Origin of the sequence: Flavobacterium sp. N2550 (assembly GCF_025947265.1) — a bacterium.
Classification (GTDB): domain Bacteria; phylum Bacteroidota; class Bacteroidia; order Flavobacteriales; family Flavobacteriaceae; genus Flavobacterium; species Flavobacterium endophyticum.
Map to the genome: position 1 here is coordinate 3,115,327 of NZ_CP110007.1, position 115,343 is coordinate 3,230,669.

Here is a 115,343-nt window from a genome sequence, read left to right on the forward strand (position 1 = left end):
CATAAATCCAAATACCCTATGAGTATTTTTTTTCTATTGACAATCTGCTATAAAACAAATTTACTAAAATAAAATTTCCTAATTACGTGCTTGCCCTTCCCCTACCAGGGAGTTTGCAACTCAAGGCCATGTTGAGAGGAAAGTATTTATCGGTGCCTTAAAAATTCCTAAATTTTTATCTAGCTTTACTGTATAAATCCAGTGGCGATGATATACAATAATTTTGAGGATGCCAACCTCCCGAAGGTAAATACCAACGAAAGCCTTGAAACGCTTTCCGAAAATCTCCTGAAATCATTATTCCCGGCCGAAAGATTTGAGATTCGGGCCGAAACGCAGAGGGACAAGGGAATTGATTTTCACATCGAGTTGAAAATGGCATTGTCTTCCGGCGGTTGGGGATACACCAATTACAGGTTTGCAGTGCAGCTGAAGGCAACCAATACAATCCAGAAGGCTGCTGACGGAAGCTACGGCATGCAGCTCTTCTCTTCAAACATCAACTACCTGCTTAACAATGGGATGCCAGCCTATTATATCTTCTATCATCATCCGACACAATCTTTCTACTATGAAAATGTCAGGAATTTCGTAAAGCAGTTGCAGGGTAAAAACCCAGATTGGCATAAAAAGGAAAAGCACAAGCTTTATTTTTCCAAAAAGCTTGACCAGCAGTCAATACTGGAAATCTATGAGGAAACCTATGCCAACGGCAATGTCTTCAAACACGTCAGTAATTACCTCAAATTCCCCGATGCCAGGGACAGTTCCAATGCGCTGGTCATTGATCCTGACAATAGGGTCCATAGTGTTGCAGAAAACATTGAGTTTATCGACCAGTTTGGTGCCGATCTAGTAAACAGGCATCACTTTAACACCATCATAGAATTAGAGAAGAGAAGCTGGCCGCGCAACGGTGCCACTCCCCGTTTTTATCTTTTCTGCGGAATTGCTTATTTCCAGCGGGGAAATCTTTACAAGGCACTGGAACTGCTCAATGATGCGAAGAAGCATTCAAATGAATTTGACAACCAGGGCCAGGCCATAATTGCACACACCATACTGAGCGCCAGATACCTTCTGGATATGATAACCAAGGAGCAGTACGACCTGGAAATGGCAAAAATAAATAGTATTGAGGAATCGGGATCCTTCTTCCAGATCGAAAGGGCCTTTGAAGAGCTCGCATCAAACAGGATGCATCCGGCCAAATCCATAGTGACGTTTTACGACTCCATGTCTGAAATTATCGAAAATGAAAAAAGTGCGGTTATACGGACGGTAGCCTATAATAAGATCATTGATGCCGAATCTACCGTTCTTTACCATGATCTGGTAACGAACTTTACCTATTTCGTCGGCCGTGTGGAAGACCCGTTCCAGAGCAGGGCCTACCGGGAATGGCTCGAACTTGAAAAGAAGTTCCTGGCACGCCTTGACGCCATTGCGGAATATGCGGATAAATGCGGCCACCATATAGGCGTAGGAAACCTGACGCTGACCTCCGTAAAATGGAATTACGAAAAGGCATTCCACATGCATTACCTGGCCTGCTGGAAGGGAAGAAATTTTGACATGCTCGTGCCCGTTGATGAAGAAATGGTCCGCATGCTGCAAAAGCAATGCGCCTCGCTTGACCGACTGGCAGAATTGTACGGGTCGATGGAGTATACGGAAAACATGATTTCCTGTATGGTCCTGAAATTCCAGATCCTGCATTTTTCAAGGCTTTACGAAGATGCACAACTGGTGAAAGATAGGATATTCGAAGTCTTGAATTCATTTGGCTTTGAAGGATTGAGAAAGCAGTATGATTCCCTGTTCCAAAACGGAACTGCACACGAGAGGTTCGTAGAAGGTTACACCCAGCATATGAACAGGATCCAGGATTTCGCAACAAAGAATGGAATTGACTGGTTTAGGATGCTCAGCGAAGAGGAAATGAATTCCAGAACGGCGTGGTCGATAAAAGAATTTCTTGAGCTTGACTTCACCGTACCATCTTATTCAAATATTGCTGAATAAAACTAAAGGTTGAATATCAAAATAATTTCATCGAACTATGCGAAAATAGACGAACTTTTTGAAAAATACTTCTAATAAAACTTACACTCCTATTTTAGTTGTGTATATATTAGAGTTGACAATTAATCACAATTATAATGATAGACTACGATAAATCCAGAAAACTAGCATTACAGCTTGATCTGTACCGTCCCTATAAAAAAAGAACAAGGACAATACTTGATAAAGAAATGGTTGCGCAATCTCCGGATCTAATATGGGGAGCTTCAGTATTCTGTGCTAAGGTACTCCTCAAAAGCAGTCAGCAGCAGTTTCATACATTATTGCGAAGTGACTTGCCTGCTATTCAGAAAGACTTTGAAGATGCAACTGGAAAAACAATTGATCTCGATAAATTATTTTCCAAAGGTTGGCTATGCGAAGTTTTCAATATTATCGAAGTTCCATCTGCAGTAAATGTCGTAGCACGTCATACGGGGAAGGTTTCCGGGCTATATTCTGAGTACCTCTTTTTCACGTGGATAAAGGCCAATTTGGCCGAGAATAAGACGAAAATTTCGTCAAAAGAGCTGTCTGATTTTGCAGCTCAATACTCTGCCGATAATGGATGTACTATCAACCTGCAAAAATCAGAGTCACACTTTTGGCACGAGAAGGAAGGAGAAGTTGTGATTACACTCCATCCAGTACATGAAAGTATTTTTCAAAATATTGACGACTTTCTTTTTATAAAAGTTGTAATTGATGCTACAAAAGAGCAGCACATTTATATTGAAGAGAGCACCCTTTTGCAGATTCATAATGACCATACAGCTTATTTCCCTCATACTCCAACTCTCAAGGAATTAGTCAATAATCAGGTTTTCATTCTGCTTAAAGAAAAGACCAAATACACTGTAAATCTAAGATTCAATGAATTTAAGCAACTTAATTCGTGTGCAGATCGCTATGCTGCTATTTTATGGGACTATCTGCTTTTAGACGATACATTTAAGGATGATAATGATAGACTTTTTTTTTGGTACAGCAGACTGGTACACAACGAAGACTATGTTGACATTGAAGACTCTTTCTATGGCCAAGCCAAAGATAGGTTTATAGCCGCAGCAATGCAGGTAATCTTATTAGATAGAGATACTCAAACAGGATTCAATGAGTATCTCAAAGTTTATCTTGACGCACTTCATGCTCGTTTGGATCACTTTGAACTAGCAGCCAGACTTGATCCTTCACAGGAATATTTTAGCCCAAGTGAAGATCCTTTTGAAATTTTTGACCGGATATTGCAATTGAACAAGAGCCTTAACGATGATACGATGCTTGCAGGCCTGAAAACCAGAAGGCCACTATCCTATTTTATAAGCCAAATTGTCAAAAATGACAGCTCACACCAATTTAAGAATACAGTTGCACTATTGAAAATGGGTCAGATAAAACCCTATGTATTTTATAAAGCCTGCTTTAACATATATTATTGGAATCCGCATATTATTCCATTTCTGGTACATGACAAATTGTTCTGTTCCCTTTCTTTTCTCCTTATATCAAAAACGGGGGTGACATCCTTTACAGGTAATGAAGGAGAAGCCATATATGCTTCATTACTAAAAGAGCAGTTTGAACTGATTGTAGAATTTTGCGCCTCAAACCACGATATAAGCGTTGAGGAAAAAGCTAAAATAGTTTTTCAGTGCCTTCTCAAGGCAACGATCGGAAAATACAAAGTCAAGGGCAATGAGAGGTTATACCGGATCGCCTATAAACGAAAAAATCAAGATCGTTCAGAAACTATCAGAAATACCTTTGAGAAAACAATATTGGGAACAGTCCACCATACAAGTAATAAAAGATACCGGTTGCCACTTTATACCCAACTCTTAAAAGCACTACTGGAAAATATTAAAGCTTATGAGCCTTATGACATTTACAAACGTGGTGATCTCTACATGCCATTTGTAAAATTCGACTTATTAAACTACTTACTGGTTTTATCAAATGAAAAGGTTTCTTTACCAGAGACCGAAAAGACGCAAGACCTAACTATAGATATATGCTCTGCCTTTACCGATATTTACACTAGATTATTTACTAATGACTCTATACTTTGCCTGGACTACGAGCACAACAGTCTCAAAAGCGACATACCCTCCTGGAGGTCCTCTTATATTAATGAAGAAACACTGGATATTAGCGATCTACTGCTACATCTTGAAAATACTGACCATTTAGATGATTTCCTATCTGACGTACGTTTTAGATTTTCAAATTCGAAAGACCAGTACGACATTTATAACCGTTTTCAAGCAGAAAGATTGCGAACCCACCTTAACTTACTTTTACAAGCATATAATGTCCTATACAGAAAGATTAATGCCATTACTGAGCTTCCGGTTAGCAGAACAATCGATAGACTAGAATCGAAAATCACCAGTATTGTAAAGCTGCACTGCGTTTTTGAGCCAGCCAGACGTAGGTACGATATATTTAACATTTATCTAGAACGCTACTTTACCGATGAGCAGGAACAGCTACTACCTGTAATAGGAATGGTATTGAATAAGTTTAAAGCCCTAAATCGAAAATTAATAGTTGATGAACTAATTAAGAAGGACCAAATCGTCCGAGCATTAAAACTTCTTGACTACATAGTCAGTGAAAATGAAAGCAGGAACCTACTCCAAAGCATTATCAAATTGGATATAGAATCGACAATGAAAAACCTAGAATATATGGATCTCCATTACGTTGTAGGCAAACTATTACTGGAACCAACATTCCTTGAGAATGCCGAAAAGGCACTAGCCATTGCAGAGCAAAGGCTAATAAGGCTTTCTGGCGGAACTGACAAAGAGACAAATCTTCTCTATATATTCCGCAATAAACTGCTATTATCTTATCAGAAAGGAGGAACTGAAGCTATAAAACAGATTGATGCTTTAGTAGATCACCGTACAAATAGCTCAGGACGTAAGGGGAATTCTACTGATGCAGAAAAGGATTTTTATCGTGCTTTGATATACTTTAATCAAGGTGACGGTGAGAAGGCTTACAATACCTACAACAAATTATTGACTTACGATGATGGTGAAAAACCAGTTCTTGCACTCAACAGATTCGCATCTAAAATAAAGTGGGCCCAAAGCTCGAAAGACCCATCTACTACAATTAAGCTATACAAAGAAGCCTTGGAAGAGTGGAATGAATTTGAAAATACGGAAAAGAACAAAGAACAATGGCAAAATATTACAGAAAATATTCTATATAATAAATTACAAGCTGCTGATGGACTCGATGATAACATTGAATTTGACAAATACTACAATTCATTGGAGAATGAAATGCAGCTTCGTAAAGACTTCCTAACCATTAGGGTGAACAACCTGATAAAAAGGGATATGATCGTTCAGGCCGAATTCATTTTGACTAAAGCCCAAGAATATCATAGATTAGAAACAGCAGAAATACCTAACTTTATTTATGAGTTGATCAAGCTTACACGTCCGGAAGAGACTATTGAACATTTCAAAAGACAATATTTACGTATTATAAGCAATGCTCCTGAAGAACTAATAAAGATCATACCTAATAATGTCAATGAAGGAGCAACGCTGGAACTTTTTATTTTACATGAAATAGTAGGCTCTGCCAATGGTATGCTCAGGCTAGTAAACAGTATATCCACTATAAACTATGAAGACAAATTCACCGATTTAATACTACTAGCACTCAATAGCAGAATCAGGAATTACCACTGGTATGCTACAACAGATCGAGGAGGATTTGCACATGATGATGATAGAAAGAAAGCGATTGCAGATTCGAAACATCCAAATCCCGGTGAAATAGACTTTAGCATATTCTCTGCAAACAACGATAAACTGGCTTGTGTAGAAGCACTTGTTGTGGAAGGAAAAAACACGCAGGAAGTCCAGAAGCATGTACTGAAAATCTTTAATTATGATCACGCAAGAAAACTATTCTACATTATAGTATATTATAAAGGAAGATCCGCTAATTATAAAAAGGCATGGAAAAGCTATAAATCGGTTGTCGATGATTTTATTGAATTTCCCAATGGTTATGCAATTGTTGGTAGATTTGTGGAGGAAATTAATGGTTATGGTGCGAACGATTCTCTTAAAATTGGACAGACGGTTCATGAAAATGGAACCATTCTGTACCATATCTTTATCAATATCAATTATAAACTTGAACTTATTGAAAAGATGGTAAAGGACGATAAACCAAAAAAAAAATAAGTAGGCTTAATTTTACAGACCGCAAATGTTATCAGGTCTAAAAAGTAAGTGATTGTTGATAATTTAAAAGGGCAAATCATCTTCTTCAAGTTCAGATTTAACGACTATTGAAGCAACCATCTTTGGATTCAACGAGGGTATCTTATTCAAATAATTGGAATTATAGATTGAAAAATTTCGTAAACCGTGCTCAAATAAATCAAAGAGCAGGTTAATTTTATATCTATTTTCCAAGCTATTTTTGATTCTCTCCGAGTGGACATTTCCTTTACCTGATATCATTAATGAGGGAGCTAAATGGAGCGGAAACTCTCTTTGAATTTCATTGTCCAAAACATTCTTCTTTAGTTCATTAAACAACCCAATAAAATTGAATAATAATTCCGGGAAAGGATTGAAGTTTTTAACTTCGCAAAATGTCTGAAGATTACTGTTTGCAACATAACAGAACTTTTTGGTGGAGTTTTCAACTAAATAATGCTCATAATCTGAAATTACACTGTCCTTGTTTATTACCGAAATGTCGGGAGTTAGATAAATATCTCCTTGGTGGCCCGACTGAACGGTTATATTATGGTGAATTTCAAAACAGATTTCCTTTACTTCATCTTCAAAAACAGTACTTAAGCGAATTTCAAAAAAAGAAAAATTTTCTGGATAACCACTGGGTGAGAGCTTGTACTTAAATTTATTTGCGAAAAGATTTTTGACCTCTAGCGTAAAACCCTGGTTTTGGTAAAATCTCACAATATAATTATAGCAGCTCATTTCAAAGTAATCACTTATTCTTTTTCCCTGATTCGAAATAAAAGTCTTGTTCCTTTTTAAGAAATCATTTATTTCTTCTTCAAGATCTTCGACTTTCTTAAAAGGATTCGCCATTATTCAAGGTTATTATTATTCTCTTCATCATTAGTATTACTTCCTAGGTCCAAATTCTCATTGTTGTCCAGCTGCCATTTCAAATTTTTTATTTTTCTTATTAAATCTTTGGTTTCAACAGTGGTGAGGATATCTTGTGTTAAACTATATTTCTCAATCATAGAATTATAATTCATTACTATTGCCGTTATTCTGTTTTTTTCTGTACCTGTCAAATCGTATGTTCCTATCCTAATTGCTGTAGCTGTACTGTTCGTAAATACCGTTCCAGCAAACTTGGTAGCAGCATCCATGTTTGCAATCACCCTTTTATAGAAGATTGCCAAGGAAAGTATTAATTCAATAGTTTTCCTATATGGGATCAGGCTCTTGTAGGTATCTCTGTTTTCTAGAATAAAGTTAATTTCTCTCAATCTGTTATAATATTCATTATACATGGGGTTTGAAATTTCCCTTGGAAGACGACTGCAGAATTTTTCTATCATACCATCGAATTAATTAGATTAGAATTTGTTACAAGCCAGCTTTCCGTGCCTTAAATCCCTATCTTTCTTATTTCTTCTAGATTGATAAAAAGGATTTTTCGCATTTATATTTCAGCTGGTTTTAAATCGACTCATTGCTGTTTTTACTTATATGTACTTTTTGCGCTTGGACCGGTACGATTACCCGGAATGACTACCGAAATAACATAGTCAGGGTAATTTACTTCAAGATTAGTGGATGGTGCCAGATGATGAATTTTGAACCAATCCCTAAAATTTGGAGGCGATTCCTTAGATTTATCACTAAGTTCTAATAAAACAAATATTCCTAACTGATCATATCCTGAAGTATATGTTTGCGCTTGAGCTAAATAATTTTGCTCAAGAATCGATTCATCAGGCCGAATAATCGATTTTTTGAGTTCAATTGGAATAGTAATAATATCCTTTTTATAAAGGATATCTACCCTACCTCCATCAACAAATTTTGATTTTTCATGCTCCAGTCCATCCGCAATTTTTGAATGTTCAAAATAACTGATCATGCTATCTTGCAGGTCTTGCTCAATAGCATCCTGGCCTTTACCATTCTCAGATTTACTGTATAAAAAAAGAAATCTTTTTTTGTCATTATTAACAAAAGTAGATCTGGTATATCTGATTACTTCTTCTAATATATTTAAAAAAGCTGCCTTTTTTTCTATGTTATAATCCGGTAGAAATTCATCAATTTTACTCGCAAGATCCATAAAAATTTCCTGACCTTGTGTGCTCCCCGTCTTAAATGGTAATTTATTACTGCTATTACTCTTTAAAAGATTCGAAAGCGCACTTTCTAATGAAATTTCTTTGTCCTTGATTTTTTTATAAATTTTTATGCCCTCTTCGGTACCTATGTTTTCTTGCAAAGCAATAAGCAATTCATAATTTTCAGGATTTTCAACAACAGTATCGGAAAAGCAGTTAATTATCTTTTCAATAAAATCTTTTAGCCCTAACTCGCTACTTGTAGTTTTAAGTGCACTCAAACGTTTCTTCTCACTGGAAAGATGAAGGTCGTAAATAACTGTTTGCAAATTTTCAAAAACACCATTCGCTAGTTTATTCATGAAACCCACTGCCCCAAACCTGAGCTTATTGAGCTTTTCAATTTCAGAATGCACTGCCATCAATGCCTGCATACTGTAGCTGAAATCAATCCACTGATCTGATGTCCCGGAAATATCAAAACTCTTTTTAATTTCGCCAATAAGCTGGTAAATTAAAAAGTCCAATTCCAATCCGTCGTGCTCATATAAATTCCTGATCAGCAAGCTTTTCTCTAATGACTCTAGACTATCCTTTACTAAAATTGGGTCATTTGTTAGAACTGCCTCAATCCAGTCGATTAACAAAAGATAATATTGAGCATCATCGCGATTTTCTACAGCATCTCTAGCTGCTAGAAAATACTTTTTTGAATTTTGGATGTTGCCAACCAATGTAAGTATTTCAGTGCTATTTAAATTTAGAGATAGTGAGTGCAATCCCAGACAAACAAGAGCCTGGCCAGAAATCTCAGCATCTTCATCATCAGAAAGAACCTTAAGAAGCTCCAAACAGTCAGGTGTCAAAACTTCAGGGAAGTAAGGCAGGTATTTCAAACCTATTGCCCTTAGTATGCTGTCATCTCTTGAAATGAAATCATGAACTAGTCCTGCAGTCGACAGCCTATTGCATATCTTTCCAATAAGCGTTAAATCACAGATGATTTTAAAACAGGATCGTTTAACAGATTGATTATTTGAATTTTTTATTCCGTCTAGCAAAAAATCAAACAATTCACCGCCGCTTACTTCATCTGTATTAATATTTATATAAAAGTTATCCAGGAAAAGTATTCGTTCAAATACACTACCCTTCTTAAACAAATTAATATATTTCTGGTATGCGCTCATTAAAAAATAAATTCATCTTCATTTTTAATAAAGGTACGATCCTCATCTGTTATCTGAGCAAATTCCCTTAAAGCAGAGCCTACAAAAATTTGAAGTTGGTCTTTAAATCTGTCATTGATACTTTTAAAGATATCCGAGAGTCCTTGAAGATGTTTTGGGACCATCTCTTCGCTACCTGGCGAGTCAAAAATCAAAAATCGAGGATGACGGCCTAAGCTATGTTCGATATCCAATTGAATCAAACTAAGGTAAAATGCAATTTTAACCCTCAGCTTTTCTCCTTCATTCAAATCATTAAAACTTATAGGGACACCATTCTGTGTAAATATTAATTCATATCTGTCATTAATCTCAATTTGGGTAATACTCTTTAATCCAAAGACATTTACTTCATTTAATATTAAGTGTTCAAGCTTACCTAGAATATCCTTGTTCAACGCAATACGTTTTTTTTCTAGCGCAGAAAGAGCGTAATCTAAAATTGATTTTTTCAAATTAAGCGCGACCAATTCCTGCGAAACTACATTTAGCTCTACCTTCTTTATCTCTTAACTGAAAACTCAAAACAGCCTCCTCCTTAATCAGTTGATCCTTCTTTTCTATCGAATCTTTATATTTCCCTCTTTCCTTATTTACTAGCGCTATCTCACTCTCTATTTCTTTAAGCCTTTTGTTATCTGGTTCTATCGAAGGGATAGCTATTAGTTTTCCATAAAGGTCTTCAACGCTTTTTTTAATATTTTTTATTAATGCCTCCGCCTTGCCAATTGTCGTACTGATTTGCTTCAGTTTATTATTGTGTCCGGCGATTTCCTCTTTAATTTGGGTTGCCTTCTGTGAAAGTTCAGATTCATCAACTTTTTGCTCTGTAGATTCCTCACCGCAGAGACTGCAAATATGATGTTCACGTTCGTTTTCCTTTTTCGCATCACTTACTTGAAGTTCACAGTGGGGACAGGTCTTAATTTCTAAATTGCTAAAAAAGCTTTGGGATTGTTTATAAATCTCTACATTTAGCTCTTGCTTTTTAAGTTTAGTAATTTCCGTGTTAATCTTGTGTTTATCATTTTCCAAGTTCCTTATTTCTTCTTCAATCGGAATAAGTTTTGCTTTTTCTGCCTGATAAGAATCCGTTAAAGTTCTTTGGCTTACTCTTATCTGGTTTACCTTTTCTTGAATTTTATTATACTCATCAATTATTGGCCGCTCATCAAAATTGATCTCTGCATTTTTCTTAATTGAATCTAGTTCTCTGACTACTTCTTGGTGTCTTTTGTCAAGGCGTTCTTTAGTTGATCTGGTAGTGTCTACTTTTGATTTATCTACTAGCTTTATCTGACCTATTTTTTCAGAAATGCGGTCACGCTGAACGTTCAGCATATTTATGGGATATGTCAGCGGCAAACCTAGAATCATTTCAAATATCTTTTTGCCTTGAGACCCAAATTTTTCATTATCAAAAAACAAGTACTCATAATTGCTTGATTCTAAATATATGGATTTGAAATAAGTTGACCAGCTAAGGCTTGAGGTACTTAATTCAAAAGAATCTTTCCCACCGCTCTTTTGAGTATATTTCAGATTATAAAATGAAAACTGCTCAAAAAAGAAATTTTGTAACTTCTCTTCAAAATCTTGCCTGCTGTTAAATACAAATTCTACGTCTTTCTGTATTGTATCTAATTTTTGATTTGCTTTATAGGAATTATATTGATCAATATTGAAACTATACAAGGCACCCTTGTCGCGGCCGGTACGATCAATATGGCACGTATAAGTTACTTTTCCAATTGTAAATTCTAAAATAATCTCATGTATCCAAAGCTTTATATCCTTCTTGATACTGTCATTGCCCGTGAGTGCAAATTTGATAATTTTAAATATTGTAGACTTTCCTTTATGATTATCTGCAATCCAGATATTAATTCCTTTTTGTAAAGTTTGATCGAAATTAATTGCTTCACCTGATAGCTTAGTTCCTGAAAAAACAAGACGATTTAACAACAGAGATTTTCCCAAAGAAGTGGGACTATCTTTATTATAACTCTCTTCCAAATGAAGAAGGTTTTCAACCTCTTCTGAAGAAATATCCTCTGCAAAATTCAGGTGCACATATTTGATAAATTCTCTATAATTAATTTCTGTATTACTACTCATAATAGTTCTTTATTAAATCTGCTCTCAAAGGCAATTCTTACCTTCGAATTGATATTCTGAATATGACTCTTATAAGATATATTGCTGTACTCAGCATACATATATTGTCTACTTTTCAATTGAGATCCTGTGAATTTGTCAAAATATTTTTTGATCAATTCACAGCGTTCAAAATACCATTGCATTGCTGATACTAATTTCAGAGAGCTCTCAATTCTATCCGCACAATCCAATGTTACGTAGTAATTTTTATCGTAAGTCTTGCCATCAATTCGCTTTTTGCTTTCATGCTTAATAAATCCGATACTAACATGAAAAGCAATCACTTCATCAATACTCTCATAAGCGCCGTGAAAAAATTTCTCCATTTCCTCTACTCTCAAATCTGGCTCATTATCTGAATATATCTTGCTAATTACATTCTTAATCTCATTCCTGTCTATACTACTATCGTTATCCATTAGATTCATCAATTCCATAGAAAGAAAGTCTGGATAACGAAGTAGAAAATCTAATGCTTGAATTTTTATTTCACTCCGAAATATGCCAAAATATTGACTATCGTCACTTTTTGAACGCTCACAAAAAACATAGAGAATTATTATAATTCGTAAGCGATCCCGATATTTTCTTAAGAAATTATCCATAGTAGGTATTTAGGAATAAAAATTTCTATACTTTCTATAAATTTTTATTTTACGCTAATATATAAATATTAACAATTAATAGTATATCTAATGCTTGTACAATTGAAATATATTGAGAAATTACAGACAATTAAGGAAAAATGGCTTTATTCTTTTCGATGAATACTAGTTGAAAACATTCCTGAAATTACTAAAGGGAAAATTGCTGCCAAGTTTGGTAGTTATGTAGCTCTTAAGATATGCATGATCGTCTTCTGCTCTATTGCGACTCCAACATTGGCTGTTTCCATTTACACTCTCACAAAGCCCTTCAAATTGATTATCATCTAATCTATCCAGATTGGGTTTTAAAACATAGGTAAATATTTTATCCGCTTCATTGTAACTTCTGCAAGTAATATAACGCCATATTATAAAATCAGCAATTTCTTTAGTGTAACCTTTAGAAACACCAATTCTGATAAGTATATTGTAAGCATCTGCACTGGCATCATATGGAAATGTGGCATCAAATTGGGTATCGATCTTTCCCTTGATAGTTGCTAAATGATCTAAAAAATTAGAAGACAAAAACCATGCACTTGTTTTGGCACTTGGATCCTTTTCCGCTTCTTGTGCTAATAGCAATCTGACATCTTCACTGAACACACTATAAAGATCTTCATTCTCTGCTATAAAACTAATAAGTAGCTCTTTCACAGTATCAGAATCATGAATATTACTAAAGTATTTTTTTTCGCTTTTAATTTTTTCTATGGCAGCAGAAAGATTCCTCTCATATAGAATTTTTAATAGCTTAAAATTTAGCTTACGATTGGACTTAGCGTTACTGTCATCAAGCTTAAAAACGATTTTCCATAAATCTCTAAATATAATGACCTCAATTGACGGAGTTAAATTTTCAAGATATTTGGCTCCTACGTACTTGTAAATACTTACTTGATTGATTAATATATCTTTCTTATCCGCTAAATCCTGAAGCATAGCACCTAGAATTTTTTTAGAAAGAATCGGTGGCTTTAAAAAAAAGGATTCTAGCATATTACGTATGTGGGCTCCCACAGTTTCCTTATTAGGAGTATGAAGGCGATCTTCTTTATCAATAACCGGGTGGGCACATAAATGTCTGTCATTTCTCAGACTTAATATCCGTGCATAATCAACATTATCAATTAAACTGGTTCTGGTTTTAATTTCTTCAACTAGTGTTTTTTCCCACTCAGGGCTCGTCGGATGATCCGCTTGAAACTTTCTTATATTATCAAGTATGCTGATAGCAATAGCATCTGAATATATGTCTGCCAAAGTTTCTAATTTATCAATCATATCACTGATAACTACACTATAAAGAGTAACTACCGCAGCTCTGTGATTATTATTAAAATAAGAACTGGCAACTTCTTTAAAATATTCCTTAGTTTTTGCCGAAACTATTTTCTGACCAGCATGTTCTATACTAAAGTCATTCATATTAAACTATAATTTTGTTTTAGTTAAATCTAGAAAATTCTCAAATATAAGTAAATCCGTACATTCTGTAACAAGTATAATTACCTGTTTCATCATACTGCACAATGTTGCTGGCTATTAAAACATCAGGAAAAAATTGAACTATAAAACTAATACATCAATAATTTAGCATGCATCATATTGCTGCTTGTAAATTCTTCTGACAAATCAAAAAAACCGTAGAATTTTGTTATAGGATATAAAAGTGGCATTGCTAAGAAAGTTTATAAATTTGATATTTAAATACCGGTTTGTATGATTCCTTTGGCTAAGATATTGTCAAACTAATTTGCAATTAATCAAAACATTACCTTATGGAGAAAATCAGTGTTACACGGCAGGAACTGTATGACCTTATATGGTCCACACCTATATCTCGATTGGCGAAAAACTATGGTATATTAGATTATCAGCTGCGCAAGATTTGTAAAGATTTTAATATCCCTGTTCCTCAAAACGGATATTGGCAAAAGCTGAAGTACAATAAGCCCATCAGCAAGATTGCCCTTCCTCCGGGTAAGGATGAAGACAAAAAAATCTTTTTATCTTCAAAAGGGCAAGAGAATAGCGAAACGGCCCGATTTGCATCTAAGTCTTCATTGGACCTGATACTGAATGACCCAAAGGCACCTACGGTTGTTCCTGAAGTACTGACCAAGCCACATTTTCTTACCGTTGAGACAAAACGCCATTGGGCCGACTTCAAATTAAAGCGCTACGAATATGACCGTTCAATACCTTATCTGTCCATACGTGTTGAAAAGCCCAACCAGAAGCGTGCTCTTATATTCATGGATGCATTGGTTAAACTTTTGGAATACAGGGAACACAAAGTAATCATTAAGAATAATGAAACTCTTGCACTACTTTATGGGGTTGAAATACAACTGGATCTTCGCGAAGCAGGCAAAAGAATTCCCAATCCTCCAGGCTCATATCCCACCTTTGAGGTCGTACCGACCGGCGAGCTGATTCTTAAGACAGGAAAATATTCTATCGATAAGGAATGGCGGGAAGGAAAGATTTTAATTGAGCAGATGCTGCCCAAAATTGTTACTTGGATGGAAGGCAAGGCCAAGGACTGGGCTGAAATGATGGCAAACAACGAGCTTAACCGGCACAATAAGAAAATGCAACAGGAACTCGAAGCAGCAAAAAGGGCTTTGCAAGAACAGGAGCTACAAAGCTTTAATGAATTGTTGCTGGACGCTGAACGTTTTAACAAGGCAAAAATGCTGAGGATATATATAGAAGCCTTTAAAGAAAAAGCATTGGTAAACAGTCCCATTGCAATTGAAACTGAGCTGTGGATACAATGGGCTTTGAAAAGAGCGGACTGGTATGACCCTTTGACAAATATGGAAAATCTGCCTTTCGAAAAATAGGTATATGAGTCCTATATTTGTATCTTTGTAAACATAACCAGTCCAACAGGTTATACATGTACCATAAATCAAACAAATTGTTTTGTTTGTGATGCTTATCGATATTTCGATAAAAATTGTACCTCATTTGTACCTCAATACTATTAAAGGCTTGCTATTTATAGAAAGTTAATTTCTGCATCGGGAAGTAAGTTAAAATATAAAAAACATAAAATGTCACAAACAAAACCAGTTAAAACGCTTATTAAATAGTGGTTTAGCTGGTTTTTCATTTTATCGATGTTTTGTGATTTTTGTATCAATTTTGCTGGTTCTGAATTTCTAAATTGCGTTACCATCTCCTGAATTTAAGCCGTAAGGTATCGTTACATTTATTCTAGAGCCTTCGCCTACTTTGCTCAGTATCTCCACTTTGCCGTTAAATGCCTCCGCCCTGTGTATGATATTTGAAATTCCCAGTCCTTTTCTTTTTTGTTGTACATCATACCCCTTCCCATCATCCTCCACAGTGATATAAATACTGGTATCGTTAGCAGTTAAAGCTATTGTTACATTTTTGGCTTCGGCATGCTTAAGGATGTTTTGTAATTGTTCTTGGATAATTCTGTATATATTTAATTTTAGCTCATCAGAAAATTCGAATGGAATCGAATAAGAAAAGAAAATGCTTATCGAATTATCGGTATCGTGATTAATTTTATGTATAAGGTTAGTGATAATTTCCTCAAGCCCAGCTTCTGTCAAAGGTGTTACCAGATTTTGGCTTAGCAAATGAATTTCATCCATGGCTTTACTGATTTGGTCGATTGGTTGTTCAATCAGCTCTTTGATAGCTGGATTCTTGCGCCCGGCAATTCCAAGATGAAGTTTGGCACTAAACAAGATTTGATTTATATTATCGTGGAGTTCCTGTGCAATATAGTTTTTTTGCTTTTCCTGAGCCTTTATAATTGCCTTGGAAATTTTTTTCAGGGCTTGTATTTTCTGTTCTTTAATTTTAGCTTCAAGTTGTTTTGAGCTTTCCTCAGCTTCCCTGCGTTCTGTTATATCCTGCAAAATTCCGAAGAGCCGTATCGGAATGTTATTGGTACTGTATTCAAAACGCCATTCGATGTATCCGAATCTTTGTTGGCCGGTGCTTGTTATAAACCGAAAATCCAGTTTTGCCACTTTGAAATCATATACAGCTTCTTTTATTAAATTTTCTGCCATCCCTTTATCTTCAGGATGGATAAAAGATAAAAAAAGATCAACGCTAGGCACTGTTGCTATTTTGTCAAGGCCAAATATTGTATATAATTGATCGGACCACGTATGAATATTTTTTTGAAGATCAATATCCCAGTTGCCCAAACGTCCTATTGCCTGTGCTTCATTCAGCTTCATCTGGTTATCCAGAAGCTTTTGTTCCATAATCGTTTTTTGTGTAATGTCATTAATAATTACAATTCTTGCCTTTCTCCCTTCATGAGTAAAGGAATGCGCCGTTGCTTCAACAGTCAGTATATCTCCATTTTTTTTCAGGTGCCGCCAGCTGCCGTGCCTCGAGCGATAAGAATTTTGCCGTACTTGGACAATATCTTCCAGCAACACTGCTATATCTTCTTTTGGCCTTATATCTTTTATGGTCATGGATAAAAATTCATCCCTCGTATATCCATAGTGACTTACCGCAGCTTCATTTACATCAATAAACCGCAAGCTTTCAAAATCATATAACCAAATAGGAAGCGGGCTTTTATAAAATAGAGTACGGTACTTTTTTTCACTTTTCGCAAGTTGAATCCTTATCTGTTTACTCTCAGTTATATCCTGGTAGAAAATGGTGAGACCTGTATCAGATGGATAGACTTTGACTGAAAACCACGTGCTCATTTCATTATAGTAATTTTCAAATTCCATTATATCACCCGATGCCATTGCCTTATGATATGTGTGCCAAAAAATAGTGCCTACCAATTTAGGATGTACATTCCAAAGCACTTTACCCAAGGTATCTTTCCTGCCAAACGGGTGGGTTTTAAGGGCTGCATCATTTAAAAAGGTATATCTCCATTCATTATCAACAGAAATAACTGCATCCTTGATTCGATTTAGGGTAAGATCCAGTTCCTTTTTCGTTTTTCTATATTTTATTAAATACAAGCTGACCCCTGCAGAAATAAGTAATATATAGATGATTAGTATAAAAATGTCCATAGGTGCCGTACTTTTAAATATTATAGTAATATGCAGATTTTGAAAGCTACACCGCAAAATAAAAAAACGGCAAAGCTTTGGTTTGAAAGGCTCTATGGTTGTTTAAAAACTATTTAGTTTATTATAAAAGTGGAAAGATAGAGATGTACTCCTTTTCGAAACCCGCATATAACAGGTTTCATATTACTTTGGTTTCATGCACGTTTTGATGCAATTTTAACCGGCTCAACTAGTGGGCTAAAGATCTATATTACCTAATGGTAAATATACGGTATATTCTAAAGGGAAAATGTTTTCGTGGCGAAACTTATATCTGTATTTCTATATTAAAGCGTAATTGTGCTTTATAACTTTTCAGTTGATGATGCGGTGGAAGTGCAAGCGTGGCGCCCAAAGAAATTCTTATCGTATTCAAAAGAATTGCAAGCCCTACTGCTTTCTGTGATGGTATCAATTTAACCCTTAAAAACAACCATCGAATACCATACCTCTTAAAGTCACCAGAAAGTCGCAAATTGACTTTATTTTTTAATGAATATTATATTTGTGATATAATTAGCCTCAAAATCCCTATACATCTCTGATATACAAACTATTGGTTTGTTTGTGATATTTATCGATATTAGATAAAATGTTGTAACCTATCTACCCTCACTACACTGAAATCAAGCGATATAAAAGCTTTTGAATTTTTATATTGGGAAATAATATCCACAAAATTCATGAAAACGTTTTAGTTAAAATTACTTGTTAAAACGTAGCAAAAATTCTTTTTTTCTTTCAATACTTTGTTTACTTTTGGCGGCAAATGAAAAAGCTAGCTGTACTATTTGTTTATGTGTGTTTGCTTCTGTTAAGCGGGAGCCAATACGTTTATGCTAGTATACAGCAATTTTCTACTTCTACGCACTCTTCTCATAGCTTAGAAAAAAGACACCGAGTAAAATTTACGAATCAAGATACCAGCAATTCGCTAATTGAAGACGCTTTAGATCTTGATGAAGAACACTTGGGCGGAGGAGATATAGACGATGGAATTTCAAGTAAATTTTTCATTACCAATTACAGCTTATTAGATAAATGGTACCTGACACTCAGCGGTCGGTCACTTTTAAACCATTATCATAATAATTTTAAAACCTTCGCGCCATTTTGTGGCCAATCCAATCCTATTTATATTACTCACAGAGTATTAAGAATCTGAAAAGCGAGACACATCGGTTACCTAAAGCATGACCAAACATATCTTGCGGCTGTAAAGTAAACTTACTTCTCAAGCGTAGTCATGTATCACTGTGTTACTGGTGTTTTTACATCCGAACAATCATTGCATTCCGATCATTCAATCGCTTAATTTCCATTCTTAAATACTATGAAAAGAATAGTCGTATTAACAGGCATTATTGCCTTGTTGTGCCTAACAAGTTGTGCAACTAAAGAAGAAAAAAAAGAAGAAGCCGACAAATTTACAGTGACGAATCCTGTAAAAATCGATACTACATTTACCAAGGAATATGTTTCGCAGATAAGATCTGTCCGAAACATCGAAATCCGTGCCCAAGAAAAAGGATTTCTACAAAACATTTATGTTGATGAAGGCCAATTTGTAAAGGCCGGACAGCTGTTGTTCCGAATCATGCCAAAACTATACGAGGCAGAATTGCTTAAAGCCCAAGCAGAGCAAAAGGCAGCTGAAATAGAATTGCAAAACACTAAAATATTAGCCGATAAAAACGTCGTTTCTAAAAACGAACAGGCCGTTGCTCAAGCCAAACTTCAAGCCGCAAAAGCTGAAGTTGCATTAGCGAAACTTCATTTATCATTCACAGAAATCAGGGCGCCATTTGACGGAACTATCGACCGTATCCCGCTCAAGCTAGGAAGCCTTATCGAGGAAGGCGAATTATTGACCAGCCTTTCTGATAACAGCCAGATGTTTGCCTACTTCAATGTATCAGAACCAGAATACCTTCAATACCAAACTGAGGTAAAAGATCGTGCAGAAAGCAAAGTAAACTTGCTTTTAGCCAATGGCGAATCTTTTAAATACAAAGGAAATGTAGAAGTTATCGAAAGCGAATTCAATAACGAAACGGGAAATATTGCCTTTAGAGCTCGATTCCCCAATTCAGAAAAATTGCTTAGAAATGGTGAAACCGGAAAAGTGCAAATGCTGGTTCCGTTGAAAAATGCTATTGTAATTCCGCAAAAAGCGACTTATGAAATTCAAGATAAGAAGTATGTTTTTGTGGTAGGCAAAAATAATGTGTTGAGCTCAAAAGAAATTACTATTACTGGCGAAATTCCAGATTTGTATGTGATAAGCAGCGGTCTTACCGCAAATGATAAAATCTTGTTGGACGGTATCCAGAAAGTAAAAGATGACGAAAAGATTTCTTACGGATATGTTGCTCCTAAAACGGTGATGAATAATTTGCGTTTAAAAGCAGAATAGGTCTATTGTTTTAATCATTAAAAAATACAAAAATGTTTAATAAATTTATTCAAAGACCTGTACTGTCGATAGTAATATCGCTAATAATTGTCTTTTTAGGGGTATTGTCGGTAATGAATTTACCTATTACCCAGTTCCCTACCATCTCCCCTCCGATGGTTAATATTACAGCAGATTATCCGGGATCTAACGGTGAGCTAATGATCAAATCAGTTATCATTCCTTTAGAAAGAGCTTTAAATGGAGTTCCGGGAATGAAATACATGACTTCTGATGCTGGAAATGACGGTGAGGCAAGCATACAAGTTGTATTTAATTTAGGAACCGATCCTAATCAAGCCGCCGTTAACGTACAAAATCGTGTCGCTTCGGTTACCAATAAGCTGCCTCCGCTGGTCGTAAGAGAAGGTATAAAAATTACCCGTGAAGTTCCGAGTATGTTGATGTATGTGAATCTGTATAGTACGGATAAAAATACCGACATGAAGTTTCTATACAACTATGCCGATATCAACGTGCTTTCAGAATTAAAAAGGGTTAATGGTGTCGGTTCTGGAGATATTTTAGGAACACGTGAATATGCCATGCGTATCTGGTTAAAGCCTGATCGCATGTTGGCTTATAAAATATCGGCCGACGAAGTAATGGAAGCATTATCAAGTCAGAGTTTAGAAGCCTCACCTGGTAAAACGGGTGAAAGTTCGGGTAAACGTTCTCAAGCGTTTGAATATGTATTAAAATACTCTGGACGTTTTACGACCAAGGAACAGTATGAAAATATTGTTGTACGATCGAATCCTAATGGAGAGCTTTTACGTCTGAAAGACATTGCCAGCGTTGAATTTGGCAGTTCGATGTATGATATTTATTCGAACTTAAACAGCAAGCCATCTGCGGCTATCGTACTAAAACAATCTTTTGGAAGTAACGCAAACCAAGTTATTAAAGACGTAAAAGCCAAACTCGAAAAAATCAAGCAAAAATTTCCAAAAGGAATGAATTATGAAATTTCATACGATGTCTCTAAATTCTTAGATGCCTCGATCGAAAAAGTAATCCACACTCTGATCGAAGCCTTTATTTTGGTAGGATTAGTGGTCTTTCTTTTCTTAGGCGATTGGCGCTCTACAGTTATTCCGGCAATTGCAGTACCCGTCTCGCTGGTCGGAACGTTTGTGTTTATGCAATTCTTCGATATTTCCTTGAACTTAATTACGTTATTCGCCTTGGTTTTGGCTATTGGAGTCGTAGTCGATGATGCAATTGTGGTTATTGAAGCCGTCCACGCCAAGATGGAAGAAGAACATCTCTCGCCATTTAAAGCGACTAAAAAAGCGATGCATGAGATTGCCGGAGCTATTATCGCCATTACATTCTTGATGGCTGCCGTATTTATTCCAGTTGCCTTTATGTCAGGTCCTGTGGGAGTTTTTTACAGACAGTTTTCGATTACGATGGCAACGGCTATTATCCTTTCGGGTGTTGTAGCTTTGACTCTGACACCGGCTCTTTGTGCGATGATGCTAAAAAACAATCATGGCAAGCCTAAAAAGAAAACACCTGCAAACAGATTTATCGACGGTTTCAACAACAAGTTCAATCTAGCACAAGGCAAATACCAAAATGTACTAGGCAAAATCGTAAATAGAAGAGCCGTTACTGTTATCGCCTTGCTCGGTTTTTGCGCGGGAACATGGCTGATCAGCAGCACCGTTCCTTCTGGGTTTATTCCGAATGAAGACCAAGGAATGTTTTATGCGATTATTCAAACGCCGCCAGGTTCATCGTTGGAAAGAACAAATAATATCGCAGAAAAACTACAAAAAATAGCCGAAGGCATAGAAGGAGTAAAATCGGTTTCTTCATTGGCTGGTTATGAAATTTTGACCGAAGGTACCGGAGCCAATGCAGGAACATGTTTGATCAACTTAAAAGACTGGGAAGACCGAAAACAATCTGTACAAGAAATTATGACAGAATTGGAAGAAAAGTCGAAAGATATTCCAGGTGCAAATATTGAATTTTTCCAACCGCCAGCAGTTCCAGGCTATGGAGCGGCCGGAGGATTTGAACTTCGTCTTTTGGACAAAACAGGCTCTAGTGATTTCAAAAAACTGGAAGAAGTAAATAAAGAGTTTGTGGAAGAATTGAGCAAACGTCCTGAATTGTCTAACGTGTTTAGCTTCTTTAGCGCCAGTTTTCCTCAGTACATGATGAAAGTTGATAATGATTTGGCACAACAAAAAGGAGTTTCTATCGAAAACGCCATGAACACTTTGTCGACTCTAGTTGGAAGTAATTACGAAATTAGTTTTATCAAATACGGAATTAATTACAAAGTAATCGTTCAAGCGGCTCCAGAATATCGTGCACAACCTGATGACATCTTAAAACTCTATGTGAAGAATAATAAAGATGAGATGGTGCCTTATTCAGCCTTTATGAAATTAGAAAAAGTATACGGTCTTTCAGAAATTACAAGACACAATATGTATACTTCGACTGAAATTAGCGGTGGACCTGCTCCGGGATATAGTTCGGGTACGGCTATTAAGGTAATCCAAGAAGTGGCAGAAAAAAAATTACCTAGAGGATATGATATTGACTGGGCAGGTATTTCTGCCGATGAAGTAGCACAAGGCAATCAGGCCATCTGGGTATTCTTGATCTGTTTGGGATTTGTATACTTAGTCTTGGCAGCTCAATATGAAAGCTTTATTCTACCACTATCCGTAATTCTTTCCTTGCCAGCAGGTATTTTTGGTGCTTTCCTTTTGCTAAAATTAACCGGATTAGAAAATAACATCTATGCGCAAGTTGCCATGGTAATGCTTATTGGTTTATTGGGTAAAAATGCCGTATTGATTGTAGAATTTGCTATACAAAGGCACGCAGCCGGCAAGTCCGTTTTAGAAGCTGCCATGGAAGGAGCCAAAGCAAGGTTCCGTCCTATCTTGATGACTTCATTTGCTTTTATCGCCGGATTATTGCCTCTTGCATTTGCGACAGGTCCTGGTAAAATTGGCAACAGAACCATTGGTACTGCTGCTGCTGGAGGTATGCTTATAGGAACTATTTGCGGTGTGTTTGTAATTCCTGGATTGTATTACATTTTCGGTAGAATATCAGAAAAGTACAAACTGGTAAAACATGAAGAAGAAAATCCATTAACAGAAGAAATTGATAACAATCATGTATAAAATCAAATTATATCAATACAGTATAGCTTTAGCCCTTTGTCTTGCCGTAATAAGCTGCAAGGCGCCACAGACTATAGCCGAAACGCCAAGCAAGCCTCTTCCCGAAGCATTTGGAAATGTAAAGTCAGAGGACACTACTACTATTTCTACTCTAAAATGGAACGATTTCTTTAAAGACCAAAATCTTGTCGAGTTGATTGATGTTGCCCTGAAGAATAATCAGGAACTGAACATGACGTTGCAGGAGATAGAAATTGCAAGGAATGATATCCGTGTCCGCAAAGGCGCTTTATTGCCGACAGTTGGTGTTCGTGCTGGAGCTGGACTAGAAAAAGTAGGCCGATATACAAGCCAAGGTGCTGGTGATGCTTCAACAGAAATAAAACCAGGAGTCGAAACACCAGATCCACTACCCGATTACACAATCGCTGCCTATGCGAACTGGGAAGTTGATATCTGGAAAAAACTGCGCAATTCTAAAAAAGCTGCGGTGAACCGATATTTGGCTACGGTTGAAGGCAAAAACTTCGTCATTACCAATCTTATTGCTGAAGTTGCCGACTCTTATTACGAGCTACTGGCTTTAGACAGCCAGTTGGATATTGTAAGACAAACTATTGCTTTGCAGACCAACGCTTTTGAAATCGTAAAAGTTCAAAAACAGGCCGCAAGAGCAACAGAATTGGGCGTTCAGAAATTTCAAGCAGAAGTCTTGACTTCAAAAAGCTTAGAGTTCAATATTCTCCAAAGAATTAAAGAAACAGAGAATAAAATCAACTTTTTGTTAGGACGCTATCCGCAAGAAATTAAAAGAGATAAAACCAATTTTACTGATTTATTGCCAGCAGCCGTAAATTCTGGAATTCCATCTCAATTACTGACGAATCGTCCCGATGTAAAACAAGCTGAATTAGAACTAGTAGCTGCAAAACTAGATGTAAAAGTGGCACGTGCCGAATTTTACCCTTCGCTTGATATTTCTGCCGCTTTCGGCGTACAGGCATTCAAGCCAGCTTATCTGTTTACATTCCCTGAATCGATTTTGTATTCGTTGGCAGGCGATATTGCCGCACCTTTGATCAACAGAAATGCTATCAAAGCCGAATTTTCAAGTGCCAATGCAAGACAACTTCAAGCCTTATACAATTACGACCGTACGGTTTTGAATGCCTATCTAGAGGTTTCAACACAGCTTTCTAAGATCGATAACCTCCAAAAAGGCTACGATTTAAGATCACAACAAGTCGATGCCCTAAATAAATCCATTGATGTTTCCAATGATTTGTTTAAATCTGCCAGAGTTGATTATTTCGAGGTTTTGATGACGCAAAGAGATGCCTTAGAAGCTAAGCTAGAGCTGATAGAAACTAAAAAAGAACAACTCAATGCGGCAGTTCATGTGTATAGAGATTTAGGAGGCGGCTGGAAATAGGCTAATACTTAAAACATAGTTTTTCTAAAAAATTCCTCGTCAATTAAAAAATAAATATTTTAAGTGGCGAGGAATTAAACATTATAAAAATAGCATTTTTTAGGCATGTCAGAAAAATGGCATTAAAGTTTTCTGAATGGCTTGGAAATTTTCACAAAAAAATTATATTTGGAAAAATTAATTTCCAATATGAAAAACATATTCATCGCCTTTATTTTAGGACTTAGTAGCGTTACTTATTCTCAAACCGACTATTCTTTTGTATATGACAGCGAGGCCTTTTTGAAAGAAGGTATCCACCTCTATGAAGAAGGAAAATATCAAGATGCTATTAAAGCGTTTGATAAGATTGTAAAAAATGACCCTAAATTTTATAGTGCTCAATATGAAAAAGCTTTGGCTCTTTCTGCCAGCGAAGATAAAGAAGCAGCAAAAGCATTTTATGAAGAAGCCTACAACAAAGGCTACATGAAAGAAGAACCTGAATTTTACATGGCCTATGGAAGCTTTTTGAGCGACCAAAAAGACTATGAAAAATCAGAAAAAATGTTTTTAGAATCTCTAAAGACATTCCCCAATTCAAGTACATTATTTTATAATTTAGCATTACTGTATGTTCGCAAAGAAGAGCGACAAAAAAGCGTAGATTATCTTGAAAAAGCAATTACAATAAATCCAAATCATGTCGGTTCTCATTACCTTTTAGGTTTGATTGCACTTGAAGATGGTCGCGTAACCGAAGGTTCATTAGCCCTACTCGCCTATCTTACACTTGTTTCCGAAGGCAAAGGCTGCGAAAATGCAATCTTAAAGCTAAATGCTAAATTCGCTGAAAACTATCTCGAAAAAAGCAAACTCGTTTTCTCCAAATCAGGTGATAATTTTGAAGAAATCGATGTCATCTTGCGTAATTCACTGCCTCTAAAAAGTGCGTACAAAATCAATTCTACAATTGATGATGTCATCACTCGCCAAGTACAGGCAATTGCAGAATATGCCGTTGACCATAAAATGGAGAACGGTTTTTTTGAAACAACTTACATTCCATTTCTTGCCGATATTATAAAGAAAAAACAGTTCGAAGGTTTTTCCTATCATATATTATTAGGCATGAAAGACCAGCTAGGTAAAAAACTTAGTTCACAGAATAAAAAGATCACAGCTTTTTATGAAAATTATATTTCTAAAGATTTTTGGCAGGTATTTGCAAAACGCAATGTTGATTTATTTGGCAAACAAGAACAAGTGGTGATCTATCTAGAAAATGGCAAGCCCTATCTTTTAGGCAAAGAAGAAAACGGAAAAAAAGTTGGCAAATATAAAGTTCTCAATAGCAGCGGAAACATGGTCAGTGAGCTTAATCTAGTTAATGACCAATTAGACGGCTTACAAAAATACTACGATAATAAAGGTCGCTTGACCGAAGAAAAGAACTATTCTAAAGGCAAAGCAGAGGGTAAAAGAACCAAATATTACGAAAATGGCAATATTGAATTTGTAGAAAATTATAAAAATGATATGCTAGAAGGAATCAGCACTTCCTATTATATTAATGGTGGAAAAAACTGTGAAGTAAATTTTGTCAATAATGAGCGTGATGGGGCTCTTATTTGTCTGTACGAAAACGGGACAAAGAAAAGTGAAATTAATTACTCAAAAGGCAAGCTACATGGCAACTATATACAGTATGATAATGCTGGAAATATATCAAGTACTTATCCTTATACTATGGAAAAAATTGACGGTAAGGTCTATGAATACTATAATGGAAAGGTTTTAAAGTCTGAAATTGAATATAAAGCAGGTACAATTTCATCGCCTTATAAAAGCTATTTTGCAAACGGAACACTTAAGGAAGAAACCACTTATGTAAATAACAATCCTGCCAAAGCTATAATTAATCTTGCTAATGGGAAAAAATCCTATGAAACGCTTTATGACAAAGAAGGATACGTAGCCACCAACAATTATTACAATGGCAATGATGCTCCTTATTTCCAAGAAACCTTAAAACGAGGAGAAATAAAATCTGCCTTACAATTTGAACCTGGAAAACCAAAGCCAACAGAAGTACCTGTAAGCAAAGGAACTTATGTTATGAAAAGCCTAGAAGGTTCTGTACTAACAAAAGGCAATTATGAAAAAGGAATAAAAAAAGGCGAGTGGAATTACTTTTATACTACCGGTTCTTTGAATACACAAGAAAGTTATGAAAACGGAACCCGAACCGGCCTTGCACGTACTTTTAATCCTGATACGCGCCCTTCGTCTGTCTTCAATTATGTTAATGATACTATTTCGGGCGTATATGAAAGTTTTGAAAATGGCAGGCTCGCGAATGTTTATCACTATAAAAATGGCGAATTAAATGGCCTTCATAAGTCCTTTTATCCTGATGGAAGTATTTTATCAGAAAATTTCTATAGCGATGGTACGTTATATAAAAGCTTTAATTATTGGCAAAATGGCAATATCAACCTTATGACAAGGTATATAAATAATACCCCAGTCAAAATGGAATCGTACAGCACCGAAGGTAAAAAACTAAATGAAGTTGATTATACCAATAAAAACGGTAAAATGACCACCCTTTACAATAATGGTATAGAAATACATGAATATACACTAACAAACGGTTTATTTGAAGGAAAATATCTTGTAAAAGACAAAAACGGCAAGACAAGGTCAGAAAGCAGTTTTACCAATGGTATCAGAAATGGCAAATCAGCTGTTTATGGTCCAACTGGAGGACTTCAAGTTGAAAGGAATTATTACGCTGGAAAGCCAGACGGAATTTCCAAATATTATGATATTGCTGGAAATTTGAGAATGTCAGACAATTATATTTTAGGCAATAATACGGGACTATTAACGCGTTATTTCCATAATAAAGGAAAATTCTTAGAATACAACCAACTTGATGGCGACATTGAAGGCGAAGCCAAATACTACAATCAAAAAGGCGATAACATTCTTATCCTAGGCTATCAAAATAATGCATTGGTCTATTATATAAAACTTGACAAAGACGGAAAGCTGACTGAAAAAACGCCTATCGCTGCTCAGACAGCCAAAATAATTTCGTCATATACAAACGGAAAAACTGCCATTGAAATTAATTTTGTGAAAGGCAATATTGATGGCAAACTCATAGTTAATAATCAAGAAGGCAAACCTGAATTTGAAGCCAATTATGACATGGATCTTTTATCAGGACCGAGAATAGAATACTATTCTAATGGAAAAATCTATAAAAAAGAAAATTTTAAAAATTCTTATTTCGAAGGAGTACAAGAGTTTTTTAAAGAAGACGGCAAGCCTTTACTGACGGCAGAATATAAAAACGATGAATTGCATGGACTATGCAAAATTTATACTAATGGAGTTGTTTCTCAAACCCAACGTTATGATTCAGACGAACTTATTGAAATTACTAAGTAATAAACCTCTTGTTCTATTCTTATGTCTTTTTGCCCTGCAAGCCAAGGCACAAGAAAAAGCCCCGCTGTTTTTAGAATACAAAAAAAAGTACGGAGACATTAATGAGCTCATCATAAGCAATAAAAGTTCGTATGATATTTTTGTTGAAAATAAAAAGTTGCGCGTCTTGCAAGACAATTATTATGAGTCGATGATTCTTTCTGAAAACGGCATCCTAAATAATCAAGAAAACTTTTCTTATTCTGAACTCGTAAAACTGAATCAGTATGAAGCCTATTCTATTATCAATGATAAGGGTAAAGACCGTAAGATTAAAGTAACACAAACAAATGAAAAGCAGGCAAGGCAAAATTCTGTCTTTTACAATGACGTAAAAGAAAGACAGCTTATTTTCCCCAACCTTGAAGCCGGTGCCAAAAAAGTATATAGCGTACAGACTGAGTTTGTCGATCCCTTTCTATTGCAGAGTTTTGTGTTTGGAGACAATTTTCCGATACTAAATTCAACCTTTGAAGTGCGTACTGACAAAGACATCAACATAGGCTATCGCATTTTCAACGATCCTACAAATAGCATCGAATTTTCTAAATCTGAAAAAAAAGGCAAATACATTTACAGTTGGACATTAAAAGATGTAAAAGCCGTAAAAATGGAACCTAATAATCCTGGCTTTCGCTATTTTATACCGCATATCAATGTATACGTAAAAGATTATACCATCGATAAAAATAAAATCAATGTGCTCGATAATACCGAAAAGCTCTATGATTATTATAAATCGTTTATAAAAAACTTAAATAAGACCGAAGACGACAATCTCAAAACTCTTTCAACGGAACTGACTACAGGGCTGACATCAGATGCTGAAAAAATCAAAAAAATATTCTATTGGGTAAAAGACAATATCAAATACATTGCTTTCGAAAATGGTTACGAAGGTTTTATACCGCGTGAAGCCAGCCTAATCTATAAACGCAAATTTGGCGATTGCAAAGACATGGCAAGCATTATTTCTTCGATGGCTAGTTATGCCGGAATAAAAGATGTCACCGTTTCATGGATCGGAACACGAGAAATACCTTATTCGTACGAACAACTTTCAACTCCTGCTGTCGACAACCATATGATTGCGGTATACAACGATAATGGTAACTATGTTTTTTTGGATGCTACCGATCGTGAAACACGCTACGGACTACCGACATCATTTATCCAAGGAAAAGAAGCGCTGTTGAGCAATGGTGATACCTATAAAATAATAACAGTTCCTGTAGTTACAGCAGAAAACAATGAGACTTTTGAGACTCTCAAGCTCAGTTTGGACAAAGAAAAAATCATAGGCACAGGAACGGTAGGCTATAACGGATTTTCAAGAAGCAGCATATTGGCGCAAATAGGAGACGCTTCAAACAAGACTCGTTTTGAAATGATTAAAAGCTTAGTGCTAAAGGGAAATAATAAATTTCATCTCAAAGAATATACAGAAGCCAATGTTTCAGACCGGGATAAGCCTTACCAGATTAATTTCAATTTTGACTTGGCCGATTATGCAATACAAGTAGACAAAGAACTCTATATCAATCTTTTTCTAGACCGCATGTATGAGAAACTTACATTAGAGCCAGATCGTACAACTGCATTTGATCTTGAATATCTGGCTGCTTATAACGGTCGTTATGATTTAGAATTACCAAAAAACTATACGGTCAAATACCTTCCAGAAAATTCCAGTTTTGATAATGCTCTTATGAAATTCGATTGCCAGTACGCCAATAAAGCAGGACTTGTTTCTTTAGAAGTAAAGATAAAATTGAAAAAAATATTGCTTGAGCAGTCCGATTTTGCCTTATGGAACGAGACGATCAAAAAACTAAAAAACACCTATACACAAACTTTAATACTTACCGAAAAATGATTTTAAAACTTGGAATAAAACCCCTCCTATTATTCTTTATTTTCTGCGGTTCCTATGGATATGCACAAGACTTTTCCTTTAAGAACTATACTTGGGATGAAAAACAAACTAAAGAAGAGATTCCTGCCAAATACAAGGATGAAAAAGAAGCCATACTCGAACGAAATACCAAGGTAGAATTTATTTCTGAAAAAGGTAAAGCAATCCAATACTATCTTTTGCACGAGAAAAGATATATCAATAGCGATGATGCTGTAGAACGAAACAATAAAATCTATATCCCTTTTGGATCCAACGAAAGCGTACTTACAACAAAAGCACGCGTTATTCTAAAAAATGGTAAGGTAATAGAACTGAACAGTAAAGATGTAAAAGAAGAAACCGATGAAGAAAGAGGCGTCAACTTTAAATATTTTGCTGTCAATGGTCTTGAGAAAGGGGCTATCATCGAAAAGATATTTATTTTGGAAGAACTTCCAGAAATCAAAGGGAATACTGTAAAAATGCAGGACGAATATCCGATCGCAAAAAACACCTTTCAATTGATCTATCCTGACCATTTGGTATTTCGTACCAAAGGTTATAATGGTCTTTCCGAACCTGTCATTGAAAAAAAACTGCCAAGGGAAAATTTTACCACTTTAACGATTAATGAAATCAATACTCCTGCATTGGATGACAATGAAAATTATTCGAACTGGAATAGCAACATTAAGCGATTCCGCTACAAGCTAGATGAAAATCTAGCAAATGGTGCAAAGAATCTTTACAATTTCAAAGAGTTTTCTACAAACTTATATGAAAGATTTCATCCGCAATATGATAAAAAAGAACAAAAGGCTATAGATGAATTTTGTAAAAGCATCACCAAATCCAAAGACGTGCAAGAGCAGGTTTGGAATATCGAGAACAAAATCAAGAAAACCATAAACTACAGCCGTTATATTGATAGCCAAGAAACGCTGCAGGATATCATTAAATCAAAACAAGCCAATCAAAGCGATATTTTGAGGCTCTACATTGCCGTATTTGACAAAATGGGCGTAGAAACCAATCTTGTATTTACGTCAAATCGTTATAAGGTTCCTTTTGATAAAGATTTTGAAAGCTATGAAAATCTGGATGAGATTTTGTTTTACTTTCCAACAATCAAAAAATTCATGACTCCTACCGAGATTGAGTACAGAATTCCGCTAATACCAAGCGTATTGGCTGGTACAAATGGACTTTTCATAAAAGAAAAAACCTTTGCTGGAACAAAAATGGGAATTGGTGAAATTAGCACGATCGACATTCCGAGTGTAGAAATTACCCATGACATAATGGAAATTACGGTAGACTTTACAAAAGATATCGAAAATCCGATCGTAACTGATAATATTCAATTTGGGGGCTATTCTGCCTTCAATTTTCAGCCCATCAAAGATTTTGCCTCTCCAGAACAATATAAAACCGTTCTGAAAAGTATTGCAGAAAATTATACTGTTGAAACAGAATACAAAACACTAACGACTGAAAATGACGGAGTAGACAATATTGGCAAAAAACCATTCATATTGAAAGTAACATTTGAAGGAAAAGACTTGATTCGAAAAGCTGGAGATAACTACTTATTCTCTGTCGGACAAACCATTGGAAAACAGATGGAACTTTATCAAGAAAACAAACGTATGCTTCCTGTAGAAATAGATTATCCACATGCTTATACCCGCAAGATCAAAATCCTACTTCCTGAGGGAGTCACCGTAAAAAATTTAGACAAATTCAATATGAATTATACTGCTGATGTAAACGGCAAAACCGAAGCCGCTTTTGTAAGCAAGTATGAGAAAAAAGGAAATGAGATTGTTGTAGAGAATACAGAATATTACAACATTCTTCATTATCCTCTTGAAAATTTTGAAGCGTATAGAACCGTAATCAATGCCGCCGCTGACTTCAATAAAATTGTGATTATTCTAAATAAACAATAGACAAAAAATCCGGACAATGTTCCGGATTTTTATTTTTAAATAGGTTCGAAAGCTTATTTATTCAAATAAGCATCAACAATATCAAATCGCATTACATTCAAATCAACGGCATCGGTATTTGACAAAAAGATAAAGGTCAATCCTTTATCAATAAGATGAACCCAATTGGAATGGAAGCCATAGCCTCCTCCTTGCCTTTCGGCCAAAAGGGTTTCTATTTTTCCAAACTTTTTAGGATAGACCCAAAAGCCTAATGCTGTTTCGTCTAAGTTGCTATAAGGCGTCAGCATTAAATCAACTGTTTCTTTTTTCAATAAGGTATGATTGAAAATTGCTTGGTCAAAAAGCAACATATCTTCTGGTGTCGAATACATAGCGCCTGCCGAATACAGGTTGTCGATGTAATAATTGGTCGGACTATAAAATTTTTGCGCTAAAGAATCGTCATAAGAATACCCTTCGGCCATGCCTTTTATGATATCGATATGATGCAGATAATCGGTATGCTGCATTTTTAACGGTAGTAGTATTTTTTTCCCGCAACACTTCTTCATACGATTTACCGCTTACTTTTTCGATAATTTTCCCTAACAGTATGTAATCTCCATTGCTATAATCAAATTTAGTTCCTGGTGGGTTGATCAATTTTCCTGAGCAATATTTGTCGATAAAAGTATCCAAGCCCCAGATGTTGTTGCTATACACATCTAAGAAATCTCTCATTTCCTGTAAATCCCTACCGCTACTGTACGTCAGCAAATTTTTGATTGTAATTTTATCTCTTCCTTCTCCTTTATATTCAGGATAATAAGTCGAAATTGTCGTATCAAGATTTATTTTATTTTCTTCATACAGTTTCATAATCAAAGCGGCCGTAAACGTTTTTGTAACCGAAAAGATATGGAATCTCGATGCTTCCGAAAACTTAATATCATAATGCCTATTTGCAATTCCTGTATATTTCAGATACTCTATTTTTCCGTCTTTTGCAATCAATACGGCTCCATTAAAACCTTTTTGAATATAGGAATCCATTACTGTAGCAACCTTTTTTGTTTGCCCGATTATCAAATGAAACGTAAAAAGAAGAAAAAAGACAGAAAACTTTTTCATAAAGTAAAATTAGAAGTGAGAAGGTTGATAAAAGAACATTACAAATATAACTTTTAAACCATCACACAAAGTTGCTAAGTTTGTAAATAGAAAATTTGAATCACGTCTCCTTTTTTTTGCACGAGCGCTCTATTACATTTGTAAAATCCTACATAACATTCTATAAATTCTATTAGAAAATAGTGCTTTCTGTATAGCATCTATGAATTTCTGCATAGCAATTCATAAATCCTATTAAAGAAGAGTAATTTCTGTATAGCATCTATCAGTTTCTGTTGGCAATTCATAAATCCTATCAGGAAAAAGCAGTTTCTGTGTAGCATCTCTCAATTTCTATATAGCAATTCATAAATCCTATTAGAAAAGAGTAATTTCTGTATAGCATCTGTCAGTTTCTGTTAGCGATTCAGAAATCCTATCAGGGAAAAAGTAGTTTCTATATACCATCTCTTCTTTTATTTTGGCATACACTTTCAGACAGTTATTATATTTTACCTTTTTGCTTACTTGAGAAAGCTAATTTCGTAGTTTTGCTCTTTCAATCCGAAACTTTCCATGAGACTCAAATCCATCAACATACCTCCTATTCCTGCCGTCCTCATGGCAATCATAAGCGTCCAGTCTGGAGCAGCTATCGCAAAAAGTCTTTTTCCGACTATCGGAGCTCCGGGAACGGCTTCATTAAGGATTGGCATCTCGGCAATTATCTTGCTGGCCGTGTATCGACCGAACTTGCGCAAAATTACGCTCGATCAATGGAAATTCGTACTTCCTTATGGCTTGTGCCTTGGAGCCATGAATCTAGTTTTTTATTTTGCTATAGAAAGAATTCCGATCGGGTTGGCGGTAACATTAGAATTTATCGGTCCTTTAATGGTCGCCGTCTTAGGCTCAAAACGTATTGTCGATTTCTTGTGGGTATTGCTTGCAGCAGCTGGCATCATTTTAATCGCGCCTTGGACTACTAATGGAGTTGATATTTTAGGAGCGTCGCTTGCCTTATTGGCAGGTGCCTTTTGGGCAGCCTATATCGTATTGGGCGGAAAAATTTCAGCTATAATGAAAGGCGGCGATGCTGTGGCAACCGGAATGCTTTTCGCAGCCCTGCTCGTTGTTCCTTTCGGAATCTTTGGAGAAGGGCTAAACAATCTTACTCCTCAGCTTTTGGGCATGGGTATCGCTCTTGCGTTATTGTCTAGCGCTATTCCGTTTACGTTAGAAATGAAGGCTCTGGGCCAGCTCCCTGCACGTACCTTCAGCATCTTGATGAGTTTAGAACCCGCCGCGGCTTCTATCTGTGCTTTTATATTTTTGCAGGAATATTTGTCTTTCAATGAAATTTTAGCTGTAGCTTTTGTAGTTACGGCATCTGCAGGCTCAACAATTACGTCTAGGCGTTAGTCTATTCGTATTTTCTTTTTACAAACCAGATATCTTCAAGGCTTAAATTCAAAGTAAACAGATGGTAATTTTCATGGATAAGCGAATTCGACATTTGTCCTCGTTGGCCATAGCTATACGAAACATTTATAAACGTATTGGTCCTGTAATCTAAAGGAATGCCTAATCCAGATGTTACTGCGAACCCAGACACTTTATTTCCATCAATAGAAAGATAGCCCGTATCATAATTGCCGCCCAGCCTATACGTTATTTTCTGCAAAAGATTATTTTTTGTTTCGCTAGTATATTCCAGTCCGGCAGCAATAACATCTTGGTCGGTAAATTGCCCGATATTATCTTCCATATCAGTAGCCGACCATTGCAATCGAGTATAATCCGCATTTAGCGTCAGGGTTTTTCCTAGCTGTGCTTTGATGCCTATATTCAAGGTAAGCGGCAACTTAAAGTCGGCTATGCTTTCCGAATCTTCTTTTACAATCGATTCAGAGTCTTCTACTAGTTTTAGTATCCTGTAGTCTTTAGTGCCGTTCAAAGCTGTTGGAAGGCCGATAACACTCGAAATCGTAATCTTTTTGTTGATATCATACTGCATTCCTATAGCCGCTTTTAGTCCCATATAATAATTTTTATCGTCCATCATTAAATAATCTTCATTCAGCTTGGTAATCTCTACTTCAGAAATTTTCCCGAAATGATAGCTGAGGCTCGCCCCAATCCGCAATTTTTCTGAAAAACTTCTTCCGTAATTCAGTTTGATTTCATTGAGTCCGCCGCTTCCTTTTATGTTACTGAAATAGGATTCTGTAGAACCTTCAACGGTATTTTCAATTCCCATCAAATTATAGCCTACATCGGAATAAGGCGAAAGCGAAAGACCAATTCCTGATCGGCTGTCGAGCTGAAAGGCAAAAGCCAGGCTGGAGAAACTCACCGTGGTTACTTTTGTATCGTCAATTTCATTTGTAAATGTGTTCATTTCTGCTTTTGCCCCAACATCAAAAAGAAACGAGTTTTTCCTGATTGTGGCAAATGAAGCTGGATTCAGGTTGTTTATTTCTTTTTCGGAACTGAGTGCCGTTCCGCTTTTGCCGAGCGCATTTGTTTTTCCGGTGTTGGCATCATTAAAACGTCCCAATCCGAAAAGGGAATAAGGCGAACTGGTCTGGTTGTTGGTTTGTGCGGATAAGGAACAGGCAGAAATAAACGCTGAGAGCAGCAAAAAAGCAGATCTATTTGTCATAAGTTGCATAAATTACTTTTAAGTTAGAAGAATATTCTGGATTGTTTTCGCCATTTAAGACCATCCTATTGCCAAATTGAGAGCTGTATGGCAGGACGAGCAGCCCATATTCTAAATAATTGCCTTCATTGATTATCTTCTGCAAAAAAACATCTACCGGCAAAATCAAGAAGACTTCATTAAATTCTTTGTCTTGTTTTGCTACTGATGCCTTGATTTTTTTGCCTTTTGAATCGATGTACTCATTGATAATATTGTTATTGCCATCCACAACAAAAACTTGCAAAGAATCGGATAAGTAGAGCTTGTTAGTATAGTAGGCCTGACTTAGCTTGATTTTCATTTTTGCGTTAAACACATGCCCTTTGCCACCATTTATCTGCGAGATTGTGCGAATATGAGGAAACCTGACTTTAGCAGCAATACCTGCACCACCCTGTAGAAAACTTAGGTTGTCTAAAGCTGTGGAAGAAAGCGATTTATTTTGAGGTAGCAAGCCTGATAACGGGGTGCCGCTTCTGTCGCCTATAATTTGATTGAAAGACTTAGCGCCTGTATCCTTGCTATCAAATTCCAACTGCAAAAAAGTTTTCTTGTCATTGGGCTGGTCTGGCTTTGAATAATACATCCTAATAAAGCTATTGGCGCCTTTGTACGCTATCAAGGAAGCATTTTCATCTGCACCAGGAAAGAGCTTTAGTCCTTTAAAAAATTCTTTCAAATCTTCATCGGTTCTTATAGTGCCACCCCTGAACTTATCAAAAAGGTCTTTCCCAAACACTGGGTCGAGTTTTAGGGTAAGCGAATCTTTGCTAATTCTAGGGTTGAATGTCTTGCTTGCTAAAATCGGGCTAAAGGTGGGAACTTCGGAAGTATTATAAAATGCCGTCTGCTGTGGCCCTAATTTTAATTCTTTGGATAATTTCTGAACCAAAACGGTCTTGGGCCTTAAGGTGTCGCCATAAAAATAGCCATCGTATTTAAGGCTCAATACAATACTGTCAAAAACTGCTTCTTCAGAAATTGTGTAGGTTTTCGGAATAAAGGTCATAAATGCTGAAGATGTTACTTTTCCGAAAACAGGATCAGTATACTGCCCGATTAGTAACTTATTTCCTCCCGAAGTAATGACGCTGTCTAGTTTTATGGTAGACATCTCAACAGTAAAAGTGTCAATGCTGATAAACCTCACATCGCTTTCGGCAAAATCTTTATCAACAATAAATGTCTTGTCTAGGCTGTCTGCGCTGCATGAAATCAAAAATATCGATAGTCCTATCAGCAACAGTGCAAAAATGCTTTTTTTCATTCGTATAAATTTTTAGGATACGAATGTAGCAGTGATCCAATCCAGCAATTTTAAATTATATATAGAATGCGCAAAATTGCAGTCATATAGCGTATTTCTAAATACGATTCGTTTTTTTAAAATCTGTAGGCGATAACTTAAAAACTATAGTATAAAATGGCCTGATGGTATATTTCAGTTTTTGGGAAAGCAAATAAAAAATAGGTTTGAAGCAAATTATCAATCATGCACAGACACATTGCTGCCCTTTTGTTGGCATGTCAGGGGATTACTTATTCGCAAGAAAGTTCAAGTTCAATACAATATGAGTACAGTATGATTTATAATACGGATGCTGCATCGCTAAACAAACATTTTGCTGCCTTTGATTTAGAGCAAGGACAGTTTACGTACGGTACTTCATTTAAAAAATTTGAAATCAATTATGGCAAAGATAATGATGGGGCTTATTTCAATGAGTTGCAATACATCCACTCAGTCAAATTTGCGATTGGCTATACTCATGAGTTCAATAAGAATTGGGACTTGCTAGCCAAATTTGAGCCTGAATTGAATTCAAGCTTCAAGAATACGATAACATTTGACGATATCTATCCTACATTTTCTCTAGCTGTTACAAGAAAAACAGAAGGAGACTATCCCTCCTATACTATTTTGGGAGTGTCCTTTTCTTCGTTATTTGGAAAGCCGCGATGGCTGCCGGTAGTCAGCTACCAAAAATTTATCAGCAAGAGTGCTAGTTTTACAATTGGCCTTCCGGAAACCAATTTCCAGTATATGTTATCTCCAAAGAACAGTATAAAATCATCGCTTTTTGTGGATTCTTTCTATTCAAAAATCAGGAGCGACAAGCAAGACAATATTCCGAACATAAACGCTATAGAAATGAGGAGTTATAATGCCGGATTGGAATACAATTATGTATCGGATAACAATTGGATGGCCACACTACGGTCGGGTTATGCCTTTTCCAATCAGCTGGATCTTTTTCTGGAAAATAGATCAAAAACAGGCATCGATTTTAAGAATACGATATACATCACAATGGGTTTCAAATACAATCTAAATTTATAATACTTATGAGAATGAATTTTTTAAGCTCCAAAAAACTACTTTGCACAGGTCTATTAGGGACATTGTTTTTTTCTGTCGGTTGCAGTAAAGACGATGGCGAAAGCAGTGTCGGCAATTGGCTGGAAAGCACCGTATTTAATGGAAGGCCAAGAAGCAGCGCAACTTCTTTTACGATTGGAAATAGCGCCTATGTAGGCACCGGATATGACGGCAGCAACTATCTTAATGATTTTTGGCAGTATGATATAGAAGGTAATTTCTGGGTGCAAAAAGCGGATTTTCCTGGTGAAAAAAGAAGTTCTTCCGTAGCTTTTGCGATAGGAAACAACGGCTATCTAGGCACTGGATATAATGGAACTACGCAGCTGACCGACTTTTACAAATATGATACGCAAAACAATACGTGGACACCGATATCGAATTTCGGAAATGGTTTGCTACGAAGAGGTGCCGTAGGTTTTAATTCGGCTACAGCCGGCTACGTCGGTTCTGGTTTTGATGGCGAAAATGACAAAAAAGATTTCTGGAAATACGATCCTGTTACAGACACATGGACGGAGCAATTTGGTTTTGGAGGTGCCAAGCGCCGTGAGGGCACTACGTTTACGATCGGTACAAAGGTATATTTTGGAACTGGTTCTTCTAACGGAATCAACATCAAGGATTTTTGGGTATTTGATACAGCCACCGAAACATGGAAAAAACTTTCGGATCTGGATGCAAATGAAAAATACAACATAGCCCGTACGAATGCTGTCGGATTTTCAATTGGTTCCTACGGTTATATAACTTCGGGAGGAACAACAAAAGATATTTGGGAATATAATCCTGCGAATGATACCTGGAGTACAAAAACAAACTTTGAAGCTGTTGCCCGTCAAGACGCTATCTCAATTTCGAATGGCGAAAGAGGCTTTGTGCTACTTGGAAAAAACGGTACTTTTTATTTTGATGATATGTATGAGTTCAAACCTAATGATACTCCGAATAGCGATGATTAATTTTTTGTTTGGTTTTTTTCAGCTAGATAAGGGGCTGTCCCATCATACGGCCCCGAATCTAAAATGGCTAAAAAAATCGCTTGGCTTTATTTTCCTAATTTCGCTATTCGCTTCTTGCCAAAGCAAAAAGGATAGCGAAATTGAAGGAATCGTATATAAGACCAAAAATGGTTTTGGATATAGGGTGATTATACATGACCAGCTGCTGATCAATCAAGATTTTATTCCGGCAATACAAGAAAACGTTCCTTTTTGCGATAGTATTGAAGCGGCGGCGGCTTGCAACCTTGTAATCCAAAAAATAAAAAGAAATGAAATGCCTACATTGACGTTAAAAGATTTATCAACTCTAAAAATCAAAACCAAATGCTGATTAAAAGATATAGTATTTTTTCATTTAATTTTAGGCTCTTTCTACTCCATATTTTTATCTGGCTTTTGTTTTTGGCCTTCCCTTTCAGTGATTTTTTTGCTGGCTATACAGACCTTAAAAGTTTTATCCCAAGGATATTACTCCCGATTTCTCTTTTTTATATCAATTATTTCTTCTTGGTTCCAAAGCTTCTGCTCAAAAACCGCTTGGTACTCTATATTGTCACCACTCTTATATTGATATTTGCTTGTTCTATAACTATTTTTAAGATTGAGGTAATGTACTTTAGTCGGGTTATGCCTCTAACGCGCACATTTCAAACCATTCCGCCATCCCAAATAACGCCTAGAGCGGCCATGATTTCTATTCATAAAGAAAAAGCCGACACGGTATCCGTTTCTTCCCAGCCAGCAAGATTAAGTATTCCAAGAGCAGTCAGGGGCGTAAGAGCGGCACCAGCTCTTCCTTTTGATAATAATTATATATTCATGATCCACATGATGCTGCCCAACATTATTCTTTTTACGTTGTATCTTACGGTCAGTTCCATGTTTAAGATTTTTATTGAATGGAATGCCAGCTACAAGCGGCAAAAAGAAGCCGAAATGGAGAAAAAGAATTCTGAGTTGAATTTTTTAAAAGCACAGCTGAACCCTCACTTTTTCTTTAATTCGCTCAATACGATCTTTTCCTTGTCTATAAAAAAATCAGAGCAGACTCCTGTGGCTATCTTGAACCTGTCGGAATTGATGCGCTATATGCTTTATGAGACCAATAAAGACACCGTTCCTCTTGAAGAAGAAATCTTATATATCAAAAATTATATTGAGCTCCAAAAACTGCGACTGACTGAAAACGTTAACATTATCTTTGAAGTTGATTGTGATGAAACTTCTATCTTTATCCCGCCGCTGCTGTTTATTTCCTTTATTGAAAATGCGTTCAAGCATGGTATCGATCCGTCAAAAGAAAACGAAATTATCGTAAAGTTCAAGGTCCAAAAAAACGAAATAGACTTTTCTGTAATTAATGATATCAATAGGATTAAAAGCAATGGCGATTCCTTCGGTTTAGGAATTGAAAATACGGTCAAGAGAATAAACCTTTATTTTCCTGAGCGAAACGAATTGGAAACCTATGCCGATTCTGGAAAATTTTATGTAAAGCTAAAATTAAAGCTGAATGAAGATTAGGACAGTTATTTTAGACGACGAGCCTCTGGCTATTGATGTCATAAAAAATTATTGCGATACGATGCCTGATATTGAGCTATTGGGATGTTTTACCAATCCGGTAGAAGCGATGAAGTTCGTCACTTCAAAAACGGTCGATCTTATATTCCTAGATATTGAAATGCCGCTCCTTACTGGGATTGAGTTTATTGATACGCTCAAAATCAGGCCGCAATTTATATTTACGACTGCCTATCCGCAATTTGCTATCGATGGTTTTGAGCTGGAAGCATTAGATTATCTCGTCAAGCCCATAGCGTATACCCGCTTTCTGAAATCGGTGAATAAGTTTACGTATCAGGCGTCAAAAAACGAAAACAAGAAACAGCCTTTAATTGTTCAAAAACAAGAGCTTTCAGATAAATTTTTGTTCGTAAAATCCGATTATGAAAGCCTGAAAATTTTTATCGACGATATTAAATACATCGAAGGACTTAAAGACTACTTAAAAATCAACCTCAACAGCGGCAAATCTGTACTGACCCTTTCTAATTTCAAGAACCTATTGGAAAAACTGCCCGAGCAGAATTTCATGAGGGTTCATAATTCGTATATCGTCAATCTGCAATATATCAATTCGATTCAGCGAAACCGGATTATCATAGACCAAAAAAGAATCCCGATTAGTGAAACGTACAAGAAGCTTTTCTTTGAGCGTATAAAACTATAATGCTCAACGTTCAATCAGTTCAGCATTTTCTAATTCTTTCACGATCATCTCGTTGACGGCATTATTGATTTTCTTGCGTAGAAAAAGTCGATTCGCAATGCTAAACCAAAAATTATCCAGCAGGCCATTTGCAACCGATTCAATTCTTCGCAACATCAGTTTTTTGTATTTCTTCTCAAAATTATCAAGGCGGATTGTCGGATATACTGGATAATCCAATTTAGCATCGATACCGTACTTTTCTTTATCCGATTCGTTAGACCTCGCTTGGAGAACACGCATATCAGGTATGATCGGAAATAGCTTTGAACTGGCAGGATCGCCTTGAACTTCGTTAAAATAAAACCTATCAAATGCAGCGGCATGAGGTACAACATTGAGCCTTTCGTTCATATCTTTTTCTAGTATCCCGAAATAATAGCGTAAAAAAGTCTGGCAGTTCAGCCTTCCCAAATAATAATCGTGGTGCCTGAATGATTTATCAATAAATCCAGCAAAACCGCTAAAAGGCGCTGACGCAAGGTCGTTTTTAGCTCTGGTCAAAGTTCCTTGAACTCGAGTTTTCCGAACAGGTTCTATCAAAAATTTTGTTCGGTCGCTTAATTCTAAGGCATCCAATATCCCATCTTGATTAAACATTACCTGATTCCGCAAGGCTTTAAACATTCCTTTGGCAATAGAAATGATGTCTCTCTCGGGGTTTGTTTTTTCAATCTCGTTATCCTTATTCGGAAACGGATCGATCATAATGACGGCATACTTGTCTTGTATTACTTCTTCGGCACTTTTTTCTTTAAGGACTTTCAACGCAATAGCAAACGGCTCGTTATTGATAAGACCGCCATCTATCGAATTGAATTTGTATACGGTGTCTTCTTTTATCAGCGGATAGATGCCCGTTCTTTTTCCAAAAAGATATTTGGGATATCTCTCGACATATTTTTGCGAAATGGCTACTTCTCTTGACTTAAGTCCAATTGGGAAAGCGGCCGTACTCAATGTCGCATCTTTAAGATAGCCCATATCTTTGGGATTCTTCAGGTCGAGCACGTAATATAAATTTTCGCCTTCAGGAATTCCGGTAGGGTATTTACCATTGGCCAATTTATATCTGAAAAAACCAGCATGGCTCGTAATGACCGAACCACTTTTGTCGTTTCCGCCAAAATCAATCTTGAAATTGATGCCGCGCAAATTTGTAGTCGTGAGTATCAAATCTAAACTATCTGAAATATAGGGAGGAAACTCTCTTACTTTCTCAATGTGTAGCGCATTCTCTGCAATAGCGTCGATCGATTGCGAATTTAGCAGTGAGTCTGGTTTTTGATTTTTCTTTAGGTCGCCTGTTTCTAGCATTTTTTCGAAGGTCGTTGCTTTAGAATCATCGGCCATTTCTACCCAGCTTTGGTAATAGCGGTTGTTTTTCCCAAAAGGATTGTCTTTATTGACATATTGGTGATTTTCATCGACAACATTCAGCATCGTCAAAGAACCCGATATACCTCCAGCAGACGCACCACTGATTACATCTATCTCGACATCATGCATCGGCACAGAAAAATCATACTCAGGATGATCGATACCTAAATCTCTGTTCTTCTTTTTTGCCTTTTCCCACAGGTCTAATGTTTCTAACAGATAATCCATTACGCCGCCCGTAAAAGCTCCTGCAGATACGGCTCCAGCCATTGCAATACATATTTTAAATTTTTGGGACATATTTTATTTTTTATTTATTTGTCGATTAATTCTTATGCTCGCAGTAGCCTTCCCACCATTCATCCAAAACTTTAAGAATCGGAACTAGCTTGATACCATGTTCGGATAATTTATATTCGACTCGTGGCGGCGATTCGGCATAGACTTTTCTGCAAATGATTCCGTCACGTTCTAGTTCTCTTAATTGCAGCGTTAATGTCGTTTGGGTTACGTCTTCCATTTTTCGCTTTAGTTCTCCGAAGCGTTTCGGGCATTCTTGGCTGATGGCATTTATAAGCGGAACTTTCCACTTTCCGCCAATAACTTTGAATACATTTTTGATGGGACAATTATTTTCAGAAAAATCAAAATTTTCTTTGTTTTCAACCGATTGATAATCAGTATTAGTATCATTTTCCATACTTGGTATCGTTTTAGAAACTACTTGTGGGCGCTAGTAATCCGCCCTAATTTTATCCCATAAATGTAGTAAAAATTGTGTTATGGGCAGGAGTATTTCGAGGTGGTCGCTTCTTGTATTGGTATCGACAGCTGTGTTTTTATCAGTAATTGATATTTTCGTGGTTAATGTGGCAATACCTTCAATCAAAGTAGGAATTAGAGGCACAGATACGGACATGCAATGGGTCATCGTCTTATATGTACTGGGTTATGCTTCCTTTTTAATTGCCGGTGGAAGAGCGGGCGATTATTTCGGAAAAAAGCCTGTGTTCGTAATAGGCATGGCTGCTTTTACACTTTCTTCTTTTTTGTGCGGACTGTCTCAGAATATAATCCAGCTGAATATTGGTCGGACTTTTCAAGGAATAAGCGCTGCTTTTATGGTACCGCAAGGTATCTCTTACATTCAGGTACTTTTCCAAGATCAAAAATCACGGACAAAAGCTTTGGGCATTTATGGCAGCATCGCTGGAGCTGCTTCGGTTATTGGCCAATTCTTAGGAGGCGTGCTTCCTGAAATCCATAGTTTTGTTGAAGGCTGGAGGCTATTGTTTTTAATCAATGTTCCGATTGGCATCATAGCAATCGGCTTGTCTATAAAATATCTCGAAAATACAGTTGTAGTCCGAACCCAAAAATTTGACAATTTGGGTGCCACACTGCTGGTCTTGACTTTAGCTTGTTTTATTTATCCCATAGTGCAAGGAAGGGAATTGGGCTGGCCAATTTGGATATTTATCCTTTTTGGACTCTCACTTCTAATTGCGTTGTCTTTCTTTTGGCAGCAGCGTAGAAGGCAGAATAAAGGAAAACTCAGTCTTATTGACGTGAGGGTATTTAAGCATCGAGATTTTACGATCGGACTTTTCGCTTCTGTTTTTTATTTTATGGTTCAAGATTCTTATTTCTTGATTAATGTTGTACTTCTTCAGAACGGATTTGGCATCAACTCATTTGATACCGGATTGTATTTTGTATTCCAAGGAGTTGGATATGTGATTGCTTCCTTGCTATCGATACGGTTGATTACGCTGTATGGAAAATTCGTCCTAATTTTTGGTGTTATGTTGATGGTCTTTTCGCTAATTTTTCACCTATGGCTTCTGGACGGATCAGCGGCTACTCGTCCATTTTTGCCCTTAGTCTTTTTTGTTTACGGAATCGGATGTGGAACCGTGCTTCCCTCTTTATTGACTGTTTCTTTACGCAACCTTCCTTCTTCCTTTGCGGGCATGGCTTCGGGAACGTATTCAACCTTTCAGCAGACAGCGATTGCTTTGGGAGTCGGTATCGTTGGGGGCATTTTTTTTTATATTTTGAAAAATCCGCATAGAAAACTTGAAACGTATCTAGAAGCTTACAAAGCAGCTACAATTACGAACATAATTTTGTTGTTAATTGTGGCTGTCTTTTTGCTTTTTATTTCACATAAAAAAGCCGAATAGGGAAACTATAAAGCGTTTTCCTTTGCAAATTTCAACAGTTCAGCGAGATTTCTGGCTTGACATTTATTCAGTAAGTTTCTTCTGTGAGTCTGTACGGTAAGGTAACTTAAGAATAAGGTATCTGATATTTCTTGGGTAGATTTGCCGTCTGCCAATAACAATAAGATTTCTTTTTCCCTTCGGGTCAATCTGGGAACTGTTTTTAGGTCATGAATGCTCGTCTTCTGAATAACTCCTTTTACTTCATTGCTAAAAGCCAATTCGCCTTCAACCGCCTTATTTATGCAGTTCTTGAATTCATCTAGAGAAGCGCTTTTGAGCAGATAACCATTCGCTCCATTTTTTATCATCTGCATGACAATGCTGCGTTCTGCCTGGCTGCTCATTGCGAGTATGATAATTTTTGGATGGCTCTTTTTGATTTTCAGGCATAAGTCTATTCCGTTTATATCGGGCAAGAAAACATCTAGAAGAATTATATCAATCTTGCCCAATCCGCCATAGTCCAAAAGCATTGATCCTGTCTTGAAGATTCTGACGATTTCTACCTCTTTTGATTGCGAAAAAACAACCTGCAGTCCTTCACTGACTATAGGATGGTCGTCAACAATTAATGTCTTATAGGGCTTTATCATTGTCATGTAAATTATAGGGACAGTTCGATATTGAAAACCGTGCCTCTTTCTTTTGATGAATCGATTTCTATTTTACCATTCAGCAGCTCTACTCTGTTTTTCAGATTTTTCAAGCCTTGACCTTCAAAAACATCCATCTTGCTCGTATCGAATCCTATTCCGTTGTCTTCGACCGTAATAAAAAACCGTGATTGATTTTGACTGCAATCCACTAAAATCTCACTGCTTTTTGAATGTTTTAAAGCATTACTTAATAATTCTTGGACTATCCGATAAATCGTAATTTGCATGCTTTCTGGAATGTCATCTTTGATCGCATTGGCATGGAAATCAATTCTGACATTCTCTGTTTTCAACATGTGACAAAGGTCGTTAAGCGCATGTTCAAGTCCCAATTTGAGCAGCGACTCGGGAATCAGATTATAAGAAACCTGTCGCAATTCGGTAATCGAATTAGTAAGCAAGGTATTCATATTGTCAATTTCGTTGAGATCGACTTCAGAGGAACTATTCACTTTCATGAATCGCATCTTCAACGAAGATAGCATGCTTCCGATACCATCGTGAAGATCTCTTGCAATTCTTTTTCGTTCGCTTTCTTCGCCTTTTATCATGGCCTGCATTACCTCTATTTCCTTTTGGTTTTTGAGAGCCGTCAGATTCTGCGTATAATTTTTGGCATGCTCAATCGCTATCTTTTTTTGATTTTTTGAATTTATCCATAGGAAGATTACCAATAAAAGTAACAGGACTGAAATAGCAACCAGCAATCCATAATATAACTTGTTGTTTTCAGCAATAAGCTTGTCTCGTTCGCGCTGTGCTTCTAGCTGGCTGATTTTTTTCTCATTTTCAGCCTTGTTGAATTTTGCTTCGAGCGCAGTTATCTTTTCTTTGGACTGTATCTCATTGAGACTGTCGTTAAGTGCAATATATCTCGAGCTATATTTATAGGCATTTTTAATATCTCCTAACTTTTCGAACGTCTGTGCCAGTTCTAAGCTATAGTTTTTTTCGTCTACAACAAAAGGATTACTGTTTTCTATCAGGTCGAGCAAAACGTTTTTGACATCCTCATGCCTATTCATCGCTTTAAATGGGAGGTGTTTGGCAAATTTTAGGCGATTGGCCGAAAATACATCTTGATAAAGCATGCTATTGGCTATTCCTTTGTCGTAGCTTTTTAACGAGTTTTCAAATTGCTTTATCTTATAGAAATAATAACCTTCAGAAAAGTAATAGCCTCCATTCATATTGGACTTTGGGTATTTTTTTAATATTTCATAGGCTTTGTCCAATGATTTTTTAGCATCTACCAGCTTTTCAAGATGCGTCATATTTTCGGAGTCTATGACATAGATTTCTACCTTAGTCTCTTTGTAGGTGTAAGATGACTTGGATGCTTTTTCAATATATTCTTTTGCTGATTTCAGGTAAGTTTCTGCTTTTGTCCTTTCCTCATTATTCATAAAAATGATAGCTACTGATTTGTACAGGCCGCTCAGTACTTCGTAATTGCCTCCTTTTTCGGCCAGCGGCATAGCTTCCTCTATCAAAATTCGCATCGCCTCTTTTTCATTATTTTGGACTTGCTTGACTATGGATAGATTTCTCAGTATATATGCCCGTAATGAATACGAATCTTTGGTCTTGTATTTTTTGAGTTTCGTGTTGGCCAGACTCAATTGTTTTCCAAAATTATCAATATCACCTTTGCTCAAGTAAGGTATCGAGTTATAATAAACAGCTACATCTTTTAGAAAAGGATATTTGGGAGCAATCGTATTGGCAAGGGCAAGATATTCATCAGCCAGTTCGTTTTTTTTGCCTCTTCTGTACAAATCAGCGAGCCTAAAACTACTAATGCACTTGATACTATCAACACGAGTTGACTTAATAAGTTGCGTCAGGCTATCGGTATAGGATTTGTCATCATCAAGCGTATACACTCTTTGAGGATATGCCTGCGAAACGAATAGTATAAACAGGAGTAATAATTTGTTTTTCATAGCAATACAAAAATATTAACTTTCACTACACCTTCTGTTAAATATTCAACTTTATTGCTGAAAAATACCTGATATCAGGTATGAAATTACACCCATTTTCAGGTATAGGAAGCCGTTAAGCATCACAATAAATTTGTATTTCAAATCCTAATAAAAAATTAAAAATGAAAAAATCGATTTTAAAAACAGTTGGTATTGTTGTATTCGCAGTAGTTAGCATGATATCATGCAGCAGTGATGATAGTGATGGCGGTAATGGCGGCGGAAGTATTGACGCAGCTGTAGGTACTTTTAAAGGTACATTTGAAGTTTTAGATGGCCCGAACGCAGGACAAGACTACTTTGACGCCACTTTAATTATTACTAAAGTTAGTAATACTGAATTGAGAATGACTCCTAAAAGCGGGGAAGCTTATTCTAATTTAACTCCTAAAACAATAAAAGTATACAATCTTGGTGGTGATATACTTGTAGATGGCGATGCACCAGCTGGAACTTTTGCTTACAGAGCAAGTAGCAAAGCATTGCTGGCACTTACAAAACAACAAGCTGCTACAGATATCACTTTTACATTTTCGGGAACAAAACAATAATTCATACTTTTTTATTGGTTTATATTGGTACACCGGCTCTTGTGTTTATGAATTGTACAAGAGCCAAATTTTCAAAAGCAATACCTTAAAATAAGAGGGGGTTATTTTGAGAGTTAGTAAAATGCCCTTCCAAACCGAAGGGCATTTTTATTTTTTAGTACGAACAATTTCTACGCATCATAAAACTCACCATCTACATAAAACCAAACTTCTTTTTCCTTTCTAAAAAAAGATTTTTCGTGATGCACATGTCCTTCGAGACGATTGTCTAAAAAGTAAGCTTTGAATTCAACAACATTTTCTGAAACATCCAAGATTTCGAGCCGAAGCCATTGGTTTGACTTTGACCATTCTAGAATAGCGGACTTGGAATGATTCTTTCTTGTAGAAGCGTGTGTAGTGGCCATAAGATAATCCGAAGCTTGTACTGCGTATGCACTATAGCGGGAACGCATCAATTTCTCAGGCGTTGGAGCATTTTGGATTCCTTTTATAAATGGTTCGCAGCAATCTGCATATACGATTCCTGAGCCGCAATAACAATCATACCTCATCTTTATTCGGCATTGATTTTTTGATGCAGCTGGTTCAGCAACACTTGATAGCGGCTTATTTCCAAAAGTTCCTCGTCTTCTTCGGCATGATCTAATAATTCATCTAGCGTTTCGCTAACTTCTCTCAGCTTGTTATTGGCTTCTCGATTTTGCTTGCCAGCTATCAGATCAATGATTTCTTGCACTTCTTTCTTTAGTTTTTCGTATACGTGACTGTTCATGTTATTCATTTTTGGCCTCATCTGAAGCATTAAATTTCTTGACAATTTCTTTCAGCTTGCTTTTTCTTAGCCGTTCTGCTTCTTGTTCTCTGGTTTTCTTCTGATCTACCTTTTTCTTATGATTCAATCGGTTTGTTTCGTTGCGTCTTCCCATGTGCTGAGGATTTTGGTATGCTTGCACAAAGATAGCAAATTCAGTCAGACAGTATGTTGTCGCAACCTCCCCTCTCTATTGTCTTCTTTACACACTGCAAAGTCAGAATCATAGCCCTAATTTTGGTTAAAACAATTAAACAATGGAAAACAAGACAGAAAATTTTAGCACGGCTGCCCTAGCGAATGAAGCCAAAGAAACTTTTGACACTCTAGGCCAGCTATTGTCAACAATTGACGAAAATATTTGGGACAAGAGTCTGAAAAAAGCTGGTCGGTCGGTCAGGTTATGGAACACATCTTGAAAGCCAATACAGGCTTTGGAAACTTCGTAACCGACAATGTAGTTGAAACAGACAGGCCTATCGACGAAAAAGTAGCCTTTCTGAAATCCGTTTTTCTAGATTTCAGTCTCAAGATGCAATCACCAGATTTTATCTGTCCTGTTGAAACCAAACATGACAAGCAAAAACAGCTCAATGAACTCACGGCTTTGAAAAATGAAATTGTCTTGCTTATAAACAATTTAGATCTCTCCAAGACCTGCATGAATTTTGAATTGCCCACTTTTGGATACCTAACGCGCTTAGAGTGGGTCAACTTTGCATTGTTTCATACACAAAGGCATACAGAACAAATCAGAAATATTCTTTTAAGCGTAAAAAACTAACCCATTCCCTAACCCAATTAAATCATGAAAAAACACAAAATTATTTTCTGGATCACGACAATTCTAATCTTTTTATTTGAAGGCGTAATGCCGGCGCTTACTTCGCAGACCGAATTAGCTAAAGAAGGCATGCGTCATCTCGGATATCCGGAATACTTCGGCATAATTCTTACTGTTTTCAAAGTACTGGGTGCACTAGTATTGATTATTCCGGCGGCACCAAAACGTCTGAAAGAATGGGCCTATGCTGGCTTTACTTTCGATTTTCTCGGCGCTTCTGCAAGCTATATAGCCGTAGAAGGATTTGGCTTTGCAGCTATTTTTCCTCTTATTGTACTTGGAGTCCTTATGCTTTCTTACGTAAGTTATCACAAATTAAACTCCGGAGCTTTGGAATAACCCAAGCAGTTTTCGTAAATTTATAATCCAAAAAGTGGCGCATATATTTCTATGCGCTATTTTTGTGCTAAAGAACAAGCCTATGAACAATCCTTTTTCATTGAGAACGGTCAACGTTACCCGCTACATTGCGCCCTTGAGGGAAGGTGGCTCCCTTCCTGCCCTCGCAGATGCCGATGACGGTTTTAAATATGTACTGAAATTTAAAGGCGCGGGGCATGGCGTAAAAGCGTTGATTGCAGAACTGATTGGCGGGGAAATCGCTAGAGTACTAGGGCTTCCTGTACCTGAATTAGTTTTTGCAAACCTTGATGAAGCTTTCGGGAGGACAGAAGCAGATGAAGAAATCCAAGATCTATTACAAGGAAGCCAAGGGCTCAATTTGGCGCTTCATTTTCTTTCGGGCGCCATCACTTTCGATCCAGTGGTTACAGAAGTGGATGCTGTCCTAGCTTCAAAAATAGTATGGCTTGATGCTTATATTACAAACGTAGATCGTACGTTTAAAAATACAAACATGCTGATCTGGCATAAAGAATTATGGCTGATAGACCACGGCGCTTGCTTGTATTTCCATCATTCTTGGAATAATTGGGAAAGTAGTGCTAAAACACCCTTTGCACTAATCAAAGATCATGTCTTGTTGCCAAAAGCTTCTAATTTGGAAGAAATAGATAAAGAATTCCGATTGCTGCTCACTGAAGAAAAAATCCGTTCTATTGTAGACCTCATTCCAGAAGAATGGTTGCAATGGGAAGGCTCCGACGAGACCCCAGACCAAATCAGGAATATTTATTCCAGCTTTTTGATTACCCGTTTAGCCAATTCAGAAATCTTTATAAAAGCTGCCCAAGATGCAAGACAAATACTTATATGAATATGCCGTGATTCGCATTGTGCCTAAGGTAGAACGCGAAGAATTTGTCAATACCGGAGTTATAGTATTCTGTAAAAAAGAGCAGTTCATCAAGATTTTGTATAAAATTGATGAGGCCAAACTGCGCCTCTTTTCTAATGAGCTCGATTTTGAGCAGCTTGAGCAGAATCTCCAAGCTTTTGAAAAAATCGGCCGAGGCGCGCAAGATGGTGGCCCAATAGCCAAATTCGATGTCCCATCAAGATTTCGATGGATGACGGCCGTAAGGAGTTCTATCATCCAGACTTCAAGACCACATCCAGGCATGTGCACCAATCTGGAGGAAGTTACAGAGCGACTTTTTTCCGAGCTTGTTTTACCCTAATCAATTCAAAAACAACCACCTATAAAAAATTGTTTTTTCCTTACTGTTTTAATTTGACAGAGCGACCTATGGAATTGTTGTGAATAGCTTCTAAATTAAATATTAATTTATATTTTAGTCACCAAATTAACAGATTTCCTAGTACCCCCATAACGAATGAAAACAGAAAACAAGTGGTCAAAGATAACTGGCTGGTTTATATCCAAGCCAAAGTTAACTGGCTTTTTGATTTTCTTTATAATGCTTGCTGTAATCAGCTCGCTTGCCTTGCAGCGCTATGAAATCGTCAAGAAAAACAGACGGCAGGAAATGTCTAATATCCTGCATGTGGTACAGCAGAATCTAAACCATTCCTTAAAAAACTGCTATACGACTACGCTTTCTTTAGCCCTGACCATTAACGATCAAGGGAAACCAGAGAATTTTGAATCCGTAGGAAAAGCGCTTGTTGACTCAAATCCGAGCATCGATGCCGTACAACTGGTTCCAAATGGAGTAATCAAATACATTTACCCTGATAATCCTGCGATAATCAATTTTGATATCCTACATACCGAAAGTATTAAAGATGAAGCGTTAGAAACCATCAGAAAAGGCAAAATACATTTCGCAGGTCCTTTAAAATTAAAACAAGGCGGAATGGGAGTTGTAGGCAGACTTCCGATATACAAAAGAGGCAAATTCTGGGGATTTTCTGCCGTCATGATACGCATGGAAACGCTATTAAAATCTTCGGGCATAAATTCTATAAAAGACTCGAGATACTATTTTCAGTTTTCTAAAGAAAATCCCAAAACAGGCGTGATTGATTTCTTCCTTCCTAATAAAGAAGATTTCAGTGACAAAGATTATCAGGTCTTATCGATTCCAGACGGAAACTGGAAAATATACCTTATCAATAAAAGCAAATACGGGATTATTTTTGAGATACTCCCTGCCCTTGTACTAGCCTTGTTGTTCTGCATTATGTTTGCTCTTTTCATCATGAATCTTTTAAAAAAACCTGCCGAATTGCAGCTTTTGGTTCATAACCAAAAAAATAAGATTCTTGATGACGAAATAAAATTCAAGACTATTTTTGACCAAGCCGCTATCGGTATCGCGCATGTCGATTCCGTAACAGGAAACCTGATAGAAGTAAATGACCAATATTGTAGGATGCTTGGTTATACATTTGAGGAAATGAGAAGCATGAGCTTTAGAGATATTACCTACAAAGACGACCTTGATGATAATCTCCGGCAGTTGGAAAGGCTCAAAAACGGAGATATCAGAGAGCTGAATATGGAAAAGAGATATGTGCATAAAAATGGCAACCTTATTTGGGTAAATATCACCTATTCGCCACTCTGGAAAAAAGGAGAAAAGCCGAGTTCTCATATTTCCATCATAGAAGATATTACGGCTAAAAAGGAAGCGAAAGATGCCATCAAGAAAAGTGAAATCCGTTTCAAAAGCCTTTTTGAAGATTCGCCGATTGCCTTATGGGAAGAAGATTTTTCTTATCTGAAAAAATACTTGATAGAATTGAATCTGATTGGAAAAAGTCGTACTGAAGTAGCCACATTTCTAGATACGCATCCTGAAATTGTAAAAAAATGCATTTCCCTCGTAAAAGTCATCAACGTAAACAACGAATGCCTCGCGCTGCATTATCCAAAAACAAAAGATGATTTGATGCAGCCGTTGGAAAACATCATAAATAATGATGCCATGGATTCGTTTAAGGCACAGCTGCTTGCCATTACGCAAGGCGAAACTAGGCTGACGGTAGATTCAAAAATTAAAAAATCTGATGGAGAATACCGCGATATCAGCCTTCGCTGGAGCATTATGCCTGGCTACGAAGAAACGTTGGAACGGGTGATTATTTCTACTGAAGATATTACGGCTCGGAAAATTTCCGAAGAAATAGTAATACAGTCTCAGAAAAAAATGGAATCGCTCATCAATACGATCGACGGAATTGTCTGGGAATGCGATTATGAAACTTATGTTTTTACCTACATCAATAAAAAAGCAGAAGAAATTACAGGCTATACAGAAGAAGAGTGGTTTAGCAATGGTAATTTTTGGGGAAATACCATACATCCGGATGACCGAGATTGGGCAATAAATTATTGTGCGATAGAATCGGAAAAAAGCCAGCAATATGATTTTGAATACCGCATGATTGCGAAAGACGGATCTATAATATGGATTCGCGATATCGTTAATGTAATCCGCGAGAATGGAAAACCTGTTTCTTTAAAAGGTATCATGATTGACATTACGAAGAGTAAAGAAGCTGAAAAAGACCTCAGCAATTCGTTCGACCTTGTAACCGAGCAGAACAAAAGGCTGTTGAACTTTTCATATATCGTTTCCCACAATCTGCGTTCGCATACGAGCAACATACAATCGATTTCTGCTCTGATTGAAACCGCCGAAACAGAAGAAGAACGTTTTGAATTGGTCAAGATGCTGCAAAACGTTTCAAACACGCTGAACGAAACGATGCTGAATCTGAACGAAGTCGTAAACATACAGACGAACATCAATTTGATTATCGAAAACTTAAACCTAAAGGACAATATTGACAAAATTCTCAATATCCTTTCTGAACAGATTGCTTTTAAAAAGGCAGTCCTAGACAATAATGTAGCCCCGGAAATCTTTGTGAAATACAATCCGGCCTATCTCGAGAGCATACTGCTCAATTTTATTTCAAATGCCATCCGCTATAGCCATCCTTTGCGACAACCTACTATCGCACTGAAAAGCTATAGCGAAAATGAAAAAAACCGTTCTGGAAATTTCGGATAACGGTATCGGTATTGACTTAAAAAAATATGGAGATAAGCTGTTTGGAATGTATAAGACATTCCATGAAAACCCTGATTCTAAAGGAATCGGACTGTTCATTACCAAAAACCAGATTGATGCCATGGGGGGCTACGTAACTGTTGAGAGCGAACCAAACGTAGGAACCACCTTCAAAATCTACTTTAAATGACCAAAATAATTTGTCTTATCGATGACGACCCAATCTATCAGATAATAACAAAAAAGATCATCCAAAAATCAGAAAAAGCCAGCAAGATTATGTCTTTTGTTAATGGTGCAGAAGCCATTGACGGGCTAATCGGATTGATACACAAGCCCGATGAATTTCCTGATATCATATTGCTTGATATCGAAATGCCCATCATGGACGGGTGGCATTTTATGGAGCGATTTGAAAAAATAAAAGCCATGTTTCCAAAAGAAACAGCTATTTATATCGTAAGTTCTTCTATAGCGAGCTCTGATAAAGAGAAATCAAAAACATACAAGGGAATACTCGGCTATTTTACCAAGCCAATTGCCTTTCAGGATGTGCTAGAAATAGCAAAAGCTAATGGAGGCCATTAGCTTTGCATATAATTTATTTTTTTCTAATTACTGGATGATTATTTTTCTAACGGCTGTCCTGTTTTCAGAGATAATTTTTGCAAGATACATTCCAGGAGCAAGGTTTAGCTGAATCGTTGATGTTCCTGAAAAATCAGCAGTCAGCAGTTCTTGTCCTGAGACAGAAAACAACTGCAGGGTTGCGGAACTAGTTATTCCTGCAACCGTAATATAGTTTTTTGCCGGATTAGGATAAATGGCCACTTTGAGTTCCGAAAAATCGGGTGTCGATAGCGAAAAGGCCTGCCCTGCCCTGCTACCCCAAATGTAATCAGCCAAATAAGGGTAGTCGATAAACGGATTTCTGTTTTGCTGCCAGGTGTAAATATAATTATTCCTGTTCATCTCGAAATCATCCGACGGATCGTTTACGTTCCATTGAAGCAATGTCGCCAAATCCCCTAGCTGGCCGACTGTCGTATCTGGTGGATTTCCGTTTACAACATCCAGTCCATTGTAACGAATTGCCATATAAAATACAGCACGAGCTACGTCTCCTTTCCAACTTCCTGCATTTCCTGAAAAGCCGTTATAATCGGTCAGTCCGAAATCTTTATTGTTTCTTGAACTATTTTCAGGTCCGTCCTCAGCTCTCAGATGGTGTGCATCAGCATGGCCGTGATTGAGCATGGACGCACTTGTTGGTTCCCATACGTTAATTCCATCTGGAGTATCAGAAGTTCCGTCTGCAAATCCTCCTCTTGATTGTGGATAGATATGTTCCCTATTCCATCTGCCCGTTCCGCTGCCCGTGTCTTGAAATAAAAATTTAGAACGGCTTACTTCTTTATACATCAGCCAAACTTCATTACTATTTAACGGATTCTGGTCGGCCACTTTTAAGATATTCGTAATGTCGCCATAATTATGCGCTCTGACCACTGCTGGGTTGGCTATGATGTCTTGTACAGCTTGTTTTAATACGGCACCCGACTTACCTTCTAGCGAATCATAATAACCAGCAGGAGCCGTGCTGGTGACAATTCCATGTGTTGGATTTAAAGGTGTTCCCCATGGAGAAACTGTAAAATCATTATCTAATATTCTAATTTCAATATTATCATTAAGCCTGATATAACCCGCAGGAAGATTTCCAAGCTTGATTTTCATTAGCTCATCACCTTCATCAATCGCATCGTCTACGAGTTGGACATTTGCCATAAATGTCGTCGATCCTGTCGGAATCAAGACATTTGTATTCGCAGTAAAATCAGCAGCAGTGAAGCTTCCATTAGCCAGCGTATAGGTAAAAGCCAAATCGCTGGTCACAGGAGTCTGTGTCGTAAATGTGATTGTAAAACTATTGCCTTCTGTATATTGCAAAGCAGGAACGCTTATGCCTATTCCGTTAAAAATAATACCGCTTCCGTCATTATTAGCTCCCGGTGTCGGCGCCTTGACTTCGTAGGTTCCATCAGGTTTTCTTTGGATAGACTGATTGACGCCTTGATTGTTCTCGTCTTCATTAATTTGTATGGACAATCCCAGCAATCCCATTAATGCAGTGGCATCTGCATCATTCGTATCATAGGCTAAAGCATCAATCAAACTTGTTGTAGTTGCCAAAGTTCCGTCTGGAAAATTAGCGACTGTACCTTGATAGATAGCAACAGCATCGGCACCATTTTGGATCAAATTATCACCCATGATTTTTTGTGGAACAGGCGAAACCGCATTGCATCCTATCAAAACCAAGCCATTAGCATCAGTAGTCAGTCCGTTTAATGAAATTGTCAAGTAACTTTTATTTCCTGTACTCGCCGATTCAGCATTTCCATTAAAGAAAACAAGCACATAGCCGTCAAGCGAAAAATTAGGCACGGTAGATTTAAGCTCCACGAACTCTTTGTCATCAATACCTGGTGTGTCAGAATCAAGCTCATTTATTACTACCTGTCCATAAGAAAATGAAACAGAAATAAATAAAAATAAAATAGAAAGATAGTTTTTTATCATGTTTAAAATTGATTTTCAGTTCAAAATTAAACATTTAATATTACTAAAGTGTCTATTTAACACTAATTGAAAAATAGGTTAGTGACATACAATCAATCTACTAGCTATTCAAAAGCTTAAAAAATAACAGTCAAAAGGAATAGTCCTTTTAGTTTTTAATATATTTACGGAATAGTTTCAACCTTTTCCATGGAAGAATTTTTCGGTTATTTTGGAGCACTTATTATAGGACTTGTCTTAGGCCTAACAGGTGGCGGCGGTTCTATTCTCACGGTTCCGGTGCTTGTTTACTTGTTAGGAATCAATCCTGTTACGGCAACGGCTTATTCCTTATTTATTGTCGGAACAACATCAGCTTTCGGTACGATCCAGAACTACAGAAAAGGACTCGTAGAATTAAAAACGGGGTTGAAATTTGCACTTCCCTCACTGATTGCCATTTACCTGACTCGGAAACTAATCGTCCCAAGAATTCCTGAAATAATTTTTACTGTTGGAGAGATTACGGTAACGAAAAATTTCTTCATCATGGCTTTATTTGCCATAGTAATGTTACTGGCGGCACTTTCGATGATTTCGGATAAAAAGGCCGAAAAATCAACCGCAATGCCGAATGCAATGATAACGATATTGCAGATTTTTGTTGTCGGTATTATTATCGGACTGGTTGGAGCCGGCGGCGGCTTCTTGATTATTCCTGCCTTGGTTTATCTGGCTAAGCTTCCGATGAAAAAAGCGGTCGGTACTTCCATATTTATTATTGCTATCAATTCGCTTATCGGTTTTACGGGAGATTTAGGGAATATCGACATCGATTGGAGCTTCCTATTTATTTTCTCTTTTATTTCAATTTTAGGTATCTTTGCAGGGATTTACCTCAATAAGTTCATCAATGAAAAAAATCTAAAAAAAGGCTTCGGATGGTTTGTATTGACCATGTCAATCCTAATTCTCACCAAAGAAGTATTCCTTTAGATTTTCAAACATAAAAAATTATGAAACTAGAACAAATTTATACCGGCTGTATTGCCCAAGCAGCCTACTATCTAGAAAGCAATGGCGAGGCAGCAATTTTTGATCCTTTGCGCGAAATACAACCTTATATTGACAGAGCAACTAAGGACAATGCGAAAATAAAATATGTTTTTGAAACGCATTTTCATGCTGACTTTGTTTCGGGACATTTAGATCTTGCGAAAAAATCGGGAGGAAAAATTGTATACGGTCCGACTGCAAAACCTAATTTTGAGGCTATTATTGCTGAAGACGGACAAGAATTTAAAGTCGGGAAGTATACGATAAAAGCAATCCACACACCAGGACATACGCTCGAAAGCACCTGCTATCTTCTTACAGATGAAAACGGAAAACAGCACGGAATCATAACCGGTGATACTTTATTCATCGGAGATGTCGGACGTCCGGATTTAGCACAAAAAATGTCAAACGACTTGACGCAAGAAAAGCTGGCTTCTTATCTATTCGATTCTCTCAGAAACAAAATCATGACACTGCCAGACGAATTAATCGTATATCCGAGCCATGGCGCTGGAAGTGCCTGCGGAAAAAACATGAGCAAAGAAACGACAGATACTTTAGGCAATCAAAAGAAAACAAATTATGCGTTGAGAGCCGACATGACGCGAGAAGAGTTTACAGCAGAATTGCTAGACGGGCTTGGAGCTCCTCCTGCCTATTTCCCGCAAAATGTAATGATGAATATCCAAGGCTACGAAAGCCTCGACAGTATCATAGAAAAGTCTTTCAAGCCTTTGACACCAAGAGAATTTGAAGCAGCAGCCAATCAATCTGAAGCTTTGATTTTGGATGTGCGCCATGAAGACGATTTTGTAAAAAGCCACATTCCAGGTTCTGTTTTTATAGGTATCCAAGGAAATTTTGCCCCTTGGGTTGGAGCTTTGATTCGCGATGTCAAACAGCCTCTGCTTTTAGTCGTGCCAGAAGGAAGAGAAGAAGAAACAATTACTAGACTCTCTAGAGTTGGTTTTGACAATTCTCTAGGCTATTTAAATGGTGGCATAATGGCATGGAAAGAAGCTGGATTTGAAACCGACAGTATCGAATCAATTTCTCCAGAGCAGTTTGAATCTCAAATGACCGAGAAAAGCATTATCGTCGACGCTAGAAAACCAGGAGAGTTCAGTGCCGAACATGTAGAAAGTGCTGTAAATATTCCTTTGGACTTTGTCAATGAACAATTATCAGAAGTTCCTAAAGAAGAGGAATTTTATTTGCACTGCGCAGGCGGATACCGTTCTGTTATCATGGCTTCCATTTTAAAAGCACGAGGCTATCACAATATGGTAAATGTTGAGAAAGGTATAGCTGGTATTCGAAAAACAGGAATCAAACTCAGCACATTTGTCTGTCCTACAACAAATAAATAATTCTTAAATTTAGAGCGATTTCCATCGTGAGATTATAATTTTAAATACTTTTGCTAACTAAAATCAAAAATGAAACTACAAATGAAAAAAATCCTTTTATTGCTTTCTGTTACGGCTTTAATGGTTTCCTGTAAGAAAACAGGTGAAAACGAATATATCATTACAGGTACGGTAACGGGTATCGAAAATGGAAAAACTGTAATCCTTCAGAAACAAGATGATGAAACAATGGGTAAAATGGTTTCTGTGGATACCGTAAAAATCGAGAATGGTAAATTCGAGATTAAAGGTACGGCAACTGAACCTGCTATCCATATTTTGAAATTTGAAACCAAACCGGGACAGATTGATTTCGTCCTTGAAAACGGAGAAATTAATGTTGCTGTAGATAAAGATACGATTGCAAAATCAAAAGTTACTGGAACCTATAACAATGAGGAATTGACGAAGTTCAAGACTGACATGCAGGTAATCCAGAAAGACCTTCAAAAGAAAGCGATGGCTTTCCAAGAAGCAAACATGCAAAAAATGACTGCTGCTCAACAAACTAAAGATACAGTAGTTATCAACCAGTTAATGAAAGAATATGCGAAGATTCAGGAGCCTCTTACACAAAAGTACTATACGTATGCAGAAGGCAACCCAAAATCTTTCATCAGCGTCTTGATTACGCAAAGCTTATTCAACATGCCGGAACCTGATTTTGCAAAAATCAAGAAAATATACGACGGATTAACTTCTGAATTGAAAAACACGAAGCCTGGTAAAGCGATCAAAGAAAAACTAGACAATCGCGAGGCTGTTCAGGTTGGCAAAAAAGCGCCTGATTTTTCAGCAAAAACTCCAGATGGAAAAACGGTTTCTTTAAAAGAATCTTTAGGAAAAGTGACGATTATCGATTTTTGGGCTTCATGGTGCGGACCTTGCCGTCAAGAAAACCCAAATGTTGTGGCTTTATACAATGAATTCCACGATAAAGGATTAAACATCGTTGGTGTTTCTCTAGACAGAGAAGGCGAAGCAGAAAGCTGGAAAAAGGCTATCGAAGCTGACAAACTAACATGGACACATGTTTCTAATTTGAAATTCTGGCAAGATCCAATTGCTAAAAAATACAATATTACTTCAATTCCAGCTACATTTATTCTTGATGCTTCAGGAAAAATTGTCGCAAAAGACCTTCGTGGCGATGAATTGAAAGCGAAAGTAAAAGAGCTTTTAGGAGCTTAATTCCTTTTCAGAATAGCATTATAAAAAATCTCCTTTGTGGAGATTTTTTTATTTTATTCATTACCAATACATTAAAATTTTGTTGTGAAATATCTTAAAAAAAGGCTTGCATAAATTAAAAACAGTCCTATATTTGCAACCGCAACAAGCAAAAAGGCCACGGGGAGATACTCAAGCGGCCAACGAGGGCAGACTGTAAATCTGCTGTGAAAACTTCGCAGGTTCGAATCCTGCTCTCCCCACAAAATGAAGAAAACCCTGTAAAATTTTTACAGGGTTTTTCTTTTGTATTCTATCCAGTTAGAAATTTTGGCCCAAATCTAAATCCGTCAATAAAGTTATTCCATAAAAAAGCCTGAGAGTTTTTCTCAGGCTTTCTATCAATTCTATAAAACTTCTTATTCTAAAGAAAAGCTTATTGTTACGTTAGCCGTAATTTCAATCTCTCCTATTGCCAAAGTTTCTCTCGGCATAGCATCCTCAGCAGCACCTGCCTTCATTGCATACATCATCGGAACTGGATAGTGAGTCTGAGAATTATCAGAAACCATGATAGCCTTTCCTACTTTTTGGCTTAAAGCTGATGCGTAGTCTAATGCTTTTGTTTTAGCATCTGCTACGGCCGCTTTTCTAGCGTCTGATTCGAATTGCGCTACTTTTGTAGACTTGAACTCCACGCCTTGGATGTTATTGATTCCTGTGTCAACCAATCCCATCATCATAGTATCGTATTTTGACAAATCTTTTAGCGTAATAGAAATCTGCTGTGAAGCCACATAGCTATATTTCTTTTTGGTGTAATCGTAGTTTTTGTGCAGATACACTTGTTTTGTCTGGTAATCCGAAGCAGGAAGCTTGAAACCTTTCAGATACTTGATTACCGCATCAACAGTTGCATCATTTTTCTTTTTGACTTCTGCCGCATCTGCACCTGTGTTTTCTACACCGATAGAGATGATAGCGTAATCTGGCGTTACTTTGATTTTTCCTTCTCCAGAAACGGTGATTTGTGGAACTTGCTTAAATTCTTGTGCTTGTGCAGCGGCTGTAAAAACAGTCATCAAGATCAAAATTGTTTTTTTCATAGTGTTTTGTATTTATTTTTGTTGTGTATTTTCAAATTGCGTGCCAATGTCAAATATCTTACAAAATTTTTAGCCGCTCCTTAGAAACTTACCTTAAAAATACATCTTTTAAAACAAATAGCCAACGTATAAAATCGTAATGCTAAGTGACTTATAAAAAACTTACCTCTTGATGTATCTGATTGAAAAAATTATATCTTTCCCATCTTTGCCATGACAAACAAGATGATAATCGGAAGTGCCAGTATTATTACGGTCTGAGTGTTTTCGGTAATCATTTCAGGCACGCGTGACAATGTAATCAAATAACCTCCCACAGCGCCTCCAAAATGCGCCGTATGTCCAATATTATCACTTTTGGATTTCATGCCGTAAATCGAATATAAAAGATAGATGATACCAAAAATATAGCCTGGCATAAAATATATTTCTAAGGCAGGCTGTACTAAAATCGCGGCATACACCACTCCGATGACCGCGCCCGAAGCACCAACCGCTCTGTAGCTATAATCATTCTTATGTAAAGCCATCGTCAGCAGATTGCCCAAAATCAAACTTCCGGCATACACCATCAAAAAGATAAATGACCCTAGTCCTGAAATTACGTAAGGCGCAAAAAGATAAAGCGTCAGCATATTAAACGCTAAATGCGCGATATCAACATGGAGAAATCCTGATGAAAACATACGAACTTGTTCGCCGGCACGGATACTGCCGACATGAAATTCGTATTTTCTAAAAAAAGACAGATCGTTGAATCCTTTGAAACTTATTATCAGATTGAGAGCGATAATAACAATAAGAAAAATATTCATAAATGGTAATTTGACCGTAAAAATACAAACCCTTTCTGTATCAATTGTAAAAGCACTATACTATTTAACAGCTTTCGCCTTATATTTGCATAAAATATTCCAAGAATGCAATTACTACTTTTTATTTTCCTCTATCCTTTCTTGTGGCTGATTTCTATATTGCCGTTTAGGGTGCTTTATTTCTTTTCTGACTGCGTTTATGTATTGGTGTATTACATTATCGGCTACAGGAAAAAAACAGTACGGGAAAATCTTGAAATCGCCTTGCCTCATCTTTCAAAACAAGAAAGACATGTCATCGAAAAGAAATTTTACCATCATTTCTGCGACAGTTTTTTTGAAATGATAAAAACCATGACGATTTCTGATTCAGAAATTGAGAAACGCTTCACATTTACCAATCTTGAAGTTTATCTGGATATGGAAAAAAGAGGAAAAAGCATTGCATTGTTTTGTGCCCACTATTCGAGTTATGAATGGCTGATTTCAATGAACAGGAAAATCAATTTCAAAGGATATGCTATCTATAAAAGAATACGCAATAAATACTTTGACAAGTTGGTCAGAGATATACGTGCCAGATTCCAAGCACATCTTATCGATACGAAAGAAACCATCAATGTTATCCATGAAAACCAAAAGAATGATATAAAAGGTGTCTATGGCTTTGCTAGCGATCAATCTCCAAAAGCTTCCAAAGCTTTTCATTGGGGAGAATTTTTCGGTATCAATGTACCGATGCATACCGGAGCGGAAATGATTGCCAAAAGAATGGACCTTAACGTGATTTTCGTCAAAGGAGAAAAAATAAAACGCGGCTATTATCAAGCCACGTTCGTAGAAATGGTTGACAATCCGAAAGAAGTTCCCAATTATCAAATATCAGATATGTTTCTTCGTTTGGTCGAACAGCAAATACTTGAAGCGCCAGAATATTATTTATGGACGCACAAGCGTTGGAAATTCCGAGGCCAGAGCCAGCTACATCCTACTAAATAGTTCCGAACCACTGTTTTACCAAATCCTTTTCCGGATTCTGGGCATGTTTATGCGTGAATTCATTGGAGTTTTTATGATACTCATAGTCCTTTGCCCATTCTTGGTGATTTGCCGCTACGGCTTTGATGCTTTCGCATACAAACTGAATTTCAGCATTTGTAGTCGTCGGATGAATTGACATTCGGATCCATCCTGGTTTTCTGATCAAATCTCCTGCCGTAATCAAATTGGTCAAGTCATGCGATGTTTCTTCATCCACATGAAGCAGATAATGTCCGTAGGTTCCTGCACAGCTGCAGCCTCCTCGTGTTTGTATTCCAAATTTATCATTCAGCAATTTAACGCCAAGATTAAAATGCAGGTCGTCTATGTAAAAAGAAATTACTCCAAGTCGATCTTTATGCTGATCTGCCAAAATATTTATATTGGAAACAGCACCTAATTCGGAAAAGATATAGTCAATAATTTCATGCTCTCTTTTCAAGATATTGGCAACACCCATCTTTTCTTTGAGCTGGATAGCCAAAGCCGTTTTTATGACTTGAAGGAATCCTGGCGTACCGCCATCTTCTCGTTCCTCGATATTGTCAAGATATTTATGTTCCCCCCAAGGATTGGTCCATGAAACCGTACCTCCACCAGGGTTGTCAGGAATCATATTTCTGTAAAGTTTTTTATTGAAAATCAAAATTCCTGAAGTACCAGGACCACCCAGAAATTTATGAGGCGAAAAGAAAATCGCGTCCAAATATGCCTCGCTGTCTTCAGGATGCATGTTGATATCGACATAAGGCGCCGAACAGGCAAAATCTACAAAACAGACACCATTGTTTTGGTGCATTAGTTTTGCTACTTCATAATAAGGCGTTTTGATACCCGTCACGTTGGAGCAAGAAGTAATTGAAGCAATCTTCAACGTATGGTTCTTATATTTCTCCAAAAGCGCTTTAAAGCTATCCAAGCAAAGCAATCCTTTTTCGCAAGCGGGAATTACCTCAACCTTTGCGATAGTTTCCAGCCATGAAGTCTGGTTCGAATGGTGCTCCATGTGTGAAACAAAAACTATCGGTCTTTTTTCGTCTGGAATAGCTGTGAATTCACGAAGATTTTCTGGAATTTTCAATCCCAATATTCGTTGGAATTTATTGATTACGCCCGTCATTCCTGTACCATCTGCAATCAATATGTCATCTTCATTGGCATTTACATGCTTTTTGATAATGTTTCGTGCATGATGATATGCCATTGTCATCGCCGTTCCAGAAACAGTCGTTTCAGTATGTGTATTGGCAACAAAAGGACCAAACTCATTCATCAGCTTCTCTTCTATCGGACGATATAGGCGGCCACTCGCCGTCCAGTCTGTATAAACAATCTTCTTTTTCCCGAAAGGCGAAATAAACTCTTGGTCGATGCCTATGATATTGTTTCGGAATTGCTGAAAATATTGTTCAAGCTGGGTGGATATTTCGGTTGTGGTCATTGCTTTTTTTATTTGTTCCAAAGATACTATTTTTTGCTGATTTCAAAATTGTGTCAAAAAAATTTAAACGCTTCAAAAAAAGGTAATTTTTCGGGTTTGAAAAAATGCTAAATCCCTTCACAAAATAAGCTGATTTAAGATTTTTTCGGCACTATGTATTTTTTTATTCCTCTTTCATTTCAAAGGAAGCTTTTTTGTTAAAACAAGTATTTATTTTTCCACGCAAAACCTTCATTTATAGCGAAATTAACCTACAAAAATCAGGGTTTCTTGCTTTTTATAGGTTATCTTTGTTAGGCAAAATCCGAACTCTCATGGATAATTTAGATGCTGCAAGAATGCAGATGGCATTTACCCTCATATTCCACATCGTCTTTGCTTGTATTGGAATGGTAATGCCTTTTTTTATGGTAATTTCACACTACAAATGGCTGAAGACGAAAAAGCCAGTCTTTCTAAAACTTACAAAATCTTGGCAAAAAGGCGTCGCTATTTTCTTTGTCACAGGCGCCGTTTCAGGAACAGCTTTATCTTTTGAATTGGGACTGCTCTGGCCAGAGTTTATGAAATACGCAGGACCTATAATCGGAATGCCTTTTTCACTCGAAGGCGCCGCCTTTTTCGTAGAAGCGCTTGCCTTGGGATTTTATCTGTACGGATGGAACAAATTGCCCGAAAGATTTCATCTGCTCACCGGAATTATCGTAGGCTTATCAGGCGTGGCTTCGGGAATTTTGGTAGTTTCTGCCAATAGCTGGATGAATGCTCCATCTGGTTTTGAATATATAAACGGTGAATTCCTGAATATTGATCCCCTCAAAGCCTTCTTAAATCCTGCTTGGTTTACGCAGGCGCTGCACATGACTTTGGCTGCTTTTGTGGCGACTTCGTTTGCTGTTGCGGGAATCCATGCCTGGCAGATATACAAAAAGAGAAACGTCGAACTCCATCGCGAAGCTTTTAAAATAGCTATCGTCTTTGGTGCAGTTGCCGCCTTGCTTCAGCCTTTGAGTGGCGATTTGTCTGCTAAAGATATTGCCCAAAGGCAGCCTGCAAAATTGGCCGCGCTTGAAGCTCATTATGAAACTGAAAAAGGAGTCCCACTATATATCGGCGGAATTGTTGATGAAGAAAATCAGACTGTAAGTTACAAGATTGAAATTCCGAAAGCACTTTCTTTCCTGTCTTTTGGAGATTTTGACGCCGAAGTAAAAGGCTTGAACGATTTCCCGAAAGAAGACAGACCTCCGGTAGCCATCACGCACTATGCTTTCCAGATTATGGTAGGATTGGGAACATTGCTTATGTTTTCTGGACTGCTTTATTTTATCAGCCTCAAAAAGAAAAAGTGGCAGGATTCTAAAAAGTATTGGCTCTATTTTGCCTGTCTTGCTCCTGTCGGATTTCTGGCCTTGGAAGCCGGGTGGATTGTCACCGAAGTGGGAAGACAGCCTTGGATTATCCACAACGTCATGCGGACCAAAGATGCTGTAACGCCAATGCCTGGAATGATTTACAGCTTTTACCTCTATGTAATTCTATATGCCGTCCTTTCTATTGCCGTCACATGGCTGATGGGACGCCAGATAAAAGTGCTTAATAACTCTGAAGACTAAAGATTATGTTATACGTTGTTTTGTTTTTTACCATCTTCTCGCTTTTCCTCTATGTTTTATTAGGCGGAGCCGATTTTGGCGCAGGAATACTCGAATTGTTTTCCTCTAAAGACCATCAGGTTTCGATCAAAAAAAGGGTATACAGCGTCATGGGACCGGTCTGGGAAGCGAACCATATCTGGATTATCATCTTAATCGTCATTCTTTGGATTGCTTTTCCCGCTTTCTACAATATCATCATCATCTATCTCCATATTCCGCTGACTCTGATTTTGTTGGGAATTACGCTCCGCGGTGTTGCTTTTGTCTTCCGTCATTATGATGCCGTAAAAGACAAATCGCAGCTTTTGTACGACCGCATGTTTGAATTTTCCTGCCTGGTCACGCCTATATTTCTAGGAATGACGTACGGAGCTTTGATCAGCGGTAATATTATACTTTTAGAAGACCATCCAAATGCGGATTTCGCTTCTGTATTTATCAAACCGTGGCTGCAGCCCTTCCCTATCCTGACCGGCTTTTTCTTTAGTGCGCTCTGCGTATTTCTTTCTGCTACTTTTTTGATTGGAGAAGCCACCGAATACGAACGCAGGATGTATATCCGAAAAGCAGGAATCGCTACTTGGGTTGTAGTCTTATTGGGCTTTATTACGCTGGCCGTTGCTTATTCTGAAGAAAATAAATTTGTCCTTGATTTCCTTAAAAATTATTACGCTGTAGGAGCCGTTCTTTTGTCAGGATTATTGCTTTTCCCGTTGTGGAGAAGCATCCGAAAAGGAAAGGTCGTGTTGTGTCGCTTTTTTGCGGGATTACAAGTCGTATTAATTCTTTCGGCAGCAGTAGGGGCTCATTTTCCAAATCTGATTATTACGAAAAACAGCCAAGTCAGTTTATTAGATGGCATCGCGCCAGAAAGCACCATAAACATATTAGGGATTTCCCTGATTATCGGCGGACTGATTATCTTGCCTGGCCTCTTCCATCTTTTAAAATCATTCAAGATGATCAAGATTCTAGAAAACGAAGAAAAGTAAAAAGGTTCACCAATAACGGCAAACCTTTTTAAATTTTCACTTTCGACTTTCAACTAAAAAATAAACTTAGTACTCAAGAAATTCGATTTATCTGAATTGACAATATCATTAATCAGTTCTTTGTTGGCATCATTCATCTTGAAAGCAACCAGCGAACGAATCGAAAACGAACGAATGGCATCTGGAATAGATAACGTTCCTTCGGCACTGTCTTTTCTTCCCGTAAACGGAAAAATATCTGGTCCACGCTGCGACTGACTGTTGATGTTCACACGGCTTACTTGATTTACCAAAGGATCGATCAACGAGCCTACTTCGGAAGCATCCATACTGAAAATACTTACCTGCTGTCCGTATTTTGCATCAATTAAGTATTGGATGACTTCTTCGACATCATCAAAAGGAACAATTGGGATAATCGGTCCGAACTGTTCTTCATGATATAATTTCATCTTTTCATTGACCGGATAAACCACAGCCGGATAAAAGAAAGAAGCTTTAGAAACACCTCCATTTTCATTCACAACTTTGGCACCATGTGTCTCCGCATCTTTGATACAATCATTTAAATAATCTATTTTATACGGTTCAGGCAATGGCGTCAAAGACACTCCATTTTCCCACGGAAGCCCGAATTTTAAATCGCTAACTGCCTTGCTGAATTCGCTTATGAATTGATCTGCAATGCTTCTATGCACCCATACGATTTTCAAAGCCGTGCAACGCTGTCCGTTAAAAGACAAAGATCCTGTAATGGTTTCTTTTACCGCCAAGCCGATATCTGCTTTTGAGGTAATAATAGAAGCGTTTTTTGCATCCAATCCTAAAACAGCACGAAGTCGGTTTACTTTCGGATGTTGTTTTTTCAGTTCGTTGGCCACCTTGCTAGAACCAATGAGTGTCAGCACATTAATTTTTCCCGAATGCATCAAGCCTGGAATGATATCGCTTCCACGCCCGTAAATTACGTTGATAACGCCTTTCGGGAAACTTTCCTGAAAAGCTTCTTGTAGCGGATAGTGCAATAATGTTCCGAATTTTGGTGGTTTGAACAAGATCGTATTTCCCATAATCAAGGCGGGAATCAATGTCGTAAAAGTTTCATTTAGTGGATAATTAAACGGTCCCATACAAAGTACTACGCCAAGCGGAGAACGACGAATCTGCGCCGCAATTCCTTCAGCGATTTCAAATTTCGAAGAGTCTCTGTCTAAATTCTTGAGCGAATCGATTGTAGCATAAATATATTCTACCGTTCTGTCAAATTCTTTTATGGAATCGGCATAGGACTTGCCAATTTCCCACATGATGAGTTTGACAACCGTTTCTTTTTTGGCAATCATTTTGCCTGTAAATTGCTCAACGTGGTGGATTCTTTCGGAAACGCTCATCGTTGGCCATTCACCGCGACCGTCGTTATAGGCTGTAACCGCTGCTTCAAGCGATGACTGGGCTTCTTTTTCGGTACTAACGGGATAGCTTCCTATTAGCTTCGGTTTTAATCCATCGGCAGTTTTCGTATAAATTGGGGAATAGACTTCATGGACATCGCCGGTCCATTTTTTCATTTCGCCATTGCTCAGGTATTCTTTTTGGTGGATTTCCTCAATTCGGAATTGTTCGGGGATTGCGCTTTCCTCAATGAACAGATTTTCCAGAGATTCCTCAAAGGATATTTTTTTGTCATCCATAAATTTCTAGTTTTAAAAGGAATTAATCATAAGGGTTTAGGTACGTAAATATAGTCAGATTAATGACAAGTCACATTGCCTTCGCATCATAATTTGTTATAGAATCATAGCGATAGCCCTATTTTGGGCTTTTGTTGCTTTTTGAAATCAAATCCAACAAAAAGACCATTTCTTTTGTCAGAATCGCATTCAGTAATTTTAAAAGCATCTTTTATTATATTTGTATAGAGTTAACCAATACAAGCGTCCAGATGCAGTACAACTCCATACCACCTGCCCCGCAATTGGAGCCTTTCGTAAAACATATCGAAGTAATCACTTCTGGAGCCTCTATGCAGTCTGAAACCAACCTACGCTTTTTTGCCGACGGTTGTCCTGGAATTATTTTCAGCCAATCTGAAAGCGGCTTTTTTACGGATGCCTGCTCAGATAAGCTTTGCAGTTTCTATCTATACGGACAGACCATCAAACCCATCAATATTTTTTCTTTCGGGCGATTTACAAAGATTATCTTCTACTTGAAACCGCATGTATTAGGCTCACTCTTTAGAATCAATGCCAGTGAAATAACGGACACTTGCTTGGATATCTCATTATTGCTACCAAAACTGACTCCGGAATTATTGGAGAAACTATCTGAAACGACAAGCATCCAAAATCAGATCAGGCTGATTTCTGATTTCCTTGTTTTTATTGCCGAGAAAAACAATCCAGACTTGATGCTACAGCTAGCTACAGAGAAAATTATCCGTCGCAATGGCGAAATATCGCTTACAGAACTGCAAAAAGAATTCAGCTTGTCGGAACGCACTTTTGAAAGAAGATTCGAGAACTCCATAGGCGTATCGCCAAGGCTTTTCTCAAGAGTGTGCCGATTCCAGTCGGCATTGGCGCAGCTGCATTCTTATGATTACACAAAACTATCTGACATTGCCTACGAAAATGGTTTTTCAGATCAATCACATTTTATCCGCACGTTTAAAGAATTTACTGGCATAACTCCCAAGCTCTACCTATCAGAATTTGAAAATAATTTTGCAACACAGCCCGCTTTGTCGGTTTGATTCTATTTTGTCTTTTTTATTCGTTGCAATTTTGCTAAAAAAAAGATGAAAACATTCCTATACTTAGGCTTCCTCTTACTTACAACAAATATAACAACCGCTCAGAATGCTGCTTCCGGAAAGAACATTTTTGAGGCCAAATGCCAGCGATGCCATGGCAATGACGGTACAAAAGGGCTCTTCGGAGCCAAGAATCTACAAACGAGCCGATTGGAGAATACCGAACTAACCGCCATCATATCCAAAGGTAGAAGGGGAATGCCGCGATGGGAAAAGAAATTGTCACAGACAGAAATCGAATCTGTAGCAGCTTACATAAAATCATTACGAAAATAAAAAACGAACCATGAAAAAAACAACTATGACAGATCTTATCTTGATTATCACAGCACTGCTATTGGCTTTGACCGCAGGGCTTTTTTACAGCTATTCTTGTTCCGTAAATCCTGGCTTGAAAGAGCTTGGTGATTCGGAATATATAGGCGCGATGCAATCTATTAACCGTGCCATACTCAATCCCGTGTTCTTTTTGAGCTTTGTAGGCACTCTTGTTTGCCTACCAATAAGCGTATTCCTTAATTTTACGGCTTGGGATTCTCCAAAATTCCTCTTGCTATTGGGCGCCTTGGTATTGTATGCCTGCGGTACATTTGGTATCACTATTTTTGGCAACGTGCCTTTGAATGAAGCATTGGATGCTTTTGATTTGAAAAGTGCATCAGCAGCAGAAATCAGCATCGCCCGAAAAAATTTCGAAATTCCGTGGAACAATCTTCATCTGGTACGGACTATCGCTTCGGTAATTTCTTTACTTTTGGTACTTATCAGCCTCACGATATCCTCGAAGGCCACAACACTAATCACCTCTTAAAAGACTTGCTTTATAATGAGTGCATTAAAAGACATCTTCTCTCCTATTTTTTATGACAAGCTAGCCGACACGCTGACGAAGACTGTTCCCTCGTTTGAAAAGAAACTATTTATCGTACAGATTTTTGACGATTCTTTTTCACAGAAAGAACTCAAAGACCGTATGCGCCATACAACAAAAGTATTGCGCAATTTCATGCCTGACGATTTTGGAAGCGCATCGGATATCCTCCAAAAAACAATTGTACTTCTTCGCGAAAACCAGCATGGCGAGGACAGTCTCGCTTATATATTCTTACCAGACTATATCGAAATGTACGGAATCGATGATTATGAAAATGCCGTAAAATCTATCGAGTTTGTGACCCAATTCATTAGCTGTGAGTTTGCCGTGAGACCCTTCATTATCAAATATGGCGACCGAATGATTGACCAAATGAAAAAATGGTCCTTACACAAAAGCCATAAAGTGCGCAGGCTGGCGAGTGAAGGAAGCCGTCCCAGATTACCTTGGGCCATGGCTTTGCCAGAACTGAAAAAAAATCCAGAAGCCCTGCTTCCGCTTTTAGAAAACCTTAAAAACGATACTTCAGAATATGTGCGCCGCAGCGTTGCCAACAGCCTTAATGATATTGCAAAAGACCATCCACATATCGTATTGGCAGTAGCGCAAAAGTGGAAAGGTCACAGCAAAGAAACCGACGCCATCATCAAGCACGGCAGCAGGACGCTGCTCAAACAAGGGCATCCAGAAATTTTAAGCCATTATGGGCTTGACAGCAACGGACTGGAAATTACGGATTTCAAAATTATCACTCCAAAAGTAAAAGTAAAAGAGAGCCTTGAGTTTGCTTTTGCTGTCAAAAACACCAATGACACACCAAAAAGCATACGATTGGAATATGCAGTCTATTACAACAAAGCGAATGGCCAACTTTCGAAAAAGGTCTTCAAGATCAGCGAAAGAACTTATGCTTCGGGACAGAGGGAAACAATCAACAGAAAACAATCGTTTAAGCTAATCACAACACGTAAGTTTTATCCTGGCTTACATAAACTTTCTCTTATCATTAATGGCGATGAAAAAGATACAGAATCCTTCGAACTAGCTCTGTAATTTTTCAGAAATAAGAAACGCTTCTACTTCACAAGGCTTCCATTCAGGAAGCCTTTTTATTTATAATTACTTTCGCATTAATTCATCTTAAATAGCAATAAACATAAATAAAGTGACAAAACGAGAATACAATATTATTCAATAAAAAACCACATATAATGAATTATACAATTGTTAATTGTTTATTTTATAATAAATATTCAATAAATATTCTTTAAATTTGAGATACCTTCAAATCTATTGCTATGATAACGATTACTAAAACCATTCCGATGGTGCTTCTTTTTTTGCTAAGCACGTTCGGATATTCGCAAATTGGGATTGGCACTACTTCGCCTGATCCAACTTCTGTCCTGCATGTAGAATCTACAACACAGGGATTTTTAACTCCAAGGATGACAACGGCACAAAGGACCGCCATAACGACTCCAGCTAACGGACTCATGGTCTATGATACTACATTAGCATCCTTCTATTACTACGACACGCCGACAACAGCTTGGATTAAAATAAACAGTGGCAAGGATGGCAGGCTGAAATACAAACTCATTAAATCGACCGATGTACTAGCTACCGTTTTAGCCGCTGAAAAAACAGCAGGAAGCAACACAAAATATTTGCTAGATTCGGCAACACTCTATGAAATCAACGGAACAATCAGCGTAGACCTACCCATAGAGCTGAATAACGCTTATATTGTAGGAGAAGATTCCTCAGAAGACAAGCTGGTCAAAGCCACTGGCGACCTTTTCATAGGAACTACAGGTGGTTCAATGCGTATTCTAACATTGCAGGCTACTGCAGGAAATGTGTTTAACATTACAGGAACAGGCTCCATCGTAGGAGGAACACAAACCCAGAGCATGATTGTCAGGGACTGTATTGTCAGCACTTCTGCTAATGTAGGAAAAATGGAAAATTTTGCGCTCGTATTTATAAGTATCGTCCAATATATCAACAATACGACGGGAATTATTTATAAGGATATCAGCAGATTGCTATTGAGCAATGCAGGATGGTTTTCGAGCAACTCTGGAACTTACGAAACCTTACAAGGCACCTTCGGTCTCGTGGCTAAACAAGGCGGCTTTAGTGAAGTTACTGGAACAAAAATCGGTTTTGATGTTTCGGGAAATCCGACAATTACGGGAGATGCCGTGATGGAAACCGTCGTCTTTACAGGAACGCTGACTTCTGGAAAATATGTCAATCCTTATACGGTGGGAACTTACACAGGATTCAACTTTAACAACAGCTGGTCGGTAAGATGTACTGGAATCCCTAACGAAGGTGACTCACAATCGACTGGAACGGTCTATCTCGATAGAACTGGAACGGCGCAAGTTCAGACGCCTATTGGAACATTAAACGTAGGAGCTAAATTAGCCATCAATGCCGGATTGAATTCTAACCTTTACCGAGCTACTTCGGCGCAGACCAACAGAATTACCTATTCAGGAAAAAAAGGCAGAGTATTTCAGGTAAACTGCTCTATTTCATTCGGTAATGCTACAGGACTCACTAATACAGAATATGCTTTTTATATCATGAGGATCCCGTCTGCTGGAGGAACTGATCCGCAAATATCTACAGAAACTCTAATTGATACCAATGCAGGATATATTCAATCATTCCCTGTTCAGGGCTCGGTTTATCTCAACACAGGAGATTCTATAGAATTATGGGTCAAGAGATTAAACCAAGGGACCGGCACCACAGCACAAAGCTTTCTGGTAAGGTCATTTAACATGAGCATAAAATAACCCAAATCCCAAAACAATGAAAAAGCTCCAATTCCTACTGCCGCTTCTGCTACTTTCGATTGTAACACAAGCACAATTGTATTTGAGTACCAACAGCTATATGTATGTTAAGGACCAAGTAGTATTCGTAAAGCAGGATATCAATCTCCAGAATAATGGAAATATGTACATGAGAAACGAATCTCAGTTACTACAAGGAACGACAAGCGTTTCTGCTAATAAAGGTCTTGGCAAAGTCTCTGTCTTTCAAGAAGGAACGGCAGACAATTTTGACTATAATTATTGGTGTTCGCCTGTAGGTAATGCTTCGGCAGCTACAGGAAATGAAAATTTTGGAATTTCAATGATTCATCAGCCCACAACAGTTACCGCCAGTACTCAAGCTACGATACTGCCATCCTCTAATTCTAATGGGACGGCCAGTCCACTTGCTATCTCTTCCAGATGGATTTATAAATTTTTGTCTTCAACTTCCTATTCGCAATGGATATATGTAGGAGGCGCTTCGACCTTAGCTCCCGGTCAAGGATTTTCCATGAAAGGAACAGCAGGAACAGACCCAACTATAGTAGAAGCCAACGGAATACAAAACAATCCAGGAGGCAGTGGCTCTCAACGCTATGATTTCCGAGGCAAGCCAAATGACGGAAATATATTAGTAACAGTCGCTACGAATAATTTGACACTTACCGGAAATCCGTATCCGTCTGCACTGAATGTCAATGCTTTTCTACTGGACGCTACAAACAATGCAGCAACAGGCATTGCCTACTATTGGGAACAAGACAAAACAGTTAATTCCCACAATGTCGGCCTTTATAAAGGTGGTTATGGCGCTTATTCGCCTATCAGCCTTGGCTCCAATGGCGTGTATGTCCCAGCTACGTTTAATTCTTATAATTCTGACGGATCGCTGAATGGCGTAGGTACTTCATCTGGACTAATCATCGAAAGAAAATATGCTCCAATCGGACAGGGATTTATGATCAAGGGCGCATCAAACGGAACAGTAACTTTGAAGAATGCACACAGAGCTTATTATAAAGAAAGCGGCGCTTTGTCGCAGTTTGAACGCTCGCAAGAGCCAGCGCCAAAAAAACTTGCTGAAACTACCGAAAGTGAATCTATTGTAATCACAGAAGCGCAGTTCAAGCTCAATATCATCCTCGACAACCAGTTTACGAGACAGATTGCACTGGTATTCTTGCCTGAAGCTACAGACGGAATCGATGTGGGAATCGATGCTTTGAGCATAGCCCCAGACGACCTGCCAAATGATGCGTATTTTTTTCTGGATAACAGCAAATATGTAATTCAAGGAACCAATTTCGACATCAACAAAAGAATTCCTCTAGGCGTAAAGGCAGCCAACAATGCCTCGATAAAATTTTATGTGCCGGAAGTAACAAATTTTGATCCGACCCAAATGATCTATTTATACGATGGAGCTGACGATTCGTATCACGATATCAAAAATGGTAGTTATGAAGTGACACTTCCTACTGGAATCTACAACAGCAGGTTTCAGATTACTTTTGTAAATACGGCTTTAGGCGTCGGTGAAACGATTAAACATAATTTCGGAATCACGCAGGACAATGCATCGCAGACATTCACGGTACAAAATCCGAATCTAGCTAATCTTAAGTCAGTCGTATTGTTTGATATTACAGGCAAAAGCATTTTCAAAAAAGACAATCTGGGTACCAATGAAAAGTATTCTTTTTCAACCAGCGGCTTGAGCAAAGGAGTTTATATAGTCGATCTTGTGGCTTCTGATAATCAGAAATTCAGTCAGAAAATAATCGTAAACAATCAAAAAAATTAGGCCTTTCAAGGTCTTTTTTTTATATATAAAGCACTGGAAAACTTATAGAATAGCTAATAATATTTAAAATTATATATCTCATAAAAGCTAGTGATTTTAAATGGTTCTTTTTGAAAAAAAAGAGTAGATTTGGGAAATTATTACGCTATAAACTTATCTTAAAAACACTTAAATAATTGAAAACAAAAATACTGTATCTCTCAATTTTCTTTTTTACTCAAATTGCAACTTCACAAACTAACATAGGAAACTCAACTTCAGAAGGAGAAAAATTAGTAGCTGAAGCACTAAAAGCTCTCGCCGAAAATAATTTCGGCTTGGCTAAAGAACTTTATATAAAAGCTACTAACATAAATCCTGATAATAAAGATTTGTGGTTTAATCTTGCTGTTGCTGAACTAAATTTAAATGAAAATACCAACGCTTGTGAAAATTTATATAAAGCATATTTACTTGACGATAGTGAAGCGGCAAAACTTATCAAAAAATATTGTCCAGATTTTAGAAATGGTACGATAATGTCCTTAAATGAGGTAGAAGAAAAGCCAAAATTCATTTATAAAGGAAAAGAATCCCTTTTATTTGATGAAACTAACAACTTAAGTTCGACATATAGAAAAATTTTAGTTGCCGAACTTAAAAAATCTCGAATTTTAAAAGAAAAAGCTAAAGGAAATATAATTATACAGATAAACATAAATAAATATAACGTCTTTGATGGAAAAATAATTAAAGTGGAAGCTGAAGAAAAAGACAAAGAAGCTGTAAAAAAAGAAATTCTATCTATTTTAAGAAATATGGTCACCTATACTTCAGCAAAAAATAAAGGAAACAATGTCGATCTCTGGGAAAAATTTAATCTTCCAATTATTTTAAAGTAATAATGTTCTAGTAGTAGATTAGGTTTACATTAAAAGAATTATTTATGAAACACAAGCTGTTTATCTTCTTTTTTATGGCCTGTTCAATTGCCTTCGGACAAGACGCCACCTTTAATACTATTACCAAGCAGTTGCTGGATATTGATGAGCTTGACCAGCGCTATCGAAACCAGATGGAAGAAACAATAGCACGTTTCGGAAGTGATTCAAAAGAATCAAAAGCATTGTTTAAAAACATGAAAACGACCGATTCACTGAATCTGATTCAAGTCGAAGCTATAATCAATAAACATGGCTGGCTGGGTTCTGATAAAATCGGCAGCCAAGCCAATACGACTTTGTTTATGGTCATACAGCATGCGGAACTTCCTGCACAGATAAAATACTTGCCAATGATGAGAGAAGCTGTAAAAAAAGGAAATGCCAGAGCAAGTTCGCTCGCTCTCTTAGAAGATAGAGTCGCTTTAAAACAAGGAAAAAAACAAATTTATGGGAGCCAGATCAGCTGGAACATGAAGACTAATGAGAGCTTTGTCGCTCCGCTCGAAGATCCCGATAACGTAGACCTGCGAAGAGCCGAAGTAGGTTTACCAAATCTACAAGCTTATTTAGCAGAAATGGACATGAAATGGGATGTAGAAAATTATAAGAAGGAATTGCCTGCAATTGAGGAAACCTTTTTTAAAAAGAAAAACAAAATCGATTAAGTTCAAGACAAGGAATGACAAACAAGGTTTCTATCTATCGACAAAAATTACAGCTGACTCAATCGGAACTTGCAGAAAAATCAGGAGTATCCTTACGAACAATACAAAGAATAGAATCAGGTAGTCCGCTCAAAGGATTTACCCTAAAGAATCTGGCAAAATCTTTAGACATTCCCCCAGAAGATCTTATAGAAATACCCAAAGCTGAAGCTCCTGAAAACTGGAGCCTAGACAAAGCCAAGCTCATCAACATAACAGCTTTGTCCTTTATAATTTTACCTTTTGGGAATATTATATTTCCTTCAATTCTGACCTTCAGAAATTCTGGAGCAGAAACAAAAAAAATAGGACGTGAGATTATAGGCTTCCAAATAGTATGGACTATTATTAATTCTTTTCTGCTTATCATAAGTCCATTTGTGCAAAAACTTCTTTCGACAAAAATCCCTATCATTTTAGTCGTCTTATTGGTTTCCTTGCTGACGAATACCTATATCATCATCAGAAATAGCATAGAACTGAACAAAAACCAAAGACTTTATATTTCACTGAAAAACAATATATTATAAGCCATGACGTAAAAATGGCGCAAAATTGGCGGTAGTTTCTAAGCGAAAAATCAAATTCTTCATCGGAGTATTGCAAAAAAAATCCGATGAAACTTTTAAAAAAAATCACCCTTATTGTAGTTGCAATTATCGTCATGGGCGCCCTATTTGGCCACTTTTATTTTGATCAAAAATTTACTCCCGAAAAAAATGCGTTGACTGTTAGCGGTTCTTCAAGCAGAATTCCTATCGTATGGGAAGATTCAATGACCGCCTTACTCCTTCCTGTAAGCCTAAAAGGCATTCCCGAAAAATTTTATATGCAATTAGATTTGGGTTCGCCTACAACATTATTTTATACAGCGCCTTTAAAATCAATCCAACAAAAATACGGACCTAAATTTAACTTTTCCGACAGCCTTTCTCCTATAAAGCTAGGTTTTGAATTAGGAAATATGGAAGTTTCTTCAAACCGATTCAAAATGTTAGAATATGGTGATTCAATACGATGGAACGATTCGGATTCGCCGATTATAATTGGAACTTTGGGAACTGATTTACTGGAAAAAAGAATAACTGTTTTAGATTTTAAAGATAACTACTGCTCTTTTTCTGAATCTATTCCTAACGAGCACAAAAAATACAATTGGTCCGATTTTGAATTTAAAAAAAGACGGATACTGCTTCCTGCGGAAATAGAAAACGAAAAAATCAAAATAATATATGATTCAGGAACTAGCGCATTTGAATTGATTACGAGCAAAAAAAGCTGGGAAAAATATAGGAATAGCGGGCCTATTCTTAAAGGAGAAGGAAATTCCTGGGGTAATAAGCTGACAACTTATACCGCAAAAGCAAATAAGAAAATCCGGATTGGCAATACTAACATTACCTTGTCGGAAGTAACTTATATTGAAGGAACCTCTTTTTTACAGCGTATGCTAATGAAATCTTCCGGAATGGAAGGCATGGCAGGCAATAAAATTTTTATGGGCAAAATACTACTCCTGGATTGTAAAACACAGAAATTTACGATCTATTAAACCAGACTTTTATAGATTTTTTCTTTACTGTCTTTCTTTTTCTTAATTTCGTCTGTATTAGGGAACTAAAAATTCAGACACCAAATGAAAGCCATCCGAAGCCTACATCCAGATTTTCAAAATCTATTGGAACGTAAGGAGCCAGAGTTAATTCATTTATTTCAGGACCTAAGAGCATTAATCTTAGAACTCTATCCTGAAAGCAATGAATTGCTGTATCATACGCATGCGCTGACTTCGGTCTTCTCGATTTCAGAAAAATTATTAGATGCTTTCTGCATGATTCCAATCTATACAAATCATCTCAATCTAGGCTTCAACAAAGGAACCCTACTCGAAGATTCAGATAAATTACTGACAGGAACTGGAAATCTAATACGTCACATTCCGATAAAAACAATTGCTGATTACAGAAACGAAAAAGTAAAGAATTTGATCAAATCAGCAGCAGAATTTGCAATCAATGATATGGACAAGCCTTCAAAAGCAATTGGTAAGACAATTTCAAAAATCAAAAAGTAAGATCAAAAAACATGAACTTGACCCAGCAAATAGCAAAGCACTTTAGAGAAATTCATTTTGGAGGCAACTGGACCTGCTCCAACCTAAAAGAAAATCTGAAAGACATAACTTGGCAACAGGCAACAACAAAAATCCATTCGTTTAATACGATTGCAGCCCTAGTCTATCATATGAATTATTACGTCAGTGCTGTCTTAAAAGTACTGCACGGAAACTCGCTAGAAGCCAAAGACAAATACAGCTTTGACCATCCTCCTATCCTTTCGCAAGCAGATTGGGAAAATCTGCTCGACAAAACTTGGGCAGATGCAGAAAACTTTGCAGATTTGATCGAGCAATTGCCAGAAGAAAAACTTTGGGAACATTTTACGGATGAAAAATATGGCAATTATTACAGAAATATTCACGGAATTATTGAGCATACACACTATCATTTGGGCCAGGTTGTCATCTTAAAAAAACTAATTTTAGCGGAACAATAAACGAATATGAAACACCTCTTCTTTTTGACATTCGCAGTAATTATATTTACATCCTGCACTAGTACTCCTGAAAGCAATATCAAAGAAATAGCAAGCAGCTATCACAAAAAAGGAGCTTTTAACGGAATGCTTTTAGTCGCCAGAGACGGAAAGATTCTTTTCGATACCGTTCTAGGCTATAGCGACCTACAAACAAAACAACCAGTAAATGACAGTACCATTTTTTATATAGCATCGCTGGCTAAACCGTTTACTGCGCTGGCTATCATGCAATTGAAGGAACAGCATAAATTAGAGTATGAAAAACCTATTTCACTATACATTTCCGATCTGCCACCATTTGCACAAAAAATTACCATCCGCCAATTGCTTAATCATACTTCAGGAATTCCTGATTATGAAAAAGAAATGGCTCCCGTAAAAAATCTTACGAATACACAGGTCATGCAATGGCTAGGCACAAAAAACAACCTGAACTTTTCGCCAGGAGATAAATTCGAATACAGCAATACAGGCTATATTATTTTAGCGTCCATTATTGAAAAAATAAGTGGTAAATCGTATGCCGATTTTTTAAAAGAAGCCGTCTTTCATCCATTGAATCTAAAAAGAACTATCGTTTATGATACTACAAAACCAACCATTACCAACAGAGCGGTAGGTTACAATAAAAACAAAGAGCTTGATGATTATTCGATTCTGACCACTGGCGACGGAAGTATTTTTTCAACTGCAAAAGATTTGTTTGCTTGGGAAGAGGCACTTTACGGCCAAAAGCTGCTCAGTAAAAAGGAAATGGAAAATGCTTATCAGCCGGCAAAATTAAATGACGGAAGCATTTCAAATTATGGTTTCGGCTGGAACATACAAGAAAAAGAAGGGCATACAATAGTTAGCCACACTGGTGGCTTAAACGGCTATAGAGCCTGCATTTGGAGAAACCTTCATGAGAAAACTGTGATCATTGTGTTGACAAACCAAGGTGATGCTTTTCCGCTACAGCAATTTATGCAAGAGATTGAAAACGAGCTATAACCGTGCATATTTCAATTTCATAATCTTTTGAAGGAATCATATAACACAAAAAATCCGCTAGCTTGCTAAATTTGATTTTCTTTCAATAAGAACTTTTATGGAAGATAATAAAAAAAACACTGTGAAGACAGACAACGGCAAAGCTTCCGGTGAAAAATATATTCATGTTTCTGAGATTCCTACGCAAAAATTGGATGATGATAAGGATTTCCGAGACAGCCTAAAAAACAAGCGCGACAGCGCAATTGATCCTAAACCAAAAGAATCACAGCCAGAGACTGGAAAGGACAATGAAACTATGGGAATACCATAAACAAATTTGAGTTTAGTTATGAGGCGGAAGGTAATACTTTCGCCTTTTTTGTTAAAGCCACTTTTTTCTCCTGAACCAGATAAAAATAATTACCGAAACAATGACCATGGCCAATAACGCAAGCGGGTATCCTAGTTTTTCATCAAGCTCAGGCATAAACTTAAAATTCATCCCATAAATACCTGCAATAAAAGTCAAGGGCATAAAAAAGACAGAAAAAATAGTCAGGATTTTCATCACGTCGTTTGTTTTTCGGGCAGATAAAGAAAGGTAGATATTTAATAGATTATTTGCGTCATCCTGCACCTGTCCGTAAAGCGTAAGCAGCTTGATATGCAAGTCTCGGACATCCTGTAATGCCGGAAGATCCTTCTCTTCTACTTTCACCGAATTTACGACTTCATTCGTCAACAGCAGCAATTTCTTGCAGAGCCCCGTTTTTCTTTTCAGGTAATACATCCCTTCAATCATGTCTTCAGGAATATTTTTTTTGAGAAATACTTTCGATTCATAGTAATCTATCTTCTCCGAAAGCCGTATTGCGGGAACTTCGTACGAATGCAAAGTTTCCCAAATAATCTTTACTGCCATGCCACCGGTCGTTTTTAGTTTACCCGTATCCATACAAGTTTTGCGTATTTCTTCCATGATCGGCTGGGCAGACCGATGGATCGTGATGATAAAATTAGAATTATAAAAAACGGCAATCTTGCTGCTAAGCTCTCGGATTGTCTGCTCGTGTTCATGAGAATGCTGCAAAATCCTAACGATAAAAAAGTGCGTATTGTTATGCTCTTCATATTTAGGAAGATGGTCTGGATCAAGACTGTCCATCAAAGTATAAGGATTTAAATCATATATTTCGCTGACTTTTTCGAGCTCTTCTTTTGTTGGATTTGTAATATCGGTCCAGACAATATCCGTATCTGAAAATTTGCAGGTTTCTACAGCCATAGCCTTATTCTTTTAATTATCTCAAATTTAAGGTAATATTTGGGAACATATTCTGAAAGAATAGCAAAATTTTTGCATTCTTCTGCTTATGAATTTAAGATTTTCTTAACTTTGTTGTACCCTCTAACTCTGACATTACTATGCCGGCATCCAAAAACTATTCTGCTATCGAAAAAATCATAGCATCGGCACACGAGCCTATGCTTTTGCTTGATAAGGCGTTAAAAGTAGTATATTCCAATGTTGCGTTCAATAACAAATTTAGCTTGTCAGAGCCTGATAGCGACGGGAGAAGGTCTTTTCTGGAAATAAGACATGACGCTTTTGATATTCCTACCCTGTCCAAGCTTCTTTTAGAAACTCTGGAAACAAAAGGAACTATCCAAAATTACGAACTCCGGTATGCCAAAAATTCAGAGAACAGCAAATTACTGCTGAATATTGATTCCATCGAATTGCCAGAAGAAACATTCCTTCTTTTGGCCGTGAATGATATCAGCAGCGAGGCCGAACAACTGCAGTCGTTTCTCCAATCTGTGCTAAATTCTACAAACTATGGAATTGCAAGCTATGAAGCCGTATATCAAAAAGACGGCACGATTGGCGACTTCAAGATTTCGTATACGAATCCAGAAGTACCCAGAAACTTCGGACTTGAGCCAGGACAAGTAATCGGAAAGACATGCCGAGAAGTCTATCCTGGAATCTTCGAAAACGGAATCTTTGAAAGAATGGCCGCTTGTATGGAAACGGGAATTCCTGATAGTTACGAAATTTCTGTTGAGCATAACAATACTACTATATGGTTCAATGCCACGATCGAAAAAGTAGGCAATTCTGTTGCCGTAACCTCAAAAAATATAACTCAGGAAAAAACTGCTGCCCTAGAAATCGAAGCCATCAATACGCTTCTTTTAAATAAGAACAAGGAGCTCGAACAGCAACTGCTTACGGAATTTTCGGAAAGCTTTTACTCCTATGGAAGCGGTCAGGATTTTTTCAACTCCCTACTACTTGAAATAGCGGCTAAGACAAAGATGGACTATGTGCTTCTTGGCGAAGTCATTACCGAAGAATCGGGAGAAGAGTGTATCAAAAGCGTTTCTGTAATAGCTTTTGGAAAGGTTACAGATAATTTCAAATACCTCTTAAAAGGGGGTCCTTGTGAAGAAGTCATTAAAGGAAACAACACGCATTATCCTAACAATAGCCAAAAACTCTTTCCTGATAGCAGGACGCTGGCTGAGCTAAATGCCGAAGGTTATATTGCCCATCCATTAGTTAGTTCGTCGGGAAAAATAATCGGCCTAATAGCTGTGCTGCACCAAACCGAAATAAGTGACATATCGTATATCGAATCACTGTTGAAAATAGCTGCCAAGAGAAGCGAAATGGAATTTGAGCGCCTCCAGAATGAAAAGCTTTTGGAGATGAAAAACAAGGAACTGGAAAGACAGAATATCGAACTGGCTTCCTTTGCTTATATTTCTTCTCATGACTTACAAGAGCCGCTCCGTAAAATACAGCTATTTGCCAGCCGTATCCTCTTTCGTGAAAAGTCTAATTTCAGCGAGTCTTCGCTTGGCTATTTCCAAAGCATCACGAATGCGGCGAATCGTATGCAGAACTTAATCGAATCATTGCTCAACTATTCAAGCATGGATGCTTCTGAGATTCATTTAGTTCCTACCGATCTGAATGTCGTAATTGACGAGATAAAAAACAACATGATCGATATTATTGAGAAAAGGAATGCCCGCATTGAAGTAGCCAAATTGCCTACGCTTCCTGTAATTCCCATTCAGTTTCAGCAGCTTTTGACTAATTTAATTTCTAACGGCATAAAATACAGCCGAGAAGATATTGACCCCATCATAAAGATAAATGCTGAAATAGTTTCTTTAGAAGAATTTGCCGGAAAACAATTCTGGAAAATAAATATTGAAGACAACGGAATCGGATTCCAGCAAGAATACGAAGAAAAAATCTTCGAGCTATTTAAAAGGTTGCATGGCAAAACCGACTATGAAGGGACTGGAATCGGCCTTGCCATATGCAAAAAGATTGTTCAAAAGCACGACGGGTTTATTAAAGCCATAGGCACGCCTGGTGTTGGGGCACAATTTTTAGTATACCTTCCCGTAAAATAATCAGGCAACAAGATTGTTGAACTTTTCTCTATAAGCCGTCGGGGTCATTCCCACATTTTTCTTGAATAGGCTTCGGAATGATTTCAAATCGTTGTAGCCCGACTCAAACATTACTTCCATAACGCTCTGCCTTGAATGTTCTAGCATCTGCTTTGCAGCCTCTATTCTGGTCTTCTGCAGGTATTCAATCGGCGTAATGCCTGTCACCTGCTTGAATCGCCTTACCAAATTTCTCCTACTGGCTGGAACATCCGTAATAATTTCTTCAATTGTATTTGCCTCTCTAAAATTTTTCTTGATGACATCTTGCGCCTGCTTCACCAGATCATCGCCATGGTCTTCGGCTGGAGTAAAAGTCCCGAAATAGGTCTGCTGGTTTCTGTCAAGATCGATAGAAAATATCTTGGCGGTTTTCACAGCCATCTTTCTGCTGCAGAAGTTTTCGATAAGACGCATCATCAAGTGAAAACTATTCGTAGCGCCTCCGCTTGTGTACACTCTATCTTCTTCGGTAACCACGGCATCTACTTTCAGGTCAACCGCCGGAAAGGCATTCGCAAAAGCATATTCTGCATTGATGTGGGTTGTTGCAGGCTTGTTATCCAGTAAGCCTGTAGAAGCCAAAAGAAAAGCGCCCGTGCAGAAACTGGCTATCGAGGCTCCTTTTTCATACTGCTCTCGCAACCAGACAATCCAATGCCGGTTCAAGGTAACGGCTCTCGGAATAATATCCTGCTTGAATGCCGGAATGAGCAAAATATCATATACTGTATCTGAATCCGGCTGCCGCAAGTTATATTCAGAATACGTCTGTGCCACCTCTTCCATATGCAGAAGGCTGATGTCAAAATAAGGCTGAAGATTGTCTTGCAGATAAAATCTGTTGACGGTCTCAAAGACGTCTAGCATCGCTGCAACGCTCAAAAGCCTGTGTTCTTGTGTAAGCAAAATACCTAGTTTCATAGCTAATTTTTTAGGAACAACAAATATAAAATATTTTGTCTTAAATCCCCCCTCATAATGACTTTAACCCACACCTTTTATGCTTATTTTTTGAATTAATTTTATCAAACCTTATAAAAGAAGGAATTTAATTCAATTTTTAATACTAAAAAATATCAATATGAAAATCAAGCCCACAAGTAGCAGGATGTTTTCTTTGCTTGTCTTATACGACATGCAGACGCTTTTTTTCGAGAGAGCCTTAGAGAAAATTTCGGATGAAGATGCACATAAAAGACTAGACACCAAAGCCAACCACATTGCTTGGCTGGCAGGAAGCTTGGTACAGCAACGCTACGAAGTCGCAAACCTATTAGGCTATACAGAAAAGCAACAAGCAGAGAACTTATTTAAGGATGGAAAAGGCATACAAGACAATGTACAATATCCGCCTTTATCGCAATTCTTACACGACTGGAACAAAATCAGTCCAATAGTGCAGGAGCTATTGTCTAAAGTAACTGATGAAAAGCTAGATGAAAAATTTGAAATGATGCCAGGAATGGTAATGTCTCATTACGAACTAATCACTTTCGTTATCTACCGCGAAGCAAACTGCATAGGCCAGATAGCACTATGGAGAAGACTTTTAGGCTATGATGCTTTACGATATGATGATATGTAAACCTTTAAAACAATAGCATGTTACATAAAAGCAAAGCATTCAGCGGCTTCTCTGTCGATGACAGTAAAAAAGCCAAAAAATTTTATGGCGAGATCTTAGGATTGGAAGTAGAAGAAGATCCAGAAATGGAAGGAATAATAACGCTAAAAATAACGGGCGGCACTTCGATACTAATTTATCAGAAAGAAAATCACGAGCCCGCCACATTTACGATTCTTAATTTTCCAGTGCCTGATATAGAAAAAGCAGTGAATGAACTTTCTAAAAAAGGCATACAATTCGAACACTATGTTGTTGACGGCACGCCAACCGATGAAAAGGGAATCTTTAGAGGCGGCGGTCCGTTGATTGCTTGGTTCAAAGACCCGGCAGGAAATATACTTTCAGTATTAGAAGAATAAAACAATTTCAATCAATTACGAACAATTAAATTAAATCAAAATGGCAACGATTAACACGTATTTAAATTTTAATGGCAACACAGAAGATGCCTTTAATTTCTACAAGGCAGCTTTTGGCGGCGACTTCGCAGTAATAATGAGATTTGGAGATACTCCTGGATGCGAAGAAATGCCTGAGACAGATAAAAACAAAATCATGCATATCGCCCTTCCAATTGGTGGTAATATGCTTATGGGAACGGATGTCCCAGAAACGATGGAACAAGTCAAAAACGGAACCAGTATGTCCATTTCAATCAATACCGACTCTGAACAGCAGACGAGAGACTTGTTTGCAAAACTTTCTGAAGGAGGCAAAATCCAAATGCCGCTAGACGATATGTTCTGGGGTGCCTTATATGGCATGTTTACCGACAAATTTGGCATCCAATGGATGATCAATTATGAGTATGAGAAAAAGTAATAAATAAAAAAAGAGAACTATGGCAACACAAATTTTTGTAAACCTTCCCGTAAAAAACTTGAACAAATCCATTGAATTTTTCACAAAGCTAGGTTATACTTTTAACCTGCAGTTTACCGATGAAAATGCGACCTGCATGATTATCAGCGACACTATTTTCGTAATGTTGGTAACCGAGCCTTTTTTCTTGAATTTCACCAAAAAAGAAATCTGTGATACTTCTAAATATACAGAATCTATCATCTGCCTTTCCGCAGAAAGCCGCGAAGCAGTAGATGATATGGTAAAGAAAGCAATAGCAGCAGGCGGTTCTGCACCAAATGACAAACAGGATCATGGCTGGATGTACGGCCACGGTTTCCAAGACCTAGACGGACATCTTTGGGAAATAGCGTATATGGACGAAAGCGCCATGCCGCAATAAGCAAGCAACCTATTTAAGACCAATCAGACACGGCCAAAAGCCGTGTTTTTTTTTTATTGGAAAAGGCCAAACAGCCTATAAATAACAATAACCGACAAAGCAAACAAAATGTAAGTCGCAAAAAGTGGCAGGTAATATTCTTTAAAACGCACTTTGGAAACTACAGAAAACTTAAAAAGAAAATACCAGCAGCCGACGGCCGCAAGGCCTGTGATAATTCCAAAAATAAGGCCGCTAAACCAAGTAGGATCAATATCCGTATGCGTCCAAATATAATGATAGCACAAGACGATAAAAAGTCCGGACAGATAACGGAAACCTTGTTCCCAAACTTTCTTGCGCTCAGGAGTAACATTGCTTCCTATCCTTGACAAGATAAGGCCTAACACCAAAGGTTCCTTAAAAATTTGGCCGAACCGTTCCGAAACATACTGGCTGAATAATAATGTGATGTGTGTAGCCACAAAAGCGGCAACGCAGATTTTTAGAAGTTCCATTTGAAATAATTTAGTAAAGTTTGTTATGATCTTTTTACAATTTTTATATAAAACTTAAGGATAATTATATAATCGATTTTAGGTTTTGCAATCGTAACTTTGGATTAATAAGAATTGGAAAATCTATTAAATAGCCGATAATAAAAATCATCTAAAATTTCAATTCAAGAACTCTTGATTTGTATTTATTTTTTGAGGTTTATTATTTGTTTTGGAATCCCCATCATTTTCATGATGGGGATTTTTATTAAAAGGATGCTGGAAGCAAGTCGCGAGGTTGCTGGTTCTCAATATAGTCTTTAAACCTTTTGATATCATTTTCTATCATATTTTCAAAAATAGGATTCAATACCTTGGCTGCCGTCTCTCCTATTTTTCCAAGCGGAACCTGATACGAAATCATGACTTGCATTTTTGTGCCTGATCTTCCATTATCATAGAATTGGACTTTCCCTATATTGTGGATAATAGAATCCGAAAACGAACGCCAGCTAATTTCCCTATTTTCTTCATCTTTAATAATCGCGGCTTTCCATGTAAGATGCCCTATATTTCCCGGAATCTTTACTTTCCATTCCGAAGTTTCTTCATCTAAGAGTACTACGCTTTCAAGATGCTCCATAAATAAAGGCAGGTTTTCCAAATCGCGCCAAAACGGATACACCTGAGAAACGGGCCTATCAATAGTCATCTGAATCTTGATGTTGATAATCGGAGTCTTTTCAACTTTTGCTTTAGTTTTTAAGGTATCATAGCCAGGACAGTATCCCGTGGCACCTCTAAAAATCATAAATCCTGCCAATAGAGCTCCAGGCATGCTTTTGGGTTTTTTCGCAATGGCATCGTAAAGTAAGACAGAACCTGACAAAACAGAAACAACTCTTTCGGTTGTTCCCATATTCGTTTCCAAATTAGATAAGTGAGAAAGTATTTCTTGTGGTTTCATTTTCAATAATTTATACTTCTTTACACATAAATTTAGAGCTAATAATTCAATTTATGTTTATTTCCAATCAGCATTTAACCAAGTTTTAACGTAGCATTTTCTTTAATCGCCCTACACTTCTGATTTTTAAAATTTTAGCGGTTAATTTCTTAAATAATTAACATTTATTAACATAAATTGAAAATTATATAAATTTTATTAGCAATAGTATAAATAATTAACAATACAAAATCATCAAATTTGTAAAAACTGTTACAATTAACCAATCTTAAAAACACATGTTATGAAAAAAGGAAAATTTTTAGCTCTAGCAATTTTAGCTATCAGCTTCGGAGCTTGTTCAGATGACGACACTTCAAACAATGATTCAGGAGCTATCGAAGGAGTCTATAACTTGACAGAGTTCAACACGGGGGCTGCAACCGACTTTGACGAAAATGGAACAGAATCCACAAATCAAATGGACGAAAGCAATTGCTATGATGGCAGAAAAATCGATTTTAACTCCGATAATACGTTTACGTATGAAATCGATTATATCTTGATTGACACGAATACTGGTGTAGCAATTTGTGCAGAAAATGATGTTACAGGAACATGGACAGTCGCAAACAATGTCATTACTATTACGTATGAACAAGAAGACGGTAGCGACGTAACCCTGAATTTTACGAGATCCAACAATGGCCGTACGTTGACACAAACGACAGTCTTGACAACCTATCCTGACAGGAATGCCGAGGGCGTGCCTTATAATAGAGCGGGTAGTGTTGAGCTGGTATTTTCCAAACAATAATATTCCAAAAAAAATTAGAACTGCTTCCATTACGGAAGCAGTTCTTTTTTAAATTTAAGCCAAATTATAGGCCGTATTAAAAAACATTTATACATTTGCCACAATAATCATTCACATGAACTGCATTTTAAACAATACTTGGTGGTGGAATAACTTACGTCGAACTTCGTGAGCGAATCCTGCTATCTGTATTTTTTAAATCCAAATATTTAAGGCTTGTCATCACGACAAGCCTTTTTTTATTCCCAAAACTGAACGTATGAAAATGTATAAATTACACTCAAAACACAAGCAAATCCTGGCTGACACCATAACGCCAGTAAGCGTTTATCTGAAAATAAGAGATAAATTTCCGAACAGCCTTTTATTAGAAAGCAGCGATTACCATGGCGGTGACAATAGCTTTTCATATATCTGCTGCAATCCTATTGCGGCTATAAAAATAGCAGGCAATAAGATTCTTAAGACGTATCCCGACGGAAGCTCTCACGAAATAGAAATCGAGAACACAACCGAAGTTGCTCAGGCAATCCAAGAATTTGCTTCACAGTTTGAAGAAGAAAAAAACAACTTCAAGTTCATCAATAGCGGCTTGTTTGGTTATATCGGATACGATGCCTTGCGTTATTTCGAAAAGATTACGATCAGTCCAAAGCCAGACAGTCAGGAAATCCCAGATATCTATTATGCTGTCTACCAAAACATCATCGCCATCAATCATTACAAAAATGAAGCTTATATCTTTTGCCACAGTCTGGACGGCAAAGACAATATTGCCGAAATCGAACAGCTGTTGTTGGCCAAGAATTTTGCTTCCTATTCTTTTTCCAAGCAAGGAAAATTCTCTTCAAACCTGACCGACAATGCGTTTAAGGAAAACGTAGCGTTGGCAAAAAAACATTGCCATCGCGGCGATGTATTTCAGCTAGTACTGTCACGATGCTTTACGCAAAATTTCAAAGGCGACGAATTTAATGTCTATAGAGCTTTGAGAAACATCAATCCTTCACCCTATCTCTTCTTTTTTGACTATGGCAATTTCAAAATCTTCGGCTCGTCCCCAGAAGCACAATTAATCGTCAAAAACCGCAAGGCCGAAATCCATCCCATTGCGGGAACTTTCAAAAGAACCGGAAATGATGAACAAGATGCCGTCCTAGCCAAAAAACTTTCAGAAGACAAAAAAGAAAACAGCGAACATGTCATGCTTGTCGATCTTGCCCGAAATGACTTGAGCCGAAATTGCCACAGCGTTCAAGTAGAAAAGTACAAGGAAGTACAATTCTTCTCCCACGTCATCCATCTCGTTTCAAAAGTAACTGGAATAGTAAAAGAAAAATCAAGCACCATGAGTTTGGTAGCCAGCACTTTTCCAGCCGGTACCTTAAGCGGCGCTCCAAAGCACAAAGCCCTCCAGCTTATTGAGAAAATTGAAAAAACGAACCGCGGATTTTACGGCGGAGCCATTGGATTTATGGATTTTAAAGGCAATTTTAACCATGCCATCATGATACGCACTTTCTTGAGCAAAGACCATCAGCTCCATTATCAAGCAGGAGCCGGAATCGTGGAAAGTTCCGACGAAGAAAGCGAAATGCAGGAAGTATATAACAAATTGGGAGCGCTGACCAAAGCATTGGATCTGGCCGAAAACATCTAAAAATCAAGGAAATGAAAATAGTTATCATCGACAATTACGACAGTTTTACCTATAACCTTGTCCATTATCTAGAAGAATTATCAGGAGAAGTAACCGTGCTCCGAAATGACGAATTCGAAATCGAAGAACTGCAAACTTTTGATAAAATCTTACTGTCTCCAGGCCCTGGAATTCCAGACGAAGCGGGTCTCCTAAAACAAGTTATCAGCCACTATTCCAAGACCAAAAGTATATTGGGAATCTGTCTCGGTCAGCAAGCCATTGGAGAAGTTTATGGCGGAAGCTTAATTAACTTAGATAAAGTTTTTCATGGCATTTCATCTAAAGTAAAAAATTCAGTAAAAGACGAAACGCTTTTTAATTCAATTCCAGAAGAATTTGAAGTCGGTCGCTACCATTCTTGGGTCGTTTCAGCAGAAAATTTTCCCGATGAATTAGAAATAACGTCTACTGATGAAAACGGACAAATCATGTCATTAAGGCATCGGAAATTCGATATAAAAGGCGTACAGTTTCATCCCGAAAGCGTCCTCACGCCTCATGGAAAAACAATCCTAAAAAATTGGCTCGACAGTTAAAAGCAACAATTAGTCCATGTCAATTTAAAAATAGAAACAATGAAAATCATACTCAACAGGCTCATAAGCCACGAAACCCTATCCAAAGAAGAAGCCAAATCTGTGCTGGTAGCCATTTCTTCGGGACACTATAATCCGAGCCAGATTTCGGCTTTCCTAACCGTATTTATGATGCGGAGCATTACCATAGACGAATTATCCGGTTTTAGAGAAGCGCTATTAGAACTCTGCATCCCGATTGATTTTTCCGATTATAATACGGTTGATTTATGCGGCACAGGCGGCGACGGAAAAGACACCTTCAACATCTCTACCCTAGCTTCTTTTGTAACGGCAGGTGCCGGAATTAAAGTCGCGAAACATGGAAATTATGGCGTTTCCTCGATTTCAGGTTCCAGTAACGTGATGGAAAATCTCGGCATAAAATTCAGCAATGATGCTGTTTTTTTAAGACGATGCCTCGAAGAAGCAAATATTTCCATCCTTCATGCCCCGCTCTTCCATCCCGCCATGAAAAATGTAGGCCCGATCCGCAGGGAGCTGGGTATCAAGACTTTTTTCAACATGCTAGGTCCTATGGTAAATCCGTCATTTCCGAGAAATCAGACCGTCGGCGTTTTTAGCTTAGAGTTGGCTCGGATGTATGCCTATTTATACCAAAATACCGACGTAAACTATACCATCTTGCATTCCCTTGAAGGCTACGACGAAATTTCGTTGACGGGCGATGCAAAAATCATCGGCAAGACTTCCGAAACCATTATCGGTCCCAAAAATTTCAGCCTGCACGCACTGAATCCTGACACTATAAAAGGAGGTGCTACTGTCGAAGCAGCAGCACAGCTGTTCCATGATATTATTTCCGGAAACGGAACAGAAGCCCAAAACCAAGTCGTCTGCGCCAATGCTGCTGTAGCAATCAGCACTGTAGAAAACAATTCGCTGGCGGAGGCCTATCACAAAGCCGAAGAGAGCCTCAAAAGCGGAAAAGCCTTAGAAAAATTAAAAAAACTGCAACACTTAAGCCGATAGCCATGACTATTTTAGACCAAATAATTGCCGACAAAAAGCGCGAAGTCGCCTTAAAGAAAAGCATCATTTCTATCCAACAATTAGAAAGTTCCGATCTATTTGGAAAGCATACGATCTCGCTGTCTGAACACATCAAGAAGTCCGCAGGAATCATTGCGGAGCATAAGCGTCGTTCTCCTTCAAAAGCTATAATAAATAATAGTTTTTCAGTAGAAGAAATCGTAAAAGAATATGAAAAAGGCGGTGCTTCTGGAATTTCGGTATTAACGGATGCCAAATATTTTGGCGGTTCGCTCGAAGACCTCCAATTGGCAAGAGCCGCTGTTTCGCTGCCTCTTTTGAGAAAAGAATTTATTGTCGATACCTATCAGATTGTAGAAGCCAAGTCGCACGGAGCCGATGCTATATTACTGATAGCAGCTGTATTGACCCGAGAAGAAATCAGGCAACTTTCGCAATTTGCCCAATCGCTCTCCCTAGAAGTCTTACTGGAAATTCACAACCATGAAGAACTGGAAAAAGCAATGATGGCCAGCCTTGACCTGATTGGCGTAAACAACAGAAACCTTAATAATTTCGAGACCAGCCTGACCAACAGCTTTGAATTAGCCGCTTCGATCCCGAATGATTTTGTCAAGATATCAGAAAGCGGTATCAATACTCCAGAAGACATCCAAAAGCTCAAGAAATATGGCTTTGAAGGATTCTTGGTCGGCGAAAGCTTTATGAAGAGCGACAATCCTGGTCTGGCACTTGAAAAGTTTATTAAAGAAATCAATTCCAACCTATGACAAAGCAAATACAGCTAAAAATCTGCGGCATGAAGTTTCCTGAAAACATTCAGGAAACGAGCCAGCTGGCACCTGATTTTATGGGTTTTATTTTCTATAAAAACTCGCCCCGCTATTTTGAATCCGAAATACCCAAAATCAATTCTGCCATAAAAAAGACAGGCGTCTTTGTCAATGCTTCATTTACTGAAATTAAAGAAAAAGCGCAAAAACACGGCCTCGATTTCATTCAGTTGCACGGCAATGAAACGCCTGAATTTTGCACCACAATAGAGCGCATCTCAGATGCTAAAGTAATCAAGGCATTTGCACTCGGCAATGATTTTGATTTTAGCATTTTAGAAAAGTACAAAGATTCCTGTTCCTATTTTTTATTTGACACCAAAGGACAGCATTTTGGAGGAAACGGAACCACTTTCGATTGGAACATCTTAGAAAATTACGCTTTAGAAAAAGACTATTTTTTGAGCGGCGGTATCGGCATAGAAGATACAGAAAAGCTATTCGAATTCTTCCAAAAAGACTATTTCAAAAAGTGTTTCGTGATAGATGTCAACAGCCGATTCGAAACCAGTCCCGGACTAAAAGATGTCGCCAAGCTAAAACAATTTATACAACAACTAAAAGAAAATCATGAACACAAATTATAACGCAGACGAAAAAGGATATTACGGCAGTTTCGGAGGCGCATTTATTCCCGAAATGCTCTACCCAAATGTAGAAGAGTTGCGCCGAAACTACCTCAAGATTTCCCAAGAACCCGAATTCAAAAAAGAATTTCACTCACTGCTCAAGCAATATGTGGGCCGTCCGACGCCTTTGTATTTGGCCAAAAGACTGTCCGAAAAATACAACGCAAAAATCTATCTCAAGAGAGAAGACCTCTGCCACACCGGAGCCCATAAAATCAACAATACCATCGGGCAGATATTGCTAGCAAAACGATTAGGAAAGCAACGCATTATTGCAGAAACCGGTGCCGGACAGCATGGAGTTGCGACAGCAACGGTCTGCGCCTTGATGGGACTGCAATGCATCGTTTATATGGGCGAAGTCGATATTGAACGCCAAGCTCCGAATATTGCCCGAATGAAAATGCTAGGAGCCGAAGTCCGTCCCGTAAGCTCTGGATCGAGAACCCTAAAAGATGCCACCAATGAAGCCATCAGGGACTGGATCAGCAATCCCGAAGCCACATTTTATATTATCGGTTCCGTGGTCGGTCCGCATCCTTATCCTGATATGGTGGCCCGTTTCCAGAGCATAATTTCCGAAGAAATGCAGTTGCAGCTGATGGAGCAAGAAAACCGTCAAAACCCCGACTATGTCGTAGCGTGCGTGGGTGGAGGAAGCAACGCCGCTGGTGCGTTTTATCACTTCTTAGAAAATGGAGACGTAAAGCTTATCGCCGCAGAAGCTGCCGGAAAAGGAATCGATTCAGGAGAAAGCGCCGCGACTTCGGCACTCGGAAAAATCGGCATCATTCACGGAAGCAAGACGCTTTTGATGCAGACAAAGGACGGACAAATCACAGAACCCTACTCTATTTCGGCAGGTTTGGATTACCCCGGAATCGGTCCGATGCATGCCCATCTGTTTGAAAGCAAGCGCGCCGAATTTCTTTCGATAACCGACGATCAAGCCATGCAAGCCGGTATAGAATTAGCACAATTAGAAGGCATAATTCCTGCGATTGAAAGCGCCCATGCCTTAGCCGTTTTGGAATGCAAAAAATTCCGTCCCGAAGATATCGTAATTATCAACCTTTCTGGCCGTGGCGACAAAGACCTCAATACCTATATCAACTATTTTAAGCTTTAGAACATGAAACGCATCCAAGATAAACTAAGAGAAGACAAAAAGCTGGTTTCTATCTATTTTACGGCTGGCTTCCCCAATTTAGATGACACAAAGGTCATTATCGAAAATTTAGAGAAATCAGGCGTTGACATGATTGAGATCGGCCTTCCGTTCAGCGATCCTTTAGCCGACGGACCGACGATACAAGCCAGCTCTACCAAAGCATTAAAAAACGGAATGACAACACAGCTGCTTTTCGAGCAATTACAAAACATTCGTGAAACCGTCAAGATTCCGGTGTTGATCATGGGCTATTTTAATCCGATACTGCAATTTGGCGTAGAAAACTTTTGCAAGAAATGCCAAGAAACAGGAATCGACGGATTGATTATCCCCGATCTTCCCTTAGAAGTCTACCTGTCCGACTACAAATCTATTTTTGAAAAATACCATCTCGCGCCTATTTTTCTTATCACGCCGCAGACTTCTGAAGATAGGATAAGACAAATTGATGAAGCTTCAGATGCCTTTATTTATATGGTCAGCAGTTCGAGCGTTACCGGAAGCAGGGCAGCATTTGACGAAAAGCAGCTGGCTTATTTTGAAAGGATTGCTTCTATGAAACTTAAGAATCCGCAGATTATAGGTTTTGGAATCAGCAACAGTACCACTTTTAAACAAGCTACACAATTCCAAAAAGGCGCTATACTAGGCAGTCATTTTGTAAACCATCTTGAAAAATACGGTTCTCACGGTGCAGAATCATTTACAAGTACCATTGTTTGACACCGTCCTAATAAATCATTTAAGAGCAACACCTTGCTATCTAACCAAACATATAAAAATTAAAATCAATTGTATAAGTAAAAATGCTTGTTCAAGTTGGAACTTTGAGAATAGATCAACTAAAAAATAAGCAATTATGAAAAATTCAAATTCTTCTGCCGCAAAAAATAGCAGCAAAACCACAGCAAAATCCAGCAATTCTAAAAACAGTCCAAGTGCCTCAAAATCGACAGCAAAAAGCCCGAGTTCCAGTGCAAAAACGGTGAAACCAAAAGCAAATGCTGCCGATGGATTAAGAGAATTGTTTATGGAACAACTTAAGGACATCTATTGGGCTGAAAAAGCACTCACAAAAGCACTTCCGAAAATGGCAAAAAACGCGACTTCCGAAAACCTAAAGGCTGCCATCGAAGACCATTTAGAAGTCACCAAAGAACAAGTTACCCGACTCGAGGAGGTTTTTGATACGCTCGGCAAAAAAGCCACAGCCAAAAAATGCGATGCCATGGAAGGCCTTATCAAAGAAGGCGAAGGCATTCTAGAAGAAACAGAACCTGGCGCTGTTCGCGATGCCGGAATCATAGCTGCTTCCCAAAAAATTGAACACTATGAAATTGCCAGCTACGGAACACTCTGTGCTTTTGCAAAAACGTTAGGCGAAGATGAAGCCGCACGACTTCTGGAAATCACACTTAACGAAGAAAAAGAAGCTGATGTTACCTTGACCGAAGCCGCCTACAACACGATTAACTTCGATGCGGCCGATGATATAGACGAAACTGAAGAATAACTAAAAAAATGATGCTATGAGAACACAATATAACGACCTGAACGAAGAGCTGCTCTGGGGACAGAACAGCCCAAGCCATCCTCTTAATGGAGAACAAATAAGAGGAAACGGCAAGCGAGAAATTGACAATCCTGATCTAAACAGAGATCGTAATAATACATTTGATCAAGACCGAAATTTCGATAATGACGATAAGGAAGAAGAAGACAATGATGATTTTCTAGACGATGGTTTTGATGACGATGACGATTCGCTGACGGATGATGAAGATGCTGACGATGATCCGCAGCAGACAAAACGCGACCAGAAGCGCACAGGATCGGATACTAATCCGGAATAATCTTAAATACAATTCAAAAACGGAGACCTTTAGCCTCCGTTTTTTATTACCCTGACACGTGAAAGGGATGTTAAAGCCCTATCATTTTTGGCCAAAAAACAATAAATTTAAGTAGTTGTAAATCAAATCATATGAAAGCAATTTGGAAAGGAGGCATCAGTTTTGGCCTGATCAATATACCCGTTCGCCTATACAGTGGCGCTGTCACGCATCGGATTGACCTGGATATGGTTCGTAAAAAAGACCATTGCGCCATCGAATTTGTCCGCGTCTGCAAAAAAGACGGAAAAGAAGTGCCTTGGGACGAAATTGCCAAAGGCTATAAAAAAGAAAATGGCGACTATGTGGTGCTCGACAAATCAGACTTTGCCAGAGCCATGCCCGAAAAGACACAAACCATAGATGTTTTTGAATTTGTGCTCGAAAAAGAAATTCCTGCCCAATACCTTGAAAAGCCCTATATCGTAGAACCTGCCAAAGAAGCCAAAAAGACCTATACCCTGCTTCGAGAGGCTCTAAAGAAATCGGGAAAGGCCGGCCTTGTAAAATTTGTGCTGCGAAACACCGAGCATCTCGGAATCCTTAAGGTCGAAGACAACGCCATCCTGCTCATACAAATTCGTTTTGATCAAGACCTACGCAGCCCATCCGAAGTAAAAATTCCAGACGACGTAAAAGTTGCCAAAAAAGAACTCGATATGGCGTTGAACATTATCGAACAGCTTACCGACAAATTCGAGCCCGAAAAATACAAAGACACCTACAAGGACGAATTGCTGAAAATCATCAGGAAAAAATCAAAAGAAAAAGGCAAGTCCGCAAAAAAAGAAGAACCGGCAGAAAAACCTAAAGCAAAAAAAGAGGCTACAGACGATCTACTGGCACAACTCAAAGCAAGTCTTGAAGCAATAAAAAACTAAGACCATGGCGCTCGAAAAATACAATCAGAAACGAGATTTCTCTAAAACCAAGGAACCCAAAGGAATCAAAAAAGCCTCCAAAGGCGAGCTTACTTTTGTCATTCAAAAGCACGCGGCTTCGCGATTGCACTATGACTTTCGACTAGAAATAGATGGCGTTTTGGTGAGCTGGGCCGTTCCAAAAGGACCTTCCGCCAATCCGTCAGACAAGCGCTTGGCCGTACAGACCGAAGACCACCCGATGGATTATTTTGATTTTGAAGGAACTATTCCCAAAGGAGAATATGGCGGCGGGACCGTGATGGTCTGGGACTACGGAACCTACCGCCCTGAAAACACAGAAACAGCCGTTGCCCAAGACAACAAGACGATGAAAAAACAGCTTGCAGAAGGCTCCATCAAAATCATCTTGAAAGGAAAAAAATTGTCTGGCGCTTGGCATTTGGTCGAAATGAAAGGCAAAGACAACCTGTGGCTGCTGATGAAGTCGAAAGACGAATTTGCGGGCGCTAAAATAAAATTCGATGAAAACTCTGCCGTTTCCGGATTAGATTTTAAAGGAATAGAAAAGAACGGAGCCATGTACAGTTCCGACAAAGGCAAAAAGCTTTCTAAAGCCGAAACCAAAAAAGAAAAAGAGAAAGAAGACAAAGAAGCCGAAAAAGAAAAGCCCAGGCAATCCCTAATCCGTAATGAACAAGCTTTTTCTGCCGAAGACCTACAAGAAGCCACTACGCTAAAAACCTTCCCAGACGACTGGCGTCCGCAGCTGGCGACGCTGGCCGATGAAGCTTTTGACAATGATGACTGGCTTTTCGAAAACAAATTTGACGGCTACCGTGCTTTTGCGCAAATCCAAAAGAATAAAGTAAAGCTTATTTCCCGAAATGGAATTTCTTTCAATACCAAATACGCGGATCTTGTCACGGTCTTAGAAAAAATAAATGATGACGTCATTTTAGACGGCGAAGTTGTCGTAGAAGACAATAAAGGAAAAAGCCATTTCCAGTGGCTGCAGCATTTTGACGAGCACCGAGAAAAAGGCACCCTAAAATTTTACGTCTTTGACATTCTATATTTTAACGGCTATGACCTGAGACAGCTTGAATTGCTACAGCGCAAAAAAATCCTGACAGCCATCCTTCCAAAATTAGACAACGTTATTTTTTCATCGCACACCATCGGGCAAGGAAAAGAAACCTTTGCCGCCATCGAAAAATTAGGAGGCGAAGGAGTCATTGCCAAAAAAATCACCTCAAGATACCACCAAGACCAGCGCACCAAAGACTGGCTCAAGATAAAAACCACCCAACAGCAAGAAATGGTCATCGGCGGGTTTACCGACCCGCAAGGAAGTCGAAACGGACTAGGCGCCCTGCTTTGCGGTTATTTCGACAAAGACGATTTTATATATTCCGGAAAAGTAGGAACCGGATTCGACGACAAGACCCTGAAAGAACTCCGCACCAAACTAGAGAAGCTCGAACGCAAGACAAGCCCCTTTAAGATACCGCCCAGATTGCAAGGCACCCATTGGGTCAGGCCCGAACTGGTTGCCCAATTAAAATTTACCGAATGGACCGACGCGGGCAGCATGCGCCATCCCGTATTCCTAGGCTTGCGGAAAGATAAAAAAGCAAGCGAGGTCGTAAAAGAAAGCAAGATAGCCGCAGAAAGTGCTGTCGAATCGAAAGACAAAACTACAAACAAAAAGGCAATGGAAAAGACAGACAGCAAGGCCGAATTTTCGAATCTCGACAAGATTTTCTGGCCCAAAGAAAAATATACCAAAGGCGATGTGATAGCCTATTATGATGCCGTTGCTGATTACATTCTTCCTTACCTGAAAGACCGTCCAGAATCGTTAAAACGCACGCCTAACGGAATCACAAAAGACGGCTTTTTCCAAAAAAACGTAGAAGGACAAGTTCCGGATTGGATCAAGACCAAAAAACTAAAATCAAAATCAACAGGCGAAACCATTACCTACCTGCTCTGCCAAGACAAAGACACGCTGCTCTTTTTAGCCAACTGGGGCTGTATCGAAATTAACCCTTGGAGCAGCCGCATCGGCACGCTGAACAATCCCGACTATATCATTTTTGACCTCGATCCGAACGAGGCAGGAATGGACAAGATTATCAAGACCGCTTTGACCTTAAAAGAAATTCTAGACTCCCTAAAAGTGCCCGCCTATATAAAAACATCAGGCGGAAAAGGACTGCACGTCTTTATTCCAGTACTGCCAAAATATACCTACAACCAGACACGCACCTTCTCGCATCTCGTCAGCCAGATGGTACTCAAAAAGCTACCCGATGTAGTCAGCCTCGAAAGAAGTCCGTCAAAAAGAAAAGGAAAAGTCTATCTAGATTTCCTGCAAAACGGAAAAGGAAAAACCATGGCAAGCATCTACTCGCTTCGCCCGAGAGACGGAGCCACTGTCAGCACCCCGCTAGAATGGGACGAAGTGAATGCCAAGCTAGACCTTGGCGCGTTTACCATCAAGACCGTCCCAAAGCGACTTGAAAAAAAAGGCGACTTGTGGAAAGACTTTTTTAAAGACAGCATCGATCTAAAATCCCTGCTAGATCAAATCTAGAAAGTAGAAAAAGCCTATTCCAAAGTAGAAACGAAAGGTGTATAGCCGGAATTCGCTTATCCTTAAAGAGAATGAGCTTATTTTCAAGTTGAAATCGCTTATGTTCCTCTTGAAAAGCAATATTTTAACGTTGAACATGCTTATTTTTACAGAGAAACTACTTATGTTCAAGTGGAAACGAGATATTTTAAAATTAAAAACAATCATTACAAAATTGAAATTATTTATGGTAAACTTGAAAAGGCATATTTCAAACTTAAATACGCTTGTAATAAAGTAAAACAAGTCTATTTCAAACTATAAATCGTTTAGATTACATTAAACAAAATTTGTTAGTTTTTTTCTGTCACTTTTAGCAAGTATTTAGCAAAAAACCATTTTTAAATTCCTATATTTAGTCTTATATAAAACCTGCACCATTGAATAAGTACGTAAAGAAAGGGCTTAAAATTACAGCTTGGACCCTAGGTTCCATACTAGGTTTGCTTTTATTGATTATAATTTTGATCCAGATTCCTTATTTCCAAAATCTTATCAAAGACAAGGCCGTGACGTATCTCGAAGGAAAAATCAAGACGCCTGTTTCTATCGGACACATCGAGATCGGCTTTCCCAAAACAGTAATTATAGAAGACGTTTATTTCGAAAGCCAGCAAGGTGACACGCTTCTGGCAGGAGAAAAATTAAAAGTAGACATCAGCCTTTTCAAATTGCTGAGCAACGAAGTCGAAGTCAATTCCGTTGACCTAGAGGGAATTACCACAACTATAAAAAGAGACAAAGACTCAATCTTTAATTTCGATTACATCATCAAGGCCTTTGCTTCCGAAGAACCCAAAGCAGAAGATTCAGAGCCGATGAAATTCTCCATACGAAAAATAAATCTCGACCGGATCAAAGTCCGTTTCGACGACAAGATTTCCAAAAACGACCTTACCGCCTATCTCAAGCATTTTGATACCAAGATTACCAAATTTGATTTGGACAAGATGGATTTCGAAGTTCCAAAAATCAATCTCGACGGATTCACGGTAATGCTGAAACAAGGCGAAATTGTTCAAGAAGTCGCCCAAAATACCGTTGAAGTAGCCGATGAAGCCGTCCGCAGTCCTGAACTTAATTTAAAATTAGGAGCAATCAACCTCGCCAACATCAACATCGGCTTCGACAACGCCGGTACAAAGCTGAATACAGGCCTAAACCTAAAAAAGCTAGTAGTAGAATTCAATTCAATCGACCTCAAGAAGCAATTTATCGACTTGAAAAACTTTGAAATCGACGGTATCAAGGGCGGACTCACGTTTGGAAAGCTTGACAAAAAGATAACCGTTCAAGCGCCCGATTCGCTCAAGGCTTCGGGACCAAAGTGGAAAGTAAAATTAGACCATACGTCCTTAAAAAACATTGCGTTCCGCTTTGATGATGAAAACGCGACAAGAGCCAAAAAAGGAATTGATTACAAACATCTGAACTTAGAAAACGTACAACTCCAAGGCGAGAAATTCTACTACAGTTCCGATACCATTTCGGGAAACATCCAAGCCTTCACGATGAACGACCAAAGCGGCGTAGCCATCGAGTCGTTCCGTACCGATTTTTTCTACGGTTCAAAAAGAGTCTCCCTCAAAAAGCTCTATCTAAAAACACCGCAGACTTTAGTCAAAGACGAAATCAATATTACCTATGACAATCTTGCTACAATTGCTGATAACCTTGGCGATCTCGGCATCAAGGCCTCATTAGAAGACAGCAGAATCGGGTTCAAGGACATCCTGCTTTTTGTGCCGAATCTAGAAAACACCAATCCATTCAAGAGCAATCCAGAAGCCATACTCTACATCAACAGCGAAGTATCCGGAAAAGTCAGCGACCTTGTCATTCCCAACCTCGAAATCAGTGGCATAGGCACGACAGTCATTGCGGCCAGCGGCAGGATTACCGGACTGCCTGATGCCAAAAAAGCATATTTTGACTTAAAAATCAGAGAATTCAAGACTTCTTCAAAAGACATCAATACCTTTGTTCCCGAAGGAACCCTTCCGGCAACGATCCAGCTTCCAGCACAGCTGTCATTGAACGGCTTTTTCAAAGGAGCGGTCAATAATTTCAATACCGACCTGAACCTTGCCAGCAGTTTCGGAAAGGCAAAAGTAAAAGCCTCTTTTGATCAGAGACGAAAAAATCACGAAAAATACCAAGCCGATGCCACGATCGACAATTTCGATATCGGTAAGCTACTTAAGAATGATTCTCTAGGAAAAGTAAGCCTGAAGGCAAAAGTAAAAGGAACGGGCTTGGATCCAAAAACAGCGAATGCCACAATTGACGGTACTTTAATCAAGGCCGAATTCAACCGCTATGCCTATCGCGATCTAAAATTAAAAGGCGCCATCCAAAACGGCAACTTTAATGCCACAGCCGGAATGAATGATGCCAACCTCACCTTTGCCTTAAAAGCCGAAGGAAATTTCAAAGACAAATACCCGTCTGTAAAACTAAAACTGAATACCGACATTGCCGATTTAGAAAAGCTGAACCTCCATGCCGGACCTATGAAGATTCGAGGCGATGTCTATGCCGATATCCCGAGCTCAAATCCAGAATTCTTAAACGGTACCATCAGCATCCACAATATCTTGATTGCCGACGCTAAAGAAACCTATGCCTTAGATTCGATAAAAGTAGAAGCCATTTCAACGGCTGCGAGCGACACCATCAGGCTGAAATCACAGTTCGTAGATGCACAACTTGCAGGAAAATTTCAGATCGACCAAGCGCCGACAGCATTGGCCAACTCTATTGCAAAATACTACGATACCAATCCTAAAGCTCCTAAAAAAGCAACCAAGCCGCAACAGTTTGACCTAAAGATTGGCGTTAAAGACGATCCTATTTTAGTAAAATTAATACCGCAGCTCACCAGCGTGTCGCCTATTGAAATTACCGGAAGATACAATAGCGAAGGCGACAGCATTACCGTAAACGGAAAAATTCCGAAAATAATCTACGGAACCAATACCATCACCAACGGCCAGCTCGATATCGAGACCGATGAAAACGCGCTGATTTACAGCTTGGTTATTGACGATATCAAAAATTCGCAAATCAACCTGCCATACACCAGCATTTCTGGAGAAATACGAGACAACAAGATCAACTATACCTTGCTAGTAAGAAATAAAAAAGACGAAGACCACTATCTTGTGGCCGGAAGCCTAAAATCTACCGACGGAACCATGCAGGTTTCTCTAGAACCCGACGGACTGATCTTAAACTACGAGCCTTGGGACATTGACAGAGAAAATATCATCCAGTTTGGAGACAAAGGCATCTACGCTTCTAATTTTGAATTAAGCAACGAAGGAAGCTCCATAAAAATCCAGTCGCAATCCGAAGCGCCGAACGCGCCGCTAGATGTCGATTTTAAAGACTTTAAGATCGAGACCATCACGAGTGCCATACAAAAAGACACTTTGCTGGCCGGAGGAAGAATCAACGGGAATGTGCTGGTGAAAAACCTTTCTAAAACAGCAACGTTTACAGCCGATATGACTATTGAAGATTTCAGCTTTAAAAAAGATACCATCGGCAATATCAGCGTGAAAGTCAACAACGAGACAGCCAATGTATTAGATGCCCAAGTTGCCATTACGGGCGGCGACGGCAACCAAGTAAATCTGGACGGAACCTACAGAACGGACAACAGTACTTTTGACATGACGCTGGATATCGAAAAGCTCAACATGAAAAGCATCCAAGGCTTTACGATGGGCAACTTGGCCGAAAGCACAGGATTCCTGTCTGGCGATTTCAAGATTACCGGAAGTACCAAACAGCCGAGCGTGATTGGAGAACTGCAGTTCAACGAAGTCGGATTCAAGGTAAAACAGCTTGCTTCTAAATTTAAGTCGATAAACGATAAAATTACGTTCACCAGTTCAGGAATCAACTTTGATGATTTTTCAATATCTGATTCAGAAGACAACCTGCTTGTAGTGGATGGACGCGTGCTAACGACCAATTATACCGACTATGGGTTTGATCTTACAGTCAATGCCGACAACTTCAAGGCACTAAACTCTAAAGAAAAAGACAACGACCTTTACTATGGCGATTTGTTCATTGATACTAAACTGAGCGTAAAAGGCGACCTGAACAAGCCTGTCGTTGACGGAACGATCAAGATCAACAAAGACACAGACCTGACCATCGTCCTTCCGCAATCCGACCCTTCTATTGCGGATCGTGAAGGCATCGTAGAATTTATCGACCAAGATGCCGTGCAGATCGACAAGCGATTTACCGCACAGACAGACGCCATAACCCAGACACAATTTAAGGGAATGGACGTTTCGGTAAACATAGAAATCGTAAAAGAAGCCGAACTGACAATGATTATCGACAAAGGAAACGGCGACTACCTGAACCTAAAAGGAGAAGCGCAACTGACCGGAGGAATCGATGAATCAGGAAAAACGACGCTTACAGGAAGGTATGAATTTAGCGAAGGAGCTTATGAAATGACGTTCAACCTCCTTAAGAGAAAATTTGACATCAAGGCGGGCAGTTATATCCTTTGGACCGGAGAGCCTACTTCTGCCGATATCAACATTACTGCCGTATATGAAATAGAAACTGCGCCTATTGATTTATTAGATGCCCAGTTGAGCAACGCCTCGCCTGCTGTCCGAAACACCTATAAACAACGTATTCCGTTCCAGACATTATTAAAAATGAACGGCGAGCTGTTGAAGCCCGAGATTAGTTTTGACATCGTATTGCCGGATGGCAATTACAACGTTGCGACAGAAATCATTTCCTCTTCCAAAACAAAACTGGCACAGCTGCGCCAAGAGCCTGGAGAATTAAACAAGCAGGTATTTGCCTTGCTGTTATTGGGTCGTTTTATTGGCGAAAACCCTTTTGCCAGCGAAGCCGGAGGAACTAATGCAGGAGCTATTGCACGACAAAGCGTGAGCAAGATCCTTTCCCAACAGCTAAACAATCTTGCCAGAGATCTGGTACAAGGCGTAGAACTTGATTTTGACCTAGAATCCAGAGAAGATTACACCACCGGCACTCGAGAAGACCGTACCGATCTTAATGTAGGATTATCAAAACGATTGCTTAATGACCGCCTTAAAGTGACCGTAGGAAGCAGTTTCGGTATCGAAGGGCCGCAACAATCCAATGAAGAAACGACCAATATTGCAGGCGATATTTCGGCCGATTACCAATTGACAAAAGACGGCAGGTATATGGTTCGCGCCTACCGAAAAAACCAATACCAAGTCGCCTTGCAAGGACAAGTTGTTGAAACCGGAGTTGCCTTTATCATCACGATGGATTACAACAAATTCCGTGAGCTTTTCCACAGGACCGAAGAAGAAAAGAAAATGATCCGCGAAACCAGAAAACGCGAAAAAGAACTAAGAGAAAAACAAAAAGAGAAAGAAAAATTAGCCGAAGAAAAAGAAGAAAAAGAAATTGACAATGACTAATACTGTAAAATATACGCTCTTTTTTGCCCTACTTTTTTTGTATGGCTGCAGCAACTTGAAATACCTTCCAGAAGGCGATGCTTTGTATGTAGGCGGAAAAGTAAAAGTAGAAGACACCCTCCTATCCCGAAAAGAAAGAAAAAATCTTGAAAAAGAACTCGAGCCTTTATTGCGTCCGCTGCCTAACAAGACTTTTTTGGGACTGCGCCCGAAATTATATTTTTACAATATTGCTGGAGAGCCTAAAAAAGACAAAGGATTCCGCTATTGGCTTCGCAATAAGGTCGGAGAGCCGCCGGTGTTGTTCAGCAAGGTTGATTTAGAATACAACGAAAGCATTCTTCAAAATTATGCTGAAAATAATGGGTATTTCAAAGTAAGAACCGAGTCCGATTCGACCGGAAGAAGCCGTAACCGAAAAGTAACTGCAGAGTATATCGTCCGTCCGGGGAAACAGTACAAGATAAAAAGCGTTACGTTTCCTTCCGACTCTTCCGAACTGTCAAAAAATATCGCCCGACTCCAACGCAGGAGCCGCTTAAAAGTCGGCAATGCCTATAGTCTAGAGGTCATCAAGGAAGAAAGAGAGCGTATCGACACCCGACTCAAAGAAAAAGGCTATTATTTCTTCAATCCCGATTTTATCTTAGTGCAGGTTGACAGTACCGTTGGCAAGCAAGAAGTCGACCTGATTGTCAAGGTAAAAAAAGAGACTCCAGAACGTGCTAAAAAAGTCTATACGATCAACGAAACCTATATTTATCCAAACTATTCGATAACAACAGACAGTATCAGCAATGACAAGTCTTTTGCTGAAAAATATAAAGACCTTACCATAATCGACACCGTCAAGACCTTCAATCCTCGAATCTATGACAGGACATTGTATTTCAAAAAAGGCGATGTGTATAACCGTACAGACCATAATCTTTCCCTGAACCGCTTGGTCAATCTGGGAACTTTTAAGTTTGTAAAAAACGAATTCCGCGTTTCCGATTCTGTCGAAAATGCGCTGGATGCTTATTACTACCTGACGCCGCTTCCAAAAAAGTCCATCCGAGTAGAAGTGTTAGGAAAGACAAACTCTGCCAATTATACCGGAACTGAACTAAATGTCAACTGGCTGAACAGAAATACGTTTAAAGGCGCCGAATTGCTTACAATTACAGGCTTTGGCGGTATGGAAGTGCAAGTTTCTGGGCAAAACAAAGGCTATAATGTGTTCCGCTTTGGAGGCGAGGCAAGTATTGTCTGGCCGCGTTTTATTGCTCCGTTCCAGCTAAAATCCGGTAGCGGCTTCGTGCCTAAAACCAGAGCCTTAATCGGTTACGAACATCAAGAAAGACAGCGTCTTTATACCCTGAATACTTTTAAAGGTTCTTTTGGCTATTTATGGAAAGAAAATGCCCGAAAAGAACATCAATTAAACCTGACGGAAATCACCTATGTAAGTTCCGGAAATGTTTCCGCCGAATACCAAGCACAGATTGACGGAACCGATGAAACACCGGGAAATCCGTCATTGCAGCGCGTCATCGACAAGCAGCTGATTTTTGGTCCGACCTATTCCTATACGTATACGAACACGATGCGCAGAAGAAGGACGAATACTTTTTACTACAAAGGAAGCATCGATCTTTCTGCCACAGCAACCGGATTGATTATGGGCGGCGATGCAGACAATCCAAAGCAAATTTTAGGAGTGCCTTTTAGCCAGTTCGTAAAATTAGAAAACGAATTCCGCCATTATTTAAAACTCGGAAAAGATTCGCAATTGGCCAGCCGAATTATCGTAGGCGTGGGAATTCCGTACGGAAACTCCAAAGAATTGCCTTTTATCAAACAATTTTTTATCGGAGGAACTAATAGTATCAGAGCTTTCAGGGCACGTTCGATTGGACCTGGTACTTACAATCCGAATGTAGAAGAAAGTTCTTTCCTGCCGGACCAATCAGGAGATTTAAAACTGGAATTCAATACCGAATACCGCGCCAAGCTATTTAGCATCGTGCATGGTGCTGTTTTTGTCGATGCCGGAAATATATGGCTGATGAATGACAACGAAAATAAGGCCGGAGCGCGATTCTCAAGCAAATTCTTAGACGAGCTTGCAGTAGGTACTGGTGCGGGTCTGCGATTCGATTTGTCGTTTTTAGTACTGCGATTGGACTTGGCTTTCCCTTTGCGCAAGCCTTATCTGCCGGAAGGTGAACGCTGGGTCTTGGATAAAGTGCAATTTGGAAGTCCAGACTGGAGAAAAGAAAACTTAGTATTTAACTTGGCGATTGGCTATCCTTTCTAGAATTAATTTACCTCCTCATTTCGCTTTTTCTTGCTGACGAGCCTGATTTTAATTTTTCCGTCATCGCCATCAGAAGCTAAAAGATGCAGTACGATACCCCTATTTCTTCGTTCTTCCAGCTGTTCTTTGTCGGTGATGTCTTTGTCGTTTTTAGGATTCCGAAGCGGCACATCGAGTGCTATGTTCGTGCCTTTCCCAAAAGAATAGACTCCCGCAATATCCATATTCAATACGCTGGAATTGATCTGCATTGGCTCGATGGTTATCTTTTCGCCTTTGATATCAAAGCCGCCTTTCAGATTGCTGAACGTGATATTGTCCAAGTCCCGAAAAGGAAATGCAAATTTTCCGGCACTTTTGATTGGCTCAAAACCAATCAAGGCACCTTTTCTAAGCGTAAAGCCGACCGTTCCGTTCATAGAATTCGTTACCAAATTGCCATCGTTTGTGATATTTCCAGAAATAGAAGAATTAGCTGTAAGATAGCCTTTCAGGTTTTTCGATGTCAGAGACTGCATGTCAAAATCATTAAACGCATAGAAGAATTTTTCAATGGCAACATTAGCCACATTTGCCTTCATCGAAAAATGATTCTTTGCTTTCCCCTGCTCTATCGAACCGTTAAGGGTTACTTGTCCGCCGGCATGATTGACTACCGCATTCTGTATCGTAATTCCTGATTCCGACAGCAGAATAGCCGCCTTTGCGTTGGTAGCCGTAAATTTTTTATAATAAAACTTATCAACTTGAACCGTTAAAGCGACGTTGCTTTTCTCAAAAAGAAAATTCAGTTTATCATTTACATTACTCTTTTGGGTTTTCACTGCAGGTTGTCTTGTTTTACGGCTTCCTAAAAACCCAAGAAATTCGCCCATATACAATTGCGGACTGGTCACTTTCCAGTTGAGCACCAGCTTTTCGGGTTCCGTGTAATAAAGATTCAGGAAGTTTTTGATACTGCCTTCCATATTCACGATGCTTCTACCGCTTTGCAGCCTGATATTGCTGATAAACAAATCTTTTTCTGTAAAATTCAAGGCGACGTTGGTGTTTTTGAAGGACAGATTTCTCGGCACATAACGTATGTCCCCTTCTTCAATCTTGACCAATCCAGAAACAAATGGCTTGGTAATTTCAAAATCAACAATATCAGCTTTGAAGTGAAATTCTACATCAGCATTGCCTTTGGAAAACACCAGCAGCTCCTTGTCAACGGCATTGCCCAACTTCTCCAACGGAAATTGGGACTTAAAGACGCCCGAGGCAATCGGCTTACTAAAATCATTGATTATCGCAGAGTCCATCACAAAAGGAATTTCTTTATACTCGCCTTTGAAATCCATCAGTTTTACAACAGAATTCGGGTCGTCAAATCCTTTGCCCTTGACAAATTCATTCGTGAAAACTCCATCAAAACTGCACTTATCGATAATCCCGTCAGGAATGTGGAGTCGGTTGTTTTTAATCGCCGCTTTTACTAAAAACAACGGATCGCCAGCCGCGTTCAAATCGCCTACGATATCGCAGGTCACATCGATCGGCTTTTCCAAATCGAAGCGGTTGAGCTGTCGGCTGATATTGTTTGAAAGTAAATTAGAAGCGTTTTTCCAAAGAATTTTGTCGGCTTTGATACGCAGTGAAAAATCAGAATTAGATTTGCCGATGTTGAATTTTCCGCCAATGCTGAAGGTATCGTCGCCTATTTCTAAATCGTTGGGCTCAAAGACAATGGTTTCGGCTTTTTCATTATACGCGATATCAAGTTTTCCGTTAAGCTTTTTGTCTTTGATAAAACTGCCGTGCTGGGTATTAAAAGCAAGGCTTTGTGCCGAAGCCTCTAGTTTTATAGCCGCTTCCCATCCCTCAGAATCATAATCAAGCCTGCCTTTGAGATCATCAATCGAGAAATTGAAAAGCTTTTTGCCCTTGAGATTGTTTGAAATAAAGGTTACATTGTGCAATTCAAACGCTTTTATTTCGGCAAAAGAACTGCTTTCGCCAGAAGCTTCATTTTCTTGTTTCGACTTGAAAATTGCCGAATTGCTATAGCCGTTTTCTGCAACGAACAAATGAATCGTCGCATCGCTGATGTCGATCTTTTTAATTTCTAGCGTTCCGCGGAGAAAAGCCAGCACATTGATTGAAATATTAAAGTCTTCGGCTTGCAGCAGCGTATTTTTGTGGGAAGCCCAGAGGCTGTCTTTTAAAACGGCGTTTTTTATTCTTAAGGAAACACGGGGAAATCCTTGCAAGAAAGTAGGTTCCATGCTTTCGGCCGTAAATTTCCCATTGATATTTTCATTGATCTTTTGGGTGATGGAAGCTAAGATTTCTTTTTTATGCGTATTGACATAAAAAGCAAGTCCCATATAAGCAAGGATCGTAAAGAGAAAGACTCCTGACATTATTTTAAGCGAAAGCCTTGCCCAACCAGGCAGGCCGCGTAATTTTTGGAGAAATTTAGAGTTCGTAGTTTTTTCTTGCATAGACTGTCATTAGTGTTGGCGGGCAAACAATACCTAAATTTACAATAAAACGTTGAAGATGAGCCTAAATATATTAAAAATAAAAAGCTTCCCGATTGGAAGCTTTTTATTCTTGCTGTCTGGATTGTGCTTAGACAGAAAGTTTTCCTTCTATGCTGTCATCTAATGGCTTTCCTAGTAGGGCTCCTACTGCGGTTTTTAGCATTGCGACCATCTTACCGCTTTTAGTATCCCAATAATAGACATAGTCTGGCTGTATGCGGATTACGGTAACATTCGGATCATCCTTTCCTTTAGAAAACCATGCTTTTGCAATCGGGTTCCATTTGTCTTCGATCGTGGATTTGTCTTTATAGATAAAAGCTTTTCCATAGATATTCAGGTATTCCGAGCTTGAATTTTTTGCAAAAAGCAATTGCACGTTTTCGTCTTGTTTTATCTCGAAGTTCTTATTGCTGTCGGCACCGCTAAGGAACCAAATATTCCCTCCTTCGTCGACTTCCTGAACGCTCATCGGGCGTGTCGAAAATGGACTGTGCGATAAATCGGTACAAAACATGCAGACTCGTATGTCTTCGGCCAGCTTTTTCAGTTTTGAAATCGCGTCTTCGTTACTTAGGTTTTTAAAATCTCCCATAATATTTAATTTAGTTGGTTATTCTTCTACGTCAATTTTTTCTGAAGTCCATTCGATAGCACGCTCCAAATCGTTTTTATGAAAAACTTTGAATTCACCTGGCATAATCTTGCTAAAAAAATAAGTGAATTTGTCAACCGTTTCCGAATCGGAAATAATGGCGGCCCGATTCCATTTGGTTATATTTTTGATTCCAAGCAAAGCATCCTGTATCCAGGCTCCGAAAGTAAAATCGGCTGGAGAATTTTCTAAGTAAAGTAAATAATTAAGCTTACCTGTCTTTTGGACAAGCTCCGAAACCTTTGTATTTACAAGCTTAAAATCGTCTTGGGTGACTTCGCCGCTAGAACGAAAACCGACCATATTGTCAGGCAAATTGTGAATCTGTTCTATCATAACATTGAGTATTTTGGTTGGTTCATACTCAAATTTACGCCTTATAAAATGGGCACTATGTTATTGATATCATAATGTTTGCACAATAAAACCCTAAATAGCTATAGCTTTTTTTCCATGATGTAGTCTTCCATCAAATAGCTATTCCCAATATCAATATCCTCTTCCCCTATTTTTTCGAATCCAAGCTTTACATAAAACTGGAAGGCATTGTTATGACGGTTTACGTTTAAAGAAAGAGCAGTATTTTGATTGGTTGTGGCTTTATCGGCTATGAAATCAATAAGCTTCTTTCCTATTCCTTTGCCCTGGGTTTCGGGCAGGATGTATATCTTATGAATTTTAGTCTTGGGTTCTTCGTTATAATTCAACTCATAAGAAGCAAATCCTAATGGAATTCCGTCTTCTTCTGCCAAAATAAAATGATGCTTTTTTGCAGTGGCTTGGCTTTCCAGCGCACTGATATCATACATCATGGCAAACATATAGTCGATTTGTTCGGAAGAAAGAATAGGACCGTAAGTTATTGGCCAAGTTTTTCCAGCAATATCCCTTATTGCTTGGTAGTTAGTGGTATTCGTTATAGAAATCATTTTTAATATTTATGCTTTACGTAAGGTATTGATGGCTTCAACCCATTCAGTTTTTTGGCAGATTTGGCAGCTGGCTTTTCCTGCTTTTACTTTTTGCGTATGGGCACAGAACGTGCAGGAAAACAGACCGTCTTTGGGTATGGCCACATTCTTTTGGTTGAATAACTGCGGCAAGATAGGCAATCCGTATTTTACATCCTTATCATCATAGAAAAAAACGCTGACTTCACCGGAAGTCTCAAGATAGGCATTTTTCACTTGTCCGAGATGCTCTATAGAACGCAGACGTAATTCCGAAAAGAACTCGTCTTGTGCCAAGCCTTCTCTTTCAAAGCTGGAAATGGAGAATTTTCCCTCTTCGATTAGGCACTCCGTTTTTCCTTCAACCAGATTTTCAAACCATTGGAATTTCCCAATCAGCATGGTTACAAAACGATACATCGAAATAATGACAATAAAAACGGTGATAGCCGGAATGAGCCCAACATCTTCATAAAACATAGGATCTCCTGCGGCTGAGCCTAGAGCGATAATGATGACGGTTTCAAAAATAGAAAGCTGCTTAACGCCTCTTTTTCCGGTAAAGCGCAAAGTAATCAGCAGGACGATGAACATTACGACAGACCTGAAAACTACTTCGAAAAGAAATTCAAGCGGATGGTTGTTAATGAGGACTCTTTCCCATTCAAAAATATCGTGCATTTTAGAGTGTTTATTTTTTATTGAATTTACTAATTAAAACATAGCTATAGTGAAGATTTAAGAGAAATTTAATATTGTTTTAGAATAACAAAATTGAATTATATCGTAACTTTATAATCCGAATTATATTTGGATGTTGCTTTTTACTTTATTCCATAGCGAAAACAAGTTGCAACTATAATAAACCAAATAGATTTTGAAATAACACGAATTGCAATCACGTTAATTTAGAGTAGCTTGTAATTCATGTGCAAGGCTTTAGTACCAGTTGGTGTTGAAGCCTTGCTTTTTTTTGGAATTTTCTTAAATAAATGTAAAAATGTTTTGGATTTTTTATAGTTTTAGCATCCATTAAAAACATACATCTTCCTACCATGGGACACCAAAAACTAAGAGAAGACAAGACCTGCCTTAACTGTAGCTATGTAGTCGAAAATAAATATTGTCCCAATTGCGGACAAGAAAATACTGAGACACGACAATCTTTTCATTATCTGTTTACCCATTTTGTAGAAGACTTGACGCATTATGACGGCAGTTTTTGGAAAACGATAAAGAATCTTTTATTCAAGCCAGGCTACTTAACAAAGGAATATCTGGAAGGCAAAAGGAAAAAATTTGTGCCTCCTGTTAAGCTGTACATTTTTATCAGCTTTGTGACATTTTTGCTTCCCACTCTATTGCCAGATGTTTCCTTTTTTGGCGACACCAAAGAAAAAAAAGAATTTATAAATATAAACGATAAAAAAGACACACTAGCTAAAAAAGAAAACAGAGGCATAAGAATTAAGGATGATGTATTTGTAAAAAGCATCAAGGAACTAGATTCCCTAGAAAATATACCTACCGAAAAACTGTCCTACCTTGAATATGGGATGTATAAAAACTTGTTGAAAGTCAAGCAAGAAAAAAATCAAAAGGAGTTTATGAAAAAAGTGATAGAGTCTTTTTTCCACACGCTTCCGAAAGTCTTATTTTTATACATGCCGATTTTTGCTTTTTTCCTTTGGCTTTTGCACGACAAAAAAAAGCGATATTATTTTGATAGCGGTGTGTTTACGCTCCACTACTTTTCATTTCTTTTACTAACGATTACGATTGGCGTGCTTTTCGAATGGATTTTGCATCTCTTTCTTTTAGACGACCTTTCAGGCATCTATAACTTTATCTCATTGGGATATTGCTTCTTTTACTTTTTTAGAGCACATAGCAGATTTTTTGGCGAAGAAAAAATTATTTCACGATTAAAGAGCTTCATTTTGTTTTTCATAAATATGTTTTTGATATCCATATTTTCATTGGCTTTATTTATGTATAGCATATGGCACATCCAATAAAATTATTATATTTATAAAAATTTGAAAATGAAGAAAACGCTTATAACCGGCTTTTTGCTCTCGCTTTTTTTAGTAAGCTGTTCTACAGTAAAACCTACAAAATATATAGATTCGATATCGGCGGCAGATTTGAAAACAAATCTTTATGTAATTGCCAGCGATGAAATGGAAGGCCGCAATACGGGTGAGCCTGGTCAAAAAAAGGCAGGAAAGTATATTATCGACCAATATGAAAAAATGGGCGTTTCTTACCCAAAAGGTGCCACTGACTTTTACCAAAAAGTCCCTTCGGAGTTTATGTCAAAATCCTTCAGTCCGAAATTAAACGATTCAGAGAATATCTGGGCCTTTATTGAAGGCTCTGAAAAGCCAGATGAAATTTTGGTTATTTCTGCCCATTACGACCACGTTGGAATGAAAAACGGCGAAGTTTATAATGGTGCCGATGATGACGGTTCAGGAACAGTAGCTTTGATAGAGATTGCCAAAGCTTTTATGCAGGCTAAAAAAGAC

100 protein-coding genes and 1 tRNA gene (1 of these 101 running past the window's edge) are annotated in these 115,343 nt (G+C 38.1%); 68 read left to right on the plus strand and 33 right to left on the minus strand.

All coding sequences use genetic code 11. The features are described from left to right. Positions 1 to 207 precede the first annotated feature (207 nt). A complete protein-coding gene (locus OLM56_RS13720) occupies positions 208 to 2,025 on the plus strand; it encodes a DUF4365 domain-containing protein (RefSeq protein WP_264527375.1) in 1,818 nt (605 codons plus the stop codon). Positions 2,026 to 2,162: 137 nt separating this feature from the next. After that, the gene (locus OLM56_RS13725) at positions 2,163 to 6,284 is read left to right on the plus strand and encodes a hypothetical protein (protein WP_264527376.1); all 4,122 of its coding nucleotides are present in this window, start codon (positions 2,163 to 2,165) and stop codon (positions 6,282 to 6,284) included. Between the two features lie 63 nt (positions 6,285 to 6,347). Here the strand turns inward: OLM56_RS13725 and OLM56_RS13730 are convergent, their stop codons facing one another. From OLM56_RS13730 to OLM56_RS13760, 7 genes are all read right to left on the minus strand, one after another. Next, the gene (locus tag OLM56_RS13730; protein WP_264527377.1) at positions 6,348 to 7,166 is read right to left on the minus strand and encodes a hypothetical protein; all 819 of its coding nucleotides are present in this window, start codon (positions 7,164 to 7,166) and stop codon (positions 6,348 to 6,350) included. Further along, complete coding sequence (locus OLM56_RS13735; RefSeq protein ID WP_264527378.1) at positions 7,166 to 7,651, minus strand: hypothetical protein; 486 nt, start codon at positions 7,649 to 7,651, stop codon at positions 7,166 to 7,168. The genes OLM56_RS13730 and OLM56_RS13735 overlap by 1 nt, the downstream gene beginning before the upstream one ends. 143 nt (positions 7,652 to 7,794) lie before the next feature. Continuing rightward, positions 7,795 to 9,588 carry a hypothetical protein gene (locus OLM56_RS13740; RefSeq protein ID WP_264527379.1) on the minus strand — a complete coding sequence of 598 codons (1,794 nt, stop codon included), beginning with the start codon at positions 9,586 to 9,588 and terminating at the stop codon, positions 7,795 to 7,797. Further along, on the minus strand, positions 9,588 to 10,082 hold the full coding sequence (locus OLM56_RS13745; RefSeq protein WP_264527380.1) for a hypothetical protein: 495 nt from the start codon (positions 10,080 to 10,082) through the stop codon (positions 9,588 to 9,590). Before OLM56_RS13745 ends, OLM56_RS13740 begins: the two co-directional genes overlap by 1 nt. Position 10,083: 1 nt before the next feature. Continuing rightward, the gene (locus OLM56_RS13750) at positions 10,084 to 11,745 is read right to left on the minus strand and encodes a hypothetical protein (protein WP_264527381.1); all 1,662 of its coding nucleotides are present in this window, start codon (positions 11,743 to 11,745) and stop codon (positions 10,084 to 10,086) included. Further along, positions 11,742 to 12,392 (minus strand): hypothetical protein, encoded by a 651-nt coding sequence (locus OLM56_RS13755; protein WP_264527382.1) that lies wholly within the window; start codon positions 12,390 to 12,392, stop codon positions 11,742 to 11,744. Before OLM56_RS13755 ends, OLM56_RS13750 begins: the two co-directional genes overlap by 4 nt. Before the next feature lie 165 nt (positions 12,393 to 12,557). Further along, the gene (locus OLM56_RS13760; protein ID WP_264527383.1) at positions 12,558 to 13,862 is read right to left on the minus strand and encodes a hypothetical protein; all 1,305 of its coding nucleotides are present in this window, start codon (positions 13,860 to 13,862) and stop codon (positions 12,558 to 12,560) included. Between the two features lie 353 nt (positions 13,863 to 14,215). Between OLM56_RS13760 and OLM56_RS13765 the strand changes: the two genes are divergently transcribed. Further along, positions 14,216 to 15,286 (plus strand): hypothetical protein, encoded by a 1,071-nt coding sequence (locus tag OLM56_RS13765; protein ID WP_264527384.1) that lies wholly within the window; start codon positions 14,216 to 14,218, stop codon positions 15,284 to 15,286. Positions 15,287 to 15,607: 321 nt separating this feature from the next. Here the strand turns inward: OLM56_RS13765 and OLM56_RS13770 are convergent, their stop codons facing one another. Continuing rightward, positions 15,608 to 17,485 carry a PAS domain S-box protein gene (locus OLM56_RS13770; protein ID WP_264527385.1) on the minus strand — a complete coding sequence of 626 codons (1,878 nt, stop codon included), beginning with the start codon at positions 17,483 to 17,485 and terminating at the stop codon, positions 15,608 to 15,610. 808 nt (positions 17,486 to 18,293) lie between these two features. On the opposite strand from OLM56_RS13770, the gene OLM56_RS13775 reads away from it, so the two are divergent. The 7 genes from OLM56_RS13775 to OLM56_RS13805 all read left to right on the plus strand — a co-directional run bounded on the left by OLM56_RS13775 (position 18,294) and on the right by OLM56_RS13805 (position 31,901). After that, complete coding sequence (locus tag OLM56_RS13775; RefSeq protein WP_121377614.1) at positions 18,294 to 18,689, plus strand: hypothetical protein; 396 nt, start codon at positions 18,294 to 18,296, stop codon at positions 18,687 to 18,689. Between the two features lie 168 nt (positions 18,690 to 18,857). After that, positions 18,858 to 19,940, plus strand: a complete 1,083-nt coding sequence (locus OLM56_RS13780) for an efflux RND transporter periplasmic adaptor subunit (protein ID WP_121377613.1) — start codon at positions 18,858 to 18,860, stop codon at positions 19,938 to 19,940. 32 nt (positions 19,941 to 19,972) lie between these two features. Beyond that, on the plus strand, positions 19,973 to 23,140 hold the full coding sequence (locus tag OLM56_RS13785; RefSeq protein WP_182492089.1) for an efflux RND transporter permease subunit: 3,168 nt from the start codon (positions 19,973 to 19,975) through the stop codon (positions 23,138 to 23,140). Continuing rightward, positions 23,133 to 24,572, plus strand: a complete 1,440-nt coding sequence (locus OLM56_RS13790; protein ID WP_264527386.1) for a TolC family protein — start codon at positions 23,133 to 23,135, stop codon at positions 24,570 to 24,572. Before OLM56_RS13785 ends, OLM56_RS13790 begins: the two co-directional genes overlap by 8 nt. A gap of 189 nt (positions 24,573 to 24,761) precedes the next feature. Next, positions 24,762 to 28,013 (plus strand): tetratricopeptide repeat protein, encoded by a 3,252-nt coding sequence (locus OLM56_RS13795; RefSeq protein ID WP_264527387.1) that lies wholly within the window; start codon positions 24,762 to 24,764, stop codon positions 28,011 to 28,013. After that, entirely contained in the window at positions 27,979 to 29,928 is a 1,950-nt protein-coding gene (locus OLM56_RS13800; protein WP_264527388.1) for a DUF3857 domain-containing protein, read from the plus strand. The genes OLM56_RS13795 and OLM56_RS13800 overlap by 35 nt, the downstream gene beginning before the upstream one ends. Continuing rightward, the gene (locus tag OLM56_RS13805) at positions 29,925 to 31,901 is read left to right on the plus strand and encodes a DUF3857 domain-containing protein (protein WP_264527389.1); all 1,977 of its coding nucleotides are present in this window, start codon (positions 29,925 to 29,927) and stop codon (positions 31,899 to 31,901) included. The genes OLM56_RS13800 and OLM56_RS13805 overlap by 4 nt, the downstream gene beginning before the upstream one ends. 53 nt (positions 31,902 to 31,954) lie before the next feature. Here OLM56_RS13805 and OLM56_RS13810 read toward each other — a convergent pair whose 3' ends face one another. Beyond that, the gene (locus OLM56_RS13810; protein WP_264527390.1) at positions 31,955 to 32,413 is read right to left on the minus strand and encodes a beta-lactamase family protein; all 459 of its coding nucleotides are present in this window, start codon (positions 32,411 to 32,413) and stop codon (positions 31,955 to 31,957) included. After that, the gene (locus OLM56_RS13815) at positions 32,346 to 33,014 is read right to left on the minus strand and encodes a serine hydrolase domain-containing protein (RefSeq protein ID WP_264527391.1); all 669 of its coding nucleotides are present in this window, start codon (positions 33,012 to 33,014) and stop codon (positions 32,346 to 32,348) included. Before OLM56_RS13815 ends, OLM56_RS13810 begins: the two co-directional genes overlap by 68 nt. Before the next feature lie 555 nt (positions 33,015 to 33,569). Here OLM56_RS13815 and OLM56_RS13820 point away from each other — a divergent pair. Then, positions 33,570 to 34,415, plus strand: coding sequence for an EamA family transporter (locus tag OLM56_RS13820; RefSeq protein WP_182492095.1), 846 nt, complete (start codon positions 33,570 to 33,572; stop codon positions 34,413 to 34,415). Between the two features lies 1 nt (position 34,416). Here the strand turns inward: OLM56_RS13820 and OLM56_RS13825 are convergent, their stop codons facing one another. Then, positions 34,417 to 35,658, minus strand: a complete 1,242-nt coding sequence (locus OLM56_RS13825) for an OmpP1/FadL family transporter (protein ID WP_264527392.1) — start codon at positions 35,656 to 35,658, stop codon at positions 34,417 to 34,419. After that, positions 35,648 to 36,967: a DUF4270 domain-containing protein gene (locus OLM56_RS13830; RefSeq protein WP_264527393.1), complete on the minus strand. Its 1,320-nt coding sequence runs from the start codon at positions 36,965 to 36,967 to the stop codon at positions 35,648 to 35,650. Before OLM56_RS13830 ends, OLM56_RS13825 begins: the two co-directional genes overlap by 11 nt. 225 nt (positions 36,968 to 37,192) lie before the next feature. Here OLM56_RS13830 and OLM56_RS13835 point away from each other — a divergent pair, with 225 nt between their 5' ends. The 5 genes from OLM56_RS13835 to OLM56_RS13855 all read left to right on the plus strand — a co-directional run bounded on the left by OLM56_RS13835 (position 37,193) and on the right by OLM56_RS13855 (position 41,317). Next, a complete protein-coding gene (locus tag OLM56_RS13835) occupies positions 37,193 to 38,041 on the plus strand; it encodes a DUF6268 family outer membrane beta-barrel protein (protein WP_264527394.1) in 849 nt (282 codons plus the stop codon). Between the two features lie 5 nt (positions 38,042 to 38,046). Continuing rightward, positions 38,047 to 39,042, plus strand: coding sequence for a Kelch repeat-containing protein (locus OLM56_RS13840; protein WP_264527395.1), 996 nt, complete (start codon positions 38,047 to 38,049; stop codon positions 39,040 to 39,042). After that, positions 39,017 to 39,415, plus strand: a complete 399-nt coding sequence (locus tag OLM56_RS13845) for a DUF4907 domain-containing protein (RefSeq protein WP_264527396.1) — start codon at positions 39,017 to 39,019, stop codon at positions 39,413 to 39,415. Before OLM56_RS13840 ends, OLM56_RS13845 begins: the two co-directional genes overlap by 26 nt. Before the next feature lie 296 nt (positions 39,416 to 39,711). After that, complete coding sequence (locus OLM56_RS13850; protein ID WP_264527397.1) at positions 39,712 to 40,608, plus strand: sensor histidine kinase; 897 nt, start codon at positions 39,712 to 39,714, stop codon at positions 40,606 to 40,608. After that, positions 40,598 to 41,317 carry a LytR/AlgR family response regulator transcription factor gene (locus OLM56_RS13855; RefSeq protein WP_220477612.1) on the plus strand — a complete coding sequence of 240 codons (720 nt, stop codon included), beginning with the start codon at positions 40,598 to 40,600 and terminating at the stop codon, positions 41,315 to 41,317. The genes OLM56_RS13850 and OLM56_RS13855 overlap by 11 nt, the downstream gene beginning before the upstream one ends. Before the next feature lie 3 nt (positions 41,318 to 41,320). Here OLM56_RS13855 and OLM56_RS13860 read toward each other — a convergent pair whose 3' ends face one another. Continuing rightward, complete coding sequence (locus OLM56_RS13860; protein WP_264527398.1) at positions 41,321 to 43,036, minus strand: patatin-like phospholipase family protein; 1,716 nt, start codon at positions 43,034 to 43,036, stop codon at positions 41,321 to 41,323. A gap of 25 nt (positions 43,037 to 43,061) precedes the next feature. After that, positions 43,062 to 43,436: a winged helix-turn-helix transcriptional regulator gene (locus tag OLM56_RS13865; protein ID WP_264527399.1), complete on the minus strand. Its 375-nt coding sequence runs from the start codon at positions 43,434 to 43,436 to the stop codon at positions 43,062 to 43,064. A gap of 82 nt (positions 43,437 to 43,518) precedes the next feature. Here OLM56_RS13865 and OLM56_RS13870 point away from each other — a divergent pair, with 82 nt between their 5' ends. Continuing rightward, positions 43,519 to 44,922 carry an MFS transporter gene (locus tag OLM56_RS13870; protein WP_264527400.1) on the plus strand — a complete coding sequence of 468 codons (1,404 nt, stop codon included), beginning with the start codon at positions 43,519 to 43,521 and terminating at the stop codon, positions 44,920 to 44,922. A 5-nt stretch (positions 44,923 to 44,927) separates the two neighbouring features. On the opposite strand, the gene OLM56_RS13875 is transcribed toward OLM56_RS13870, so the two are convergent. Both OLM56_RS13875 and OLM56_RS13880 read right to left on the minus strand, forming a co-directional pair. Then, positions 44,928 to 45,557: a response regulator gene (locus OLM56_RS13875; protein ID WP_121377634.1), complete on the minus strand. Its 630-nt coding sequence runs from the start codon at positions 45,555 to 45,557 to the stop codon at positions 44,928 to 44,930. A gap of 11 nt (positions 45,558 to 45,568) precedes the next feature. Then, positions 45,569 to 47,566, minus strand: coding sequence for a sensor histidine kinase (locus OLM56_RS13880; RefSeq protein ID WP_264527401.1), 1,998 nt, complete (start codon positions 47,564 to 47,566; stop codon positions 45,569 to 45,571). Positions 47,567 to 47,730: 164 nt separating this feature from the next. On the opposite strand from OLM56_RS13880, the gene OLM56_RS13885 reads away from it, so the two are divergent. Then, the gene (locus OLM56_RS13885; RefSeq protein WP_264527402.1) at positions 47,731 to 48,159 is read left to right on the plus strand and encodes a hypothetical protein; all 429 of its coding nucleotides are present in this window, start codon (positions 47,731 to 47,733) and stop codon (positions 48,157 to 48,159) included. A gap of 170 nt (positions 48,160 to 48,329) precedes the next feature. On the opposite strand, the gene OLM56_RS13890 is transcribed toward OLM56_RS13885, so the two are convergent. The 3 genes from OLM56_RS13890 to OLM56_RS13900 are packed head-to-tail and all read right to left on the minus strand — an operon-like array spanning position 48,330 to position 49,088. Beyond that, a complete protein-coding gene (locus tag OLM56_RS13890) occupies positions 48,330 to 48,713 on the minus strand; it encodes a YchJ family protein (RefSeq protein WP_264527403.1) in 384 nt (127 codons plus the stop codon). A 2-nt stretch (positions 48,714 to 48,715) separates the two neighbouring features. Beyond that, complete coding sequence (locus OLM56_RS13895) at positions 48,716 to 48,934, minus strand: hypothetical protein (RefSeq protein ID WP_264527404.1); 219 nt, start codon at positions 48,932 to 48,934, stop codon at positions 48,716 to 48,718. 1 nt (position 48,935) lies between these two features. Further along, a complete protein-coding gene (locus OLM56_RS13900) occupies positions 48,936 to 49,088 on the minus strand; it encodes a hypothetical protein (RefSeq protein WP_264527405.1) in 153 nt (50 codons plus the stop codon). A 142-nt stretch (positions 49,089 to 49,230) separates the two neighbouring features. Here OLM56_RS13900 and OLM56_RS13905 point away from each other — a divergent pair, with 142 nt between their 5' ends. From OLM56_RS13905 to OLM56_RS13940, 8 genes are all read left to right on the plus strand, one after another. Further along, positions 49,231 to 49,392, plus strand: a complete 162-nt coding sequence (locus OLM56_RS13905) for a hypothetical protein (RefSeq protein WP_264527406.1) — start codon at positions 49,231 to 49,233, stop codon at positions 49,390 to 49,392. Beyond that, positions 49,377 to 49,757, plus strand: a complete 381-nt coding sequence (locus tag OLM56_RS13910) for a DinB family protein (protein WP_264527407.1) — start codon at positions 49,377 to 49,379, stop codon at positions 49,755 to 49,757. Before OLM56_RS13905 ends, OLM56_RS13910 begins: the two co-directional genes overlap by 16 nt. Positions 49,758 to 49,781: 24 nt before the next feature. Next, on the plus strand, positions 49,782 to 50,156 hold the full coding sequence (locus OLM56_RS13915; protein ID WP_264527408.1) for a DoxX family protein: 375 nt from the start codon (positions 49,782 to 49,784) through the stop codon (positions 50,154 to 50,156). A gap of 82 nt (positions 50,157 to 50,238) precedes the next feature. Then, complete coding sequence (locus OLM56_RS13920; protein ID WP_264527409.1) at positions 50,239 to 51,033, plus strand: HipA family kinase; 795 nt, start codon at positions 50,239 to 50,241, stop codon at positions 51,031 to 51,033. After that, on the plus strand, positions 51,011 to 51,397 hold the full coding sequence (locus OLM56_RS13925) for a DUF3037 domain-containing protein (protein ID WP_264527410.1): 387 nt from the start codon (positions 51,011 to 51,013) through the stop codon (positions 51,395 to 51,397). The genes OLM56_RS13920 and OLM56_RS13925 overlap by 23 nt, the downstream gene beginning before the upstream one ends. Positions 51,398 to 51,553: 156 nt before the next feature. Continuing rightward, positions 51,554 to 54,202, plus strand: coding sequence for a PAS domain S-box protein (locus OLM56_RS13930; protein WP_264527411.1), 2,649 nt, complete (start codon positions 51,554 to 51,556; stop codon positions 54,200 to 54,202). Continuing rightward, positions 54,171 to 54,392: an ATP-binding protein gene (locus OLM56_RS13935; protein WP_264527412.1), complete on the plus strand. Its 222-nt coding sequence runs from the start codon at positions 54,171 to 54,173 to the stop codon at positions 54,390 to 54,392. The genes OLM56_RS13930 and OLM56_RS13935 overlap by 32 nt, the downstream gene beginning before the upstream one ends. Continuing rightward, positions 54,389 to 54,790, plus strand: coding sequence for a response regulator (locus tag OLM56_RS13940; protein WP_182492114.1), 402 nt, complete (start codon positions 54,389 to 54,391; stop codon positions 54,788 to 54,790). The genes OLM56_RS13935 and OLM56_RS13940 overlap by 4 nt, the downstream gene beginning before the upstream one ends. Positions 54,791 to 54,817: 27 nt before the next feature. Here the strand turns inward: OLM56_RS13940 and OLM56_RS13945 are convergent, their stop codons facing one another. Next, entirely contained in the window at positions 54,818 to 56,785 is a 1,968-nt protein-coding gene (locus OLM56_RS13945; RefSeq protein WP_264527413.1) for an endonuclease, read from the minus strand. A gap of 189 nt (positions 56,786 to 56,974) precedes the next feature. Here OLM56_RS13945 and OLM56_RS13950 point away from each other — a divergent pair, with 189 nt between their 5' ends. The 4 genes from OLM56_RS13950 to OLM56_RS13965 all read left to right on the plus strand — a co-directional run bounded on the left by OLM56_RS13950 (position 56,975) and on the right by OLM56_RS13965 (position 60,665). Then, positions 56,975 to 57,760, plus strand: a complete 786-nt coding sequence (locus OLM56_RS13950) for a sulfite exporter TauE/SafE family protein (RefSeq protein ID WP_264527414.1) — start codon at positions 56,975 to 56,977, stop codon at positions 57,758 to 57,760. A gap of 20 nt (positions 57,761 to 57,780) precedes the next feature. Continuing rightward, positions 57,781 to 59,193, plus strand: a complete 1,413-nt coding sequence (locus OLM56_RS13955) for an MBL fold metallo-hydrolase (RefSeq protein ID WP_264527415.1) — start codon at positions 57,781 to 57,783, stop codon at positions 59,191 to 59,193. A gap of 81 nt (positions 59,194 to 59,274) precedes the next feature. After that, entirely contained in the window at positions 59,275 to 60,423 is a 1,149-nt protein-coding gene (locus tag OLM56_RS13960; RefSeq protein ID WP_170148819.1) for a TlpA disulfide reductase family protein, read from the plus strand. Positions 60,424 to 60,584: 161 nt separating this feature from the next. Next, a tRNA-Tyr gene (locus tag OLM56_RS13965) sits at positions 60,585 to 60,665 on the plus strand. A 156-nt stretch (positions 60,666 to 60,821) separates the two neighbouring features. On the opposite strand, the gene OLM56_RS13970 is transcribed toward OLM56_RS13965, so the two are convergent. Then, positions 60,822 to 61,508: an SIMPL domain-containing protein gene (locus OLM56_RS13970; protein ID WP_264527416.1), complete on the minus strand. Its 687-nt coding sequence runs from the start codon at positions 61,506 to 61,508 to the stop codon at positions 60,822 to 60,824. A gap of 191 nt (positions 61,509 to 61,699) precedes the next feature. After that, positions 61,700 to 62,323 carry a rhomboid family intramembrane serine protease gene (locus tag OLM56_RS13975; RefSeq protein ID WP_264527417.1) on the minus strand — a complete coding sequence of 208 codons (624 nt, stop codon included), beginning with the start codon at positions 62,321 to 62,323 and terminating at the stop codon, positions 61,700 to 61,702. A 105-nt stretch (positions 62,324 to 62,428) separates the two neighbouring features. Between OLM56_RS13975 and OLM56_RS13980 the strand changes: the two genes are divergently transcribed. Next, complete coding sequence (locus OLM56_RS13980) at positions 62,429 to 63,322, plus strand: lysophospholipid acyltransferase family protein (RefSeq protein WP_264527418.1); 894 nt, start codon at positions 62,429 to 62,431, stop codon at positions 63,320 to 63,322. Here the strand turns inward: OLM56_RS13980 and OLM56_RS13985 are convergent. After that, complete coding sequence (locus OLM56_RS13985) at positions 63,315 to 64,805, minus strand: aminotransferase class V-fold PLP-dependent enzyme (RefSeq protein WP_264529023.1); 1,491 nt, start codon at positions 64,803 to 64,805, stop codon at positions 63,315 to 63,317. The two genes, OLM56_RS13980 and OLM56_RS13985, sit on opposite strands and share 8 nt — an antisense overlap. A 314-nt stretch (positions 64,806 to 65,119) precedes the next feature. Here OLM56_RS13985 and OLM56_RS13990 point away from each other — a divergent pair, with 314 nt between their 5' ends. Beyond that, positions 65,120 to 66,421 (plus strand): cytochrome ubiquinol oxidase subunit I, encoded by a 1,302-nt coding sequence (locus OLM56_RS13990; protein ID WP_264527419.1) that lies wholly within the window; start codon positions 65,120 to 65,122, stop codon positions 66,419 to 66,421. Positions 66,422 to 66,426: 5 nt separating this feature from the next. Further along, complete coding sequence (locus OLM56_RS13995) at positions 66,427 to 67,455, plus strand: cytochrome d ubiquinol oxidase subunit II (protein WP_264527420.1); 1,029 nt, start codon at positions 66,427 to 66,429, stop codon at positions 67,453 to 67,455. Between the two features lie 53 nt (positions 67,456 to 67,508). Here the strand turns inward: OLM56_RS13995 and OLM56_RS14000 are convergent, their stop codons facing one another. Continuing rightward, a complete protein-coding gene (locus OLM56_RS14000; protein WP_264527421.1) occupies positions 67,509 to 69,146 on the minus strand; it encodes an NADP-dependent glyceraldehyde-3-phosphate dehydrogenase in 1,638 nt (545 codons plus the stop codon). A gap of 251 nt (positions 69,147 to 69,397) precedes the next feature. Here OLM56_RS14000 and OLM56_RS14005 point away from each other — a divergent pair, with 251 nt between their 5' ends. The 14 genes from OLM56_RS14005 to OLM56_RS14070 all read left to right on the plus strand — a co-directional run bounded on the left by OLM56_RS14005 (position 69,398) and on the right by OLM56_RS14070 (position 81,319). Continuing rightward, complete coding sequence (locus OLM56_RS14005; protein WP_264527422.1) at positions 69,398 to 70,210, plus strand: response regulator transcription factor; 813 nt, start codon at positions 69,398 to 69,400, stop codon at positions 70,208 to 70,210. A 45-nt stretch (positions 70,211 to 70,255) separates the two neighbouring features. After that, a complete protein-coding gene (locus OLM56_RS14010; RefSeq protein ID WP_121377577.1) occupies positions 70,256 to 70,546 on the plus strand; it encodes a c-type cytochrome in 291 nt (96 codons plus the stop codon). A gap of 10 nt (positions 70,547 to 70,556) precedes the next feature. Further along, on the plus strand, positions 70,557 to 71,081 hold the full coding sequence (locus OLM56_RS14015) for a DUF1772 domain-containing protein (protein WP_264527423.1): 525 nt from the start codon (positions 70,557 to 70,559) through the stop codon (positions 71,079 to 71,081). 15 nt (positions 71,082 to 71,096) lie between these two features. Then, positions 71,097 to 72,197, plus strand: coding sequence for a DNA alkylation repair protein (locus OLM56_RS14020; RefSeq protein WP_264527424.1), 1,101 nt, complete (start codon positions 71,097 to 71,099; stop codon positions 72,195 to 72,197). 245 nt (positions 72,198 to 72,442) lie between these two features. Then, a complete protein-coding gene (locus OLM56_RS14025) occupies positions 72,443 to 73,960 on the plus strand; it encodes a hypothetical protein (RefSeq protein WP_264527425.1) in 1,518 nt (505 codons plus the stop codon). A gap of 16 nt (positions 73,961 to 73,976) precedes the next feature. Next, positions 73,977 to 75,788, plus strand: coding sequence for a T9SS type A sorting domain-containing protein (locus OLM56_RS14030; RefSeq protein WP_264527426.1), 1,812 nt, complete (start codon positions 73,977 to 73,979; stop codon positions 75,786 to 75,788). 176 nt (positions 75,789 to 75,964) lie between these two features. Further along, positions 75,965 to 76,669 carry a hypothetical protein gene (locus OLM56_RS14035; RefSeq protein WP_264527427.1) on the plus strand — a complete coding sequence of 235 codons (705 nt, stop codon included), beginning with the start codon at positions 75,965 to 75,967 and terminating at the stop codon, positions 76,667 to 76,669. A 44-nt stretch (positions 76,670 to 76,713) separates the two neighbouring features. Continuing rightward, positions 76,714 to 77,376 carry a DUF6624 domain-containing protein gene (locus OLM56_RS14040; protein ID WP_264527428.1) on the plus strand — a complete coding sequence of 221 codons (663 nt, stop codon included), beginning with the start codon at positions 76,714 to 76,716 and terminating at the stop codon, positions 77,374 to 77,376. A 14-nt stretch (positions 77,377 to 77,390) separates the two neighbouring features. Then, positions 77,391 to 77,945 carry a helix-turn-helix domain-containing protein gene (locus OLM56_RS14045; RefSeq protein WP_264527429.1) on the plus strand — a complete coding sequence of 185 codons (555 nt, stop codon included), beginning with the start codon at positions 77,391 to 77,393 and terminating at the stop codon, positions 77,943 to 77,945. Positions 77,946 to 78,031: 86 nt separating this feature from the next. Further along, positions 78,032 to 78,967: a hypothetical protein gene (locus tag OLM56_RS14050; protein ID WP_264527430.1), complete on the plus strand. Its 936-nt coding sequence runs from the start codon at positions 78,032 to 78,034 to the stop codon at positions 78,965 to 78,967. Positions 78,968 to 79,051: 84 nt separating this feature from the next. Beyond that, on the plus strand, positions 79,052 to 79,489 hold the full coding sequence (locus OLM56_RS14055) for a DUF1801 domain-containing protein (RefSeq protein WP_264527431.1): 438 nt from the start codon (positions 79,052 to 79,054) through the stop codon (positions 79,487 to 79,489). 11 nt (positions 79,490 to 79,500) lie between these two features. Further along, a complete protein-coding gene (locus OLM56_RS14060; protein WP_264527432.1) occupies positions 79,501 to 79,971 on the plus strand; it encodes a DinB family protein in 471 nt (156 codons plus the stop codon). 6 nt (positions 79,972 to 79,977) lie between these two features. Beyond that, the gene (locus OLM56_RS14065) at positions 79,978 to 81,006 is read left to right on the plus strand and encodes a serine hydrolase domain-containing protein (RefSeq protein WP_264527433.1); all 1,029 of its coding nucleotides are present in this window, start codon (positions 79,978 to 79,980) and stop codon (positions 81,004 to 81,006) included. A 97-nt stretch (positions 81,007 to 81,103) separates the two neighbouring features. After that, positions 81,104 to 81,319 carry a hypothetical protein gene (locus OLM56_RS14070; RefSeq protein WP_264527434.1) on the plus strand — a complete coding sequence of 72 codons (216 nt, stop codon included), beginning with the start codon at positions 81,104 to 81,106 and terminating at the stop codon, positions 81,317 to 81,319. Between the two features lie 51 nt (positions 81,320 to 81,370). Here the strand turns inward: OLM56_RS14070 and OLM56_RS14075 are convergent, their stop codons facing one another. Next, entirely contained in the window at positions 81,371 to 82,273 is a 903-nt protein-coding gene (locus OLM56_RS14075) for a CorA family divalent cation transporter (protein WP_264527435.1), read from the minus strand. A 140-nt stretch (positions 82,274 to 82,413) separates the two neighbouring features. Between OLM56_RS14075 and OLM56_RS14080 the strand changes: the two genes are divergently transcribed. After that, complete coding sequence (locus tag OLM56_RS14080) at positions 82,414 to 84,423, plus strand: ATP-binding protein (protein WP_264527436.1); 2,010 nt, start codon at positions 82,414 to 82,416, stop codon at positions 84,421 to 84,423. Here OLM56_RS14080 and OLM56_RS14085 read toward each other — a convergent pair whose 3' ends face one another. Then, positions 84,424 to 85,386 carry a GlxA family transcriptional regulator gene (locus tag OLM56_RS14085; RefSeq protein ID WP_121374437.1) on the minus strand — a complete coding sequence of 321 codons (963 nt, stop codon included), beginning with the start codon at positions 85,384 to 85,386 and terminating at the stop codon, positions 84,424 to 84,426. A 160-nt stretch (positions 85,387 to 85,546) separates the two neighbouring features. Here OLM56_RS14085 and OLM56_RS14090 point away from each other — a divergent pair, with 160 nt between their 5' ends. From OLM56_RS14090 to OLM56_RS14105, 4 genes are read left to right on the plus strand one after another with little or no spacing between them, the layout of a single operon-like run. Next, positions 85,547 to 86,050 carry a DinB family protein gene (locus tag OLM56_RS14090; RefSeq protein ID WP_264527437.1) on the plus strand — a complete coding sequence of 168 codons (504 nt, stop codon included), beginning with the start codon at positions 85,547 to 85,549 and terminating at the stop codon, positions 86,048 to 86,050. A gap of 17 nt (positions 86,051 to 86,067) precedes the next feature. Then, positions 86,068 to 86,451, plus strand: a complete 384-nt coding sequence (locus OLM56_RS14095) for a VOC family protein (RefSeq protein WP_264527438.1) — start codon at positions 86,068 to 86,070, stop codon at positions 86,449 to 86,451. Positions 86,452 to 86,491: 40 nt separating this feature from the next. Further along, entirely contained in the window at positions 86,492 to 86,914 is a 423-nt protein-coding gene (locus OLM56_RS14100) for a VOC family protein (protein WP_121374440.1), read from the plus strand. Positions 86,915 to 86,933: 19 nt separating this feature from the next. Then, a complete protein-coding gene (locus OLM56_RS14105) occupies positions 86,934 to 87,338 on the plus strand; it encodes a VOC family protein (protein WP_121374441.1) in 405 nt (134 codons plus the stop codon). Positions 87,339 to 87,391: 53 nt separating this feature from the next. Here the strand turns inward: OLM56_RS14105 and OLM56_RS14110 are convergent, their stop codons facing one another. Both OLM56_RS14110 and OLM56_RS14115 read right to left on the minus strand, forming a co-directional pair. Continuing rightward, positions 87,392 to 87,835 carry a hypothetical protein gene (locus tag OLM56_RS14110; protein WP_121374442.1) on the minus strand — a complete coding sequence of 148 codons (444 nt, stop codon included), beginning with the start codon at positions 87,833 to 87,835 and terminating at the stop codon, positions 87,392 to 87,394. A gap of 247 nt (positions 87,836 to 88,082) precedes the next feature. After that, the gene (locus OLM56_RS14115) at positions 88,083 to 88,781 is read right to left on the minus strand and encodes an SRPBCC family protein (RefSeq protein ID WP_264527439.1); all 699 of its coding nucleotides are present in this window, start codon (positions 88,779 to 88,781) and stop codon (positions 88,083 to 88,085) included. A gap of 283 nt (positions 88,782 to 89,064) precedes the next feature. Between OLM56_RS14115 and OLM56_RS14120 the strand changes: the two genes are divergently transcribed. The 14 genes from OLM56_RS14120 to OLM56_RS14185 all read left to right on the plus strand — a co-directional run bounded on the left by OLM56_RS14120 (position 89,065) and on the right by OLM56_RS14185 (position 108,679). Beyond that, entirely contained in the window at positions 89,065 to 89,577 is a 513-nt protein-coding gene (locus tag OLM56_RS14120) for a lipocalin family protein (protein WP_121374444.1), read from the plus strand. Between the two features lie 259 nt (positions 89,578 to 89,836). Further along, complete coding sequence (locus OLM56_RS14125; protein ID WP_264527440.1) at positions 89,837 to 91,237, plus strand: anthranilate synthase component I family protein; 1,401 nt, start codon at positions 89,837 to 89,839, stop codon at positions 91,235 to 91,237. Between the two features lie 11 nt (positions 91,238 to 91,248). Further along, positions 91,249 to 91,815, plus strand: a complete 567-nt coding sequence (locus OLM56_RS14130) for an anthranilate synthase component II (RefSeq protein ID WP_264527441.1) — start codon at positions 91,249 to 91,251, stop codon at positions 91,813 to 91,815. Between the two features lie 39 nt (positions 91,816 to 91,854). Then, positions 91,855 to 92,847 (plus strand): anthranilate phosphoribosyltransferase, encoded by a 993-nt coding sequence (trpD, locus tag OLM56_RS14135; protein ID WP_264527442.1) that lies wholly within the window; start codon positions 91,855 to 91,857, stop codon positions 92,845 to 92,847. Positions 92,848 to 92,849: 2 nt separating this feature from the next. Continuing rightward, positions 92,850 to 93,638, plus strand: coding sequence for an indole-3-glycerol phosphate synthase TrpC (gene trpC, locus OLM56_RS14140; RefSeq protein ID WP_264527443.1), 789 nt, complete (start codon positions 92,850 to 92,852; stop codon positions 93,636 to 93,638). Continuing rightward, positions 93,635 to 94,288 carry a phosphoribosylanthranilate isomerase gene (locus tag OLM56_RS14145; protein ID WP_264527444.1) on the plus strand — a complete coding sequence of 218 codons (654 nt, stop codon included), beginning with the start codon at positions 93,635 to 93,637 and terminating at the stop codon, positions 94,286 to 94,288. The genes trpC and OLM56_RS14145 overlap by 4 nt, the downstream gene beginning before the upstream one ends. Further along, the gene (gene trpB, locus OLM56_RS14150) at positions 94,272 to 95,459 is read left to right on the plus strand and encodes a tryptophan synthase subunit beta (protein ID WP_264527445.1); all 1,188 of its coding nucleotides are present in this window, start codon (positions 94,272 to 94,274) and stop codon (positions 95,457 to 95,459) included. Before OLM56_RS14145 ends, trpB begins: the two co-directional genes overlap by 17 nt. A gap of 3 nt (positions 95,460 to 95,462) precedes the next feature. Next, complete coding sequence (gene trpA / locus OLM56_RS14155; protein ID WP_264527446.1) at positions 95,463 to 96,224, plus strand: tryptophan synthase subunit alpha; 762 nt, start codon at positions 95,463 to 95,465, stop codon at positions 96,222 to 96,224. A 136-nt stretch (positions 96,225 to 96,360) separates the two neighbouring features. Further along, positions 96,361 to 97,014, plus strand: a complete 654-nt coding sequence (locus tag OLM56_RS14160; RefSeq protein ID WP_264527447.1) for a ferritin-like domain-containing protein — start codon at positions 96,361 to 96,363, stop codon at positions 97,012 to 97,014. 16 nt (positions 97,015 to 97,030) lie between these two features. Beyond that, positions 97,031 to 97,354 (plus strand): hypothetical protein, encoded by a 324-nt coding sequence (locus OLM56_RS14165; RefSeq protein ID WP_264527448.1) that lies wholly within the window; start codon positions 97,031 to 97,033, stop codon positions 97,352 to 97,354. Positions 97,355 to 97,485: 131 nt separating this feature from the next. After that, complete coding sequence (locus tag OLM56_RS14170) at positions 97,486 to 98,274, plus strand: Ku protein (RefSeq protein WP_264527449.1); 789 nt, start codon at positions 97,486 to 97,488, stop codon at positions 98,272 to 98,274. A 4-nt stretch (positions 98,275 to 98,278) separates the two neighbouring features. Continuing rightward, positions 98,279 to 100,876, plus strand: a complete 2,598-nt coding sequence (gene ligD, locus OLM56_RS14175; RefSeq protein ID WP_264527450.1) for a DNA ligase D — start codon at positions 98,279 to 98,281, stop codon at positions 100,874 to 100,876. A 419-nt stretch (positions 100,877 to 101,295) separates the two neighbouring features. Then, positions 101,296 to 106,377 carry a translocation/assembly module TamB domain-containing protein gene (locus tag OLM56_RS14180; RefSeq protein ID WP_264527451.1) on the plus strand — a complete coding sequence of 1,694 codons (5,082 nt, stop codon included), beginning with the start codon at positions 101,296 to 101,298 and terminating at the stop codon, positions 106,375 to 106,377. Next, positions 106,370 to 108,679: a BamA/TamA family outer membrane protein gene (locus tag OLM56_RS14185; protein WP_121374455.1), complete on the plus strand. Its 2,310-nt coding sequence runs from the start codon at positions 106,370 to 106,372 to the stop codon at positions 108,677 to 108,679. The genes OLM56_RS14180 and OLM56_RS14185 overlap by 8 nt, the downstream gene beginning before the upstream one ends. A gap of 2 nt (positions 108,680 to 108,681) precedes the next feature. On the opposite strand, the gene OLM56_RS14190 is transcribed toward OLM56_RS14185, so the two are convergent. From OLM56_RS14190 to OLM56_RS14210, 5 genes are all read right to left on the minus strand, one after another. Continuing rightward, a complete protein-coding gene (locus OLM56_RS14190; RefSeq protein ID WP_264527452.1) occupies positions 108,682 to 111,165 on the minus strand; it encodes an AsmA-like C-terminal region-containing protein in 2,484 nt (827 codons plus the stop codon). A 130-nt stretch (positions 111,166 to 111,295) separates the two neighbouring features. Beyond that, positions 111,296 to 111,802, minus strand: a complete 507-nt coding sequence (locus tag OLM56_RS14195; protein WP_264527453.1) for a pyridoxamine 5'-phosphate oxidase family protein — start codon at positions 111,800 to 111,802, stop codon at positions 111,296 to 111,298. An 18-nt stretch (positions 111,803 to 111,820) separates the two neighbouring features. Next, entirely contained in the window at positions 111,821 to 112,198 is a 378-nt protein-coding gene (locus tag OLM56_RS14200; RefSeq protein ID WP_264527454.1) for an STAS/SEC14 domain-containing protein, read from the minus strand. Positions 112,199 to 112,299: 101 nt separating this feature from the next. Continuing rightward, positions 112,300 to 112,791, minus strand: coding sequence for a GNAT family N-acetyltransferase (locus tag OLM56_RS14205; RefSeq protein ID WP_182492152.1), 492 nt, complete (start codon positions 112,789 to 112,791; stop codon positions 112,300 to 112,302). 9 nt (positions 112,792 to 112,800) lie between these two features. Beyond that, a complete protein-coding gene (locus OLM56_RS14210) occupies positions 112,801 to 113,493 on the minus strand; it encodes a DUF421 domain-containing protein (protein WP_264527455.1) in 693 nt (230 codons plus the stop codon). Between the two features lie 374 nt (positions 113,494 to 113,867). On the opposite strand from OLM56_RS14210, the gene OLM56_RS14215 reads away from it, so the two are divergent. Together OLM56_RS14215 and OLM56_RS14220 are read left to right on the plus strand one after the other, a co-directional pair. After that, a complete protein-coding gene (locus OLM56_RS14215) occupies positions 113,868 to 114,830 on the plus strand; it encodes a DUF3667 domain-containing protein (protein ID WP_264527456.1) in 963 nt (320 codons plus the stop codon). Between the two features lie 27 nt (positions 114,831 to 114,857). Further along, on the plus strand, positions 114,858 to 115,343 hold the beginning of the coding sequence (locus tag OLM56_RS14220) for a M28 family metallopeptidase (protein WP_121374461.1). The gene runs 516 nt beyond the window's last position; only the first 486 of its 1,002 coding nucleotides appear in the window; it begins with the start codon at positions 114,858 to 114,860; its stop codon lies off the right edge, out of view.

Bases quoted from the DNA above. Each gene is read 5' to 3' on its own strand.
- OLM56_RS14190 (WP_264527452.1), bottom strand. From the start codon at position 111,165: ATGCAAGAAAAAACTACGAACTCTAAATTTCTCCAAAAATTACGCGGC.
- OLM56_RS13830 (WP_264527393.1), bottom strand. From the start codon at position 36,967: ATGAAAAAAAGCATTTTTGCACTGTTGCTGATAGGACTATCGATATTT.
- OLM56_RS14060 (WP_264527432.1), top strand. From the start codon at position 79,501: ATGAACTTGACCCAGCAAATAGCAAAGCACTTTAGAGAAATTCATTTT.
- OLM56_RS13895 (WP_264527404.1), bottom strand. From the start codon at position 48,934: ATGAACAGTCACGTATACGAAAAACTAAAGAAAGAAGTGCAAGAAATC.
- ligD (WP_264527450.1), top strand. From the start codon at position 98,279: ATGGCGCTCGAAAAATACAATCAGAAACGAGATTTCTCTAAAACCAAG.
- OLM56_RS13910 (WP_264527407.1), top strand. From the start codon at position 49,377: ATGGAACACATCTTGAAAGCCAATACAGGCTTTGGAAACTTCGTAACC.
- OLM56_RS14085 (WP_121374437.1), bottom strand. From the start codon at position 85,386: ATGAAACTAGGTATTTTGCTTACACAAGAACACAGGCTTTTGAGCGTT.
- OLM56_RS13960 (WP_170148819.1), top strand. From the start codon at position 59,275: ATGAAAAAAATCCTTTTATTGCTTTCTGTTACGGCTTTAATGGTTTCC.
- OLM56_RS13935 (WP_264527412.1), top strand. From the start codon at position 54,171: ATGAAAAAAACCGTTCTGGAAATTTCGGATAACGGTATCGGTATTGAC.
- OLM56_RS14120 (WP_121374444.1), top strand. From the start codon at position 89,065: ATGAAAAAAGGAAAATTTTTAGCTCTAGCAATTTTAGCTATCAGCTTC.
- OLM56_RS13880 (WP_264527401.1), bottom strand. From the start codon at position 47,566: ATGAAAAACAAATTATTACTCCTGTTTATACTATTCGTTTCGCAGGCA.
- OLM56_RS13835 (WP_264527394.1), top strand. From the start codon at position 37,193: ATGCACAGACACATTGCTGCCCTTTTGTTGGCATGTCAGGGGATTACT.
- OLM56_RS14045 (WP_264527429.1), top strand. From the start codon at position 77,391: ATGACAAACAAGGTTTCTATCTATCGACAAAAATTACAGCTGACTCAA.
- OLM56_RS14185 (WP_121374455.1), top strand. From the start codon at position 106,370: ATGACTAATACTGTAAAATATACGCTCTTTTTTGCCCTACTTTTTTTG.
- OLM56_RS13810 (WP_264527390.1), bottom strand. From the start codon at position 32,413: ATGCAGCATACCGATTATCTGCATCATATCGATATCATAAAAGGCATG.
- trpB (WP_264527445.1), top strand. From the start codon at position 94,272: ATGAACACAAATTATAACGCAGACGAAAAAGGATATTACGGCAGTTTC.
- OLM56_RS13925 (WP_264527410.1), top strand. From the start codon at position 51,011: ATGCAAGACAAATACTTATATGAATATGCCGTGATTCGCATTGTGCCT.
- OLM56_RS14165 (WP_264527448.1), top strand. From the start codon at position 97,031: ATGAGAACACAATATAACGACCTGAACGAAGAGCTGCTCTGGGGACAG.
- OLM56_RS13760 (WP_264527383.1), bottom strand. From the start codon at position 13,862: ATGAATGACTTTAGTATAGAACATGCTGGTCAGAAAATAGTTTCGGCA.
- OLM56_RS14090 (WP_264527437.1), top strand. From the start codon at position 85,547: ATGAAAATCAAGCCCACAAGTAGCAGGATGTTTTCTTTGCTTGTCTTA.
- OLM56_RS13730 (WP_264527377.1), bottom strand. From the start codon at position 7,166: ATGGCGAATCCTTTTAAGAAAGTCGAAGATCTTGAAGAAGAAATAAAT.
- OLM56_RS13720 (WP_264527375.1), top strand. From the start codon at position 208: ATGATATACAATAATTTTGAGGATGCCAACCTCCCGAAGGTAAATACC.
- OLM56_RS14065 (WP_264527433.1), top strand. From the start codon at position 79,978: ATGAAACACCTCTTCTTTTTGACATTCGCAGTAATTATATTTACATCC.
- OLM56_RS14145 (WP_264527444.1), top strand. From the start codon at position 93,635: ATGACAAAGCAAATACAGCTAAAAATCTGCGGCATGAAGTTTCCTGAA.
- OLM56_RS14100 (WP_121374440.1), top strand. From the start codon at position 86,492: ATGGCAACGATTAACACGTATTTAAATTTTAATGGCAACACAGAAGAT.
- OLM56_RS13800 (WP_264527388.1), top strand. From the start codon at position 27,979: ATGATTCAGACGAACTTATTGAAATTACTAAGTAATAAACCTCTTGTT.
- OLM56_RS14130 (WP_264527441.1), top strand. From the start codon at position 91,249: ATGAAAATAGTTATCATCGACAATTACGACAGTTTTACCTATAACCTT.
- OLM56_RS13755 (WP_264527382.1), bottom strand. From the start codon at position 12,392: ATGGATAATTTCTTAAGAAAATATCGGGATCGCTTACGAATTATAATA.
- OLM56_RS14115 (WP_264527439.1), bottom strand. From the start codon at position 88,781: ATGAAACCACAAGAAATACTTTCTCACTTATCTAATTTGGAAACGAAT.
- OLM56_RS13945 (WP_264527413.1), bottom strand. From the start codon at position 56,785: ATGATAAAAAACTATCTTTCTATTTTATTTTTATTTATTTCTGTTTCA.
- OLM56_RS13785 (WP_182492089.1), top strand. From the start codon at position 19,973: ATGTTTAATAAATTTATTCAAAGACCTGTACTGTCGATAGTAATATCG.
- OLM56_RS13940 (WP_182492114.1), top strand. From the start codon at position 54,389: ATGACCAAAATAATTTGTCTTATCGATGACGACCCAATCTATCAGATA.
- OLM56_RS14215 (WP_264527456.1), top strand. From the start codon at position 113,868: ATGGGACACCAAAAACTAAGAGAAGACAAGACCTGCCTTAACTGTAGC.
- OLM56_RS13860 (WP_264527398.1), bottom strand. From the start codon at position 43,036: ATGTCCCAAAAATTTAAAATATGTATTGCAATGGCTGGAGCCGTATCT.
- OLM56_RS14010 (WP_121377577.1), top strand. From the start codon at position 70,256: ATGAAAACATTCCTATACTTAGGCTTCCTCTTACTTACAACAAATATA.
- OLM56_RS14160 (WP_264527447.1), top strand. From the start codon at position 96,361: ATGAAAAATTCAAATTCTTCTGCCGCAAAAAATAGCAGCAAAACCACA.
- trpA (WP_264527446.1), top strand. From the start codon at position 95,463: ATGAAACGCATCCAAGATAAACTAAGAGAAGACAAAAAGCTGGTTTCT.
- trpD (WP_264527442.1), top strand. From the start codon at position 91,855: ATGAAAATCATACTCAACAGGCTCATAAGCCACGAAACCCTATCCAAA.
- OLM56_RS13740 (WP_264527379.1), bottom strand. From the start codon at position 9,588: ATGAGCGCATACCAGAAATATATTAATTTGTTTAAGAAGGGTAGTGTA.
- OLM56_RS13900 (WP_264527405.1), bottom strand. From the start codon at position 49,088: ATGGGAAGACGCAACGAAACAAACCGATTGAATCATAAGAAAAAGGTA.
- OLM56_RS13865 (WP_264527399.1), bottom strand. From the start codon at position 43,436: ATGGAAAATGATACTAATACTGATTATCAATCGGTTGAAAACAAAGAA.
- trpC (WP_264527443.1), top strand. From the start codon at position 92,850: ATGACTATTTTAGACCAAATAATTGCCGACAAAAAGCGCGAAGTCGCC.
- OLM56_RS13920 (WP_264527409.1), top strand. From the start codon at position 50,239: ATGAACAATCCTTTTTCATTGAGAACGGTCAACGTTACCCGCTACATT.
- OLM56_RS14200 (WP_264527454.1), bottom strand. From the start codon at position 112,198: ATGATAGAACAGATTCACAATTTGCCTGACAATATGGTCGGTTTTCGT.
- OLM56_RS13930 (WP_264527411.1), top strand. From the start codon at position 51,554: ATGAAAACAGAAAACAAGTGGTCAAAGATAACTGGCTGGTTTATATCC.
- OLM56_RS13795 (WP_264527387.1), top strand. From the start codon at position 24,762: ATGAAAAACATATTCATCGCCTTTATTTTAGGACTTAGTAGCGTTACT.
- OLM56_RS13850 (WP_264527397.1), top strand. From the start codon at position 39,712: ATGCCTCTAACGCGCACATTTCAAACCATTCCGCCATCCCAAATAACG.
- OLM56_RS14110 (WP_121374442.1), bottom strand. From the start codon at position 87,835: ATGGAACTTCTAAAAATCTGCGTTGCCGCTTTTGTGGCTACACACATC.
- OLM56_RS13855 (WP_220477612.1), top strand. From the start codon at position 40,598: ATGAAGATTAGGACAGTTATTTTAGACGACGAGCCTCTGGCTATTGAT.
- OLM56_RS13770 (WP_264527385.1), bottom strand. From the start codon at position 17,485: ATGGACATTTTTATACTAATCATCTATATATTACTTATTTCTGCAGGG.
- OLM56_RS13735 (WP_264527378.1), bottom strand. From the start codon at position 7,651: ATGATAGAAAAATTCTGCAGTCGTCTTCCAAGGGAAATTTCAAACCCC.
- OLM56_RS13980 (WP_264527418.1), top strand. From the start codon at position 62,429: ATGCAATTACTACTTTTTATTTTCCTCTATCCTTTCTTGTGGCTGATT.
- OLM56_RS13955 (WP_264527415.1), top strand. From the start codon at position 57,781: ATGAAACTAGAACAAATTTATACCGGCTGTATTGCCCAAGCAGCCTAC.
- OLM56_RS14125 (WP_264527440.1), top strand. From the start codon at position 89,837: ATGAAAATGTATAAATTACACTCAAAACACAAGCAAATCCTGGCTGAC.
- OLM56_RS14105 (WP_121374441.1), top strand. From the start codon at position 86,934: ATGGCAACACAAATTTTTGTAAACCTTCCCGTAAAAAACTTGAACAAA.
- OLM56_RS13875 (WP_121377634.1), bottom strand. From the start codon at position 45,557: ATGATAAAGCCCTATAAGACATTAATTGTTGACGACCATCCTATAGTC.
- OLM56_RS13820 (WP_182492095.1), top strand. From the start codon at position 33,570: ATGAGACTCAAATCCATCAACATACCTCCTATTCCTGCCGTCCTCATG.
- OLM56_RS13775 (WP_121377614.1), top strand. From the start codon at position 18,294: ATGAAAAAGCTAGCTGTACTATTTGTTTATGTGTGTTTGCTTCTGTTA.
- OLM56_RS14050 (WP_264527430.1), top strand. From the start codon at position 78,032: ATGAAACTTTTAAAAAAAATCACCCTTATTGTAGTTGCAATTATCGTC.
- OLM56_RS13885 (WP_264527402.1), top strand. From the start codon at position 47,731: ATGAAAAAATCGATTTTAAAAACAGTTGGTATTGTTGTATTCGCAGTA.
- OLM56_RS13750 (WP_264527381.1), bottom strand. From the start codon at position 11,745: ATGAGTAGTAATACAGAAATTAATTATAGAGAATTTATCAAATATGTG.
- OLM56_RS13765 (WP_264527384.1), top strand. From the start codon at position 14,216: ATGGAGAAAATCAGTGTTACACGGCAGGAACTGTATGACCTTATATGG.
- OLM56_RS14095 (WP_264527438.1), top strand. From the start codon at position 86,068: ATGTTACATAAAAGCAAAGCATTCAGCGGCTTCTCTGTCGATGACAGT.
- OLM56_RS14210 (WP_264527455.1), bottom strand. From the start codon at position 113,493: ATGCACGATATTTTTGAATGGGAAAGAGTCCTCATTAACAACCATCCG.
- OLM56_RS13915 (WP_264527408.1), top strand. From the start codon at position 49,782: ATGAAAAAACACAAAATTATTTTCTGGATCACGACAATTCTAATCTTT.
- OLM56_RS13995 (WP_264527420.1), top strand. From the start codon at position 66,427: ATGTTATACGTTGTTTTGTTTTTTACCATCTTCTCGCTTTTCCTCTAT.
- OLM56_RS14080 (WP_264527436.1), top strand. From the start codon at position 82,414: ATGCCGGCATCCAAAAACTATTCTGCTATCGAAAAAATCATAGCATCG.
- OLM56_RS13970 (WP_264527416.1), bottom strand. From the start codon at position 61,508: ATGAAAAAAACAATTTTGATCTTGATGACTGTTTTTACAGCCGCTGCA.
- OLM56_RS14195 (WP_264527453.1), bottom strand. From the start codon at position 111,802: ATGGGAGATTTTAAAAACCTAAGTAACGAAGACGCGATTTCAAAACTG.
- OLM56_RS13975 (WP_264527417.1), bottom strand. From the start codon at position 62,323: ATGAATATTTTTCTTATTGTTATTATCGCTCTCAATCTGATAATAAGT.
- OLM56_RS13805 (WP_264527389.1), top strand. From the start codon at position 29,925: ATGATTTTAAAACTTGGAATAAAACCCCTCCTATTATTCTTTATTTTC.
- OLM56_RS14205 (WP_182492152.1), bottom strand. From the start codon at position 112,791: ATGATTTCTATAACGAATACCACTAACTACCAAGCAATAAGGGATATT.
- OLM56_RS13950 (WP_264527414.1), top strand. From the start codon at position 56,975: ATGGAAGAATTTTTCGGTTATTTTGGAGCACTTATTATAGGACTTGTC.
- OLM56_RS14000 (WP_264527421.1), bottom strand. From the start codon at position 69,146: ATGGATGACAAAAAAATATCCTTTGAGGAATCTCTGGAAAATCTGTTC.
- OLM56_RS13870 (WP_264527400.1), top strand. From the start codon at position 43,519: ATGGGCAGGAGTATTTCGAGGTGGTCGCTTCTTGTATTGGTATCGACA.
- OLM56_RS14030 (WP_264527426.1), top strand. From the start codon at position 73,977: ATGAAAAAGCTCCAATTCCTACTGCCGCTTCTGCTACTTTCGATTGTA.
- OLM56_RS14015 (WP_264527423.1), top strand. From the start codon at position 70,557: ATGAAAAAAACAACTATGACAGATCTTATCTTGATTATCACAGCACTG.
- OLM56_RS13725 (WP_264527376.1), top strand. From the start codon at position 2,163: ATGATAGACTACGATAAATCCAGAAAACTAGCATTACAGCTTGATCTG.
- OLM56_RS13825 (WP_264527392.1), bottom strand. From the start codon at position 35,658: ATGACAAATAGATCTGCTTTTTTGCTGCTCTCAGCGTTTATTTCTGCC.
- OLM56_RS14170 (WP_264527449.1), top strand. From the start codon at position 97,486: ATGAAAGCAATTTGGAAAGGAGGCATCAGTTTTGGCCTGATCAATATA.
- OLM56_RS14070 (WP_264527434.1), top strand. From the start codon at position 81,104: ATGGAAGATAATAAAAAAAACACTGTGAAGACAGACAACGGCAAAGCT.
- OLM56_RS13840 (WP_264527395.1), top strand. From the start codon at position 38,047: ATGAGAATGAATTTTTTAAGCTCCAAAAAACTACTTTGCACAGGTCTA.
- OLM56_RS14075 (WP_264527435.1), bottom strand. From the start codon at position 82,273: ATGGCTGTAGAAACCTGCAAATTTTCAGATACGGATATTGTCTGGACC.
- OLM56_RS13985 (WP_264529023.1), bottom strand. From the start codon at position 64,805: ATGACCACAACCGAAATATCCACCCAGCTTGAACAATATTTTCAGCAA.
- OLM56_RS14055 (WP_264527431.1), top strand. From the start codon at position 79,052: ATGAAAGCCATCCGAAGCCTACATCCAGATTTTCAAAATCTATTGGAA.
- OLM56_RS13780 (WP_121377613.1), top strand. From the start codon at position 18,858: ATGAAAAGAATAGTCGTATTAACAGGCATTATTGCCTTGTTGTGCCTA.
- OLM56_RS14040 (WP_264527428.1), top strand. From the start codon at position 76,714: ATGAAACACAAGCTGTTTATCTTCTTTTTTATGGCCTGTTCAATTGCC.
- OLM56_RS13815 (WP_264527391.1), bottom strand. From the start codon at position 33,014: ATGAAAAAGTTTTCTGTCTTTTTTCTTCTTTTTACGTTTCATTTGATA.
- OLM56_RS13990 (WP_264527419.1), top strand. From the start codon at position 65,120: ATGGATAATTTAGATGCTGCAAGAATGCAGATGGCATTTACCCTCATA.
- OLM56_RS14020 (WP_264527424.1), top strand. From the start codon at position 71,097: ATGAGTGCATTAAAAGACATCTTCTCTCCTATTTTTTATGACAAGCTA.
- OLM56_RS14025 (WP_264527425.1), top strand. From the start codon at position 72,443: ATGATAACGATTACTAAAACCATTCCGATGGTGCTTCTTTTTTTGCTA.
- OLM56_RS13905 (WP_264527406.1), top strand. From the start codon at position 49,231: ATGGAAAACAAGACAGAAAATTTTAGCACGGCTGCCCTAGCGAATGAA.
- OLM56_RS13845 (WP_264527396.1), top strand. From the start codon at position 39,017: ATGATACTCCGAATAGCGATGATTAATTTTTTGTTTGGTTTTTTTCAG.
- OLM56_RS14005 (WP_264527422.1), top strand. From the start codon at position 69,398: ATGCAGTACAACTCCATACCACCTGCCCCGCAATTGGAGCCTTTCGTA.
- OLM56_RS13890 (WP_264527403.1), bottom strand. From the start codon at position 48,713: ATGAGGTATGATTGTTATTGCGGCTCAGGAATCGTATATGCAGATTGC.
- OLM56_RS13790 (WP_264527386.1), top strand. From the start codon at position 23,133: ATGTATAAAATCAAATTATATCAATACAGTATAGCTTTAGCCCTTTGT.